Here is a 115,343-nt window from a genome sequence, read left to right as displayed (position 1 = left end):
AGGAAAAGATCAAAAAGGCATTTATCCTTCATCTGCCAATTTTTCTACTGATCTTCATTCACTTGGTCAATATGTGCAAGAAGGTAGAAGAGATTTATTTGAAACAGTTATTAAAGTGAAGAAACCACGACATGAAGTGAAAATTGAAAACCTTGAAAATGACTTAGATGGTTTAAACTATTTAGCTAATCAATCGATTGATTTTGTGAATCATAAAGCATTCCAAGGAACAATGCTTGCCCATACAGATGGCGATGTACCTAACCTCATTATAACGATTCCTGCAATGGATGCATTCACTTTTGGTTATCTTGTTTATTTCTTTGAAAAAGCTTGTGCTATTAGCGGGTATTTACTTGGTGTAAATCCATTTGATCAACCTGGTGTGGAAGAATATAAAGTAAATATGTTTGCATTGCTAGGTAAACCAGGTTATGAAGAGAAGAAAAAAGAGCTTGAAGAACGCTTGAAATAACGAATTAAAGTAAGAAAGAACTCGTCAGGTGACGAGTTCTTTTTGTTTTAAAAAATCAAAAGACTGATCGTTAGATGTGATTTGTGACGTCGGATTAAAAGGTCTCTTATGTATGAAGATTTGATCTAAGAGTGGTAATTTCAAGTTAGCTAGCTTTTGTGGTTGAAATGATCAATTGATTGGGGACTCGTCTATGTTCTTTTATAGTTAAGCATCTCTCCCTTGTCTATATGGATCCTTCCATCGTACTTGCCAACCCCTTGAAAATGATCCATTGATTTAAACATGACTAGTATCTGATCAGAACTAATTCTATCCATCACGCGGTAACCTGTTTCTGAAAATGTGGCAATCCCTTCATCATTCGGTAAACAGTAACCATCAATTGAACAACTACCATCATCAGTCACTAGCAATTGACCAAGTAATCCAACTGTTACCCATTCTTCACGTTTGCTTCTTGGTAAATAAAATTGCTTGGAATCGTTTGCGGGGTTTAATTTTGGTGCTACACGCGTTAACTTTGCGAGGTTCTCATCATTTGGGTCAATGTGTATTTGTTCATATTGAGTGCGTCCCCATTGATCCTTTAGATACTTATGATGCCAATGCAGTTCAGCGGCATCCCCCTTAATGGCGGAAGCAGCACTTGTAATCCCTAAAATATAGCTGTCAGCACTGGTTGCTATTCTCACCTTTTTACCTTGCAATGTGATAAATCTACCTGGTGTAATGCTGTTTCCATCAATCGTTTCAAACATTTCAGCATAGTCAGCGCTAAAGCCTTCCGCATGACTTGCATTTTCTGAAGCTTGTGTGTCAATTCCCTCAGAATGACTAGCTTCGATCTGTATGGATAAATGAGATAAGGCCTAAAGAGAAGTGAAAAGCGATAGTATTAGTGAGAGGGAATAGGGTAAAACTAAGCAAAATATGATGTTGAAAGGAATGAAAGCAATGAGAGAAATTCATTCTAATATCGAAGGAAAGCAATATCACTTGTTTAAACTGGAGCAGTTATTAAAACCAATGGGTTATACAATTGGAGGGAATTGGGATTATGATCATGGTGCGTTTGATTACAAAATTGATACGAACAATGGTTATCATTTCTTACGTATACCCTTCAAGTCTATAGATGGTCAATTAGATACGAGCAATTGTACAGTAGAACTGGGAACACCTTATCTCTTATCACATATTTACGAGAGCAATATTGATGAAAATAATGCAAATATCGGTAATTTCTCTGCCTCATTTAATCAATTTCAGGCACCAGTTGATAAGGATGGAGAAGTTACCGAAAGATATGTAGCTATAGGCCAAGAACTTGTTAAAGAACTAGAGGGGATTTTGCAATATTAATTTTTTATCGTGATAAGCATGTCCTCTGACTGAAGTGAAAACGGGTGAGGGGGATGAACAATCATTTCTTCTCCCCGTTTGATGCCCAGAATCAATATATCTTCATTCATTAAGCTAATACTCACATCACGAAAATTAGCCCCAATATGGTCAGTTAATACGGGCTCAATACCTAGTCTTCTTTGATCAATTTGCCTTAGTAAACTGAGAAATGCTGTAACCATTTCTCTTGAAGAAAGGCTACTAATCATGACAAAGCTTGTTAATAAGTTCGTTTGCACGATTTCATCTGCGCCAGCTCGCTTCGCATTTTTCATCTGTTCAGTTGTTAGGATTTCTACAATACAAGGTAAGGATGGATTCATTCCTTTAACAGCAATTAACGTCAAGATACTGTGCATATCTGCTTGGTGTTCGTCTTTGTTTTGATCAGCGGTTATAATCAATTGTCTAGCGTCCATTACACTTGCCTTCATGAGCACATCATCTCTTTGTGGATTCCCTTTGACGAAATGAAGGTTTTGGTGGGGTAATGGGTTTTCCTCCAATGTTTCATCAATTAATGTGACGGGTACGCTATTAACATAGCTACATATCGTTTTCAAAATTTCTCTCGAACGAGCATTCCAACCGATGACAATAATATGATCATGGTCTTTAAACTGGAAATTTCCTTGAATATAGTCATTTTGCTTAGCGACAGCGGCAGTAGACAATGCAACGAAATAAGAAGCAATAAAACCTGCTCCTGTCAAAACAAGGACAATTCCTGCTAGTCTTCCGACAACAGAGTGAGGCACAAAGTCACCATACCCGACAGTTGAAGCAGTTATGACAGCCCACCAGATACCATCAAACCAAGTAGGAAAGCTATTCGGCTCTAATAAGTGAACAAAACCGCCAAATAGGATAATTGTCATCAGTGCCATGATGAGTATGCGAAAGACCAATGGTAAGCGAGTGAAATAAGAATACAGATAATGTGGCATTTTATAAACTCCCCTAGAAAATAGTATTATTTAGTATAGGTGAAAAACCATTTTCATAAACGATTTTCACCGATAAATGAAAAGGAAGAGAGGAGAATTAGAATGAAAGTATTAGTAATAGGAGCGAACGGGCAAATTGGTAAACAAGTGATGAATAAATTAAGTGAAACAACCGGTGATACACCTGTAGCAATGGTAAGAAAAGAAGAACAATTAACCGATTTTAAAAACCGTGGGATGGAAGCGGTCCATGCATCATTAGCTGGTACGGTTGATGAATTGGCTAAGGCTATGCAAGGGTGTGAGGCTGTTGTCTTCACAGCAGGATCAGGAGGTCATACAGGATATGACCAAACATTGCTCATCGATTTAGACGGCGCAGGTAAAGCAATCGAAGCAGCGGAAAAAGCCGACGTTTCTAGATTTGTGATGGTTAGTGCTATACATGCGAATGACCGAGAAAAATGGTCAGCGATCGAGCCATATATGGCAGCTAAACATTATGCTGATAAAATGTTGATGAATAGCTCATTAGACTACACCATCGTACGTCCAGGCGGCTTATTAAATGAACCAGGAATAGGAAAAGTGAAGGCGTCTGCTTCTCTTGAACGAAATACAATTCCACGTGAAGATGTGGCTGCAACAATCGTTGAGGTCCTTCATAATGATCAGACCATTCATAAATCATTCGACCTTGTTACAGGGGAGGAAATGATAGGTGAGGCGCTAAAAGGGTTTTAGAAAAAAATACCGAGACATGGAAATAATAAATAGAAAGAAACTAGAGCAAGTTCTAATAGAGGATTTGCTCTAGTTTCATTTGGGAAACAACAAGTTTCTAACAAATTGTATGTAATTTTCCGTTGCATGGATTTTTCTTCTTCATATAGGATTTCCCCGAAGTACTCAGCTGCCTAAAATGACATTTCCAATAGATATTACTTTCAGCATATATCATGCATTTCCTTTGAAGGAAGGGGCGGAAAACTTCTATTAAATAAAACCCTACTGTTGGTGCTGTTCAAATATTTATTTTTCATAGATAATATTCTTTTAAGTACTTTATGAAGGAGAGGAAACAATGGGCATACGTTCATTTATCCCATTATTAGTTTTATTGAGCTTGTTAGTTAGTTGTACGCCAGGAGGGGAATCCCCACTTACAGAGGGAAACCAAACAACAAATGATTATCAGGTTGATAGTAACTATTATAAAGAGGCAAAAGGGAAAACGGCAGATGAATTAAAAGCAGCACTTCATGAGATTATAGATGATCATAATGAACTGACTTATCGTGAGGTATGGGAAGCGTTAATGGTGACAGATGAAGATCCACAAAATAGTGACAATGTAATTTTATTCTATAGTGGAAGATCGCAAGACAAGGACTTAAAAGGTCCAGATGCAGATGACTGGAACCGTGAACATATTTGGGCAAAATCCCATGGTGGATTTGATACTGAGCCAGGTGTAGGAACAGACCTGCATCATTTAAGGCCGACGGATGTAAGTGTAAATGCTTCTAGAGGAAACTTAGATTTTGATTATGGTGGAAAAGAACATCAGGAAGCAAAGGGTAATTATTATGATTATGATTCTTTTGAACCTCGTGATGAAGTGAAGGGTGATATTGCCAGAATGCTTTTTTATATGGCGGTACGTTATGAGGGAGGTGCTGGCGAGTTAGATTTAGAATTGAACGATAGAGTCAATAATGGACGCACGCCTTTGCATGGAAAATTATCCGTTTTGTTAGAGTGGCATAAAGAGGACCCTGTAGATGAGAATGAACAACGTAGAAATCAATTAATCTATGAAGAATTTCAAAATAACCGCAATCCTTTCATTGATCATCCTGAATGGGCATTTGCTATTTGGGGTGATGAAAACAAAGTGGAATAGTGTAAGTCTGGTATAACTGTAGATATTTTACAGTTCTATCAGACTTTTTTTACTTTACGAGATGAGAGGAAGGCTTATTTTAGCCTTAAACAAAAATGAACTTCAATTGAAAAAAATAAGTCATTTGTATCAAAAACAATATTGACAGTTGATTTGTATGATGTTAGTTTAAAAGTACTTATATGTTCTTTATAAAGAACTAACAAAGAGGGAGGTAGCGCATGACAGCAATTGCCGGGATATGGAGCTTCAATGAGTGGGAAATTCCCGTTTATTACGGGGATAGGATGTTACAACAGTTTCAAGGGTTCCGTTATGATCAGGTGCAAACAATAAGAGAGCGCCGCCTATTCTTAAGTTGTTCTTTAAATTGGATTACACCGCAATCTAGGGGTGAGGAAATTCCCTATTATAATCGTGAAAAAGGGTTAGCTATTATATGCAATAGTATTATTGATAATCGCGAAGACTTATACCAGTTATTAAATATTCGGAAGTATGAGAGATATATGATTACCGATAGTCAACTGATTTTAAATGCCTATGAAAAATGGGGGGAAGATTGTCCCAAGTTTTTAGTCGGTGACTTTGTATTCATGATTTGGAATGACAAAAAACAAACATGGTTTGGAGCTAGAGATTTCTCAGGGACGAGAACGTTATATTTTACTAAAAATGCTTTGTTCTTCTCATTCGCATCGACTATGGGTGCACTACTGACTTTACCAGAAGTAGAAGATACATATAATGAGAACTGGATCGCTGAATATCTTGCTAATCCATTAACGATAGAATCAGTAGATTTAACCTCAACGGTCTATCAATCTATCTATCAAATACCACCTTCACACTCAATCACGATAACGAAACATCATACACAGATTAAACAATACTGTCACCTACTAGAAGAAAGAGAACCGCTTAAACTAAAGAATGATGAACAATATATTGAAGCATTTCAAGAATTATTTCAAAAAGTGGTTAATTCTAAATTAAGAACATTTAAGGGAAAAGGTGCTCATTTAAGTGGAGGGTTGGATTCAGGTACAGTCACTGCATTTGCGGCCAAATCATTACAAGGGGAACCATTACATACTTTCAGTTACATCCCTATCCCCAAGTTTGACGATTGGACACCCAAAAGCAGACAAGCAAACGAAAAACCATGGATTGAAGAGATGCTTAAGCTATACCCTACTCTCGTTCCGCACTTCTTATCTTTCTCTGACCGTAATGCTTATACAGAAATGGATGAGTGGTTGAATGTGATTGAATCACCTTATAAATACTTCGATAATACGTATTGGTTACGAGGGATTTACGAACAAGCATCAGCTTTGGATATAGGTATTCTTCTCAATGGCCAACGAGGCAATTGGACCATTTCTTGGGGTCCAGCACTTGATTATTATGCAAGTCTTCTTAAAAAGTATCGATTATTACATTTTTTTAAAGAGACTAATTCCTATAGTATCGCTTTAGGTGTGAATCGAAAAAAAGTTTGGTCGGCTATTATAAATAAAAAAATAAGAGCATCCCATGTGAATCGGGGGCATCCCTTTCCACAATTTATTCATCCCGCATTTGCAAGGCAAACAAAGGTGTATGAAAAATTAAGAGATAACGGCATTGACCAAGCGGGGAACGGACTAACTAATGCGTATCAAGTAAGGGAAAAACAATTCAATGACCTCTATTATTGGCATACAACAGGGGTATATGGCGCAAAAATGGCTTTGAAATATGGAGTAATTCCTAGAGATCCTACAGATGATTTGCGAGTGGTCCGTTTTTGTTTATCTCTTCCAGAGGATCAATTTGTGAAAAATGGATTCAATCGTGCCTTTATCCGTAGAGCAACGAAAGGATATTTACCGAATCTTAATCGATTAAATGTGAAAAGCAAGGGTGTGCAAGGTGCAGATGGGCTGCTGCGTCTACTACCAAATTGGTCGACTTTTCTAAATGAAATGGAAAAAGCACTAAGCGATCAGCGCATTCAACACTTTATCGATGTGTCAGTCATCCGGAACCATCTAAAGCGTATTCAGCAACCACAAGCAAACCAAGTGTTTGATGATGATTTTCGCATAGCGATGCGGACACTCATTCTTTACCGTTTTCTTATTAAAGGAGGTGAAACAAGTGACAAAAATTTGGCAAACACCCATTTTGCAAGAACTTGAAATAAAAAGAACAATGGGAGGACCAGGATTAAAAATCCCTGATGCTGTCCAACCAGATGAAGATGAAACGATTCATCATTCGTAAGCACATCAAAGGAAACGGTCCTTGTGCGCTTATGGATAAGGGCTTCTTAAAAAAGAGTTGGAGAGATAATAAGTTTAATTGACGTTTCGTGCGCTAAATATGGACGCTATTGCTTTTAAGTATAGCTTAAAAAAACAGGATAAGCAGAGTCCTTTCTTTTACGCTTATAGGCAGTGGCGTCTGGCGCTTTTCTTAGAAAGGAGGAACGTTTTGGAAAAGAAGACACATAAATATCGAGCATTCGGTTTATATGTATTAAGTGATATACCATTTAAAGAACTCGTTGCTAGCGAAGAGTCTGAGCCTTCTAATCCTTTTGAGAAGATCTGTATTAAACAAAGAGACTTATCATCTATATGGGATAATTATGGAGAGAAAAGAAAATTTAAAGTATTAACAGATCAATCCGTTCTATTTACCGTTAATGAAACGGCAACTTTCTATATTGAGGGGGGCAGGATCATTTATTTTGATCCCCATCCTAGTAGTTCAATAGATAAAATCCGTTTGTTTATATTAGGATCGTGTATGGGTGTACTGTTAATGCAAAGGCGGATACTACCCCTTCATGGAAGTGCAGTAATGAAGGATGGCAAAGCCTATTTAATTGTCGGAGATTCAGGGGCAGGAAAGTCGACACTAGCTTCGACGCTTATTCTTAAAGGATGGTCGCTATTAAGTGATGATGTCATACCTATTCAATTAGTAAACGGCATAGCCTATGTAGTACCGAGCTACCCACAACAAAAACTATGGGATGAAAGTATTAAGAAGTTAGGTTTATCGGTTACAAGTTATCATCCTCTTTTTGATAGAGAAAATAAATATGCGATACCTGTACAGAATGTATTTACACATCACTCGGTTCCACTTGCAGGTATTTTCGTCCTACATCAGGTGAATGAAAGACCAAAAGAAATACACCCTTTAAGTGGGTTGCAAAAAATTGAAGTTTTGGATACTCATACATATCGTCCTTTTATGATCGGGCGGTTAGGACTATTAACTTGGCATTTTGACTTATCGGTTAAGATTGCTAGTCAAATTCCTATGTATGCGATCGAACGGTCGAACTTATTTTCAGCATATGAGCTGGCAGATACGATTCATAACTTGTTTGAGGAGGAGCAGAATGATAACAAAGAAGCCATTGTCAATCAATGATATCGTGAAACAAGTAAGTGGAAATATGGTAAGTGATATGAACGGTGAGAAAGTGATGCTGAATATTGAAAACGGAAAGTATTATAATTTAGGTGTCATTGGTGGTGAAATCTGGGGAAAGATGCAAGAAGGCGTGTTAATCTCTTCTCTCATTGTGCAAATGCAAGCAGAATACGAAGTGGAGCAAATCAAGTGTGAAGAAGAGGTGTTTTTCTTTCTTGATCAGCTTTTAAAAGAAGGGCTTATTGAAGTACATCAACATGAATAGAATACTTTTTCATAAACTTAAACATTTTCTTGCTCTTCCCTGGGAGAAAAAACGATTATTAATAGAGGCCCTAATTTACCTAGCTTATGCAAGAATTTATAAGCAGTTACCATTTTCTAAAGTTTCCCATCTATTAGGTAAGCATATGAAAGAGACAGAACAAACGCAGGACCTTCATAGAGAGAATCCTATTCAACAAATTTCTGAAGCAGTACATCATATGAGCCGTTATACGTTTTGGGAGAGTGAATGCTTAGTGAAGGCTGTTGCTTGTATGAAAATGCTTGAAAGAAGAGGAATAGAAAGTACTTTATATTTAGGGACTGCAAGGGATGATTATGGTGAGTTTGTCGCTCATGCATGGTTAAGAAGTGGTACTTTCTTTCTGAGCGGGGCGCATGAAAAAGATAAGTTTACAATTGTTAGTATGTTTGCATGTATACCGAAAAAGGAGAAGGAGAGATGGTAAGAACGTCATTTGATAATCAAAATTTACCTTTAGAAATGCAGCTGATCTTATCATTGATGAAAAATGAAAAGCAATTAGTACTTTCATTATGTAGCAAGGTAGATTGGGATCAGTTCCTGCTAGCAGTAAAGCATCATCGAATATTCCCGCAAATATATCATGCAATCAATGAACAAAAGGTAGCTGGTAAGATGCCAGCATATATATTTACAACAATAAAGAAAGATTATGAGCAGAACATCTATCGTATGCTGCATTTGACTGCGGAAATGCATACACTCTATTTGCAGTTTCAACAAGCATCTCTACCGCTTCTTTTTCTCAAAGGTCCCATCCTAGCTAAAGAGCTTTACGGAGATCTGTCTTTGCGTACTTGTGCTGATATTGATTTGCTTGTGCCGATTGAACGTATTGAACAAGCAGAACAATTAATGCTCCTACAAGGTTATGAAAAAGATGAATATATTGAATCGGTGATGGATGATTGGAAGTGGCGACATCATCACTTTACCTATTTTCATAAGCAACATCGAACGAAGGTAGAAGTTCACTGGCGTCTTCACCCTGCACCAAGCACAGAACCCCATTTTACCGAGTTATGGGAGAGAAGAAGAGAAAGTCAATGGAGTAGTCAAATCAGCTTTCCTTATTTAGGTGAAAAAGATTTATTCTATTTCTTAAGCACTCACGGTGCTAGACACGGTTGGTCAAGGTTAAGATGGCTGTTTGATATTCATCAGATCTTGTTACAGGGAAGTTTTGTGAATGATAAGGAATGGTCACATCATTTAACCCAATACCAATACGATAAAATCGCTGGGCAGGCATTATTATTATCAGTGAAACTATTTAATTCAAATGTAAAATCAACATGCATGGATAAGCGCGCATCAATAAAGTTAGCAAGAGGGGCATCGTTTTATTTTCACCAATTGGTTTCGTTACATGATCATGATGTACCAAAGGAAATTGCTCATTATCATGCGCAATATTTACGCAGTTTATTTACTTTGAAGCAGAAATTCATTCATTATTTGCAATGGTTCTATCCTTTGTCCGAAGATTATCAAGCATTCCCGTTACCGAAAAAATTGTTCCCACTCTATTATGTGATAAAACCTTTTCTATGGCTAAATAGGAAACGGCAAATGCTACAAAATGCAAGAAAGAAAACTTGTTGACTTGTTCTTTATAAAGAACTAAAATGAAATAAACCTAATCTAATTATATTTTTTTACTCTTTTTGTTCTTTATAAAGAAAATACAAAAGGTGGATTACAAATGAACAGATATTTGAATGAACCTGGGGCTAAAGAAATACAATTACCTGAACTATTTAAAGTCATTAAGAAAAGGTTTTGGCTGGTGCTCCTTTTTACGTTGCTTGCTTGTGGGATTGCTTTTATTTATCACTTATTAAATAAACCAACATTACTTTATCAAAGCGATACGAATATTATTATTGGGGCAGAAGTAGGGTATCGAAATACTCTACAGGTCATCATCAGAGACACAGTTGTGTTAGAGGAAGTAATTAAAGAATTGAAATTAGCGGAAACAAGTGATCAATTAGCGAATAAGATTGCTGTTACGAGTGTTGATGATACGCAGGTGGTGAATATAACCGTAGTTGATTCACATCCAGAAAGAGCCGCTTTAATTGCTAATACTACAGCAAAAGTATTTATTGAAAAAATCCCCACAATTATGGATTTTGATGAAGTCAGCATTTTGTCGGAGGCGAGAACAAACCCGAGCCCTATTAATGAAAGTAATGGGCTGAATATCATTGTGATTGCAGGGGTGTTAGGTTTAGTTGCAGGAATAGGCTTTATTTTTCTATTAGACTCATTAAATGATTCTGTAAAGTCAGAAAGCCAGCTTGAGAGATTAATCGATGTGCCGACAATTGGTACTGTCTCAATCATACATACGAAAAATTTAAAACAAAAGAAACAAAAACAAACAGTGAAAGAAAGGAGAAAGACTAATGGTCAATATGCGGAAATGGAAAATCGGTACGAGCAATAAGGAACGAAACTTAGTCACTTATTTGTACCCCCATTCTATCATTTCTGAACAATTCCGCACGATAAGAACAAATATCCAATTTATCAATGGTGAGAAAAAGCATATGGTCTTACTTATTACTTCACCCGATCGTTATGAAGGTAAAACGACAATGATAGGCAATATTGCTGTATCAATTGCGAACCAAAAAGAGAAAGTGCTCTTGATTGATGCTAATTTAAGAAATCCAGCATTACATCAAATGTTTATGGCAGCGCAAGAGCCTGGTTTAACAGATGTACTGAAAGGCGATGCAATACAAGAACAAGTGACCGTTTCTACGCAAATTCCTGGTCTAAAACTATTACCTAGTGGGAAGATTCCATCCAATCCCTCAGAACTACTTGGTTCTAGTGTCATGAAGAAACTCATTGCTAAAGTTAGCCCATTATATGATGTGATACTAATTGATTCTCCTTGTTTATTAGATGTGACTGATACAAAGGTGTTAGCGAATGTTAGTGATGGTGTGATACTCGTCGTAAAACAAGGGCAAACAAAAGCAGAACATGTCTACAATGCTAAAAAAACACTACAATATGCAAAGTCGAACATTATTGGCACCATCTTGAATGGAAGCCATTAATTTTTTTACAAATGTTCGTTATAAAGAATACCTAAGGTGATGTCTCCTTGCCTTTATCTAAGAGAGATACTCGGTCATGCTGTGGGTTGAAAAAAACCTTAGACGCCTTGTCGTCAAGAGTGTGGTGAGAGGTGGGGTTAGATGCCCTGTTTTACTTTTTAAAATTGTAAATGTCTATACATGAGTTGAGACTTGTGCTAGTTCTAATCATTCACTGATGGTAAGGCATTTGAAATCCTGAAGCAAGGGAGGGATGATATTGTGTCATACAGACTAAAGCTGATATTTTCGTTATTGATGGATGCAGTATTACTATTGAGTTCTTTTATATTTACGTATCTATTACTCCCAACTTCTATCTCATACAATCAAGCTATTATATTTTATAGTTTATTACTTCTATTTTATTATATCTTTGCTTATAAACAGCAATTCTATGAGCAATTATGGTCCTATGCTAGTATCCGAGAATTTCTCATTATTCTCAGGCTTGTGGGAACGACAGTCTGTTTAACAATGATTACATACTACATGTTAATAAAAGCGTTTCTTCCTCAATTTACAACCATTTATAGTTTAGTGCTGCTTATTGTATTAACAGGTTCAAGATATGGCGTTAGAGTCTATAGAGAACAAATGCAAGAGCTAGCTATGAATAAGAAAAAAACGTTAATTATTGGTGCTGGTTCAGCAGGAGGGATGCTTGCCAAACAATTGATGCAAGGACATGATCAATTAATTCCAGTCGGGTTTATTGATGATGACTATAGGAAGCAAGGGTTGTATTTAGCAGGCTTAAAGGTTTTAGGAAAGGTTGAACAATTAAGAGAGATTGTTCATGAAATGGGTATAGAGCATTTAATTATTGCTATCCCTTCACTTAAAAAAGAAGAGCTCGAGATCATTTTTAATGAATGTACCAAAACGAATATTAAGACACAAACACTACCCTTTATTGAAGATATTGTCATGGGAGAAGTAAAAGTCAATCATATACGAGATGTAAAGGTGGAAGATTTACTCGGGAGAGAGCCGATTCTCTTAGAGGACAATAGTATTTCGGAGTATATTGCCAATCAAACGGTACTTGTCTCTGGTGCAGGAGGTTCAATTGGTTCAGAGATTTGTCGACAGATTTTAAATTTCTCACCAAAGCGTTTGATTCTTCTCGGTCATGGAGAAAACAGCATTTATTCCATACTATTAGAACTGGTAGATATGAAAAGTGATAGCGAACTGATTCCTGTTATTGCTGATATTCAAGATAAGGAACGCATGATTCAAGTCATGAAAAAATATCAACCGGCAGTTGTTTATCATGCAGCCGCCCACAAGCATGTACCATTAATGGAAGAACATCCAGAGGAAGCAGTAAAAAATAATATAATTGGTACAAGGAATATGGCAGAGGCAGCTCATCAGTCACAAGTCAATGTATTTGTAATGGTGTCAACAGATAAAGCTGTTAATCCAACAAGTGTAATGGGCTCATCGAAGCGTCTTGCGGAAATGCTTGTTCAACAAATGAATAAAGTAAGTGCAACTCGTTTTGTTGCGGTAAGGTTTGGCAATGTATTAGGTAGTAGAGGGAGTGTCATTCCCCTTTTTAAAAAGCAAATCGAAAAAGGGGGACCAATTACTGTCACGCACCCTGATATGGTGAGATATTTTATGACCATTCCTGAGGCGTCAAGGCTTGTGCTACAGGCAGGTGCACTAGCATTAGGTGGTGAGATATTTATTTTAGATATGGGTAAACCGGTAAGAATATATGATTTAGCAAAAAATTTAATTAAACTTTCCGGCTATACAACTCAGGAAATAAGTATTAAATTCACCGGTATTCGCCAAGGGGAGAAGTTATTTGAAGAACTATTGAATAAAGAAGAGATGGGCGATCAGCAAATTTACCCACATATTTATATTGGGAAAAGCGCCACTCTTTATATTGAGGAGATTGAAAGTTTAATTGATCTATATCCTGTGATCAGTAAAGAGGAATTAAGAGAACGTTTGTTAACCCTTGCAAACCGAAAAGAAACGCCAGAGAAACAGCAGGAAGTTGCTAATATGTTATCACTATCTTAATGAAGAAGGAGTGAGTAAGTATGAGGCAAGTAAGAAAAGCGATTATTCCAGCTGCCGGTTTAGGAACTAGATTTCTTCCTGCAACAAAAGCAATGCCAAAAGAAATGTTACCACTTGTCGATAAACCGGCAATTCAATACATTGTAGAAGAAGCAGTTGCTGCTGGTATTGAAGATATTATTATTGTTACAGGTAAAGGGAAAAGGGCAATAGAGGATCACTTTGATTATTCTTTTGAACTAGAACAAAATTTAATGAGCAAAGGTAAATTTGAATTACTATCAGAAGTGAAGAAGTCATCTCAACTGGCCAACCTTCATTATATCAGACAAAAAGAACCGCTTGGGTTAGGGCATGCCATATGGTGTGCACGGAAGTTTATTGGCGATGAGCCGTTTGCGGTCTTGTTAGGTGACGATATTATTGAAGGATTTACGCCCTGCATAGCTCAAATGATAGAACAGTATGAAGAGCATAAAGGTACGATTCTTGGGGTGAAAAAAGTGAAAGACGAAGAAGTATCAAGATATGGCATCATTGATGGTGAAATAGTGACGGAAAGACTTCATACGGTTCGTTCTTTAATTGAAAAGCCAGACCTTAATCAGGCGCCATCTAATTTAGCAATCATGGGGCGATACATCCTACCACCGAGTATTTTTGATATTCTTTCATATCAAGAGCCAGGGAGGGGGAATGAAATTCAACTAACAGATGCGTTAGCCACTTTAAATCATAGTGAACCGATATTTGCATTCGAATTTCAAGGAGAGCGCTATGATGTTGGTGAGAGACTTGGTTATATTCAAACATCCATTGAATTTGCTTTAAAACGTAAGGATTTACAAGAGGAGCTGTTAGGTTTTCTACAAACGATAACAGAAAGATATCCAATCAAATGACGGCAAAAAAACTGCTATTAGTTGCCACAGTCGACTATCATTTCAAGGCATTTCATCTCCCCTTTATGCGACAACTATACGAACAAGGTTGGGAAATACATATAGCGGCTAAAGGTGACTTAACCTTACCTTTTGTATCCAAACAGCATCGCCTCCCAATTGAAAGGCATCCGTTGAAAAAAGCCAATCTATATGCGTACAAGCAGTTGAAAAGCTTAATGGAGATTCATCAATTCGATATTGTTCATTGTCATACACCCACTGGTGGATTACTTGGGAGATTGGCGACTTTTAGTATGAAGAAGAAGCCATTACTATTTTATACTGCCCATGGATTTCATTTTTGCAAAGGTGCCCCACTACTTAATTGGCTTATCTATTATCCTATTGAAAAAACCTTGGCGCGGAAAACGGATTGTTTGATTACGATTAATCAAGAAGATTATGCCTTAGCCACTAAGGCATTGAAAGCGAAGGAAATAGCTTTTATCCATGGAGTAGGCGTCAATGTGGCACAATATCAGCCAATTGATAAGGAAATAAAGGAAAAACTAAGAGAAAAGCATCTGATTGAAAAAGAGGCTTTTTTATTTTTTTATGCAGCAGAGTTTAATCGAAACAAAAACCAAAGGCTTTTACTACAAGCGTTTAAAAAAATAGCGAAACAACACCCATCTAGCCAATTACTATTAGCAGGAGAAGGACCGCTGTTATCAGATTGTCAAAGACTTGCTACTGAGCTTGGAATTGATCGTCAGGTAGTATTTCTCGGGTTTACTAATGAAGTGAAGGAATGGTTGCAAATGAGTGATGTGGCTGTGGCTTCTAGTTTTAGGGAGGGCCTCCCAGTGAATATTTTGGAAGCAATGGCTTGTGGCCTACCCATTATAGCTACTATGAATCGAGGGCATCATGAATTGATCAGGGACAGGCATAATGGATATCTGATAGCAGCGACTGATGTGCATCGTTTCGCCGAAAAAATGGAGAGTCTTATACTTTCTGAACAAGAGAGAGAGAGGTTCGCTAAAGCAAATAGGCAACTTGTTAGCAAGTATTCAACTGAAGTCGTCATGGAAGAATTAATGATCCTTTATGCTAAATACACGCAGGAGAAGAAAGATGAAAGCAATCATCAGCATTATCGTGCCTATATATAATATGGAAATGTATATTGAAAGATGTCTACATAGTTTACTCACACAAACATTTAAAAGAATTGAAATTATTGCCGTCAATGATGGTTCAACCGATCAAACGGGGGACATTCTTTCAAAATATCAAGAGAAGGATAAAAGGCTGAAGGTCTTCTACCAGGAGAATAAAGGTGTCTCCCAGGCCCGTAATTTTGGACTAAAGCACGCGGAGGGAGAGTATATTGGTTTTGTTGATCCTGATGACTGGGTTCACCAAGAGATGTATGAGGCATTATATGAAGCGCTTCAACGAGAGCAGGCAGATATCGCTATGTGTCGATACACACGAGCGTATCAACACTTCTCTAAGGAAAGATACTTCCATCACTTGAAAGAAAAAACCTATAGAGGTCAAGCCTATAAAGAACAAATTGTCAGGCGATTAGTAGGTCCAATTAAGGAAGAAGTATCTGATCCTAGTATGCTTGATGCTATGGGAACCGTTTGGTCAAAGTTATACCGTACAAATTTATTAACAAAACAACCTATCTTTTTTACAGATTTACATCATATTGGATCAAATGAGGATACCCTTTTCAATATGAAAGTGATGAGCCTAGCTGACTCTTTTGTCTATGTCGATCGGCCTTTATATCATTACTGGAAAGAAAATGAACATTCACAAACGAGTGAATATAAATCGGATTTATTTCAGCTTTGGCAGCAACTTTATGATGAAATGAATCAATGCATAAAGGAATATTCATTCAGTCGTCATGCTCAATCAGCTTTAAATAATCGTATTTGCTTAAATATGATTGGTTTAGGCTTAAATATTCTTGCTTCTAAAAGCCAACTAACGATACGAGAAAAAATCAATGAAATAGATAACATATTAAGTGCACCTATTGTTAGAGAGGCTTTTAAAGCGTTGGAACTCAACTACTTTCCATTCGTTTGGAGGGTATTTTTTGTTTGTGCCCGTTCACGTTCAGCTAGCAGTGTTTACTATATGCTTATGATGATTGATAAATTAAGAAAAAAACGCTGGGGGGGTAGGTCATAATGGAATTAAGAGTGTTGCAAGTGGTAACGATTATGAATCGTGGTGGGTTAGAGACCATGTTAATGAATTATTATCGTCGGCTTAGGCATGTTGGCATTCAATTTGACTTCATTGTCCATCGGCAGGAAGAAGGTCATTATGACGAGGAAATTAAGAGGCTAGGTGGTCGTATATTTCATATGCCATCCATTCGCCCAGGCAATTACCAAAAATACTTTAGACAATTGGACACCTTTTTTGCCGAACACCCATATTATCGAATTGTACATGCTCATTTAAACGAAAATAGTAGTTTTGTTATGCGTGCAGCATATGATGCTGGAGTGCCGTGTCGGATTGCGCATAGCCATTTGAGTGATTTACATATAGATTTTAAATGGCCGTTTCGCAAGTATGCAAGATTATGCATGAAGGAATATCCTAATTATTACTTTGCATGTTCAGAACGTGCTGGGGAATGGTTATTTACATCATCTAAGAACAAGGTAACCGTTTTACCTAACGCAGTAAATGTGAGTCAATATCTTTATCATTTGCCAGAGCGAAAGCGGATAAGAAGAGAATTGGACGTGGATGATTCTTTTGTAATTGGTCATATTGGGCGCTTTAATTATCAGAAGAATCATGATTTCATCATAGATATTTTCCAATCTATATCTGATAAAAGAAAAGACGCTGTTTTAATTTTAGCTGGAGATGGTGACTTAATGCCACAAATAAAGAAAAAAGTTCACAAGCTAGGGCTAGAACAACAAGTGAAATTTTTAGGTGTTAGAGATGATATTCCTTCGCTTTTGCAATCCTTGGACGTCTTTTTATTCCCTTCTCATTTTGAAGGTTTACCTGTAGTTTTAATTGAAGCACAGGCTGCAGGTCTCAGTTGTCTTGTCTCTGATACGATAACGGCAGAAGTGAATCTGACGAATAGGGTAACATTTATGAGCTTATCTAGAAAGGCTTCTGAATGGGCAGATAAACTGTTGCAATTAGATAACCAACATAAGGATACCTCTACGGCGTTAAAAGTAGCTGGTTATGATATCGAGACCACGAGTCAGTGGTTATCTACCTTTTATAACGAATATAACGAGACTAAAAATCATGCAAGCGGGACGAGATAAGATGAAACCAATATTAACAATCTTTACCCCGACCTATAACCGTGCTTACACCCTACATTTAGGCTATGAAAGTTTAAAGAAACAAACATGTCAATCCTTTGTGTGGTTAATCATTGATGATGGTTCGAATGATGGAACAAGGTCATTGGTTCAAGGGTGGATAGAAGAGGGAATCATTTCTATTCGCTACCATTACCAGGAAAATTTAGGTATGCATGGGGCACATAATACAGCTTATGAGTTAATCGAAACAGAATTGAATGTTTGCATTGATTCTGATGATTATATGCCAGTGGATGCGGTACAGAAAATCATTACTTATTGGAAGCAATTTGGAAGTGAGGAGGTAGCTGGTATTGTCGGGCTTGATGCCTATCAAAATGGGGATATCATAGGGACCGAATTACCCGCTGATTTGTCTACTTGTACTCTAGGGGAATTGTATGGTGTTCATAAAGTGAAGGGTGATAAGAAGCTTGTCTATCGAACAGCATTGACAAAAACGACCCCTGCCTATCCTATTTTCTCAGGAGAAAAGTATTGCCCATTAAGCTATAAGTACATTTTTATTGATCAGTTAAAACCGTTATTACTTCTCAATGAAGTATTATGCCATGTCGAATATTTACCAGACGGATCGAGTTTAAATATGCTTAATCAATATTATAAAAACCCGAAAGGCTTTGCGTTCTTTCGTCAAACAGCAATGATTCATGCTCCATCATTGAAAGAAAAGTTAAGAGAATGTATACATTACGTTTCTAGTTGTTTATTAAGTCAAAAGAAACACTTCATTCAAGCGTCACCTTTAAAAGGTATGACACTTGTTGCGCTACCATTTGGATATCTACTTTCATTTTATGTACGCTATGAGCAACGAAAGAGGAATGCCATGGGAAGTGAGCGGTAATCATGACTGTTTTTTGGATGTGTTTATTCGCAAGTTTTAGTGTGGCTTTAATAGCTAGATACTTTTCTAGACCTGTACTTGTAGGGGATTCAGTCCAGACTGTTTATCCTAATAAACTGATGATTACTTTTGTTGCTTTCATTCTTATTGCTGTTTCTGGTGCAAGAACCAATATTGGCGATACCTTTTTTTATATGCATGCATATGAAGTTAATGATTTTAGCTGGGCAACAATAGTAGAGGGAAAGGATATTGGCTTCGGATTATTACAAATGGTTCTGAAGTTTTATACTGATGACCCGCAAGTTTTAATTTTCGTTGTCTCGTTATTGACGAACAGTTTAATAGTATTTGTTCTCGCACACTATGCAAGATTATTTGAATTGAGTATTTATATTTATATAACTGGTGGTTTATTTTTAGTTACGATGAATGGTATTCGCCAATGCTTAGCAGCGGCGATAGTATTTGCGGCAACAAAGTTCCTTATAAATGGGAATTGGCCTGTGTACTTTTTATTTGTTATCCTTGCTTCTTCTTTTCATCAAAGTGCGCTCATTTTATTACCTATTTACTTTTTTGTACGTTATAAGGCTTGGTCGAAAGCGACGTTGATATTACTTCTGATTGCCGTTCTTATTGTTGTCGGCTTTAATGAGTTTTCGACACTCCTTTTTTCAGCGATAGAAGATACCCAATATGGGCAATATGCAGAATTCCAAGAAGGAGGAGCAAATATTTTACGCGTCGCTGTGGAAGCAACCCCTTTATTCATTGCTTATCTTGGGAGAGAGAAGTTAAGGACTATCTTTCCTAAAAGTGATTTTATTGTGAATATGGCACTAGTTGGTTTAGTATTTATGATTATTTCTACACAAAACTGGATTTTTGCGCGATTTTCTATTTATTTTAGTCTTTATCAATTGATTCTTGTTGCTTGGATAGTCAAATTATTTCAACCAAAGGATCAACGCTTTATTTATTATTGTATCCTTGTGCTATATTTTTTCTATTATTTTTATGAAACAGTCATTAGTTTAAATATTCAGTATCAAAGTGATTGGTTAGGATAACGAGAGAAAGAGGGGAGAAAAAATGATTGTTCTCGTCACCGGTGGAGCAGGGTATATTGGCAGTCACACATGTGTCTCTTTATTAAACCGTGGTATGGATGTCATTATTCTTGATGACTTCTCCAACAGTAATCAAGAAGTCGTGCAGCGGATTGAGCATATGACGAAGAAAGAGGTAAAGTACTATTCGATTGATTTAAAGGAAAAAGACGCAGTTCATTCTGTCTTTGCTGATAATGAAATCGAAGCAGTGATTCATTTTGCCGGGTATAAAGCAGTTGGAGAATCGGTTGTTAATCCACTTTCCTATTATGATAATAATCTCATTTCCACGATTTACTTATTGCAAGTAATGAAACAGTTTAACGTAAAAAAACTGGTGTTTAGCTCTTCAGCGACTGTTTATGGTAGACCAAAACAGGTACCGATTGCGGAGAATGCTCATCTATCGGCAACTAATCCATATGGCAGAACAAAACTAATAATCGAAGATATGTTGAGAGATATTTTTGCATCCGATAATGAGTGGGCGATTACATGCTTACGTTATTTTAATCCAATCGGTGCCCATCCAAGTGGAAATTTAGGTGAAGATCCACGGGGTATCCCTAATAATCTCATGCCTTATATTACCCAAGTAGCTATTGGTAAACGGCCGGTATTACAAATATTCGGCGATGGCTTTTCTACTAAAGATGGTACAGGAGTAAGAGATTATATCCATGTAATGGATTTAGCTGAGGGACATATCTGTGCACTAGAACAATTAAAAAAGGAGACCGGTTTTAATTTTTATAATTTAGGTACAGGGAAAGGCTATAGTGTTTTAGAAATTGTCCAAACTTTTGAGAGAGTAAATCATGTGAATATACCGTATATCATTACGGATGCCCGTATGGGTGATATCCCTATTAGTTATGCTGATCCAACAGCTGCAGCGACGGGGTTAGGCTGGAAGGCTCAAAGAGGATTAGAGGAAATGTGTATAGACGCCTGGCGGTGGCAGAAAAATAACCCCGCTGGTTATAGTGATAAGAAAAATCCGCACTTAATGCAAAGTGGGGATTTTTCTTTTTCTTAATAAGATGTCGGATGACGTATAAGAAGAGGAAGGAAATGAAAAGATTATTTGATTTTATTTGCGCATGTATACTGCTACTTTTATTTGCACCTGTAATGGCAATTATATCTACCGTTTTACTTATCAACGGATCGTCCATTTTTTTCAAACAAGAAAGACCTGGACTTAATGGATCATCCTTTCGCTTATATAAATTTTGTACAATGACTAATGAAACAAATGAGCAAGGTCATCTGTTACCAGATGAGAAAAGATTGACCAAAATCGGTAGCAAGTTAAGAAAATATAGTTTGGATGAATTACCACAACTTCTTAATGTCTTAAAAGGTGAAATGAGTTTGGTTGGACCTCGTCCGTTACTAATAGCGTATTTACCATTATATTCACCAGAACAAGCAAGAAGACATTGTGTCAAGCCTGGAATCACAGGCTGGGCACAAGTAAATGGCCGGAATGCGATTAGTTGGGAAGAAAAGTTAAAAATGGATGTATGGTATGTCGATCATCAACATTTTTTACTAGATTTAAAAATTCTTTTTCTTACGATTAGTAAGGTCATCCGTTCAGAAGGAATTAATCAGCCAGGTGCTGCCACAACTGAAATGTTTAAGGGAAACCAAATAAAAATGAAAGAGTGACATAAATGGATATTGCATTAATTGGTTATGGCGGGCATAGCAAAGTAATCTTTGACATTATTACAATGCAAAAAAATAATGTGGTTGGTATTTTTGATGATAAGCATCGCTCATTAAAAATGAAAGGGAATGTGTTTTTAGCACCGATTGATTATATACATGATGTCCTAAAAATCAACCCTAATATTAGGTTGGTTATCTCTATAGGCAATAATAAAATCCGCAAGCAAATGTTCGAAAGGCTAGCTTTACCAATAGAATACTATACCACTTGTATCCATCCTTCTGCTTGTATTAGTCCGAGCGCAATGATTGGTAAAGGAACCGTCATCATGCCACAGACGGTAATTAATGCGGATGCGGTAATTGGTCATCATACAATCATTAATACAGGAGCAGTGATTGAACATGATAATGAAATTGGTGATTATGTGCATATCTCTCCGCGTTCAACTTTAACTGGATCAGTAAAAGTTGAAGAGGGGGTGCATCTCGGTTCTGCTTCTGTTGTCATTCCACAAGTAACATTAGGGAAATGGTCTGTCATAGGGGCAGGCTCGACAGTGATTCACTCAATACCAGAGCGAGTGATGGCAGTGGGATTACCCGCACAAGCAAAGAAAATATTGAAATGGAGTGATGACATTGGCTGAGCGTATTTATTTATCGCCTCCCCATTTGACTGGTGAAGAAATTCATTATGTACAATCCGCATTTACGGATAATTGGGTGGCACCCGTCGGTCCTCATATCGATTTGTTTGAACAAGAAATGTCAACACTTGTGAATGTGCAATCTTGCTTAGCGGTGAACTCGGGTACTGCTGCCATCCACCTCTCATTATTAGCACTTGGTATTAGCTCTCTAGACACCGTTTTTTGTTCTACATTTACATTTGTAGCTACGGCTAATCCTATACTTTATATTGGGGCAAAACCGGTATTCATTGATTCAGAACCCGAAACTTGGAATATGTCTCCTGATGCGTTAGAAAGAGCTCTAAAGGAAGCGAATGCAAATGGAAATTTACCAAAAGCGGTGATTGTCGTTCATTTATATGGGCAACCTGCCAAAATGGATGAATTGCTAAAAGTTTGTCAACGTTATGGTGTGTCCTTAATTGAAGATGCTGCTGAATCGCTCGGCTCTACTTACAAGGAGAAGCCAACCGGCACAATCGGCAGTTATGGTATTTACTCATTTAATGGTAATAAAATCATTACTACTTCTGGAGGGGGGATGCTCGTCTCCAATCATAAAGAAGGTGTGGAATATGCTTCGTTTTTAGCCACACAGGCAAAAGATACAGCACTACATTACCAGCATAGCCAAATCGGGTTTAATTATCGTATGAGTAATATCGCTGCCGGTATTGGTAGAGCCCAATTGACCTATCTGGAAAACAGAATAAATGCACGTAGGAAAATTTTTCAGCGGTATGAAGAAGGGCTTAAAGGATTAGAAGGCATTTCATTTTTACCTGAGCTTCCGGGAACCTATTCCAATAGATGGCTAACTACTATATTGATTGATAGTGAGACAATAGGTGTAACCGTCGAGGAGCTAATTTTCGCTCTTAGAAATGAGAATATAGAGGCTCGTCCAGTATGGAAACCATTACATCTACAACCGTTATTTCAAGGTTATAGTTTTTATCCACATGATGTGGAGCACGAATCTATCTCGGAAATGATATTCGAAAAAGGAATTTGTTTACCTTCAGGATCTGATTTAACAATTGAGCAACAAAACAGAGTAATTCAATGTATTCAAACGACCATTACCTCAAGTCTTCATCTGCATCCTTATTTATTAGGATAGGAGGCAGATAATGATAGGAAAAAATATTGCCAAACTACGTAAACAAAAAGGATTAACATTAACAGAACTAGCCGAACGAGCGGGCGTAGCGAAGTCATATCTTAGTAATATTGAAAGGGAGGTCCATCAAAATCCTTCTATTCAAGTCATTGAAAAAATTATTTTCGTACTCGGTGTTGAAATAGAAGAAGTCATCAGAGGCGTTTATATCACGGAGCAAAATAGACAATGGCAAATACTTATTAAGGAAATGCGAGAGTTAGGCATTGAAAAAGATCAGATGGAGACAGTTAAACAAAGAATTTATGAAGTAAAGAATAAATAACTCAGTTTTAAGAAAAGGAAGAGAGCGCTGGAATGATGGAGAAGATACCAAGAATTATTCATTATTGTTGGTTTGGTGGCGGGGAAAAGCCAGAGTTAATGAAACAGTGTATAAGGTCCTGGGAAGAACATCTCCCTCATTATGAGCTAAAGCAATGGGATGAAAGCAATGTAGATGTAACATGTAATGCTTATGTACACGAAGCGTATCAAGCGAAAAAATATGCTTTTGTGAGTGATTATTTCAGAATGTTTGCTTTGTATACAGAAGGTGGAGTTTATCTTGATACAGATGTCGAGGTTTATCAATCTTTTGATCGTTTCCTTCACTATCCATCCTTTTGGGGATTTGAAGAAGGCAATTATATTGCAACAAGTACGATTGGTGCCAGTAAGGGGCATCCGCTTATCCAGTATTTTTTAGATTCCTATCAATCTAATCATTTTATCAATGATGACGGGACTTTTAACGAATGGACAAATGTTGCCGCCATAACAGAAGAAATGAAGAAAAAAGGGGTTATATGTAACGGACAAAAGCAAGTGATAGAAGATTTGGGGGTAATATTTGAGCAAGCTATTTTCTCCCCATATGATTATATTAATTGCCGCGACCTGCAATCAGACGACACGGTGACGAAGCATCATTTTTATCAAAGTTGGTTGCCTCCTCATGTGTTAGTTAAACGAATGGTGAAAAGGAATATAGTCAAATTGATTGGCGGAGAAAAATTAGCTAGTTTACGTAAGAAGTTTTCGGGAGTGAGGTCATGAGCCGAATATTCATTGCTACATATGATATGGAAATTGGCGGGGTAGAAAGAAGTTTATTACAATTATTGAAACAACTTAACTACGAAAAGTATGAGGTGGATCTATTATTATATCGTCATCAAGGCGATTTTTTTCACTTGCTGCCTAAACAAGTGCATTTGTTGCAAGAGTTTTCAAGTATGGCTACTTTTCGTCAGTCCATTATTGAAACAATCCAAAAGAAACATATGCTATTGGCTTCTGTAAGACTATTAGCCAAATGGCAAACACAATGGAAAAGCCTGCACGCACGTGATGAAGAGTGGGGTTACTATCAGATGCAGCAAATCGGTAAATATTCATCACCCTTCCTTCCTACAATGGATAAAACTTACGATGTGGCTATTAGTTATTTATGGCCCCACCATTTTGTAGCCTATAAAGTAAAGGCTAAAAAGAAGATTGCTTGGATTCATACTGACTTTTCCTCTCTCCATATTGATACGAATGAGGATGAAAAAGTTTGGCGGTTATTTGATCATATTATCGCAGTTTCTGATGCTTGTAGAGAAGCATTTCTTACCGTTTATCCACAGTTAGCCAATAAGGTGATGGTGATGGAAAATCTGATATCGCCGACCTTTATACAAGAATTGTCTGAGGAAATGGTCGAGAATCCTATTCTCTTAGATCATCGTTTTACCATTGTAACAGTTGCTAGACTATCAAAAGCAAAAGGAATAGATATTGCCATACAGGCGATGAAAATAGTAAAAGAAAAAGGTTATCACAACATTGTCTGGTATGTGATTGGCTTTGGTGGAGATGAAAAAGAACTGACACAACTCATTCAAGCTTGTCATTTAGAAAGTCAGTTTATATTACTTGGTAAAAAGGTCAACCCTTATCCATTTATGAAGGCATGTGACCTCTATGTTCAACCCTCTCGTTATGAAGGGAAGGCCGTTACAGTAAGTGAAGCGCAAATACTAGCAAAGCCAGTACTACTTATGAATTATCCTACAGCAAAAAGCCAAATTCGTGTTGGAGTGGATGGTTATATCGCTGGCAACAATCCAGAAGAATTAGCTTCAAGCATTATTCAGCTATATGAACATCCCGAGGAAAGGGAGAGGTTGAGCAGGAATTGTCAACGAACGAATTTTAGTAATGAAGCCGAGCTTGAAAAATTACATGCCATCTGTGAATAAAAAAGGGGGATAGGGCCATTGGAACAACCGAAAGTAAGTGTCGTCATCCCCGTTTATAACGCAGCCGATTATTTGGAAGAATGTATTCAATCTTTACTTACGCAAAGTTTACAACAATGTGAATTTATCTTCGTCAATGATGGGTCTAGTGACCACAGTCAACAACTCATTGAAGCTTATCAAGAAAAAGATCATCGCATTAAACTTTTGAATCAAGAAAACCACGGGGTCAGCTATGCGAGGAATAAGGGGATTGAAATAGCTAAAGGTGAATATATCGGATTTATAGATGCTGATGATACAATAACAGAAAATACTTATCAGCACGTATATCAGCTTGCTAATCAATTCGATAGTGAGGTCGTTATTTTTCACTTAGTTGAAGAGGTCAATGGCATTCAAAGAGTGATTAGCTATCCCTTTCCAATGCGGGTAAAATTACATAAAAAGGACATTCATGAGTTTATCATTCCACACATGTTACAAAAAGAAGATTTTAATAGTGTGTGTAACAAGTTATATAGAAGAGAAACATTGAATAAGCTTCGGCTGCAATTTCCGATAAACGAGGTGCTTGGGGAAGATGGACAATTTAATTGGTCCTTTTTTTTATGTGCGAATTCAGCGATTTATAGCGATCTCCCTGGTTATTATTATCGTGAAGTAGCAGGCAGTGCGACAAGAAATCTCCAAGAAAAAGATTACTTTTCTCATGCGTTACGCTCTTATCAGCGTAGTATACCAGATCAGATTGAAATGAGTAGCCATCAAATCAAGACATTAAAGGCTATGAAGCTGCTTCAACAAGTGTTAGCTTATATTCACATCTATATTTTACCTACAAATGAATTAAGTAAAAAAGAAAGAAGGCAATATGTACAAACAATGATTCATCATCCAGTTGTTCAAGAAGCTTTACGACTCTACCCGTTAGAAAAGGTAAGAATGCTCGGCAGATATGACCGCTTCTTAATGAAGTGTATAAAGCATCAATCGCTTCTTGGTTTATATAGTGCAACGGCATATAGTAGGTGGCGAAATAGAAAAAAAGGGGAGGTTCATTCATGAAAATATTGATGTTTGCCCATGGAGGAAGTGAGAATCGCGGTTGTGAGGCGATTGTACGATCAACGTCAACTATGCTCAAAGAAAAAGTGGAAGATGTGGTTGTTTTTCTTTCATCTTATCATCCTGAAACAGATCAACATATACAACAGCTAGATGGAATCTTTGATGGTTCAGAAACAATTATAAGAAAATATTCAACAGATTGGTGGAGAGCTGCGATTCGGAATAAACTTTTTCAAGACGAAACATACGCCTTGCAAAAAGCGCAACAAAAAACGATTGATCAAATTGATGTGGCTGACATTTGTCTTTCAATAGGCGGAGATAATTACTGTTATGGTGAACAACCCGGTTGGTATGAAGTGGATAAAATGGTCAAAAAGAAAGGGAAAAAATTAGTATTATGGGGGTGTTCGATCGGAGAGGAAGATATGTCGGCAAGAAAGCTAGCAGACCTCAAAATATTTGATTTAATTTTGGCTCGAGAGACATATACGTACCAAATGTTAAAAAAGAGAGGCATTCATCATGTGTCACTTTGTGGTGATCCTGCATTTACACTAGAGAAAGAAGAAGTAGACCTGCCCTTTGGTTGGAAAGATGGGGATACGATTGGCTTAAATATCAGTCCACTTTTAGTTAGCAAGAATCAAGGTAGTAAACAAGCTGTATCTCATTTAATAGAATATATTTTAGAAAATACCGAATCTGTCATCGCGCTCACACCACATGTCATGCAAAAGGGGAATAATGATTATGATTTATTACAAGAATACTATCAAAAATATAAAAGTTCACGAAGAGTCATATTGCTACCAGCGCATTTAAACGCATTACAGTATAAAGGGTATATTGCAAAAATGCGTTTTTTTATTGGCGCAAGAACACATGCAACGATTGCAGCCTATTCCAGTTTTGTCCCGACCCTCGTTTTAGGCTATAGTGTGAAGTCAAGAGGTATCGCCTATGACTTATTCAATAGTGAAAGATTTGTAGTTTCGATTGAGGAAGTGTCAAATAGTAATAAACTGATTCAATATTTTGGTGAAATGGTAGAACAAGAAGCCCAGATTAAAGAACAATTGCTAAAAGTCATCCCCATTATACAAAACCGTTCGTATGAAGCCGTGCATTCTTTAAAGGAATTGCTAGGATAATGAAAAAACAACTATTATTTATTATCCCTAGTTTAGCAGCAGGTGGAGGAGAAAAAAGCTTGATCAATCTTCTATCACAAATCGATTATGACCAGTATGAGGTGGATGTTTTTCTTTTTGCCAAAAAAGGTGTATTTCTATCGTTTCTACCTCCTCAAGTGTCTGTGCTAAATCACTCCGTAGATTTTGAACATTTCTCTTTACCAGTCCATTCAGCTATATGGGCTCTAGCCAAGAGGCGCAGGTGGAAGCTCGTGTATAACCGTCTATTATACTTTTTAGCTAATAGAAGAATGGGAAATACAGCTCAGAAAGAACAGTATGCCTGGAAATATTTAAAACAAGCATGTCCACAACTAGTCAAAACGTACGATGCAGCGATCGGATTTTTAGAGAAATCTTCAACATATTTTTGTGTGGAGAAAGTAAATGCGAAACAGAAAATTGGGTGGGTACATATTGATTACAATGAAATGGGCATGGATGCAACATACGATCATACTTATTTTAAAGAAATGTCAACTATTGTCACAGTCTCTCATGAATGTGCGCGGGTGTTTATCGAACAGTTTCCTTCATTGAAATATAAAGTAAAGGTGATTCATAACATTGTGTCACCAACAATCATTTACGAAATGTCACGTCAGAACATACCGTTACAAAAGCAAATGTTAACGTTACTAACCATTGGCCGTTTACATCCGCAAAAAGGTCTAGATATGGCAATTGAGGCTTGTAGCCGTTTAGTACGAAAAGGAATGAAACTGAAATGGTACATTATTGGCGAGGGGCAAGAAAGAATCAAATTGGAAAGATTGATTAGAATTCATCAACTAGAGGAACACTTCATCTTGCTTGGACAACAAGCGAACCCCTATCCTTGGCTCGATGTAGCTGACATTTATGTACAGCCTTCAAGGTTTGAAGGTAAGGCAATTGCTATAGACGAGGCAAAAATAATGCACAAACCGATTGTCGTAACAAACTATACGACAGCAAAAGATCAAATTATAGATAGAGTAACGGGACTTATCGTAGATTTAAGCGTGGATGGGATTGAAAAGGGGATTAGCTTATTAATGAAAGATGATGCTTTAAGAGAACAGTTAACAGTCAATTTAAGTGGGCACTCTTATGGAACAGAATCTGAAATAGACAAGTTTTATCAAATCGTATAAAGGAGTAAAAGCATGAAAACTAAACTACTCTTTGTGATGAATAACCTCCAATGTGGCGGTGCAGAAAAGGCGCTTATCTCATTATTACATGCCATTGACTATAAAAAATATGAGGTGGACTTGCTATTATTTAAAAAGGAAGGCGTATTTTTGAATATCGTACCAAATGAAGTAACCATTTTAAATGAACAAGAGGAATTTCATTACTTTGATGGCAGAGTCATCGAAAATGTGTTAAAAGCTATTTCATCTCGAAAGTTTAATCTCGCCATTTCTCGTATAAAAGCAGCACGTATTTTTAGAACGGAAAAAAATGGAGCTGTTTGTGAACAAAAAGTGTGGAAATATATATCCCCATGCTTATCTAATGTAAAAAAAGAATATGATGTCGCCATAGGATTCTTAGAAAAGAATCCTATTTATTTTTGTCTAGAAAAAGTAAAAGCGAAGCGAAAAATAGGGTTTATCCATAATGATTATAAACAAATGGGCATGGATAGAACGTTGGACCTTCCATACTTTCAGCAGTTGGACGGTATTATGACAGTGTCAGAGTCCTGTGCCGAAGTATTGCGTCAACAATTTCCAGAATATCAACAGAAGATAAAAGTCATACAAAATATCTTATCTAAATCGACTATTCACACGTTAGCTATGAATGAGATGCCTTTACCATTTCAGGGATTGAAGCTTTTATCTATCGGACGATTACATCGACAAAAAGGTTTTGACTTAGCTTTAGAGACAGCTGCGTTACTGAAGAAAAAAGGCGTACCATTTAAATGGCTCATCTTAGGAGAAGGTAGCGAAAGGGAGAATTTAATCCAGTTATCTACAAAGTATCAATTAGAAGAAGAAGTGCAATTTATCGGAATAAAGGAGAATCCTTATCCATATATTCGGTGGGCAGATATATATATTCAGCCTTCGCGCTTTGAAGGAAAGTCAGTTGCTGTTGAAGAAGCCAAAATATTGTATAAGCCAGTGATTATCACAAACTATAGCACAGCAGGCGATCAAATTATTCATGGACAGACGGGGTTAATCGCAAATATGACAGCAGAATCACTTGCAGAAACGATTCTACAATTATTTGCAGATGAATCTTTACAGCATCAGTTAATGGATGGACTAGGGAAAGAGAAACTTGGAACAGAAGACGAAATCAAGCGTTTTTACCAATATATAAAAGTAGGGTAGGCGAATCTTTAATGATTATATGGCTGTTAGCCTTTTTCATACTGATTTTGGTTGGAGCAATCGGTTTGGATTTATTTCTTATATTCAAAACTTGGTTTTCGCGGATTCATTTTGGCAAATATGAAAATGAACACGATTGGGAGAAACCTATCATCACTACAGTGGCTCGTTGGTTAAAGCGAACACCGAAAGTACCTTTAACCGACCAAAGGCGTTGGGTGGCTTTAGATATCATCAAAGGTCAATATACAAGAGGCGAGATTCAATATTGGCAAGAGGCAGCTTTGTTATTGGCATTACCATCACCCCAGTTTATTTCAGAAGTCGATCGTTTTATCAATAAGAAAATCACTTCCTCTGGTGAATGGAAAACATGTCCACAACAGATAGATGGTGCAATCTTAGCTTATGCAATCCTTAAAAATAATCGGCTAAATGGTAAGTGTTATCAGCAAGCAATGGATGAGATGTGGCAAGTGATTCAAGCACATATTGGGAAGGATGGAACCGTCATGTATAGAAAGTCGATGGTAGACTATCGGTACGTCGATACGATTGGTTTTATTTGTCCTTTTCTGATTACTTACGGTGTGAAAAATAATAAGCCGGAGTGCATTGACCTTGCAATTCATCAAATAGAATCCTTCTTTACTCATGGGATGAGTAGTCAGATAGCAGTACCCGCTCATGCTTATCATATAAAATCAAAGGTGGGGACTGGACTATATGGATGGGGACGAGGGATGGCATGGTTAGCACTAGGCGTGATTGATTCGTGGAAGGAATTACCGAATCATCATCCTTATAAACATGAATTAGAGTTTAGGATAACACAATTGGCAAAAGTCATTTTGAGTCTACAGCAAGACTCTGGTTCCTGGAATTGGTTAATGACTAGAAAAGAAGCGAGAGCAGACTCTTCGACAACGGCGACATTAGGATATTTCTTAGCTCATGCTGCTTATATCGATGAGATTGCGGAACAGTGTTGCCAAGGTAGAGATAAAGCTATTCATTATTTGATGAAGGTAACAAGAAGGACGGGAGCGATTGATTTCTCACAAGGAGATACAAAAGATATTGGCGTTTATTCCCAATTGTTTGATATCCTTCCGTTTACGCAAGGGATGTCGCTAAAATTATTGGCAGAGAAAAGAAGATATCAGGAAGCAAAAAAAGATAGACAAGCTGTGAGCTAATGGGTGTGAACAAAGAAAAGTGAGAAGGGGACAAAATGAGATCACGCTACTCTCTAATTAATATAACAGCAGGTTTAACCAATCAGTTGATTATCACCATGTTAAGCTTCTTATCAAGAACGATTTTTATCCAAACATTAGGTGTAGAATATTTAGGTATTAATGGTTTGTTTACGAATCTTTTAGCGATGCTTACACTCGCTGAAGCAGGTCTAGGTGCTAGCATTATGTACAGTTTATATAAGCCTGTTGCGGACAATGATTATATGAAAATCCGCATTCTTATGAAATTTTATCGTCAAGCGTATATGGTTATTGCAGCAATTGTCTTCGTACTCGGTTTATTGCTTTTTCCGTTCCTTAATTTTTTTGTAAAAGGGGCGAATATTGAAGATGTAGAACTCATTTACTTTATCTTTTTGCTTAATACAGTTGCTCCTTATTTTTATATTCATAAAAATTCATTTCTGAATGTCGCACAGCGTGGTTATATTGTTACAGCCGTTTACACGGTTTCATCGATAGTAACGGCTGTAATGAAAATAGCTATTTTATCTTATACTCACAATTATTTACTTTATTTAATAATTGATAGTGTTATTACAATTGCCAATTCCATTATCCTTGCTGTGATGGTCAATCGAATGTACCCATATTTGCGCGAGAAGGTGGAGGGTAAATTAGATGAAATAACAAAGGGACAAATCACTACCAACGTGAAGGCGATTGTCATTCAAAACATAGGGAATTATTTATTATTCGGGACAGAGCATCTTCTGATTGCATCCTTTGTTAGCTTAGTGGCTGTTGGGATTTATTCGAATTATAAAATGGTCATTGATATTGCTCGTACGTTTATTAACCAGGTATTTAGTAATGTGTATCATAGTGTTGGCAATCTCGTGGCTAATGAATCAATGGTGAAGATCATAGCGATTTATAAATGTTATCGTTTAGTGAATTTTTGGCTGTATTCTTCGTTAACCATTGTATTGGCATTTACATTGGAGCCGTTTATAAGAATCTGGTTAGGAAGCGACTTCTTGTTTTATCAAGAAGCGTTACTCGTCATTCTATTATTGACGTTCTATGAACGTGGCATGCGAAATTCTATATCGGCAATAAAAACTACAGCGGGTTTATTTCGAGAAGATCAATATGCACCGCTATTACAAGCAGGAATCAGCTTAATATTTGCACTTGTCCTTGTACAATTTCTAGGGATTACAGGCATATTTTTAGGGCATTTCCTTAGTGCGCTTTTCGTTCCGTTTTGGTTTACCCCGTATGTGGTCTATAAAAAATTGTTTAAGCTACCAGTAAGACAATATTTTACTTCATATTTGTCTCTTATGTTCATAGGAATGGTAGCTTATTTATTAACGAAAGTCATTCTTATGCCGTTTTCTCCTGTCAGTTTTTCTACTTTTCTTATTTACTTATTTGTCAGTTTAGTGCTACCTAATTTATTATATATAATCGTATTTTACCGAACGGACGAATTCCAATATATTTTAAAAATGGTTTTGACTATACTAAGACGCTTGCAAGCGAAGCGAAGAGATAGAATGCTCTCTTCTTAGCACTAATATTTTAGGTGATTCTTGTCTAGTCCTGGACGTGATATTGGCTTTTTTAAATAGTAGTATTCTGGTAAGTGTGAACTTGATAGGATCCATTCTCATGTTCTTTACCAGTGGTAAAACCGGCACCATCGGTAAATATATTTCTGGCGAGAATGGATTCTGCCTGCGTACTAAAGTCATTGGTGATGGCGCCTTTACCCATAAAAATATTATTATAAATTCTAAAGTTTTGTGTTCTTCCCCATGCCTTCATTGTTGACATAGTAAATTCGTTTTCATAAATAGCTAAACTGCTACCAGCACTTAAGATAATACCTAGGGGCGAAGTAAAACGGTTATACCTCACAACATCCAACGCCATTGCATCCCAGCCATCTTCCCAATCAATGTCACAGCCTGGTGTTCGTCCTTTATTATTAACAAATGTGTTTCCTTCAATTAACCACTCTTGACCACCACACATCGCAAGACCTGTGCTGGTGTTTTCTTCAAAATGACAGTTTTTAATTTTACATTGTCTTGGCATGCCAATGGTACGAAGGAAAGCGACTGCGCCGTTAAAGTCGGTATCGCCATCTGCAGGGGGGGCTTCTTGATAAATGACAATTTTGACCCATTTTGCCGCTTGTGGCTTATCATAATTGTAAAATTGTAGATTATAAGTTTGGGAAGAAATGAATAGGTGATTTTCATCGTAAAAGTATATAGAATACAGTCTGGACCGTAAATAACGGAACCCTTGATAACCTTGAGTGTAACCTAACAAATAATAACTACCCAGTCCTGAAACATTTAAATAGGTAGATGAACGAAAACGATGGCTGTTTATTTCCGTGCGTGAGTTACCTTGATCATCTATATCTCCTGGTTCAAAATGTGACCAGCTAACAACCGTATCACTTTTCACTTCTCCAAGCTCACGGTTATGAATTGTTCCAGTGATGAAATTGAATCCTGGTGATTGATTAAACGTACAAGATTCAAATGAAATATTTTTACAATCATCTATGAGCACACTCAAGCACCCTTCTGTAGACTCTCCAACAGTTGTGTCATTTTTTTCGCCATAAATATGGGTATTTATGAGTTGGGTATTTTCAAGATTAGTAAAGTAGAACATTCTGTAACCTGTTGTTGTTTTTTCACTTGCTTCAATTTGAATCTTACTATCACTGAAATCAATGATGATATTAGTCGGAGGAAACAATGTTCTAACAGTTGGATTAACTAAATAATGGCCGTAGGGGAAAATGACTTTTTTATATGGGCCTAGTAAGGCATCATCAAATGCTGCTTGAATCCCGTTAGTAGTTGCGAGAGCGTTTGTTCCATCTAAATGTATATCATATTGTTCTGCATCCACATGCAAAATGTCGGCTTCATCAATCGGTTGCTCTGCTCGTTCAGATACAGTCAAAGTATAGCTTGCAGATATTGTTTTACTACTATCATAAGCAGTAATGGTCGTTGTACCGCTCGAAAGTGCTTCAACCACCCCATATTGTACTGTGGCGATTTGAATATTTCCACTTTCCCAGAAGACGATATTATCATTTAGCACATCAAAAGGTAATCCTTCTGATAAAGCAGTCGCCATCAATACAGTCGCTTCACCAACAACCATCGTTTCCTTCTTTTTATTAATCACGATCTCGGTGACCGTCCGATTAGATGGGGGGAGAGAGGGAGATAATTGCACATCTATAGGAATAGTTGTCGTAAAGCTCTGTTCTTCATAGGCTGCCATTACATTTACGGATGTCTGCCCTGCGGTTAATGCCTTTATACGGCCTCTGTTATCTACTTCTACTATTTGTTCATTATTACTTTGAAAATCAAGGGTGAGGTCTGAAGTGTATTGACTTGGAATGGCTTCAATAAATAACTTTTGGCTTTCACCAATTGCTAAAGAGATGGTTTGTGGTAACGCAGAAATGCCAATTAATTGTTCTGTTTGCTGATAATAGTCATAATTGTTTTTTACTTCCTCATCCGTTAATGCCCGATTATAAATAGCAAAAGCCACAATGGTTTCAGGTGCTTGATTATGTGCGACAAAGTCCTTTCTTAATTGAAGTGGTGATTGAATAAGCGCATTTACGGTACTAGCAAAATCAGTAGGTACAGGTCTTGGATCATTCTCATTGATTGCATCATTGATAAAGAGACTGGCTGTTTGATCGGTATTAAATCTGAGTGTAAAGAGATTAATCGCATGTGAATCAATAGGATTTAGCCAATCTTGATAACTTTTCTTTTGTCCTTGTTCATCTTTAAACCAATATGAATTAATGGCTCTTGTGTTTTGCTGTCCTGTTGTAGTCAAATACGGAATAAATACATCTGAGCGTGCAGCTGTGAATTTCCCATCTACTGTTTTCCAGTGCGATCCATTTGTGTTGAAGCTGGCCATTTGGATGGTTAATCCATTTTCAAAAGAAATGAGTTGATTCAGTGGGGAGGCATTTGTCGGTATTTCTACATAATCCTCGCGATTGACTAATAAGCCTTGATCTGTCACATAACCATCGCTCACTCCATCATGTGAAAGACCTATTAAGGAAGCAACGACCCCATGAATCGTATCACTAATAGAATTATTCGTTTCTCCAGAACGGTTGGTAAAGTCATAATGAAGAATAATACCCTCAGTTTGAATGCCAATTTTTTGATACAAGGCAGATTGTAGCGTACTCTTGTTTCCAGCATTATCTATTGCGTAAGCCTGTACGGTTGTGGTCTCAGTAATTATAAAAGGACCTGAATAAACCGGGCTGGTTGAAGTGGGTTCGTCTCCATTTAAAGTATAATAGATCGCCGCTGGTTCACTTGAAGTAATAGTAATTTCGTGTGATTGTGAAAAAAAGCCACTAGGTGTCACCGTTAAAGTAGGTGGTGTTTCGTCTAATTCTAAGGTAGTAACGGTAATGCTAACCCCTGAAGAGGTTTGACCTGCTTCGTTTTTTGCTTGTACGGTAAAAGTATAAAAGGTGGATGGGGACAAGTTTGCTAAAGTGACAGAAGGATTGACGACATTCTCTCTAAATTGGTCATTTTGAGAAATGTCATAAGAGGTAATTCCATCATGATAAAGAGGTGGGTCCCATTGTAACGTAACGGTAGTAGCAGTTACTTGATGAATGATTAAGTTTTCTACATTTCTTGGAGATGATTCAGGCTCAGGTTTGAGTTCGTCATTATTTAACCAAGAACTTACATAACATCTAAAAGGGACAGATGATTGCACAGAGAGCGTGTTAAACGGAGCAAAGTTTCCCTCGAATGTTTCATTTGCCTTAACGGTAATCGTGATATTGTGAATGTTAAATGACAACGAAGTGGTTGGATGTAAATTTGTTATTTTTAAACGGATCATCGCGGTATCGTAATTCTTAATCGTTGGTGCATTATTCTCAAAATAATCTTTGATAATAAAAATCACTTTTTCTCGCCTCCTTTTCTAGATAGGTTATCTTATGCGCGTACTGTCGCTTTTTTACTATATATTTATGTTTAATAGTACTTTAGATGAGAAAATCAGTGTCAACCATTATGAAAGTAATTAAATATAGTTCGTTTAACCTAATTTTTATTGACGTCTAGTGGTGAATCATGGTAAATTGATTATGATAGTTCGTTATATAGAATATAAATGTTCTTTTTAGGAATAAGGAGTGGTTACTTGAAGGATATTGTCTATTTTTTAAAACAAGTTTACCAATACGCTGGCTGGAGACTATTCGCTAGCTTAATAGCAGTTACAATTGTCAGTCTATTAGATGGATTAGCTATCCTTTTACTAATCCCATTGATTCATTTTACCGGAATGGTCGATTTCGGCTTAGAAAACTCCTTTTTATCCTCTTTTTCCTTATTCGAACATGTACCATCTAGTGTAGTACTGCCGTTGATCTTACTGATTTTTGTTGTCATTGTAGCTGTTCATCATCTTATTGAAAAAGCTGTGATGATAAAGCATACGCGCATACAAATGGGTTTTTTGACACATTTACGGATGAGTATCTATCAGGACATATTGTTGAGTAATTGGTCTTTTTTCCTGAAAAAGAGCAGTTCCGATTTAATCCATACAGTGCTAACCGAGATTGCTAAAACAAGTGGTGGTACGAGGTCTATTTTACAATTATGTACGAATCTGATTTTCGCTTTCGTGCAAATTGGCATGGCGTTTATTCTGTCTCCGTATATTACAAGCTTTGTCCTTTTGCTTGGCATGGTGGCCATTTATATGAACAGGAAATATTTGAAGCTGACACAAGCTTTTGGTAAACAAAATTATACGTTAGGTAAAAAATTCCTAGCCGGAATAACAGACCAATTAGGGGGAATCAAGGAAATTAAATCTAACCATTTAGAAGAAGCACAACTACGCTGGGCTGGTGAAATGACGGCTCAAATGCAAGAAGAACAAGTGAATTATATGAATACGAGATTACGTTCACAGTTGAATTATAAAATTTCATTAGCTGTATTCATCGCGGTCTTTGTTTATCTATCTATTCAATTATTTCAAGCTCAATCAGCAACACTATTACTCATTGTTGTTATATTTTCTCGCCTTTGGCCGAGAGTTGCAGGTATTCAATCCTCTTTAGAACAAATAACAACAGCTATCCCATCTTTTAAAGCGGTAAAATTATTACAAAGTGAATGTAAACAAGCCCGCGAGGAACTTATTTCATCAGATGAAAAACTCAAATTAGAGAACAGTATTACTTATCAACAGGTGTCTTTTCGCTACGTTAAAGAGAAATATGCCTTAAAGGATATTAATGTAACGATCCCATCAAAAAAGATGACAGCAATTGTCGGCAAATCAGGTGCGGGTAAAAGTACATTCGTGGATTTACTGATGGGCTTAAATCAACCACAGGAAGGCGCATTGTATATTGATGGACATAAGATTAGCAATCAGTCGCTTGCCCTTTTAAGACAGAGCATTGGTTATGTCTCTCAAGAGCCTTTCTTATTTAACGGTACGATTAGAGAAAACTTGCTACTCCTTCGCCCGAATGCGACAGATCAAGAACTATGGCAAGCATTGACCTTTGCTTCAGCAGCTGATTTTGTGAAAAAATTACCTGAATCTTTAGACACTTACATTGGCGATCGAGGAATAAAGTTATCTGGTGGTGAGAAACAAAGGCTTGTTTTAGCAAGAGTGATTTTAAAAGATCCTTTAATTCTTATTCTTGATGAAGCAACGAGTAGTTTAGATACCGAAAATGAAAAGAACATTCAAGAGAGTATTGAACAATTAAAAGGAAAAATGACAATCATAGTAATTGCTCACCGCCTCTCCACCATTAGAGATGCCGATCAAGTAATCGTGTTAGATGAAGGTAAAGTTGTTCAAGTCGGAGAATTTGTTCAATTATCTAAAGCTAAGAACCAGTTATTTAGTCAACTATTACAGAGGCAGGTGGAGGCAATGTAAATATTACCTTTTCCTAAAGAAAAAATAGAAAGGATTCGTGATTTTATGAAAAAGCCGTGGGGAGAAGTAAAACTGGAAGTACTAGATGTAAAAATGACCATGAAAGGTGGAGGACATGGGGGAGGAAAGGATCCCCAGGATCCTGCTGATCCAGAGCCGGAAACAGATATCTACAGTTGAGGAAATGTCCTTATGTACTTTTGTACATAAGGATTTTTTACTAGAAAAGAGATTAAGTTGTTTATATCAGGGCGCTCTGCGTTTTTTATTTAGGTGGTGAGTATATGTTTAAAAAAGTAACTAGTCAGAAGGAACAAGAGGCTTTTGCTACTACATGGGAATATTTTTGTGAGAGGAATGGTTGGCATAAAGACCCTTATGCACAAACAGGCGAGAGGTATCAACTATTGTTATCTAAAAAGGACCCGACCATTATCGGTACGATTGAATTTATTCCTTATCATGAAGAAGCGCAAGTAGAAAGGTATTTTCGCTTTTCTAAAATCCCATCTATTTTTCAACAACAGGAACGGGTTTGGGAGATAGATAAACTTTGCTTACATAAAGATTATCATAGACAAGGGTATTTCTTTCATTTTTTTGAAATCATTTATGATCATGCCCTTCTTCATCAGCCGAAATATTATATAGCTATATTAGAAAAAAAGTTATATCGACTTTTAAAAATGTCTGTTGGTCGACGAATAATACGGGTCGATAAACAAACTGTCAGATCAGAAGCATCACTTATTCCAGTTGTAATACAGATAGAACAAATAATGAAGGATGATACAATCTTACAGTCACTTCTCTTGCGTAGAAATAAATTATTATTGTGGAAATATTTCTTCAGAACAGGATTAAACCGATTGAAAAATAAAGCTGTGCGTATTCTTAGGGGGTAAATCATTGGTACTTTGGAGATACGGAAAACAGGTTAGTTGGATGCTCATGACGATTGGTTATATGGTTTTCATTTGGCTTCAATCTGAATATTTTAACCCCCAATTAATTGAAATATATGCTTATAGACTTGATTTTCCTATATTAGTAATTCTCGGCACTGTTTTTGAATTATTGCATCTTATCGAGTTTGGCATTTTATTTATTTTCCTTATCTTTACCTTTAAGGCCAATCCGAATGGGGAGTTTACAAAAGAGAAAATGATTGTTTGTTTCATTTTGTCCTTACTTTATAGTCTGATTGATGAAATTCATCAATTATATGTTCCTTATCGTTCTTTCTCTTTTGTTGATATTTTTAAGAACTTTATCGGTATTTTCATTATTTATTATATTGTTAAGAAAAGGTATAAGTGGTGAATTGTAGTGTCCATTTCTTCTCTTCAATTAAAGCTTTTTTATTCCGTTTATTTTGTTACAATTGTCTATTTACAGGCGAATACACAAACAGAATACTTCGATGGGAATAGCATATAGGTAGTTGAATATGAAACGTATATAAAATAAATAGATAAAAAGTTTATTAGTATCTATAAGGGAGAGAGGGAATTTGAGATATGTGAGAATCATCGAGGAAATCAATCAATTGAGGCAATGGTTAAGTAATATGTATGAACAAGGCCTATTCGATGGTGAAGAGGTAGAAGAGAGGCTCACATATCTTTTTCAATTGCTGTTTCCGGATAGAATAGGTGAATTTTTACAGGAAATTCATGAGATTCCTGATGAGTCTCTTAGACTCTTGGCTGAGATTTTACAAGATCCCATATTAGTTCCAATCTTGAGAGAAGTAAGTGAAGGAGCAGCTGGTGAAATAAATATGCCTCATGCTTGTAGTCAAAGATGTAATTGTCGGATGTGTAGATGGTGCAGAAGAGGGGTAACGGGTGCAACAGGAGTAACTGGACCAACGGGTATGACAGGTGCAATAGGCTTAACCGGAAGTACGGGAATCACTGGTCTAACGGGGGCCACCGGAGTTACAGGTATAACAGGGGCGGATGGTTTAACTGGAGCGACAGGAATCACCGGCCCTACCGGAGCGATAGGGTTAACCGGGGCGACTGGAATAACTGGTTCCATAGGAACCACCGGCCCTAATGGTGTGACAGGAGTAACGGGAATGACTGGAGCTACAGGAATCACAGGCCAAATCGGTCTTACAGGGAGTACCGGAGCCACTGGCAACACCGGAGTAGCAGGAATAATGGGTTTAACAGGAGCAACAGGTTCAATCGGTTTGACGGGAGTAACAGGATCGACCGGGATCACCGGTTCAATGGGCTTAACAGGAACAACAGGAATAACGGGAACTACGGGTTCAACAGGAGTAACAGGGGTCACGGGTCCAACAGGCTTGGCGGGAATAACCGGAGTGACAGGTTCAATCGGTTCGACGGGTCTAACGGGAGCCGCAGGTTCAACGGGTGCAACAGGAATCACCGGAGCAATTGGCTTGACGGGGCCTACGGGTTCAACAGGAGTGACAGGTATCACAGGAAGTACTGGACCGACTGGAATCATTGGAACTACTGGTTCAACTGGTAACACAGGAAATACAGGTCTAACGGGTCTAACTGGCTTAACGGGCTTAACAGGTGCAACTGGAATTACGGGGTCAATCGGTTTGACAGGAGTAACGGGTTTAACAGGATCTACAGGAGTCACCGGTTCAACCGGCTTGACGGGAGTAAAAGGTCTAACAGGGGCGGCCGGAATCACAGGTCCAACTGGTACAACAGGATTAACAGGTATAACGGGACCAACCGGCTTGACCGGAATAACTGGTCTAACCGGTGTAAACGGTTTGACTGGGACTACAGGAACCACTGGGCTAACAGGAGCGACGGGGATCACAGGCCCAACTGGCTTGACGGGAGTCACCGGTTTAACAGGAACCACAGGATTAACAGGGTCAACCGGAATCACTGGTGCAATAGGTTTAACCGGAGTAACAGGTCTAACAGGGACGACCGGAAACACGGGTTCAACAGGAGTGACTGGCATTACGGGAAGTACAGGTTCAACTGGTGTGACTGGCATTATAGGTCTAACGGGTCCAACTGGCTCAACAGGGTCAACTGGAATTACCGGTCTAACGGGTATCACCGGTTTAACAGGCTTGACAGGAATCACAGGGAATACCGGAGTAACGGGTAGTACTGGAACGACGGGAACTACAGGTCTAACGGGAATAACAGGAATTACTGGAGCAATAGGTTTAACCGGAGTCACAGGTCTAACAGGGACGACCGGAAACACGGGTTCAACTGGCGCAACGGGCGTAATAGGTCTAACAGGATCGACCGGAATCACCGGATCAACAGGGATTACAGGTGTAACTGGCTCAACGGGCTTAACAGGAATTACGGGGTCAATCGGCTTGACTGGAGTAACCGGTTTAACAGGAATAACCGGTTTAACAGGAGCCACGGGAGTCACTGGTAGTACTGGATCAACAGGAGTCACAGGAACAACGGGTTCAACCGGCGCAACGGGAGTAATAGGGCTCACAGGATCGACTGGAATTACCGGATTAACAGGTCCAACTGGCTTGACGGGAGTAACCGGTCTAACAGGAACAACAGGAACCACCGGCTTGACAGGAGCTGCAGGTCTAACTGGAGCCACGGGGGTCACGGGTTCAACAGGAATTACGGGGTCAATCGGCTCGACAGGATTAACGGGTTTAACTGGACCAACAGGAATCACAGGAACAACTGGTTTGACAGGAGCTACGGGTTCACCAGGAGTAACAGGAATCACCGGTTCATCCGGCACGACGGGTCTAACAGGGGGAACTGGAGTAACAGGTTCCACCGGCTCAACGGGAGTAATGGGGCTTACAGGATCGACCGGTTTAACAGGAATCACGGGATCAACGGGTCCAACCGGTGTCACAGGAACCACAGGAAATACTGGGTCAGTCGGCTTGACGGGAGTAACTGGTTTAACTGGATCAACAGGAGTCACGGGAACAACCGGTCTATCGGGAATCACCGGTCCAACCGGAGCAACGGGTATAACAGGATCGACAGGCATCACGGGTTTAATTGGAGCCACGGGTCCAACAGGAGCGACAGGAATAACAGGATCAGCAGGTTTGACAGGTTTAACAGGGTCAACAGGAACAACAGGAATTACGGGGTCAATCGGCTCGACAGGATTAACGGGTTTAACTGGACCAACAGGAATCACAGGAACAACTGGTTTGACAGGAGCTACGGGTTCACCAGGTGTAACAGGAATTACCGGTTCATCCGGCACGACGGGTCTAACAGGGGTAACTGGAGTAACGGGTTCCACCGGCTCAACGGGAGTAATGGGGCTTACAGGATCGACCGGAATTACCGGATCAACAGGATCGACCGGTTTAACAGGAAACACGGGATCAACGGGTCCAACTGGCTTGACAGGAGCTACAGGTCTAACTGGAGCCACGGGTTCAACAGGACCGACCGGTATCACGGGAACAACGGGTTCAACCGGTGTCGCAGGAACCACAGGAAATACTGGGTCAGTCGGCTTGACGGGAGTAACTGGTTTAACTGGATCAACAGGAGTCACAGGAACAACCGGTCTATCGGGAATCACCGGTCCAACCGGAGCAACGGGTATAACAGGATCGACCGGCATCACGGGTTTAATTGGAGCCACGGGTTCAACAGGAGTGACCGGTATCACCGGAAGTACTGGTGCAACGGGCATAACAGGAACAACAGGTATTACGGGGTCAATCGGCTTGACTGGAGCACCAGGTCCAACAGGAGCGACAGGAATAACAGGATCAGCAGGTTTAACAGGGTCAACAGGAATCACAGGAACAACCGGCTTGACAGGAGCTGCAGGTCTAACTGGAGCCACGGGGGTCACGGGTTCAACAGGAGCAACAGGAATTACGGGGTCAATCGGCTCGACAGGATTAACGGGTTTAACTGGACCAACAGGAGTCACAGGAACAACCGGTTTGACAGGAGCGACCGGAATCACCGGAGCAATAGGTTTAACAGGAGTAACAGGTCTAACAGGGACGACCGGAAATACGGGTTCAACCGGTGTCACAGGAACCACAGGGCTAACGGGAATCACAGGTCCAACTGGCTCAACGGGCATAACAGGAACAACAGGAATTACTGGGTCAGTCGGCTCGACAGGATTAACGGGTTTAACTGGATCAACCGGTTTAACAGGAGCTACTGGTTTAATTGGAGCCACGGGTTCAACAGGAGTGACCGGTATCACCGGAAGTACTGGAGCAACGGGCATAACAGGAACAACAGGAATTACGGGTTCAATCGGCTTGACAGGAGTAACTGGTTTAACTGGATCAACAGGTCCAACAGGAATCACAGGAACAACGGGTCCAACAGGCTTGAGTGGATCAACTGGCCTAACAGGGGTAACCGGTTTGACTGGGGCGACAGGAACTACTGGGCTAACAGGAGTGACGGGGATCACAGGCCCATCCGGCTTGACGGGAGTCACCGGTTTAACAGGCCCTACCGGCTTGATTGGAGCTACAGGTCTAACGGGAGCCACAGGGGTCACGGGTTCAACAGGGGTGACCGGTCTAACGGGAAGTACCGGAGTAACGGGTGTTACTGGAGCGACAGGAATCACGGGGACTGCAGGCCCAACCGGTCTAACGGGAGTAACAGGAATCACAGGTGCAATCGGTTTGACGGGATCAACCGGCTTAACGGGAGTAACAGGACCTACGGGTCTAACGGGAGTCACGGGTTCAACAGGGGTGACCGGCATCACTGGAAGTACTGGACCAACGGGAATCACGGGCCCAACCGGTACAACTGGTTTAACAGGGCTAACGGGAATAACAGGTCTAACAGGGTCGACAGGAATCACCGGTAGTACTGGATTGACGGGAATCACCGGTTCAACAGGCTCAATCGGCCCAACGGGAGTCACAGGTCTGACTGGGCTAACAGGTCCAACAGGAGCCACGGGGCTAACAGGATCTACCGGAATCACGGGTCCAACAGGTCCAACCGGAGCGACAGGAATCACAGGTGTAACTGGTCCATCGGGCATTTCAGTACCTATTGTCGGATTTTCAGCTAGAACAAACTTAAGTGGGATTAGTACTTCGCAACAAATTGCTAATTGGAATATTGCTTCGCCAAGCTATAGTAGTGCAAGTTTTAATGCTACTACAGGTACTTTTACAGTACCGAATACAGGGAGATATTCTATTAAGGCAACAATTAATTATCAAACAACTACCACTATTTCTATAGCTATCGGTGCAGGAGTTAGTCCGACTTTTAGTGTTAGAAGAATATCTACTTCAACAGATTTAATTACTGGTGTATTTCCAATTCTAGATGTGAATATTATTTTATTATTGAGTCTGAGAACTATATTAGGTGCTGGAACAGTTACTCTTTCAGGTGATATGACTTTAAATGCGGGCGATACAGTGGGTTTATTCTATAATGCAAATGGGCTTACCATTAGCTTGAATTTGGGATCAGGGGCTTTACCCATTGTTTGGTCCATCCACCAAATTGGATAAAAAGAGCAATGTGGGAATTATTATCCTCACATTGCTTATTTGATGTAATTCTCTTTGAAAAAAAGCTCGTTATGATTGACTCTTGAATCATTGGGTCGGTACTCTTTTGCTTTACAGTGATGGAAATATGATTGATTTTCATTACCATTTTGCCAGTAACAATAACATAGTTGAATATGTGGGTACCAGGTAGTATAAGATTCATCTTTAAAATTAAAATGAGTCGGTTCCTCGAGCGTAGTTGCTAATTGATACCAAAAAATGGCTTTATTAAAGTCATTTTTTTCTTTATAAATATCACCAATTTTACAAGCGGCTTCGGGTCTAGGTGTATCAAACTTCATGGTTAAAATGAGTGCCTCAAGCTCACTTTCTTCTATATTTAAATGTTTATAACATTCAGCTATAGATAAGCATGCCCTAATTTCATCCTCGACCCATCCCTTTTTACTTTGTAAAAATTGTGCATAATAGGCAATTGCATTTTCGAATCTAGCATGGTCTTTTAGTTCATTTGCAAAATAAAACAAATCCCTTGGTGAAAACTCCTCACCCTTTTCTAACCTTTTCTCGTATATTTTAATATTGCGGTCACTTTGTTCATGATGTGTTTGTTTCCTACTTTTATTATGCTTAATGGCAATATCTGACTCAATAATATGGCCCCCGACTTCCAAATATTCATGGACAGGACCATGCCACTTGAAATGTCGGTCTCTTTTAACTAACCGATGTCTACGAGAACTAAAGGTTGGTTTATTTTCCTCATCAAAGGCTAAATGGTAGAGCATTGCGACAGCATCTACGTCAAAAGATAACGCTCCTTTTAAGTCTTTCATTTTTTGTCTGTCATCTGGTAAAAGTATATCGTCTGCATCTAACCAAAGAATATAATCTTGTGTGGCTTGCTCAAAAGCATAATTCCTTGCTGCGGCAAAATCATCTGTCCATTTATAGTGAAAAAGATGTTCAGTAAATCCTTTAGCAATTTTCTCTGTTTCATCTGTTGAGCCCGTGTCTACAATTATAATTTCATCACATAAATCAGACACACTTTTTAAGCATTCAGCAAGTACTTCCTCTTCATTTCTTACAATCATACAAAGGCTAATTGTTATCATCCCGTTCACCACCAAATAAAGAATCCTTATACTATATGAATGGTGAAAGAGATGGGTTCAAACCTAATTAGTTATTTCATTGCAAGTCTTAAAAATAGTAAATAAAGTAAGAAAACCCCGAGATATCCCCCTGTTATTAAAAATAAAGGGTTAAGAAAGACGACATGGACGGTTGTCATAAATACTAAGTTTTCGCTAATGATTTCATAAACTGTTGTAGCTGTTATACTTTCAAAAACGATGAGGGAAATGGTAGCAAAAGAAATGAGCACAATATGTGTGGGTGCCCAATATTTATTAGCAAAAACCATTAAAAGAGGAATCATTATAATCATCAATACAATGAAAAATACCATTAAAAACCCTCCTAAGAAGAGTGATAGGATTAGCTTCTGTTATTTTTCAAAGAAAGATACATTTATTTTCCGAAAAATATAAAAACGAAAAGGAACTTACCTAGATTTGTCGAATGATAGGTGAAAAGGAGTTGAGAGTAATGAAACAAGTGAAACAACAACAGTGGATTTGCTCTAAATGTGAGAAAGTAATAGAAGACAAGAATGAATATATCGATAATGATGGTGTTTGTGACCAATGCTATTCTCGTAAACTGAAAATAAGGCGTGGTTTTAAGGTTTAAGAAAAAAATAAGCGAATCCCATATTTGTAATAATCAAATATGGGACACCGCTTATTTTGATTTGTGAACAACTCTTTTAGTTAAACAAGTCATACAAATGATCTTTCTTTTTACAATTTGTATTTCATGATAATAAACAAGCTCTTGACATTTATTGCAAAGCACAAATTCACTCATAAAATTTACACATCCTTTCTTTAAAGGTATATGTAAAAAGAGAGGTAAACATGATTACTTGTACGAAGCTTATAAACTTACTCATTAATATGAAGTACAATTTCTTGAAGCTCTTCTTTCATTTGGCCAATAAGTGATAAAACAGACCCGATCGCCTGAATCCAACTACCATAAAACCCCAATGCTTCACCGCTCTCACTACTCTTGTCTCTTAATGTTTCTATCCCTCCTTTTGCTTGCATACTATTGCCAATTCCTTGAAGGAAGCCACCAACTATATTTAAAGATCTACCCGAGGGTGTTAAATCAAAAAACTCATCGCATAATGCAACAAAACTTCCTAAAGCTTGGAGCCAATTACCAGTAATGATTATTCTTTGGTTCAAATCTTTATTCGGGTCAAAAAGGATGCCTGTGACAACGAGAGAATTACCGACAGCTTGGACTTCATCACCAATAAGCTCAAGCGAATAGGTTCCTTGACCATCAGCGGAAAGTGCTTCGCCTGTAGCTTGAAGTATATTCCCTTGCAAACGCAAATCAATTTTTAGCTGTTGATTGATAGGGATTTGAGGCGTACTTCCTAAAGCTGCTTCAATTGTACCGATAGTTGACAATACAGAGCCAAAAATCTCCTTTAGTTGACTATTCAGGCCTAATCCCTCCCATACTCGCTTCATTATATGTATGTGGTGAAGGAAGTGGGTTTGTACTTAAGGAGATAAAAATGAAAGATATACATTTATCGGTACTTCTTCCGAATAAAGACCATTTATTAACTAGTACACAACCCGTAGTAAGAGTCGGCTCATTAGCAGCTAGGTACATCAGCATAACCTCATCGACTAACGGTTTTTTGGCAATTAGTTTATCTTTTTAAAATTGTCTGTTGCCAGTTCATCGCAATGGAATCAGGCAGGGCTCTATTCATACGAATATTCTACTCTTTAGCAATATGAAGTAAAGCCAGTCGATTGTGTCTCCTTTATTGCTTGAACTTTTAAGAATGTCCCATCTAATCAACATGGACTTTTTTTATTCATCATTTGTTTTATCCTCAGAAACTCTTTTATACAAGGATTGAATGCTGTTAAGTCTGATTCATTTGCTTAAACTTCTCTCCCTCATTTACAACATTTAATTTTTTTAAGCATTTTCTTCTCTTGCTTGATCATTTATATCTGTTACGATTACTTCTGCACCTTTTGAGCAAACATAGGAGAACTGCAGCGATTATACGAGATATCTCCCCAGTAATAATCTAATCGTAAATCTGTTGTAAATCCCATTATCTTATCTTCTTTCGTTAGCAGTGAACTTAACAAATAACTTGATTCACCTACTCTTAAAGGTTAACTTTAAGTAAATACAACCTAATACTTGTTTTTTATTTGAAAGAAGAGGGAATATAAAACATAAGTACATAATAGTTAAAGGAGAACGATTAAAGATGAAGAGATTTTTACTTATATTATCGATAATGACGATTTTTTGTTTGACTGCATGTGGCGATGGTGATGGTGAGGGCGATTCTAAGAGTGCAAACATGGATAAACCTAATCTAGCTGAAGAAGAAATTGAAGTGAGTCTCCAAAATGCCGTAGATATCTTTCTGCGAGAATTCGAAGTGGATTATATCACAAAAGTCGAATTAGATAGTGATATGGATCAATGGAAATATGATGTGGCTGGAACTTCTAATGAAAAAGAGTATGAGCTTGTAATTGATGCACAAACTGGAGATATTTTAGATAAAAGTGAAGAGGCCATTGAAAAAGGGGACGAAGAACAAGGTATTTCATTAAATGAGATTATCTCACCTTCAGAAGCGATGAAAATTGTTCAATCAGAAACGAGTAATGAAATCGGTGGTTGGACATTAGAAGTAGAGAATGGAACAGAGCAGTATGAAATCGAAGTCAGAGATGGTAGTGAAGATATCGATTATATTATAAATGCGATAAGTGGTGAGTTAAAAGGCAAAGATTAAATTTTTTCCTCAGCAGATAGTAAAGTCCAATGATTAATTTAATCATTGGACTTTTTTTAACCGATTATTAAAGACTAGGTTGTACGACGGGTGATTTCTTATATTTTTTCTGGATGACATATGTCTGGATAATAAGGAATAATCCACTCACTGACCAATATAAAGGCAGTGCAGCTGGTGCAGATAGGGAAATAAACAAGATCATTGCCGGTGAAAGGTATCCCATGATTTTCATTGGTCCTTGTTGTTGATCCTTTGGTAATTGCATAAGGGAAACTCTGAATTGCAAATAATAAATGACACCAGCGATAATAGCCATTGGAATATTGGCGTGTCCTAAGCTAAACCATAAAAAGCCATGGGTAGCGATTTCAGGAGATGTTCTAATAGCATAATAAATAGCCATCAAAATCGGCATTTGTATCAGCAAGGGCAAACATCCCATATTCATTGGGTTGACCCCATGTTTCGCATATAAACCAATAAGCTCTTGTTGTAATTTTTGCTTCTTAGCTTCATCTTTTGTTTTGTTAATTTGCTCTTGTATAGCCTTCATTTCAGGTTGTAACGCTTCCATTTTGACCTTCATCGATTGAGAGCTTTTTACTTGTTTAACGGTTAAAGGTAGCAAGATCAACCTTAATAATAAAGTCACTAGCACAATACTCCAACCATAATTTCCGTGGAATATGCCTGCAAAAAAGTCGATGATAGAGATCAATGGCTGCACAAAATAATGATGGAAAAAACCTGTGTCTGTACCACCGTTTGCTTGACAGCCTGCTAAAAACAATGAACTTGTAATTACTAACCATATTATTTTCTTCAAAAATATTTCCTCCTCTAATGATTGTTTTAATTAGTCATTAGAGAAAGAAAAGCTTCATCGCTATCGTCTGGACTTTCTTTGCGACGGACTGTAAGTAAACGGTTTTGTTTACATGCCCAATTAAGCACATTAGAAAGAACAGATGCGTAGTGGTTAATTAAATCAGCGTCTGCTTCTTGAAGTCGATAAAAAAGCATGCCTGTATTTCGTTGTAAGAAATATATCGTTAAGGCGGGGAGTAGGATTGTTAAGACAATACCAGCTAACGTTAAGTCATGAATGGTTTGATAATCAAGTTCAAAAAGACCAGCAAATATCATCCCAAAGATTATGGTATGATTGAATAATAAATGTCTCATTAGACTGCTCCCCTCCTTTCAATTCTTTTACATATTTTCATCATAATCATAACGGAATCGGAAGGAAAAGTAAATGAAGCAAGACTTACACGCTTTGGACATCCTTTTTGTAACTATTATATTTAAATATTAAGTAGATAGTACAAGCATCTTTTTCTGGTACAACCATTCTAAAAAATGGTGTTAGGGGAGTATTCATGATTGTTTGTCTATTCTTTTTCTCCATCCTTCTCTAAGCCTTCACATGCATACTCTATTAAAGAAAAAATCAAAGCTAAAATAATTGTAGCGACCAATCCGATTTGGATAGAATGCATAACATAATCCAAAAAAGACACAATCGCCCAGTTTGTCAAAAAAGAAAACACTAAAGATGTAACCTGCTGTTGCCTCAGGGTATATTTCCCCGAATGATTCATCAATAAAATGAGTGCTCCTATAAAAATATCAGATACGATTCCAATGAGAAAATAAAGCAAAATAAATGAAATGATGGATAGGAAGGAGTCAAATTTGATGTTTAGTAAATGAAAGGTTCCTAGAGTACTAAAAAAGTAAAGAGCAAGAACGAATGATAAGACCAACAGAACAATGATGCTTATCGCGATAGTTGCCCCAATGATACTTTTGAAGTTACTTTTCTTTAATGATGGTTTGTCTTTCATCTTCTCATCCTCTCAATAGACTTTATTAATGTGTAAAATTTTACAGTGTATTAAAGTGTTTGCCAACTTATATAGTTATTCTTTTTAATAATCTTGTAGCAGGCATCGAAGGTCATGTACCGTTTTATTTCTATAGGGAGGGCCATCATTAGATGTATCAGTTCTAGATGAATTGCTTGCCTCAGTGAGGCTATCGCTTTTTGCTACGGACACTATTATAGGAAAAACTCAATTAAAACTTTAAGGGGTTATTTAATGAAAGCAAGAAAGTGAAGAATGAATGGCTCATTGTGTAACAAAAGGGCTCTAGGTGCTTGATATAGAGGTAGTTGAAATTTGGCTAGGAGAAGATGGCAAAGGAAACCGATGAAAAACAATACAAAGTTGTCTTTTAAAGGGCCTTTGCCTCTCTTTATTTTACTTTATGCCCTTATATTACTTTTAATTGAAGTCCTAAAGGTAAGAGTCATTTTAAGCAAACAATTACTCACTTTTACTTGCTTCTTGATTTATATACTTTGTTTGGACTATGAGAATATTTAATTTCTACATTTATATCTTCGGCAGTAATATTCTTAAACATGTCTTGAAATTTGTGTTGCTTCCAAATTTTATTATGATGCCTAAAGAGGTAATCTTCAAAAAGGTATACATCTATACCTTTTTCTCGCCCAGATTTTAAAGATAAGAACGCTTCTTCTCTGATTTTCTCTTCAACTTTATGTTTAAGTGCATCTTGATTTACTTCGGAGGCTCCCTCTCTTAAAATGATTGTGGATTTTATGTTTAACTTGAATTTAGAATGAAAGTTGTCTTCCTCCAACGTTAATTTCGTTTTAGGGTCTCTAAGTTCGACTTCAACAGGATCGTTTTTATTTTCCATATTGACCTGAATTAAACTTCTTTCTACATCTGCCTGCTTATTAGCTTTGATATACCCATTTAACTGAGATGAGTTCAAAAAACCTATGTAGTTCCCGCCTTTAATAAAATATCCTCCATTTAAATAGGGTACTAAAAATTTTAATTCGTTTTTTCTCACATTATTATCAGTTATTTCAATTCGTGGTAGTAAGATAGTCTTTGTCGCTTCACCTAAACCAATAAGAAATTTAGTTGCATCAATAGCAGGTACTTCTGAAACTTGTGTTTGTGTGTCTAGAGGTTGGTTAATAATACTACTTGTATAGGGATAATAAAAAGGCATTTTAAGTGTCAATATTTTCTCCAAATCTTCACTTGTACCATAAATCCACCCATGGACACGTATGTTGTAATTCGAAGATAGTGAATCAGTCGTTTCCTTTAGTTTATACTTGATTATATTTTCTGAAAAAATAAAGCTATTGATATGATCAAAATTAATTTTTATTTGCATGGTTTTATAAATATTAATTAATGCTTTATTTATTGTATTGCCTTTTCCTACACCCAACCATACAGGTTTATCTTGATTAATAGAGCTGCTCTCGGTCTTAGCTACATTCGAAAAATCTAAGAATTGAACATATACCACATATTCTTCGTCAATAAAGTCAACACCAAAACCAATTGCGTATGCTTGATATTGAATTTCTACAGGCTTTTGACATCCACTTAACAAAAGAAACATAAACATGGTAATGAGGATCCTCTTAATTTTAACTCTCCCCTTTAAGGTATACTATCTTAACTTAGAGTGATGTTAAATGGACTTAAGTATTCATAAATTATAAAGTCATTTACATATTTCATGCTCTTTACCAGTTATGCTTTTGTATTTCAAAATATCAGAATCAAGTGCTTCGAAGTAGATGTATATTTTAATGAATCAATGTATCTGCGAATACAGGATGAATTACAGATAGATTATGTATAATGTTTCTTAAAAAAACAGCCCACTGATGTGGGCTGTGCTTCAATATAATGGTTGTTGGTTATGACAGGATGGAAACCCACTTATATCTTGAATCATATGAAAATCATATTGCTTTAATGCGAATTGGGATTGATATAAATATTCAATCACTAATAATTTTCTTTGAGATGTACCACAAAGTTTCCCTGATGTTCCTTGACCATTGGTGAATGAAATACCAATTGGTTGGCCAATTAAATAATTAATTTTATGTTGCCATGGCATGGTGATATCACTCCTTCAAAGCATCTTATGATTTTGAAGGGATTGGGTGCATGTATGAGCTGTATTAAAGAATTATTAAGTTTATTTAAAAAAGCACCCAAATGAAGGTGCCTCCTTTATGCATTTTATGAAAAGTACCTACTTACATAAGTCCTAGATTACAAATAATATAGGTATTAGGATCAAAAATAACCACCATAGTGAAGGTTAATAACTGGGGCAACTGGAAATTTACGTTCTAAAGTTGTAGCGTATTTATTTACCAAATTATCAATAGAAGAAGTAGTTGTTGGTGTACGTGACGACAAGTCTCAAAAAGCAATTGATATAAGAAACAAGGCTTGGAAGTTCGTGTTGAGAAACAGGATCCCCAAATTACAGATTAGAATCCACACATTCCGATTTGAAATTCTTATTAAAACGTCCTGCTACATCATTGAGGCAAGCTCTTACAAAATGATTAATAACTACAAAATAGGTAAATCAAACCTTCAGCCAAAAACAAAACAAAAAACTTATACCACTAAATGAACTTGTACTTTAGTTGTAAAAGCCTTTCCATTTGGAAGGGCTTTTTAACATAAGTCATCATTAATACAAATAAGTAAGTCAATTACTTCAAATCGGAAGGTAACATGCCATACACAATACTATCTGTCCATTCATTTTTATTCCAAAAATCTTGTATGAAATGTGCTTCCTTTCTCATACCAATTCTTTCACATAATTTTTGTGAAGCTATATTTCGTGCATCTAGATTAGCTTGTATACGATGCACTTTCAATTCATCAAATAATTTATAGACCAAACTACTTACTGCTTCTGTCGCCAAACCTCTACCAGATACTTCATTTGAAAAACTATAACCAATCTCAACAGTGTCTTTCATACCTGTATACCATACGGATAAATCACCAACTACTTTAGTCTTGTATATAACTGCTAAACTTAACATGGATTCTTTAGTGAGTGCATAGTTTGCTAGCTTTTTATCAAACCTTTTGTTCATATCTTCGTCAGTCCACTTCTCATGTAATAGGAACTTACAAGTATCATCATTCTTATAAATAGCAAATACATCCTGTAAATCATTACGCTTAAAAGGTCTGATTAGTAGTCTTTCTGTTGTGATTTTCAAGTTAGTTCTTCCCCCTTGCTTTTATTCTACAAACATTTCTTATAGTATTTAGCCTCCTTTTATATGTTACCTTAAATACATATTTCACCATAGTAAATGAATAGCCTCTTCACCTAAATTCTCCGTTTCTTTAAGTAAAACCTTAGGCAATATTAGAAAATGCTTATATTGAAGTCGAAAAAATTGCTTCTGAACTTGCACAGAAATAAATAAAAAAAGCAAAGAAGAGAAACTTTTAAATTTCTCTTTTTTGCTAATTGTGATATGGAATCTGACTATTTTATACTTTGCTTCAAACATGTTTCTTGTTAAAGTTAGCCTTATTTTTATTAAAATGATGGATATGTATTCTTTCCTGTTTCTACCAATTCTTTCAAACCTAAGAACATATAATGCCAACCTTGTTCGGTCTCTTTTTTCCAATCTTCATGTGCTTTTTGAATATCTTCAGTAGTCCAATCTTTTTCATGGATTACGTTAATTTCTTGTGTGAAAATCATTTCACAGCCTGATTCAAGCGATTCGATTTCCACTGTAATGTCGTCTTCTAAATCACTAAATTGAGGCATTTTGAATGTGAAAATAAGTTTCGCTGGTGGTTCAACCAATTTGTATTCTCCAATAGCTCGATAATCTTTCCCATCCCGATGATCCACAACTTCCCATGTTCCACCTACACGAGGATTACTCTTTGCCACTTTATTTGTATGTTCCATGGTGAACATCCACTTTTTAATCGTGTCTGCTTTAGTCCACGCGTCAAATACTTTTTCTGCTGGAACATTAAATTTGCGTTTCATATTAAGGGTTGTTATTGATGTTTTTGCCATCTGAACCATCCTCTCAACGATTATTATTCTGTTTATTCATTCCTACGTCTCTACTTTAAACGTTGTTCTTATATAACGAAAGTGCCTTTCAAAAAAATAGTATAACCAATATTGGATAATATTATGGGAGCAAGAAAATACAACAAGTAAGGCAACCACAAACAAGTTGTCGATGGACATAAGTTTGATAGCAAAGCAGAAGCAATGTATTACGGCCAATTAAAATGGTTGCTGCAAGCTAAATAGATTAAAGGGTTTAAGATGCAACCGAGATACCTTCTTCAAGAGGGTTTAAAAAGAACGGAAAGACTTACAGAAAGATTGAATATGTTGCTGATTTTGAAGTAGAAAAATTAGATGGAACAATAGAGATCATTGATATAAAAGGAACAGTCACCAAAGAATTTTCAATAAAAAGAAAACTGTTCGAGCGTCATATATGGATTCTATTAAATTACTAAAATATGACCGAGATAGGGGATTCGTGGAGGTAAGTTAATGGCTAGAAGAATCGTAGAAACGAATGCGGTTAGCCTTGATCGAGAAAAGCCCATCTATGAGGAAGGGATATCGAAGCAGCAGATTAGAAATGAAAATCCATATAGCAAACGGCATGGGTTATTTTCCCCAGTGCCGGGGCTTATGAGGTGAGGGGAGATTACTAATTTTGTATTGTGTTTCGTTAAATGGAGGAGAAAAAATGAGCGAAGTAATCAATGTGGGGTTATATGGAGGCAAGGGTATTTTTGGGGGTAAAGACAAAAGTGATAGATACCCGAATCTTAATAGTAAATGGGAGTGGGATGGTGAGTTTTCAACCTATAAATCTGGCTATGTCAGTAGCGTTTCTATAATCAAAGATTATGAGATTGATCAATTCAAATTGAGACCATCAGAAAAAACCGTTGTGGAAATTACGAGCAATGATCAAGTTACAGATGAGACTGTTTTCGTTAATTAATCACAAGAATTAATTTGTTCCCTACCGGCAGCTAGGAAAATTCCTAGCTAAGCCGATTGATTTTCTTATTAATTATAACCACAAGACTAATGAGAATGGCACTAAAGATACTGGAAAGGACAGCACTCCCAACACCCATCCACATAAGAGAAACCAGTTTCTTTTTTTATGCAGGAAACATAAGACACATCCTTTCTAAATTTAAGGTTGCCAATTTTATTGCAAAGTATGTAAAAACGGAGGAATGAACGTGCGTGAGATAAAGTTTGATGCAATTTATAAGCCAACAGGAGAACACTTTACTCCGATTTCAATAAATTTTAATGACCGTTGTAGGAAATTTTGATGGTGAGCAAGGAGATTGGTGTCATTTTTCTTTAGATGGAAATTACGGTGATGTGATCTTACGTCAGTACACAGGGTTTAAAGACAAAAACGGCAAGGAGATTTATGAGGGGGATATTGTAAAGCGGCCGTTAGGCGGATAAGGAGTTGTTAAATTCCATGAATCATGGGGGTCATTTTATTGTTCTACGTTCATAGCAGTTGATGAACATGGCGATTTGGTTAAAGCCAGTAGTTCGGTTCCGTTCTAGAATGACTCCAATAAATTTGAAGTAGTTTATACGAGGACAAACATTTAATCAACTCTTGAATTAATTTGTTTCCTACCGGCAGCTAGGAAATTTCCTAGCTAAGCCGATTGATTTTCTTATTAATTAATTGTTAGAATGCAGTTTACTTTTTAGAGTATCCACATGTTCTCTTTGTTTATCTAAGATCCTATGAACAAGATTTAAACTTTTATCATCTAGTTTATCTCGTACCAAGTTCTCGGTCATTTTTATTCCATAAAGGTTTTCTCCTTTTATAGCATGTTTTAAGATTTCTTTTTCATCATGAGGACGATCAATATTTTCACTAATAAAAAGTTCTATCTTACCAATTACTCCTTCACTAGTCTCAGGAGTTCCATGTAATTCTTGAATTCGTTCAGATAATAACTCTGCATGATACTTCAAGTCCTTTTGTATTGTAATGAACATACTGCGTAATGGAGAGGAGTCATCCAATTTTTTAATGAAGTTTTCATATGAATGTATACCCATATATTGTCCTTGAAGTAGCTTGTTTAAGGTTTTTATGATTTGTTGATCTTCCATTGATATCACTCCTTTCATAAGAACAGTTTAAACTTCAAAGGCAAATTATATGCAAAATTTAGAGTAGCACTAAGAGCTAGGTTGAAATTGATTAGCAAATTATATTACTTAATTTTTCTTCTTATTTCGATCGTAGTAAATAGCGAACAGAGCACAAGCAATTGCAACTACAGAGAGAATATGACTTTCATCCATTTGATCCACCTCTTTATTTTGAATATATAGTTAGACGAATGAAAAGCAAATTTTGTTCATTTTTTTATACAAAAGAAAAAAACGTTAATTAAGGAGGAATTACATTGGAAGTAAACTCAGTAAGCAAAATGTTTCACAAATGAAAAAAGAGAACCCACTATAGATTCTCTAATCAATTAGGACAATTTCCAAGCAGGAATTAAAGAATGGAATTTAAAAAATAAGCTCATGATAACGTGTATTACTGAGTATATAGCTAATGTTATTGAATAAGTAAGTAGCCACGTTAGCCAAGGTTCATTTAAGAAGAGAAAAAGCGAAAGCATCCCAATTGGGAAAGGCACTAAGATGATTAACCACATAGGACCTTTTAATGCTTCTGTAATAGCACCTAATAAGACAACGGTAGCGCCAATTATTAGAGCTTGCCATATTGGTAATCCATTACTAAGAAGAGTACTGCCGATGAAATAAGATAAAGCAGTTAGTAAAATTGCCAAAAAAAAATCAAAATAATATCTCAACAAGATCAAACCTTTCAATAAATAAATTGAATATTCATAAGAATATTTTACTATTTATTTTGGTTGATGTAATTAATAGTTTGTAAATAATTTATATATTTCGATAATTTAACGAAACAAAATGATAGATAAATAAACTAATTCTAGTCTCAAATAAATAAAGAAGAGTGCAGTGAATGCAGCTCTTCTTTATTCTTAAGAATCTGATGCTAATTTGGAATATATTTTAAGATCAATATATCGACCCTTAGATTTCTCTGATTGTCTTAATGTCCCTTCATATGTGAAATTTAGCTTTTCAATCAATTGTATTGAATTAGTATTTTCTGGTTCGATTTTAGCTTCTATTCTATTGAGATTTAATACATTGAAAGCATGTTGGATTAAACAAGTGATTGCCTCTTTAGCAAATCCTTGTCCCCAATATATTTTATTTAGGTCATATCCAATTTCGGCTTTAGCGTTTTCAAAATCAATATAATTAAATCCACATGTACCAATAATTTGGTTTGATTTTAATTCAATTAGAGTGTAACGAATTGCTTCATCATTTTTTGAAAGTTTGTCAAATAATAAAATCATTTCTTTGACTTGATTTTCATTATTAAAACTTTCGATGTTCATAAATTTTGTTACTTCAGGATCAGACCATATCTGAAAAAGCTCGGCTGAGTCTAATACGTCCATTTTTTTTAATAATAATCGCGGTGTGTTGAGTTTTTTAATCAATATTTTTACCTCCGTATTGTTTTTATTATCTGAGGGTTTGATATTGATATCTGTACATAGTTCAGTCCCTTCATTTAGGTGTTTTTATATTATAACAAAATTGTTTTTAGTAATAAATTTGATGAAAAAAAGGTAGGAGGAGTATCCTTGGAAAAAGATTTGAAATTCAATGAAAAGAATCTGAATCATGGATTTATAATAACTGGCTTGCTCGGAATGGTTGAAGATGAAGGATTGAGTCCCCATGAAGCTTTTCGAGTGGTAGAAGATATTAAGAACCAAACATTTTAGGCACTGTCCGAAATACGCAGGGAGCCTAAACAAGGTAGGAGGAGTTAATTATCTTTAGTCTCGTTACCTCTTTCATAAAAGTATTTACGAAACTCATAGCCTAATGCCAATAATCCCAAAATCATCATAATAAAAAATAAAATTTGACTCGTTGAACTAAGTGATTCAGGTAGCCAACCACCATTAATAAAATGTCTGAATGTAGTTAAGGTTGCACCTAATGTAGCAATAAATACTATTATTAAACGAATCATTACTGCACACCCTTTACATGATTAGTTATTTAAAAATTAACATAATTTGGATTGTTAAACAAGTGAAGAATAGGGGGTATGTTTTAAAACATATTAGAGAATTGAAAGTTCTCTTATGAAACAAAAGATAGAGGGAGTTGATTATATGAAGATGACGAGTTGTAGCGTTTGCTTTGTCGTACTTCCAGTAAAAGAAACAATGGTCTTTGAACATAGGGGGATTTGCCGTAAATGTCGCAGTAAGCAATAAAAAAATCCAGGAATCCCCGGCACCCATGTAAATAATGGAGCTTCTCAAACTATACGTTCTTATCATTGGTAGGACACACTTTGGATTTTGTTCCGGTTAACTCAAAAGGTGAGACTCTTTGGAAGAGATATGGTGCAGCCGATGTAAAAAAGCTATTAAAGAAGCCAAGCGCCTTGGTTTTGAGTGGGGTGGAGATTGGAAAAGTTTTATTGATAAGCCACACCTTCAATTTATTTATAAAGGTTATGGAACAGATACGTTTAACGGTTCAAATGTGGATACTTCGTCTAAAGGTGAAGGTACTAAGCCATCTAATATTGCTACAAGTATTGTGGATTACCTTAAATCAAAAGGGATTGATTGATTCTTCATTCTCTAATCGTAAAAAAATCGCTCAACAGGATGGCATAAATAATTATAAGGGGACACCCGAGCAAAACAAAACATTATTGAAAAAACTGCAAAGTGGGGCTAAACCAGCTCAGCAAAGCAAAGCCAAAGGGCGATATGAAAGCAACTAGTGTGGTTGACTATCTGAAATCAATTAATGTCGATTCTTCCATGACTAACCGTAAAAAACTTGCTGTTAAATATGGTATTAAAAATTATAGAGGTACAGGCGCGCAAAACACACAGTTACTAAAGAAGTTGCGTGCTTAAAATAAGTGTATTTGTTCACAAAAATAATAAGAGATACAACTATTTAACTGCTTTCCAAATCGTCCATCTGTCTTTTTCAACTATGTTCTGCTCAATTGAAATTAATTCATCTATATAGTTAATTAATACTTTCAATTCTCTAGCTTCTAAATCATGTAGAATGCTTCTTCCTGTTCTTTTGCTTAAATCTTGAAGTAATTGTTCTTTGGAATCATACACCCTTCGAATTTCCCATAATTTAACTTCTTGAATCTCTCTGAACCCTACTTGCTGAAGTGCTTCCTCAACATATTGGCTACTATATCTCCGTTTAGTTTCTTTACTTATTAACTTTGGAAATAAATCAAAGAAATACCCTCTTATATGACTGTCACTCCCTTTTAATAAACAGTCTTCGGGCGTACGGTCTTGAATAATGAAGTATCCATTATCTTGTAATAATCTATATGCCTCCATAAAACAATGCTGTAAATCGCCTATATGATGGATCAATGCTCTTTCAAGCAAAAAATCATAACAGCCACTTTCCAATTCCGTATGTAAAGCATTTCCTTGTTTAAAAGTTATGTTCCTATAATCTTTACAGTTTTCTTTAGCACCTTCAAGTATTGCATTGGAAAAGTCGACACCAGTAATAGATTTTACGCCCATATCAGTTAATGCCTTAGAATAAATTCCTCCACCACACCCTATATCTAATGCATTAGAAATTTGTTGTATTGGTACAAGCTCCTTTATAGCATCCATCCACGATTTATCTGCTTTTCGAGTCGCATAAGTCTTACGATTTTCATCTTTATGAAAATCAATCCCCATACTTAGCATCCCCTTTTTTGAACTGTTCTCAATTTTAATTCTACACTATTAATAATTGTAGTAAAATTTAGAATTATTTATCTATTTTTATAAGTTTTTATTATAGTTAAACTACTTTTGAAAAATCCGTACTGTACTACAAACATGCTACGTTTGTTAAACAAGAAAAAAAGAACGCTCTAGCGATCCTCATTTTTAACTCTTGCACCCGTTCGTAATATAAGGTTAGCCAGATTTTTCTGGTTGACCTATTTTTATATGGTCTTATGATAACGGTAGTCGGGGTAGAACGTCGCACCCGTGGGAATAAATCCCGTTAGCTAAACTGTTCACCCCCTACTTGTATAAACATGTTTCAGGCTGGTTGGGACAAAGAGATCCCGTTTAACAAGCGAACCTATGACATTACAAGAAGCTTTAGGGGTTACCGACAAATGATGTATTTCTAGGAGGAGATATTGTATGAATCCAGTCATTGGTCTGGATGTATCAAAAGGTGAAAGTCAGGTTCAAGCATTTTTAGATAAAGGTAGACCTTATCGTAAGAGCTTTAGTATCAAACATACTACTGAAGGATTAGGTAGTTTATTAGAGTTCCTTAAAGAGGTTGAGAGTTCAGCTGGTGGTTATCAACCTTCGGTCGTTTTAGAATCAACTGGACACTACCATATTCCTGTCATTCATTTCCTTGAGGAGCAAAATTATGTTTATATTGTTGTCAATCCTCTTATTTCACACAGAGCAAAGAGTTCAAGTTTGCGAAAGGTTAAAACAGATGCAGTCGATGCCTATCACCTTTGTGAGCTGTTCTATAAAGAAGAATTAGAACCTTATAAAAAACGAGGTATTCAACTATTAAACCTTCGTAACCTTACAAGACAACAAGAAAGTATTGCGGAAATTTCAGCAAAAACTAAGTTACAGCTGCACTCTTTGTTGGATCAAGTATTTCCTGAATATCGAGGTGTATTTGGAAGTTTATATTCAAAGGTATCGTTACTTACCTTATTAGCATTCCCTACATCAGAGGCAGTTTTAAGTGTAAGTGAGAAAGAATTATCAGAGAAGATAGGTTCGTTATGTATGAGTCGTTCAGAACTTTGGGCAAAAGAACGAGCAGAGAAATTAAAAGATGCAGCCCTTCGTAACCCGTTTCAGAACAACCTGTATCAGAGTCATATTTTTAATCTCGAGCTATTAGTTAATATGGTTCTTCAATATCAAGAGCATCTATCTAAGATTGCAGCTGAAATAGATGCCCTCGCTAAAGAAATTGAAGAATATCATATACTTCAGTCTATCCCTGGAATCGGAGAGAAAATCGCCGCCACGATTATATCCGAGATTGGAGAGATAGATCGGTTCAGTGATGCCAAAAAGCTCGTTGCATTCGCTGGAGTAGATCCTAGCGTTTACTCTTCAGGTAAGTTTACCGCATCAGTCAACCGAATTACCAAACGAGGTTCTTGTAGGCTTCGTCATGCCTTATATATGGCTGTTCAAAGTGGTATTCGTGATTCTCGTAAGAAAAAAACGACTGATGAGATAATAGCACGTAATAAAAGATTAAGAGAGTTTTACGATAAGAAACGTGAAGAAGGAAAACCCTTCAGAGTAGCAGTTATAGCCTGTGTAAATAAACTCTTACATTGGATTTACGCCTTACTAAAAAGCAGAACTAACTTCCAAGATATAGATTAAAAACTATATCTCACTAAATACAACAAAACCTTCCAATTACAAAATAGAGGAAGGTGATTTGGCATGTTCAATTTTAGTATATCATGACATTATTAATCTTTTTATTGAAAAATGTTGACAAACTATTAGCTGGTTTAGTTGAAGAATTCCCCTTTAAAGTACCTCTTATGTCAAATGAAAATTTAACATTTTCACACTTATTCTTAATTCTTGGATTGAAAAAAATTATATAGCTTGCTCTAGCACATCACGATCGGTTTCATTAATCCTAGTCATGTTGTTATACCCTTTCGACTGATATCACTTCATCTATGTGAAATTTTAAGATTTTTAAATCGTTCGTTTCCAAATGAATGTACATATTAATATGGTCGATTTTATCGACTATGCCCTCATAAGTTTTTGTGAATCCATCAATCCAGATGGTCATTTTGATTGTAAGGGTGTAGTTTAATGATTCCATTGTTATTATCTGTATTTCTTGAAGTTGTTGCTCATCTAACTCTGGCTTTTTCACTTTTTCATATTCGGCGGGTATCTGCTTAAGTAATTCGGTGTGTTCGCTCATAAAGAACCCTTGCCATTTCATTTTTCCACGATCACGAATCATAAGAGAGCAGCGCACTTTTAAGGTAAGTAATGTCCTATCGATTGGTCCAGTCAGGAAAGTAAGGAGAGGAGCTTAATCATGGGAGTGAAAATGCCGAAAAAGTCAAAACCGCAAAGACCTTCAAGGGATGAATTTGAATTAGAAGAGCTGGGGAATGCAGTAGTTGAGGCACATAGGGAGAAAACTGAAGTTTTAATATTGTTGTGGCAAAGAGATTCTATACAAGGAGTCTATAGATATTTTATCAATAAAAAACGCTCTTTAATAAGAGGGGCTTTTGAATTTTATATGAGGTTATTTCACTAAAGCCCACGTTAGTTATATAAGAAAAGGGACGATTACTCCACAATCGCGCTCGATCTTGAATAAGCAGCTACCTACTATTAGCTGGTTTAATGGAAGATTGATAACACGATATTATTTACTCGAGGAGAGCATCAATCTCAATTAATGCATGTGTCCATTTATCTCTGGCTTGATTCCTTTTATCAACATTAGAAAGAAAGGAGCTTATTTCACGCAAAACGACTTTTGTAACATTTGGTTGAGTCTCATTAAACTCTAATATAATTTCTGAGTTTAGCGTTTTGTCTGGTGACATTGGTCCTTCATAATTCCAGCTTTTTTCAATGCGTTTATATGGTTCAATAACCTTATACTCTCCAGATTCAGTATGCATTCCAGGTAATTCCTTAACTTGATTTGTAGCCAAACGAAAGCTTCCCCCAACACGAACATCCATATCAATTTCTGTAAGCCCGAATAAGTCCTTAAGTATTTGAGGGGATGTCCAAGCATCAAATAGAATTTCTGGTTTATACTTATATTCTCTGTTTACTTCTATAGTGTACGTATCATCCGTTTCGAGCCAAGACATTATTTCCCAAGTATATCCATTTGTGTCTTTAAAAAGGCCTGTATATCCCCAATCATCTGCGGTACCTTCTTTCGTAACCGTGCCGCCAGCTCTTAATGCACGTGAAAGAATGGAATTAACCTCCTTAGTATCTTTAGCGGTGTGACTGAAAATAACGCTAGAAGCGTTTAGATTATCTTCATGCTGTTCAGTCATCTGAGCGAACCCTGAACGCTCATACAAAACTAAAGACATTTCTCCTTCTAGAAAGAAAGCAACGTGATCTTCACCCGATGAAATTTTATCTTCTGGAAGAGCGAATACTTCTCTGTAAAATCCTGTTGACAGATCTAAATTCTCAACAGGAATTGTTACAATATCAATTTTGGGATTCATCATCTATCACTCCTAGACTTTTTAAGTATATATGCCTCTTAAGTGTGGACGACCAGCTTAATATACTCAATTATATTTCATTTCACCATCCATTACCAACTTTCTATTGATATACCTTATTCCGTTAAATGCCCCGTTTGTTGAATAATAAGGAATTAATTTTGAATGTACTTAAGCAGGTAGAAAGTGTCATTTAAATCATAAAAAAATATAAAAAAATGAATTTTGACGGCAAAATGACGGCAAAGGGAACTTAGGGGATAAATCATAAATAGGGAAAAATAAAAGAAGCCCTGATAAATCAAGGCTTCTTGGTATGGAGAATAGGGGGCTCGAACCCCTGACCTCATCGCTGCCAGCGATGCGCTCTCCCAGCTGAGCTAATCCCCCGCTAGATATATAGAAATTATAGCGAGAGAATGAATATTTTTCAATAGTCAAAAATAAAAAAATTAGTGCAAGCTTTCTATTTCCATCGACTTTACTCCTGGCACTTGAGAAATTGTATGATAAAAGTCAGTTGTTTTTTTACGATAATCAACTGCAATAGTTAAATAAACTTGTGGGTAGCCCTCTTCAGTATCTTTAATTCTCATCCTGCGAATAGCCGCTTGCTGCTCTTTAATGGTATGAATAATAGTCGTGATCTGTTCCTTCGTTTCAACTGCCATTTTCATCGTAATCTCTTTTTCTCGTAGTTGTCTTGGGCCAATAAGCCCTAATAAGTAGGGAACAACTTCAACTGAAATAATAAGTAATACGACGCCTGCAACAGCCTCCATGTAATATCCAGCTCCAACAGCGATACCAATCCCGGCTGCGCCCCAAATTAAGGCGGCTGTTGTGAGGCCGGAGATACTATCATTCCCTCTCCTCAATATGACCCCTGCGCCAAGAAAGCCAATTCCTGATACAATTTGAGCTGCTAAACGTAAAGGATCCATTGTAATATTAATATCGTCATTACCTGGAAATATGTATGCTGATTCTATTGACACAATAGTGAGAAGGCAGCTAACGATTGAAATGACTAGGCTTGTTTTTAAGCCAACTGGTTTACGTTTTAGTTCTCTTTCTAGTCCTATAATAAGACCAAGCACAGCTGAAATCCCTAACTTTATTAGGACATCCATTTCTAATCCGTACATATTATCGCCTGCTTTATCATTTAATAAATTTTAAATTAGATACCTTTACTATAGGTTTAAGGTGTAAAATAGTCTATACCTAAATAACAATATAATAGAGACAAGGTGATAGCATGGGGTAGTGAAGATGAATCCGTTTTTTGTATTAGCTATAGGTGTTGTTTCAGTTTCAACTTCAGCCATTTTTGTAAAGTTGATTTCAGCTCCCCCTGGTATTATTGCTTTTTATCGTCTCCTTTTTTCAGTCGTGCTTATGATGCCAATATTTCTTTTAAAATATGTCCATGAAATTCGTCATATTACAATCAAGGATTGGCTGTTTTCTATCATTGCGGGTATTTTTTTAGCTTTCCATTTTATTTTATGGTTTGAGTCTCTTCAATACACATCGGTTGCTAGCTCGACTGTGTTAGTTGCCTTACAACCGATTTTTGCATTTATAGGTACTTATCTCTTCTTTAAAGAAAAAACTTCTTGGAAATCCATTTTGTCAACTATAACTGCGATAGGCGGTTGTATCATTATTAGCTGGGGTGATTTTCTACTAAGTGAAAGGGCGCTCTATGGAGATTTGTTAGCACTTATCGCCTGTGGGCTAGTAACAGGGTATTTACTGTTTGGGCAGACCGTCCGTCAAAGAGTATCGCTCATTACTTATACATTTATTGTATACAGTATTAGTACATTGACACTTTTTATCTATGTCATGCTTAACAAACAACCTTTGTATCCTTATCAAGTAAATGACTGGATTTTTTTAATTCTCTTAGCACTTTTTCCAACATTATTAGGCCATACATTATTTAATTGGTCTGTAAAGTATTTAAGTACTTCTGTTATTTCGATGGCGACTTTGTTTGAACCTGTGGGTTCAGCCATTTTAGCTTATTTTGTACTACAAGAAAGAATAGCTTGGACACAAATTTTGGGTGGGCTATTTGTTATAGTAGGGCTATCTTTCTTTTTAATAGATGAAAGAAGGACAAGAAAGAAACGACTATAGGCATATTGAAGTTCAAGTATTAAGAAATGAAGCAAAAGGTGAGCCAAGAATGAGCTCACCTTTTTTATATAAATAAATAGGATAATCTACTAAAAATAAATGCTGCTGTTACGGTGAAGATGAAAGTTCCTCCATATACTTTACCTGGTGAATTAGCGATGCGAATACCTTCCACATAAGCGAATGAAAATAAAAAAAGGGCCATAATTACTGATACGTATAGTGCTACATCTTCCAGCTCTATTCACACCTTTCATATATAATAGAATGAGATTAGTAGATTATATGACCCATTTTCAACTTTATGACAACTATCTATGATAAGTATGAAGAGAAAGAGGGATTACTTATTGAGTTAAGACGGGGCTTAGAAAAAGGGAAGAATAATCGAAGAGTATCTATATATAAGTAAAGCAAAGATAATCAATAGTTTCTTGTGATTATCAATAAATGGAAACGCTTAACTATATGATAGCTACCATACTTAATAAAAATATGAAAAACTTGAATAAAACTTTAAAAATTATATTGCAAACACTTTTTAATCATGATATAGTTATTTTTGTTCCCGATAAAAGAAAAATTTACTAATTTAAATCACTTAAATTATTTAAAAAAATGGTTGACGTGATGTAGACGGGATGTTATGATAATAAAGTCGCTTTTGAAGCGAACGAGATTGTTCTTTGAAAACTGAACGAACGTAAAACGTCAAGCGTAATTCTAAAAAAGCTGATTTATCAGCAACAAAGCACCATAGGTGCAAACGAGCTAATCAAACACTTTATTGGAGAGTTTGATCCTGGCTCAGGACGAACGCTGGCGGCGTGCCTAATACATGCAAGTCGAGCGAATCTGAGGGAGCTTGCTCCCAAAGATTAGCGGCGGACGGGTGAGTAACACGTGGGCAACCTGCCTGTAAGACTGGGATAACTCCGGGAAACCGGGGCTAATACCGGATAATATCTATTTATACATATAATTAGATTGAAAGATGGTTCTGCTATCACTTACAGATGGGCCCGCGGCGCATTAGCTAGTTGGTGAGGTAACGGCTCACCAAGGCGACGATGCGTAGCCGACCTGAGAGGGTGATCGGCCACACTGGGACTGAGACACGGCCCAGACTCCTACGGGAGGCAGCAGTAGGGAATCTTCCGCAATGGACGAAAGTCTGACGGAGCAACGCCGCGTGAGTGATGAAGGTTTTCGGATCGTAAAACTCTGTTGTTAGGGAAGAACAAGTACCGGAGTAACTGCCGGTACCTTGACGGTACCTAACCAGAAAGCCACGGCTAACTACGTGCCAGCAGCCGCGGTAATACGTAGGTGGCAAGCGTTGTCCGGAATTATTGGGCGTAAAGCGCGCGCAGGCGGTTCCTTAAGTCTGATGTGAAAGCCCACGGCTCAACCGTGGAGGGTCATTGGAAACTGGGGAACTTGAGTGCAGAAGAGGAAAGTGGAATTCCAAGTGTAGCGGTGAAATGCGTAGAGATTTGGAGGAACACCAGTGGCGAAGGCGACTTTCTGGTCTGTAACTGACGCTGAGGCGCGAAAGCGTGGGGAGCAAACAGGATTAGATACCCTGGTAGTCCACGCCGTAAACGATGAGTGCTAAGTGTTAGAGGGTTTCCGCCCTTTAGTGCTGCAGCAAACGCATTAAGCACTCCGCCTGGGGAGTACGACCGCAAGGTTGAAACTCAAAGGAATTGACGGGGGCCCGCACAAGCGGTGGAGCATGTGGTTTAATTCGAAGCAACGCGAAGAACCTTACCAGGTCTTGACATCCTCTGACAATCCTAGAGATAGGACTTTCCCCTTCGGGGGACAGAGTGACAGGTGGTGCATGGTTGTCGTCAGCTCGTGTCGTGAGATGTTGGGTTAAGTCCCGCAACGAGCGCAACCCTTGATCTTAGTTGCCAGCATTCAGTTGGGCACTCTAAGGTGACTGCCGGTGACAAACCGGAGGAAGGTGGGGATGACGTCAAATCATCATGCCCCTTATGACCTGGGCTACACACGTGCTACAATGGATGGTACAAAGGGCTGCAAGACCGCGAGGTTTAGCCAATCCCATAAAACCATTCTCAGTTCGGATTGTAGGCTGCAACTCGCCTACATGAAGCCGGAATCGCTAGTAATCGCGGATCAGCATGCCGCGGTGAATACGTTCCCGGGCCTTGTACACACCGCCCGTCACACCACGAGAGTTTGTAACACCCGAAGTCGGTGGGGTAACCTTTTGGAGCCAGCCGCCTAAGGTGGGACAGATGATTGGGGTGAAGTCGTAACAAGGTAGCCGTATCGGAAGGTGCGGCTGGATCACCTCCTTTCTAAGGAATATACGGAATTAACTTGATGTTGGACTGTTCGTTCAGTTTTGAGAGTATAATCTCTCGATTCAATCGTTCTTTGAAAACTAGATAATGTAATGAAGAAGATTACCGAGTAATCGCCACCTTAGTTATTTTTTCTCTCTATTATTATAGATTGATTTAAGATACTAAACTTTTTTTAATAAACACAACCGTGAGGGTTGTGAGAAGCAAGTAGTTCAAGGAAGCGAGCGAGGAAACACCGGAGTGTGCGTCTTGTGCACATGAGGATGTTGACGAGTGAACTGACGCCGAAATGCGTAGCTTATCGCAAGCCGAACAATGGTTAAGTTAATAAGGGCGCACGGTGAATGCCTTGGCACTAGGAGCCGATGAAGGACGGGACTAACACCGATATGCTTCGGGGAGCTGTAAGTAAGCTTTGATCCGGAGATTTCCGAATGGGGAAACCCCCTATCCGTTATGGGATAGGATCCATACCTGAATACATAGGGTATGGAAGGCAGACCCGGGGAACTGAAACATCTAAGTACCCGGAGGAAGAGAAAGCAAACGCGATTCCCTGAGTAGCGGCGAGCGAAACGGGATTAGCCCAAACCAAGAGGCTTGCCTCTTGGGGTTGTAGGACATTCTATACGGAGTTACAAAGGAACGAGATAGACGAAGAGGTCTGGAAAGGCCCGCCATAGGAGGTAAAAGCCCTGTAGTTGAAACTTCGTTCCCTCCAGAGTGGATCCTGAGTACGGCGGGACACGAGAAATCCCGTCGGAAGCAGGGAGGACCATCTCCCAAGGCTAAATACTCCCTAGTGACCGATAGTGAACCAGTACCGTGAGGGAAAGGTGAAAAGCACCCCGGAAGGGGAGTGAAAGAGATCCTGAAACCGTGTGCCTACAAGTAGTTAGAGCCCGTTAATGGGTGATAGCGTGCCTTTTGTAGAATGAACCGGCGAGTTACGATTACATGCGAGGTTAAGTTGGACAGACGGAGCCGTAGCGAAAGCGAGTCTGAATAGGGCGAATGAGTATGTGGTCGTAGACCCGAAACCAGGTGATCTACCCATGTCCAGGGTGAAGTCCAGGTAACACTGGATGGAGGCCCGAACCCACGTACGTTGAAAAGTGCGGGGATGAGGTGTGGGTAGCGGAGAAATTCCAATCGAACTTGGAGATAGCTGGTTCTCTCCGAAATAGCTTTAGGGCTAGCCTCATGCGTAAGAATCTTGGAGGTAGAGCACTGTTTGGACTAGGGGCCCTCATCGGGTTACCGAATTCAGACAAACTCCGAATGCCAAAGATTTATCCATGGGAGTCAGACTGCGAGTGATAAGATCCGTAGTCAAGAGGGAAACAGCCCAGACCACCAGCTAAGGTCCCAAAGTATACGTTAAGTGGAAAAGGATGTGGAGTTGCTTAGACAACCAGGATGTTGGCTTAGAAGCAGCCACCATTTAAAGAGTGCGTAATAGCTCACTGGTCGAGTGACTCCGCGCCGAAAATGTACCGGGGCTAAACGTATCACCGAAGCTGTGGATTGAACATCGTTGATGTTCAGTGGTAGGAGAGCGTTCTAAGGGCGTTGAAGCTAGACCGTAAGGACTGGTGGAGCGCTTAGAAGTGAGAATGCCGGTATGAGTAGCGAAAGATGGGTGAGAATCCCATCCACCGAATGCCTAAGGTTTCCTGAGGAAGGCTCGTCCGCTCAGGGTTAGTCGGGACCTAAGCCGAGGCTGAAAAGCGTAGGCGATGGACAACAGGTTGATATTCCTGTACCACCGTATTCTGTTTGAGTGATGGGGGGACGCAGGAGGATAGGGTAAGCGCACGATTGGATGTGCGTCTAAGCAGTTAGAGGGACCATGAGGCAAATCCCATGGTCATATACCTTGAGCTGTGATAGCGAGGGAAATTTAGTACCGAAGTTCTTGATTCCACACTGCCAAGAAAAGCCTCTAGCGAGGAATAAGGTGCCCGTACCGCAAACCGACACAGGTAGGCGAGGAGAGAATCCTAAGGTGAGCGAGAGAACTCTCGTTAAGGAACTCGGCAAAATGACCCCGTAACTTCGGGAGAAGGGGTGCTCATTAGGGTGTTAAAGCCTTGATGAGCCGCAGTGAATAGGCCCAGGCGACTGTTTAGCAAAAACACAGGTCTCTGCGAAGCCGCAAGGCGAAGTATAGGGGCTGACGCCTGCCCGGTGCTGGAAGGTTAAGAGGAGAGGTTAGCTCACGCGAAGCTTTGAATCGAAGCCCCAGTAAACGGCGGCCGTAACTATAACGGTCCTAAGGTAGCGAAATTCCTTGTCGGGTAAGTTCCGACCCGCACGAAAGGCGTAACGATCTGGGCACTGTCTCAACGAGAGACTCGGTGAAATTATAGTACCTGTGAAGATGCAGGTTACCCGCGACAGGACGGAAAGACCCCGTGGAGCTTTACTGTAGCCTGATATTGAATTTTGGTACAGCTTGTACAGGATAGGTAGGAGCCTTAGAAGCCGGAGCGCTAGCTTCGGTGGAGGCGTCGGTGGGATACTACCCTGGCTGTATTGAAATTCTAACCCACATCCCTTATCGGGATGGGAGACAGTGTCAGGTGGGCAGTTTGACTGGGGCGGTCGCCTCCTAAAGAGTAACGGAGGCGCCCAAAGGTTCCCTCAGAATGGTTGGAAATCATTCGTAGAGTGTAAAGGCACAAGGGAGCTTGACTGCGAGACCTACAAGTCGAGCAGGGACGAAAGTCGGGCTTAGTGATCCGGTGGTTCCGCATGGAAGGGCCATCGCTCAACGGATAAAAGCTACCCCGGGGATAACAGGCTTATCTCCCCCAAGAGTCCACATCGACGGGGAGGTTTGGCACCTCGATGTCGGCTCATCGCATCCTGGGGCTGTAGTCGGTCCCAAGGGTTGGGCTGTTCGCCCATTAAAGCGGTACGCGAGCTGGGTTCAGAACGTCGTGAGACAGTTCGGTCCCTATCCGTCGTGGGCGCAGGAAATTTGAGAGGAGCTGTCCTTAGTACGAGAGGACCGGGATGGACGCACCGCTGGTGTACCAGTTGTCTTGCCAAAGGCATCGCTGGGTAGCTATGTGCGGAAGGGATAAGTGCTGAAAGCATCTAAGCATGAAGCCCCCCTCGAGATGAGATTTCCCATAGCGCAAGCTAGTAAGATCCCTGAAAGATGATCAGGTTGATAGGTTAGAGGTGGAAGTGTGGCGACACATGCAGCTGACTAATACTAATCGATCGAGGACTTAACCAATTCGAAATGCGGAGGCGCCTTGCACAGGTGCGACAAGCATAAGACGGATTTGACAGGAGGTTGTTCTTTAACCTCATGACAAATTTGACTTATGACCTCGAGCACCTAGGCGCCGCAGCTGGACAGCACTACGTAAGTAGTAGCCTACAGCACGCATTCAGGCGATTACTCAATAAATATCTTCTTCAACATTACCTAGTTTTCAGAGAATGATTTAAAATTTCTCTTGAAATTTTCATAAAAGACGTTATAATAATAAATGTCTTTAAAAAGTCCGGTGGCGATAGCGAGAAGGTCACACCCGTTCCCATACCGAACACGGAAGTTAAGCTTCTCAGCGCCGATGGTAGTTAGGGGCTGTCCCCTTGTGAGAGTAGGACGTTGCCGGGCATACATATTGGAGGATTAGCTCAGCTGGGAGAGCATCTGCCTTACAAGCAGAGGGTCGGCGGTTCGATCCCGTCATCCTCCACCATTTTTTGTGTGTATTTGCCGGCCTAGCTCAATTGGTAGAGCAACTGACTTGTAATCAGTAGGTTGGGGGTTCAAGTCCTCTGGCCGGCACCACTCGTGCTTTGTACGAGCCATTAGCTCAGTTGGTAGAGCATCTGACTTTTAATCAGAGGGTCGAAGGTTCGAGTCCTTCATGGCTCACCATTTGATCATCTTAATATGCGGGTGTGGCGGAATTGGCAGACGCACCAGACTTAGGATCTGGCGCCGCAAGGCGTGGGGGTTCGACTCCCTTCACCCGCACCATTTTTCATTTTAAATATTTGCGGAAGTAGTTCAGTGGTAGAACATCACCTTGCCAAGGTGAGGGTCGCGGGTTCGAATCCCGTCTTCCGCTCCAATATGTGCCGGGGTGGCGGAACTGGCAGACGCACAGGACTTAAAATCCTGCGGTAGGTGACTACCGTACCGGTTCGATTCCGGTCCTCGGCACCATTCTTTTAAAATTAAGCGCCCGTAGCTCAATTGGATAGAGCGTTTGACTACGGATCAAAAGGTTAGGGGTTCGACTCCTCTCGGGCGCGTTATGTTTCGGGAAGTAGCTCAGCTTGGTAGAGCACTTGGTTTGGGACCAAGGGGTCGCAGGTTCGAATCCTGTCTTCCCGACCACTAGATATACATATTTATTTTAGGGGCCTTAGCTCAGCTGGGAGAGCGCCTGCTTTGCACGCAGGAGGTCAGCGGTTCGATCCCGCTAGGCTCCACCAATTAATTTTATACAATATATTCTATGGCGGTGTAGCTCAGCTGGCTAGAGCGTACGGTTCATACCCGTGAGGTCGGGGGTTCGATCCCCTCCGCCGCTACCATAGATAGAATGATGGACCTTTAGCTCAGCTGGTTAGAGCAGACGGCTCATAACCGTCCGGTCGTAGGTTCGAGTCCTACAAGGTCCACCATTATTCGGAGGAATACCCAAGTCTGGCTGAAGGGATCGGTCTTGAAAACCGACAGGGGTGTTAAAGCCCGCGGGGGTTCGAATCCCTCTTCCTCCGCCATTCATATTATTATCGCGGGGTGGAGCAGTCCGGTAGCTCGTCGGGCTCATAACCCGAAGGTCGCAGGTTCAAATCCTGCCCCCGCAATCTGGTCCGGTAGTTCAGTTGGTTAGAATGCCTGCCTGTCACGCAGGAGGTCGCGGGTTCGAGTCCCGTCCGGACCGCCATTTACATATTTATTATTTTGGCTCAGTAGCTCAGTCGGTAGAGCAAAGGACTGAAAATCCTTGTGTCGGCGGTTCGATTCCGTCCTGAGCCATCTTTTATGGCGGTTGTGGCGAAGTGGTTAACGCATCGGATTGTGGTTCCGACATTCGTGGGTTCGATTCCCATCAGCCGCCCCATTGCGGGTGTAGTTTAGTGGTAAAACCTCAGCCTTCCAAGCTGATGATGAGGGTTCGATTCCCTTCACCCGCTTAAATAGGGGCCTATAGCTCAGCTGGTTAGAGCGCACGCCTGATAAGCGTGAGGTCGATGGTTCGAGTCCATTTAGGCCCACCATTTATATTATTCCGCAGTAGCTCAGTGGTAGAGCATTCGGCTGTTAACCGAACGGTCGTAGGTTCGAATCCTACCTGCGGAGCCATATGGAGAAGTACTCAAGTGGCTGAAGAGGCGCCCCTGCTAAGGGTGTAGGTCGGGCAACCGGCGCGAGGGTTCAAATCCCTCCTTCTCCGCCAGTTGGCCCCTTGGTCAAGCGGTTAAGACACCGCCCTTTCACGGCGGTAACACGGGTTCGAATCCCGTAGGGGTCATAAAAAAGAAGCTGTCAACTTATGTTGACAGCTTCTTTTTTATGTGGCTAACACTTTTGGATGTTATATTATCTGTCATTAGATGTCGAAATAATTTGAAAATTAACAAGGGATTTTTATACTTAAGACGAATTAATTAAGAAAGAGTAATGTAATACAAGGAGTGGAATGAATTAGAATGAATACAACTGCATACCCCACTGAATTCGAAATGCACTTGTTTCATGAAGGAAGCTTATTTAAGGCATACGAACTGTTTGGATCACACCGTCATAAAGAAGGAGATAATTGGGTTACTTGCTTTACTATCTATGCTCCACATGCCTACTCAATATCATTAGTTGGCTCTTTTAATCATTGGAATGGCGAAGGTTTTTCATTGGAAAAAGTAAATAATGAGGGGATATGGACAATTCAGCTAGATGGAGATTTAACAGGAGAAATTTATAAATATGCAATTAAGAACAAGGATGAACAAACTTTTTTAAAGGCTGATCCTTTTGCTTTTTGTTCAGAATTACGACCCAGAACTGCTTCGATTGTCTATTCTTTAGAAGATTACAAATGGAAGGACCAAGGCTGGCAAAAGGAAAAACAACAAAGGAAAGCATTTTCAGAACCTATGATGATATATGAGATGCATCTAGGTACATGGAAAAAGAGGAATGGCCTTTTATTGACATACAGTGAACTAGCAGAAGAAATCATTCCTTACGTAAAGGAGCATGGTTTTACACATATTGAATTGATGCCTATAATTGAACACCCTTATGATCGTTCATGGGGGTATCAAGGAACAGGCTATTATTCGGCTACGAGTAGATATGGTGAACCAAAAGATTTAATGTTTTTTATCGATCAATGCCATCAAAATAATATTGGTGTTATTTTAGATTGGGTACCAGGACATTTCTGTAAAGATCAACATGGGCTATATTGTTTAGATGGTGAATATGTTTATGAATACGAAACAGAAGCTGATAGGGAAAATTTTGTTTGGGGTACAGCTAATTTTAATTTAAGTAAAACAGAGGTTCATAGTTTCCTCATATCCAATGCTATTTTTTGGATGGAAAAATACCATGTCGATGGATTTAGAATTGATGCAGTATCAAATATTATTTTTTGGCCTAATAACGAGAAGAGGGAAAATCCATTTGGTATTCAATTTTTACAGAAATTAAATAAAGCTGTGTTTGCTTATGATCCCTCTATCTTGATGATGGCAGAGGATTCTACTGATTGGCCCCAAGTAACGGCTCCTGTTCACTATGGCGGATTAGGTTTCAGTTATAAATGGAATATGGGGTGGATGAATGATGTATTATCTTATATGGAGAAAGCCCCACATGAACGACAATACCACCATAATAAAATGACTTTTTCTTTAATGTATGCATACTCCGAAAATTTTCTCTTACCGTTATCACATGATGAGGTTGTCCATGGGAAGAAATCCCTGCTAGACAAGATGCCAGGAGATTATTGGCAAAAATTTGCCCAATATCGTTTGCTCTTAGGTTTTATGATGACACATCCAGGTAAAAAGCTGTTATTTATGGGGTTTGAGCTAGGACAATTTGCCGAGTGGAAAGATGAAGAACAGTTGGATTGGCACTTACTTCAGTATGAAATGCATGCAAAAACGAATCATTATGTGAAGAAGTTAATAAAGTTATATAAGAGATCTAAATCATTATATGAATGGGACCACAGATCAGAAGGTTTTGAGTGGATTGATGCTAATAACCATCAGCAATCCATTTTTTCATTTATTCGTAAAGGAGTAGAAGAAGAAGAAATATTAATTGTTGTATGTAACTTTTCCCCTCAAGTATATATGAATTTTCGAATGGGTGTTCCTAAAAATGGGAGTTATAGAGAAGTGTTTAATAGTGATAATCATGAATTTGGTGGCTCTCATTGTATTAATAAACGAGTATTAAATACAAAAAAACAATCCTACCATGGAAAACCATACAGCATCGAAATGACGATACCACCATTCGGTATTTCAGTTTTACGTCCTGTTAGAAAAAGAAAAAGGAGTGATGTTGTAAATGGCTAACAAGAAATGTGTAGCGATGCTGCTTGCTGGAGGTAAAGGAAGCCGCCTTAATTCTTTGACGAAGGAGCTTGCTAAACCAGCTGTCCCTTTTGGAGGTAAATACCGCATCATCGATTTTACACTTAGTAATTGTACAAATTCAGGTATCGATACAGTCGGTGTACTAACACAATATCAACCGCTAATACTCAATTCATATATTGGCATAGGAAGCGCATGGGATTTGGATAGAAGAAATGGCGGTGTGACAGTACTTCCCCCTTACAGTGAATCTTCTGAAGTCAAATGGTATACAGGTACGGCAAGTGCTATCTATCAAAATATCAATTATTTAGAGCAACATAACCCCGAATATGTATTAATTTTATCAGGTGACCATATTTACAAAATGAACTATGACTTAATGCTAGATTACCATATTAGTAAAGGAGCTGATGCGACAATCTCTGTTATAGAGGTCCCGTGGCATGAAACAAATCGTTTTGGTATTATGAATACTTCTTTAGATATGAGAATAGAAGATTTTGAAGAAAAACCTGAGCAAGCAAAGAATAATTTAGCATCAATGGGCATTTATATCTTTAAATGGTCAGTACTAAATGAGTTTTTACAAAAGGATAATCAAAATAAGGACTCAAGCCATGATTTTGGAAAAGATATTATTCCTGAGATGTTGAAGTTAAATAAGAAACTTTATGCCTATCCTTTTAATGGTTATTGGAAAGACGTCGGTACAGTTCAAAGTCTATGGGAAGCTAATATGGATTTATTAGATGAAAATTGTGAGTTAAATCTTTTTGATCAAGACTGGAGAATTTACTCAGTTAATCCTAACCATCCTCCACAATATATTTCTCCACAAGCAAAGGTCAAACAATCTTTAGTAAATGAAGGATGTACGATTGAAGGCGAGGTAATCAAATCAGTTCTCTTTCAAGGTGTAGCGATTGATAAAGGGTCTGTTATTAAAGAATCAGTAGTTATGCCAAATACAAGGATTGGTAAGAATGTCATATTAGAAAAGGTCATTGTCCCTTCAAATATAGTTATACCAGATGGGACAGTAATTAAAGAAAGAAAAGAAACAAGTGAAGCATTGTTAATCACGCCAGAAAGTATTTGTCATTTTGCATAAATGTAGAACCGTATGATTTTTACTGGGGGGATATTGATTGAATAATCGTTTATTAGGAGTCATTGATGCGACAACTTATCATAAGGGACTGGATGAGTTAACCCTTCATCGTTCTTTAGCTGCTGTTCCTTTTGCTGGAAGATATAGACTAATAGATTTTATTCTCTCTAATATGGTCAATTCAGGAATAGAGAGTGTGGCGATTTTTCCGAAATATCAATACCGATCTTTGATGGATCATCTAGGATCGGGGAAGAACTGGGATTTAGATAGAAAAAGAGATGGTCTTTTCTTCTTCCCATCACCGATGATTGATAGTTCAAATAGTGGGATTGGTTCATTTAATCATTTTGTTGCTAACATTGATTATTTTTATCGTAGTTCACAAGATTATGCATTAATTGCTAATTGCTATACCGTTTGTAATATTGATTTCTCACCAGTTTTACAGCGGCATATTCAATCTGGCTGTGATATTACGTCAATTCAACAGCTAAATCAACCTTTAGAGATGTATTTGGTCAAAAAAGATCTTCTAATAGATATGATTCAAACTCGCAGACAAACAGGTTATACATGCATAAGTGATATTATGGCTGATATCCATCAGCCTTACACAATTTGTCATTATGAATATAAGGGGGAGGCAGTAACTATCGATTCTGTCCAATCTTATTTTCAAGCGAGCATGGAACTACTAACCCCTGATGTCTGGAGAAATTTATTTTTAAGAGATTTTCCAATCTATACAAAAGTAAAAGATGAACCGCCAACAAGATATCTAAATGGTTGTGAAGTAAAGAATTCTATTGTGGCCAACGGTTGCCAAATAGAAGGAAAAGTAGAAAATAGTATTATTGCTAGGGGTGTAAAAGTCGGTAAAAATACGATAGTAAGAAACTGTGTGATTATGCAGAAATGTGAGATTCAAGAGGGGTGTGTATTAGATTCTGTTATTTTAGATAAAGATGTGAAAGTAGAAGAAGGAACCTACTTAACAGGCACACAATCGGTCCCTTTTGTTGTTAAAAAAGGGTCAATTCAAGGAGCGTTGATGAATTCGTGAAAGTATTATTTGCCGTCTCAGAATGTGTCCCTTTTATTAAATCAGGTGGATTAGCAGATGTCGCAGGTTCGTTACCGAAGGAATTAACGAAACAAGGGACGGAAGTAAGAATAATATTACCGAAGTATGGGAACATCCCTGCCTTATATAAGAATAAGACAAAAAAGATAGCCGAATTCGTAGTCGCTGTTGGCTGGCGCAATCAATATTGTGGAATTGAAGTGCTCGAGTTAAATGATATTACTTTTTATTTTGTAGATAATGAATACTATTTTAAGAGAGAAAAATTATATGGTTACGATGATGATGGTGAGCGATTTGCTTATTTTAATAGAGCTGTATTAGAAACACTGGCACAGCTCGACTATTATCCTGATATTATTCATTGCCATGATTGGCATACAGGCATGATTCCTTTTTTATTAAGAGTTCATTATCAAAAAAGAAGTGGGTATGAATTGATTAAAACAGTCTTTACGATTCATAATTTACACTTTCAAGGTGTCTTCCCTAAAGATGCCATTCATGATTTGTTTGGGTTGGGGTTTGAGTATTATCGTGAAGATCAATTAAAGTATTATGATTGTATTAATTTTATGAAAGGTGCCATAGTAGCAGCTGATCAAATAACAACTGTAAGTCCTACGTATAGAGATGAGATTCTAACAGATTATTTTGGTGAGGGATTAAATGGTTTGTTACAGGAAAGAAATGACCATTTAATTGGGATATTGAATGGAATTGATGAAGACGTCTATCACCCAGAGAAAGATGCGACGATTTATCAAGCATTTCATTCAGAGCAATGGCTATTAAAGAAGGAAAACAAGGCATATTTACAAAGAATATTCGATTTAAAGATAGATCGGAATACCCCCATTGTGGCTATGATCACAAGGTTAACAAAACAAAAAGGTATGGACTTAATAGAGAGAGTATTCCATGAAATGATGCAAGAAAATGTGCAATTTATTCTTATTGGTACAGGCGATATAGCGTTTGAAGATTTCTTCAGAAAAATGGAAGCAAATTACGGGGGAAAATGTAAATGTTATATTGGGTTCAATGAAGAAGTAGCGCATCAAGTATATGCGGGTGCTGATCTATTTTTGATGCCGTCTAAGTTCGAGCCTTGTGGATTAGGTCAACTCATTGCGATGAAATATGGTGCCATTCCTATAATAAGAGAAACAGGAGGGTTGAATGATACCGTACAGTCTTATAATGACCAGACAGGTGAGGGCTGGGGGTTCACTTTTAAAAATTTTAACGCACATGATATGCTCTATACTTATCGTCGAGCACTAGCATATTATCGGAATCAACCACTGTGGAGTCAATTAGTTATAACTGCTATGGAAAAAGATTATAGTTGGGCACAATCCGCTTTTAAATATAATCAATTATATTCAGATGTGATCTCTAGGAGTGAGAGCCATGTTTTCTAATACAGAAGAATTTAAAGAGGCATTTTTAAAGAAGCTAGAGATGACATGCGGAAAAAGCTTTGCTGATAGCACAGAAAAAGATCATTACTATACATTGGGCTTATTAATACGTGAGTATGTAAGTACGGAATGGATTAATACCAATGAGCGTTACAGGATAGACCAAGTAAAGCAGGTTTATTATTTGTCGATAGAGTTTTTATTAGGTCGACTACTTCGAAACAACTTATTAAATTTAGGGATAGAGCAAGTGGTGTCTGCTGGGTTGCAAGATTTAGGTATCGAATTAAGCTCTTTAGAGGAAGTAGAATCAGATGCAGGATTAGGTAATGGAGGTTTAGGTCGATTAGCAGCCTGTTTCCTTGACTCATTAGCTTCTCTTAATTTGCCTGGCCATGGTTGTGGGATTAGATACAAGCACGGGTTATTCGAACAAAAAGTGGTTGATGGATATCAAGTAGAACTACCCGATCAATGGTTAAGAAATGGTCATGTCTGGGAAGTGAGAAAGGCAGATTTATCAGTTGAAATTCCGTTTTGGGGAGAAGTAGATATACGTGAAGAAAATGGCAGACAAGTGTTTCAACACATCCATGCTGAAAGAGTGACTGCAGTACCATATGATATGCCAGTCGTCGGGTATCATACTGAAACGATTAATACACTTAGGTTATGGAGTGCAGAGCCAGTCCGTTATCCAACCAATCAAGATGTATTAAAATATAAAAAAGAGACTGAAGCAATATCTGAGTTTTTATATCCTGATGATACGCAAGATGAAGGCAAGATACTGAGGTTAAAACAACAATATTTTTTAGTTCGTGCAAGTCTTCAGTCGATCATACGCTCATTTAAACGACAGCATAAGGATATGAAGGAATTCCATCAATATATTAGTATTCATATTAATGATACGCATCCAGTATTAGCGATTCCAGAATTAATGAGGATATTAATTGATGAAGAAAATCTTGGTTGGGATGATGCCTGGGAAGTAACTACACAAACAATTTCTTACACTAATCATACGACCTTATCTGAAGCACTAGAAAAATGGCCAGTTCGTATTTTCCAACCGTTATTACCAAGAATGTATATGATTGTAAATGAGATCAATGAACGGTTCTGTGCAAAGCTTTGGGAAAAGTATCCTGGCAAATGGCAGCATATTGAAAACATGGCGATTATTGCTCATGACCAAGTAAAAATGGCTCATTTGGCTATTGTAGGTAGCCATAGTGTAAACGGAGTGGCTGCACTCCATACAGAGATATTAAAATATCGCGAAATGCATTCATTTTATCAATTTTTTCCTAAGAAGTTTAACAATAAAACAAATGGCATTACGCATCGTAGCTGGTTACTTAAATCTAATCAGTCGCTTGCTGATTTAATAACAGAAAGGTTAGGAGCGGAATGGATTCGCGATCCAGAACAAATGGCATTATTATTAAAATATGAAAATGATACAGCCTTGTTAACGAGACTTGCTGATATTAAACACGCAAATAAAGAAAATCTTGCCGATCGTATTTTTACGCAAACAGGAATAAAAATTGATACACATTCCATATTCGATATTCAAGTAAAGAGACTACATGCATATAAGAGACAACTATTAAATATTTTTCATGTCATGTATTTATATAATCGAATCAAAGAAGATGAGAGTTTTAAAATGCATCCCCGTACCTTCATTTTTGGTGCGAAAGCTTCTCCAGGATATTATTTTGCTAAGAAGGTAATAAAGCTCATTAATACTGTTGCTAAAAAGGTAAATAATGACCCTAAAACAAATGAATACCTTAAGGTAATTTTCCTTGAGAACTATCGGGTATCACTGGCAGAGGATGTTTTTCCTGCAGCAGACATTAGTGAGCAAATTTCGACGGCAAGTAAAGAAGCATCTGGAACTGGAAATATGAAATTCATGATGAATGGTGCGATTACTGTTGGAACGATGGATGGTGCTAATGTTGAAATTCATGAGCGCGTAGGTGATGAGAATATTTTTATCTTCGGTTTACGCTCTGATGAGGTCAATCATTATTATGCTCATGGTGGTTATCAAGCGACTGAATATTATCATCATGATCATCGAATCCGGCAAGTAATGGACCAGTTAAGAAATGGTTTCTTTCCAGATGTATTTGATCAATTTGAACCCATTTATGATTCGCTAATTATGGAAAATGACCAATATTTTGTTTTACGTGATTTCTCTAGCTATGTTCATATTCAGGAAAAAGCGGGGTACGCTTATGAAAAACAGGAGAAATGGCGGAAAATGAGCCTTAACAATATCGCTAAATCGGGTTACTTTTCCAGCGACCGAACAATTAATGAATATGCCCAAGGGATATGGAGAATTAAATAGATAAAAAAAGCAGGAGTGTGCTTCATTATACACACTTCTGCTTTTTATTTATGTTGGACCTTATAAGCAATTGTACAAATATATTATAAATGCAAGAAAAAACGGAGAGAGTGTCTAAATTTCTTATTCACCCAATCTTATCTATTCCCTCAATCAAAATAGGTTGGGTCTGTTAAACGTAATAGGGGCATTGTGCAACAGCGGAAGGCACCACCGGATTTTATGATTTCAGAAATATCTACTTCGATTACTTCAAAGCCTCTTTGACTCAGAGCTCGATTTACTTGTGAATTGATTGGTTGTGAGAATACTTGTCTATTACCTACAGAAAGGACATTTGTTCCTAGTGTGAACTGTTCTTCTTTAGAGACCTCAATAATGTCATATCTTGAATATAAATATTCTTCTACTTTTTTATCCATTTGTCCTGGATATAGGAGTGCTTCTGTAGGAGACAGCACGTTAAAGATACAGTCTAAATGTAAAAAGGATTTAGTGAATGGTACTGGTAATACTTTCATATGTGGTAATTTAGATTGTAAATATTGAATACCAATCGTATCGGAACGGTCACTTTGTCCAATATAAACGGTATCTTGATCGATAATGACATCTCCACCTTCAACATGACCATGTTTTATGTTGTTATAAGATACATTATGAGATTTTAACCACTCTTGTAAAATATCTTCCTCACCATGTCTTATTTTCGTTGCCATCGCAGCGATAAATACAGTGTCCCCAAGGGTGAAACCAATGTCACGCGTAAACACTTGTTCAGGATAGTTTTTACCTGGAGGTAAAAGTACGACCTCAATCCCTAAATCTTTTAATTTTGCAACGAATTGTTGATGCTGAATGATGGCTTGCTCCACATTAAAGCCTTTATCAGAATACCTTCTTTGTGTTTCATTGATTTGATTCTCAATATTCATGTAGTTTGGTTCGCATAATACGACAGTCTTTAAACGACTATACTCGGTACTACATTGTGCTTTATACTGACTATCCAGCATCTTTCATCCTCCTTACAATCTTTAGTGAGATTTCGTCCTTTGTATTTATTCCTATTTAGCATCTTACATGGGTGAATTCAGGATGTATTAAGTTTTTATCTTGATTATTAGTAGGTTTCACTGTTGCTTTTCTTATAATATGACCTAGTTCAAATACTTTAGTCGCTTTCTAGATGTGCCGTTGTTGGTTGGAATAAGTGAAAAATTGCGATAATTATTCATTTATTTTATCATTTTATGGTACGCTAAGCAGAGATTGAATGCTAAAAAAAGTAGGAAAAAGCGCCTTATAAGTAAAAGGCGCTTAGCAAAATGCTACTGATTTTATAGAATATATCCGATTAATAATCCTATAGAAAGTAGTAATCCAAATACAGTGTTTGTTTGGGCAGTATTTTTCATTGCTGGGACCATCTCATATGCAATTGTTTTGCCTTTAAAGCCTTTAATGGCATTGATTGGTTTCGGCGCACTTAGCACTACGAGTGCAAGCCATGGTGAAACAATTTGCATTACAATTAAAATAAATACCCATATATATGAAACGATAAACATGGTTGCTAATAATTTTACGGCTTTTGGACGTCCGATTAAAATAGCTAATGTTTTTCGACCAAATTCCTTGTCCCCATCTAAGTCTCGTATATTATTAGAGAGCATAATACCTCCAACTAATAAAAGACTAGGAATGGCCACAAGAACACTTGTCGTAGTTACTGTACCAGTTTGAATAAAAAATGAGATTAAAATAAGTAACATACCCATAACAAAACCAGAAATAATTTCACCAAAAGGTGTATAGGCAATTGGTAATGGCCCACCTGTGTATAAATAGCCAATAGCCATACCTAGAAGTCCAACAGCTGCTAACCACCAACTGCTATTCATGCAAATATAAATCCCTATCAAGATGGAAGCGCCGTATAACCCTAAAGCGGAGTTAAGCACAACATGTGGTTTAATCCCTTCTCTAACAATTGCTCCACCAATCCCTACAGACTCAGCTGTGTCATTGCCGCGTTTGAAGTCATAATATTCATTGAACATATTCGTTGCAATTTGAAGGAAAAGACTAGCAACCATCATGGCGATAAAAAGGCCAGCATCTATCGACGTTTCATAAATAGCCAATGCGCTACCTAGTAATACAGGAACAAAGGCAGCTGTTAATGTATGTGGACGTGTTAATTGCCACCAGATTTGCCATTTCTTCTTCGTAGAATGTGGCGTGTTTATATTAGGTTGTGTTTGCACTTTTTAGTACCTCCAATTAAGTCAAATAAAACAAATCACTTTCTTAAGTTTAGGTAATGTCCTATTAAGTGTCAATTGAATTTTGAAAGAAGCGAAGGAGGATATTTCCTACTAAAGAACGAACAGTGCTTATTTTACTCAAAATAATATATAATAAGGAAGTGTATTGATTGGAATGATTGACAGCATTTAAGCAAGAGGTGTATCTTTAATGAATGAAGAATAGCAGCTGATTGTAGCTGTTATTGGAGGGATTTTTTTGTTTACTTTACAGCACACAGAATTTAAAGAAGGGTTTATTGAAGCGTTATCGAAAGCACAACGAACGAACCATGATATTTTATTTAGTGAGGTTTGTGAGATCGATTGCATAGATCCTTTAGCTTTTTTTGGAGCAGGAAAAAAGACAGAACTAGGTGATCGGTTTTTTTGGACAGGTTCTGATAATGAGGTTGTAATAACTGGTGTTGGTATTAACTATTTATTTCAATCGGATCAGACTACTGACCGCTTTTTTTATGTGCAAAAAAAGTGGCAGTCATTGCTTGATGATGCAATAATCCATAATTCATACTCAATCGACGCGATTGGTCCAACATTATTTGGTGGATTCACTTTCGATCCTCTGAAAGAAAAGACCAAATTATGGAGTCAATATAAGCATACAGATTTTCATCTACCGCAATATATGTGCACGATTGCTGGTGGTCGTGCTTTTTTAACAACGAATATGCTTGTTCATCCAAACGATAGAGAAGAACGCATAGAGGATATGTTAGAGGAACGTAGGCAATTATTACAAAATGCTAAAATATTACCTACTAGGATCAATAACAAGGTGATTGCCCAACATGAGGTGGCGTCTGGGGAATGGAAGAAAGCTGTCGCACAAGTAGTAGATGAAATGAGAAAAAACGTTATACAAAAAGTGGTTTTGGCAAGAGAAACGAGACTTACTTTTGCTCATCCTGTACAAATTGAAAGCGTCCTACAAAACCTTTTAGACAAGCAAAAAAACAGCTTTATCTTTGCCTTTGAGTCAGGGTCTGATTGTTTTATTGGAGCGACACCAGAACGGTTAGTGAAAAAACAAGGTCATACGCTTTATACGACTTGTTTAGCGGGCTCAATGAAAAGAGGAGAGACAAAGGAAGAGGATGATGCTCTCGGGAGAGAATTATTACAAGATGAAAAAAATCTCCAAGAGCATCAATACGTTGTAGATATGATTCGTCAAGCGATGGAAATGGTAGGTACAGAAGTCGAATTACCTGAGGGTCCTCAACTTTTAAAATTAAGAGATATTCAACATCTTTATACGCCAGTTATTGCAGCAGCTAGTAAGGAAGGATCGCTCTTGGCAATTATAGAAAAACTCCACCCAACACCAGCTCTAGGTGGAGTTCCGACAGAAAAAGCTATAGAAGTCATTAGGGATTTAGAGATTTTGGACAGAGGATTATATGGCAGCCCAATTGGCTGGCTTGATTACCAAGGCAATGGAGATTTTGCGGTGGCATTGCGATCAGGATTAATACAAGATAATGAGGCTTCGATCTTTGCTGGCTGTGGCGTTGTGAAAGATTCTGAAGTTGAAAGTGAATATCAGGAAACGAAAATTAAGTTTAGACCAATGTTATCAGCGCTTGGAGGGGAACTGAAATGAGCCATCAACAGGCTTTAACTAAATACATTGCGGCTTTCATTTCTGAGCTAGTAAAAAATGGGGTAGAAGATGTGGTCGTCAGTCCTGGATCTCGTTCTACGCCCATGGCTATGGTAATGGCTGAGCACCCAGATCTTCAAGTCCATATCCATGTTGATGAACGTTCGGCAGCTTTCTTTGCTCTTGGAATAGCCAAAGGAACAAAACGTCCAGTCGCCATTTTATGTACTTCGGGTACTGCAGCAGCAAATTACTATCCTGCGATAATCGAAGCCTTTTACTCTCGAGTACCTCTACTTGTCTTTACTGCAGACCGCCCTCATGAACTAAGAGATATAGGCGCGCCACAAGCTATCGACCAAATTCAAATGTACGGAAAACATGTCAAATGGTTTGCAGAAATGGCACCACCTGAAAATGGGCCTTCGATGATTAATTATGTCCGTACGGCTGCTGTAAGAGCTGTTGCTACTGCGAAGAGGAATCCAGAAGGTCCTGTTCATATGAATTTTCCGTTTAGGGAACCGCTCATCCCTGACCTAAACGATCCGGAGATTTTCCTTAGCTCTTCTAGAGAAGAAAAGTATATGACAGTGTCATCATCTATTTTAACAGTGGATGATGCCCAATTTGATACTATTGCGCAAACTGTTTCAACATATAATAAAGGAATGATTATCTGCGGACCTATGGATGATGCGGACCTTTCACATAAGATTGTTGAACTTGGAAAGGCACTACAATTTCCGATTATTGCTGATCCACTTTCACAATTACGCAGTGGACGCCATGAACAAAGCCAAATCATTGATGCATATGATGCCATTTTGAAAAGTGGGACAGCGAAAGTTGAGTTGCAACCTGAATTAATCATTCGTTTTGGGGCGATGCCAGTATCGAAACCGTTGTTACTGTTTATGAAGCAATATCCAGAAACGCGTCAATTAATTGTCGATGGTGGAGGAGGCTTCAGAGATCCCTCATTGTTATCAACAGATATGATTTATTGTGATGAGAAACAATTTTGTGAAGAACTGATTCTTCGTGCCAATGCTTTTGCTATTAAAGAGAATGGCTATCTTACTTTATGGCAGGACGTTAATGAAGTGGCAAAAAAAGAAATGGTAAAAGTGTTGGAGATTGAACAACTCAATGAGGGAAAGATATTTGCCCAATTAGGTCAGTTACTGCCTGAAGAGTCTACGGTTTTCGTTGGGAATAGCATGCCCATTCGGGATTTAGATAGCTTTTATTTTGTTAATAACAAATCTATGAGGATTATAGGTAATAGAGGAGCAAATGGTATTGACGGCACAATTTCCACAGCGCTAGGCGTGGCAATGCATACACAACCACTTTACTTAATTGTTGGAGATTTGACCTTTTTCCACGACTTGAATGGGTTGATTGCTAGTAAACTCTACCATATTCCTATTACGATTATTGTTATTAATAATAATGGCGGAGGTATCTTCTCTTTCTTACCACAATCAGAACACCCGAAGCATTTTGAATTATTATTTGGTACGCCATTGAACATAGATTTCTCACACAGTGTAACAATGTTTGGTGGAGATTATATAAAGGTGGAAGATTGGCAGCAGTTCTCGGAAGCAATTGCGACGGAGACATCTCATTTAAAGGTAATTGAGGTTATGACCAATAGAGAAAATAATGTAAAAGAGCATCGGAATTTGTGGGAATCTGTTTCCCGGGAAATAGATAAGAGAATAAAGGACGAAGAGTAATGGACTTTTTCTACAATAACGTGAAATATCATGTCGAAACTTTCGGTAATGGTGAACCAATCATGGCACTTCATGGATTTACAGGTAATAGCAACGGTTGGCGATTTTATTCAGAAATAATATCTGATCGAACAATCATTGCACCGGATATTATTGGTCACGGACAGTCAGAATCACCGGAAGATATTTCTCATTATCAGATTGAAGAGCAAGCGGCTATGCTTGCACATTTAATAAACCTTATGAAGATAAGTAAAGTTGATGTAATTGGCTATTCAATGGGGGGGCGTTTAGCCATTACCTTTGCTCTGCTTTTTCCAGAAAAGGTCCATCGCCTGATCCTTGAGAGTACAACACCAGGAATTAACTCTATTGAAGATAGAGAAAAACGTATGATAAATGATATGAAAATCTGTCAATTGATTAAAGATAAAGAAATAGAGGGATTTGTGAATTATTGGGAAAATATTCCTTTGTTCGCAAGTCAAAAGAAATTAACAGCACATAAGAGAGAGCAGGTACGTACGCAACGTCTGAGAAATAACCCCCAAGGGTTAATAAACAGTCTTATTGGGATGGGTACTGGTGCGCAACCTAGTTGGTGGACATTGATAGCTAAGTTTCAGATGCCAGTCCTTATTTTGACCGGTTCAATCGATCAAAAGTTTTGTACGATTGGTGAAGAAATGTCTATGCGTATTCAGCGTGCTACACATCAAACGATTGAAAAATCAGGCCATACTGTTCACCTTGAAAAACCTTTACAGTATGTGGATGAAATAGAGAAATTTTTATTGGAAACATCAACCTATTAGAAGAAAATGATGAAAAAAGGTGTGTTTTTCGTCAATTATTGCTAAAATATGATAGGAAGCACTATTTAAAACTACAAATTGAATTAGTAATATAGAAGGAGGAATTCGAAATGTCAGCAGTAGAATGGGTAGCAGGCCGTAAGTATGAAGAAATTCTATATGAAACATATAACGGTATTGCTAAAATTACAATTAACCGTCCGCACGTACATAATGCGTTCACACCAAAAACTGTAATGGAATTAATGGATGCATTTGCATACGCACGAGATGATTCTAATGTAGGTGTAATCGTTCTTACAGGAGCAGGGGATAAAGCTTTCTGTTCTGGTGGGGACCAAAAAGTCCGTGGACATGGCGGATATGTTGGAGATGACCAGATTCCTCGTTTGAACGTACTGGACTTACAACGATTAATTCGTGTCATTCCGAAACCTGTCATTGCAATGGTAAAAGGTTATGCTATCGGTGGTGGACATGTTCTTCACGTTGTTTGTGATTTAACAATTGCTGCAGATAATGCTGTATTTGGTCAAACAGGCCCTAAAGTTGGTAGCTTTGATGCTGGTTATGGTTCTGGTTACTTGGCACGTCTTGTAGGCCATAAGAAAGCGCGTGAGATTTGGTTCTTATGCCGTCAATATAACGCACAAGAAGCTTTAGATATGGGACTAGTTAATACAGTAGTGCCACTTGAAAAAGTAGAAGAGGAAACGATTCAATGGTGTGAAGAAATTCTATCAAAAAGTCCAACTGCGATTCGTTTCTTAAAAGCTGCATTTAATGCAGATACAGATGGTCTAGCAGGCCTTCAACAGTTTGCTGGGGATGCAACCCTTCTTTACTATACTTCTGATGAAGCAAAAGAAGGAAGAGACGCATTTAAAGAAAAACGTGATCCGGACTTTGGACAATTCCCACGTTTCCCTTAATGAAATGATAAATGAGCAGCTTGATGGGATAACCATCAAGCTGTTTTGCCATTGTTTCTTTTTAGGATTCGTTGTGACTATATTAAAGAAGGTGTCTGTTTTGTCTAATAAAGAGATGCAAAATTTTATTTATAAACGGTTTTTATCTACACCGAAAAGAGAAGCATTTTATTACGAAGGAAAAAGTTATACTTTTGAAACCGTTTATCATGAAGCATATCGGTGGGCTGGTATCTTATCAGCAAAAGGAGTAAAGCAATCACAATTCGTCGGTGTACTGCTTAAGAATAATCTTCAATCGGTTTTCATTTTATTCGCTTTGCAACTTCTTGGCGTTAAAGCGGTAATATTAAACAGTAGACTAACGAGTAAAGAAATTATTTGGCAACTACAGGATTCGGAGTCTGTCTTTTTTATTACTGAAGAGGCTTTTAAAAAAGTTAGATCTGATGTTGAAATGGAAGTATCATCCCTTTGTTTACTTGTGAAAGAGGAAATCATGGATGATGATTACGAGGAGCCTATGATAGTAAGTGAAGTCCAATTAGATCATATTTGTACAATTATGTACACGTCAGGCACGACTGGTCATCCAAAAGGTGTAATGCAAACTTACGGTAATCACTTATGGAGTGCTGTTGGCTCAAGTTTAAACCTTGGACTAAGGGATGATGATGTTTGGTTATGTGCTGTCCCGTTATTTCATATAAGCGGTTTCTCCATTCTTATGAGAGGACTCATATATGGTCATAAGATTGTACTACTTGATAGTTTCGATGCGGATAAAACGATTACACTGATCCGTGAGCAAAAAGTGACCATTATGTCTGCGGTCAGTACGATGTTGAAGAAAATGGTAGAACGTTTGCAACAGCAGCCGTTGCACGATTCATTTCGCTGTATGTTACTTGGAGGGGGACCGGCATCGCGTGCACTATTAGAAGATTCCGTTTCTTGTGGTATCCCGGTTTATCAAACATATGGGATGACAGAGACATCCTCACAAATCGTAACATTATCACCTGAGGATAGTATTAAAAAGTTAGGTTCGGCTGGTAAAGCCTTATTTCCTTCTCAAGTAAAGATATGTCGAGAGACTGGTGAAGTGGCAGAGGCGAATGAATCGGGTGAAATTTTTGTTAAAGGGCCGAATGTAACAAGTGGTTATTTAGGAAAAGATGAGGCAACTGCTGAAAAAATTCAACAAGGTTGGTTAGCAACAGGGGATATTGGCCTTCTAGATGAAGATGGCTTTCTTTATGTGCTTGACCGTCGCTCTGATTTGATTATTTCAGGTGGAGAAAATGTGTATCCTGCTGAAGTAGAAGGAATTGTTTCAGCTCATCCAGCTGTTGATGATACAGGTGTGATAGGTATGAAAGATTCCACCTGGGGAGAAGTGCCGGTAGCATTTGTTGTAATCAAGAAAAATGCAGAAGTTTCTCATAAAGAGCTCGAGGAATATTGCCAAGAAAAATTAGCGAAGTACAAAATTCCGAAGAGATTCTTTATTGTCGATGAAATTCCAAGAAACGCTGCTAAAAAAATCTTGCGAAGAGAACTAAGAAAAATGGTACAAGTATTTTAAAGGAGAAAATCCGAACGATTGTTCGGATTTTCTAATGAGATGACTTTATTAATTTCTTCAAATAAGCTATCTGCCCTATATGGTAAGCGTTGTGTGAAGTGACATTGGCAATGATTGCCCACCACTGGGCTGTAACAGGAAACCCTTCGACATGTTGATCCAATAATTCATTGGTTGTTAGGAGTTTTTGCCAGTGTTTTAACTTAACTAAGAGTGAAGCTTTTAAATCTGAAAAGCTTTTTCCTTTAGGAACGAAAAAGCTCCAATCATTATTTTCGATTCGTTGAACTGCCCCAACATTTTTTTCTTTAAAGCGAATATGCCAAACTTCATTCCAGTAAATGAGATGTTGTGTTATTTCGGCTATGCTGTGACTTTTATCGTTTGGCTTTATAAACGCTTCTTCTTCACTAATTTCATCAACCGTTTGCAAGAAGGGGGTATACCAACTAGGATCATCTGCATTTGCGGCTAACTGATCTAATAATACTTCTCTCGCCTCAGTCATTCATCTTCCTCCTAATGAATGTTTACTTTATGCAAAAGCTAGTATTCGTTTATGGGCAAAATATAAGCCGTTTCTTTGCCAAAATGATGTCCACTATCAATAAAGCCCACCGCTTTAAACAGAGCAATACTAGCATGATTCTCACGATGAATACCTGCAATAATAAGGGGTTTTCTAGCTAATTGTTTCATTTCTGTCATGATAAGTTTTAATGCTTGCTTGGCATATCCCTTTTGTTGATGACTATCGCAAATCATAATACGATAAATCCAATAACCATTCAGTTCTTCTAGCTGACGGTTATACATAACAAAGCCAATGATTTGCTGATTTACTGTAATCGCATAGGTTTGTAAAGAAGGTTCATACTGTTGTTGAATGATAGAGATAGCATTACTTTCCACAAATTTACTCTGCTCTGTTGTAACATGTAATGATGCCACTTCATACCAATTCTCTTTTGTGATTGCAGTTAAATGAATGTCACTCATAACGTGCACTCTTTTTCTTATTCGTTGTTTTTATACGTTTCTTTTCTTGTTTCGCACGGCGTTTTTCGAGCATGATTAACTCTCGTTCTAGTTTAAAGTAGCTACTAAGCCTCTTCTCAGTTATTTTACCCTCAACAATTGCTTGTTGTACGGCACAACCCACTTCTTTATGATGAGAGCAGTTTCTAAATTTACATTGCTCACTTAGTGCTTGAATATCTGTAAAGCTCTCCCCTAAATTTATATCATCTTCCCAAAGTTGAAATTCACGCATTCCTGGGGTATCGATGATATATCCATCACCTAATTGAATTAATTCTCTATGGGTTGTGGTGTGACGACCTTTCTGATCATCTTCACGAATATTGCCCACCTTCATCCGATCCTCATTCGTTAGTAAGTTAATAAGTGTAGATTTTCCGACACCTGATGATCCCACAAATGTACCAGTTTTGCCTCCAATTAAGTAATCTTTGATGACCTCTACAGATTCGGGTTGAAACATGCTAACCATTGTGAAGTCGACGCCAAGTAGTAATAATTGATCTAAAATCCATCCTTTATCTTCACAAAGATCAGCTTTTGTTAAGACAATAATCGGTAAAGCTCCAGAATGTTGTGCTGCTACTAAATAGCGCTCGATTCTTGCTATATTAAAATCTTCATTCATGCTTGTAACAATGAATAAATAATCAATGTTGGTAGCGATAATTTGTTCCTTCACAGCAACACCGGCAGTTTTTCTTGAAAACTTGCTCGTTCGTGGTAAAACTTCTTTGATCATTGCTTTATCTTCATTTGGTAATTGGTGAAAGACAACCCAATCACCAACCGTTGGATAGTCCGCCTCATGTTGAACATGAAAGTGATAATTGCCAGGGAGGCTAGCGGGTAAAAAAGTTTGCTCTTTTGTCAATATTTTGTATATATGGTTATAAGCGATAGCAATTCGCCCGATGAGTTGTTTTTCATGGTTTTTTTTCAAATTCATTTCCTCCATTTTTGTGATAAATAAAAAACCTTATGACCCGCAATTAAAGGATCATAAGGTTTATCCGCACATAAATGAAAGAAATGAATAATAGGGTATTAACCTATTTCCAATGAGCATGATAAATATGAAAACTTTAATTGCTTCGGTATGAAAAAGTTAATTAGATTCATCATGCTCACCCACTTTCAATATTTAGTAGCTTTAGTATATAATGCTATTTGAAAAATAGCAATAATTATTTTTTTTAGAAAAAGGAAGACGCCTTTATATGTACGGAAATTACATATAAAAGCGTCTATAGGCTATTTCTTATTGAGGTTCAAACGTTTTACAGTCAGTTTCCTTGCTCGTAGATGCCTGGTCTCGATGGCTGACTACATAAATTTGATCAGCACCACATAGATTGCCTTTTTCCCAGAAAGTACAATTATTGACTTCACATAATACATCTTTTGCCATCATTTTCACTTCCTTTTAGAAAAATCTTCAGATGGATTTCGCCATCATCACTATTCTTACCATAATTGGCTGATGATATAATCATAAGTTTTTTCAAATAAAGGGAGAGTAAACTAATTATCACTAACGACTTTTCTGATTCAATTGTAAAGCTTGAGATGCCCATCAGATGTGCTTTATTAGTCCGGAACCTATATACGATTTCTTAAAGAAAAAATAAGAACCAAAGCATTCATTTGCTCTGGTCCTACGATTAGTTAGTTTAAACCTTTTTCCAGGTTATCAATATTTCTTTCCATTAATGTAAAATAGTTTTCTCCTTCATTAATATCTGCTTCAGTTAAGACAGCAAGATTATGAAGCTGTAAGCTCTCGGCACCGATTTCAGATTGAACGATTTCAGTTAATTTAGAGCTAACATTTTGTTCGAAATAAATCGTGTCTAATGTATTTTCATTTGCTGTTTGAATAATATTCTGTAATTGTTTTTGGGAGGGTTCACTAGATGTGCTAAGCCCGGCCACACTTATTTGTTCTAATCCATAACGCGATTCCCAATAACCATAGGCTGCATGAGAAACGATGAATTTGTTTTTATCTGCATTTTCAACCATTGAAGTAAATTTATCATTTAATTTATTAAGTTCTTCATTTAGTTGATCAAAGTTTGCAGTAAATTCTTCTTCATGCTCTGGAAGGGCAGTAATTAATTGTGTTTTGATTTCCTCTGCTAATTGCTGTCCGTATACTGGATCGATCCAAACATGTGGGTCAACATCGCCATGATCGTGACCATCATGGTCGTGTTCATGTTCGTGTTCATGTTCATGATCATCGTGTTCGTGCTGCTCTGTGTTTTCTATTGCAAGATGTTCCCCAGCGGCAATCATTTTAACGCCTTCATTACTTAAGATATCTTTCGCTTGATCAACAAATCCTTCTAAACCAAGGCCCAAATAGATAAATAAATCAGAATCGGCCATTTTAATCATGTCCTTTTGTGAAGGTTCGTAAGTATGTTCATCAGAACCGGGAGGGTAAACAGTTTTTACATCAACAAGGTCTCCACCGATTCTTTCTGTGAAATATTGTAATGGGTAGACTGTCGTATAAACAGTTAACACTTCTTCTGATGATTGTGTTGTCCCCTTGTCACTCGCTGTTGAATTTGAGCATGCAGCAAATATGAAAATAAAAGGAATAAGTAAAATAAATAATTTCTTCATAGGTTTCTCCCCTTAATGTATCAAATCGTATTTGTTACGATTTATTTCTTGTATTAATCCGTAATCATTCCGATTCACATATGTAATCATACAAAAACTAAATCCAAAAATCAAGTATAAAATTTGTTAAAATGGATACTATTTTGTATCATAAAGGAAGAGCAAGCGATTTAACACATATTTAACAATATACGTAGTGGAGATGAAAAAAATGAGTCTTTTACAAGAGGTATTAGCATTTAATAAGGAGTTTGTGGAAACAGAGCAATATCGTGAATATGCCACAACGAAATATCCAAACAAACGAATGGTTATTTTAACATGTATGGATACAAGATTAGTGGAACTATTACCGAAAGCCTTAAATGTAAAAAATGGTGATATAAAAATCGTCAAAACAGCAGGGGCACTTGTAAGTCATCCGTTTGGCAGTATTATGAGAAGTATTCTCGTTGCGCTGTATCAATTAAAAGCAGACGAAGTATTAGTTATCGGCCACCATGATTGTGGGATGAGTGGAATGAATGCCAATGCAATGATTGAAAATATGAAGGAAAGAGGCATTTCAGAAGAAACAATTTCTACTTTGAATTATTCTGGGATTGATATTGAGAGCTGGTTAGAAGGCTTTAATAAAGTAGAGGACAGTGTCTCACACAGTGTGGATATGATTAAGAACCACCCGTTGATTCCAGCAGTACCAGTACATGGTCTTGTCATCGATCCTAGTACAGGCAAACTGGACTTAGTAGTGGATGGATACGAGAGGAAATAAGTTACTTGCTTTGTTTGCGAGTTGGCCATTCTTCTGGCACGAAATCAACTCCACCAGGATGGAATGGGTGACATTTTAAGATTCGTTTGATGGTCAAATATCCGCCCTTGATTGCACCAAACCGTTTAACGGCCTCTAATCCATAATTGGAACAAGTAGGATAAAAACGACAAGTAGGTGGCTTGATGGGTGAAATGGCTACTTGATAGAATTTAAAAAATCCAAGCATGATTTTTTGTAACATATGAACCTTCCTTTGAAAAAGTTGCTCTTTTAGCACCAAGATATCATATAATAGGGTGAAAAGTCCAAATCATTGACTATGTATTTAAAGTTGATGAAATTAGTCGGATATTATAGTATAATGAAGGCAATGATGATAAAGGAGTGTATTTTATGCCATCAGTTGAAAGTTTTGAATTAGACCATAACGCTGTCAAAGCTCCATATGTGAGACATTGTGGCGTGCATAAAGTAGGAACAGACGGAAAGATTAATAAATATGATATTCGTTTCTGTCAACCAAACAAAGCGGCCATGAAGCCAGATTCTATTCACACACTTGAACATTTACTTGCGTTTAACATTCGAACACACGCAGAGAAATATGATCATTTTGATATTATTGATATCTCGCCAATGGGTTGTCAGACTGGCTACTATTTAGTTGTAAGTGGCGAGCCGACAGTGGAAGAAATTATCGACCTTTTAGATGCAACAATGAAGGATGCTGTAACAATTGAAGAAATACCAGCAGCAAATGAAAAACAATGTGGTCAAGCGAAGCTACATGACCTAGAAGGTGCAAAGAAGTTAATGAAATATTGGCTTTCTCAATCAAAAGAAGAATTAAAGCAAGTATTTGCTTAAATAGTTCTCCTTCCATCTTTTTTGATGGAAGGTTTTTTATTTTTACTGAAGTGATTTCAAACAGAAAGTATAAACCTTCTCTGAACCAAGAGCCATTTTAAATCTAAAGGACGAAGAGAAATTAAATCTGTCACTCGTATAAAAGAATATCCACTCCAGTTATTACAGGTCATTTCCCTTCCACCTTTATTTTTTATTAAAATTTATCTAGATTTTATAGAGAAACTGGAGGAATAATTTCAGTTAGCAATAAGATGTAGAATATAAGTCCGATAAGAAAAAAAGTGAGGGAAGTGATAAAGAATGGTCCTCTTCTAAATATAGTTGGTGGTTCTACAAATGGTGTAAAGCCCGTTTCTGCATGAGTTTTGGCATCTTGTTGCTCCTTGATGTAAGAGAGCCCTCCAGAAAAGTAAATGCTTGTGATAAGAAATACAATGCCCGTAAAGAACATGACTTCAATAAAGCGAACAGAAAACTGAGAAGAGAGAAAATAAGTGATACCTGTTTCGATGGCAAAGGTAATGAGGAAAATAGTCCAAAACTTTATCTTCATCAACATGGCTCCTTTTTTATCCATATATTTCTATTTTATGTTATCGATGTCCATAAATCTATACCAAAATCACCGACTCACAGAATCGGTGATAGTAGGCGCGATATAGATTCCTTGAACTTAATATAAAAGGAACGGTTATTGTAATCATCTAATGTAAGGTTACGTGATACTCTTACATCATTATAGAAGCTAGCTGCTACTTCCTCAGCTATCTTGCGGTCATAAATAAAGGCATTGACCTCAAAGTTGAGTCTAAAGCTTCGAACATCGATGTTGGCTGTCCCAACAGATGCAATTTCATCATCAATGACGATTGTTTTCGCATGAATAAAACCATTATCATAAATCAGTACTTTTGCCCCAAGTTTTAATAATTCGCCAATGTACGAATAGGTAGCCCAATAAACAAACATATGGTCAGGTTTATTAGGAATCATAATTTTTACATTCACACCTGACAAAACAGCTATTCTAAGCGCATCAACAACACTGGCATCAGGTATAAAATAAGGAGTTTGAATAAGAATGGTTTCTTTTGCAGACATAATCATTTTTATATAACCAAGTTTGATTTGTTCGAGTTCGTTATCAGGTCCACTTGCTACAATTTGCATAGGGATACGTCCCTTTGTAGTGATAGGGGGATAATACTCTGGTAAATAGTGAATATCATGACGATGAGAAGCTTGGTTCCAGTCAAGTATAAAGCGTGTTTGTATCGCATAAACTGCGCTTCCTTCAATCCTTAAATGTGTATCTCGCCAATAACCGAATTTCTTATTTAAACCTAAGTATTCATCTCCAACATTAAAGCCACCAACATAGCCAATTTTGCCATCAATAATCACTAGCTTGCGATGATTACGATAATTTAACCGTAAATTAATAAAATGGAATTTAGAAGGAAAGAACGCCTCAACCTCTCCTCCAGCCTCACGTAAGCTCTTAAAAAAACGTTTGGTTAAACTTCTTGATCCTAAATCATCATATAAAATGCGGACCTTTACACCTTCACGGGCTTTTTTATTCAGAAGTGTGATTAGCCTTTTGCTTAATGCATCCCTTCTTAAGATATAGTATTGAAGATGGATATGGTCAGTAGCGCCTTCTATATCTTTAAATAAAGCATCAAACTTGTCTTTGCCATCCGTATACATTTGTATATCATTATCTTGCGTGAGTACAGCATCATTATTGACTAATTGCATATGAATGAGGTCATAATGATTTTGAACCTGCTCATTCTCTGCAGGCAAACTGCGATTATGAAGCGCTGATATTTGCATTTTGAGCATTTCATCAATGCCTATTTTCTTACGATCTTCCCATTGAAACATTTTCTTCTTTTTAGAGAAGTTTTGTCCGAATAATAAGTAAATGGCAAACCCGAGTAGCGGGATAAAGAACAAAACGAGTAACCATGCCCATGTGGATGCGGCATCTTTTCGTTCAAGAAAAATAACGACAATGGCAAGAATCATATTTAAAAGGTAAATGAGTCCAATAAATATGGAGTAAATATCCATAGAAGTGCAGATTCCTCTCAAAAAGTATTAGTGTTACTTTATATCCTTGTCCTCTTGATTGGGTGCCTTATCCTCTTCTGAAAGAGGTTTAGGTAGAGGATCTACGGTATGTTTGAATGTGTAAGCTTTGGATGTTGTCATTACACTTAAAATAAGGATTGTAAAGACAATAATAATTGATATCATAATGACAATAATATAAGTCATCAATAGTCTCCCCCTTTACAAAAGCTATTTTACCATTTCTCTCTTTTAATCTGAACTAAAATATCTTTCCTTATCCGATAGTTATGTGTTTGAAAATTGGATAAGCGGGTATCTTATAAGTGGAGGTTGATAAATATGAGCGAAAAATTAATCCAATCAGTAAACAAACAAGTAGCAAACTGGACTGTAATGTATGTGAAGTTACATAACTACCATTGGTATGTTAAAGGAAGCAACTTCTTCGTATTACATGAAAAATTTGAAGAACTATATAACGAAGCTAATGACCATATTGACGAATTAGCGGAAAGAATACTTGCTTTAGGTGGAAATCCTGTAGCAACAATGAAGGATTGCTTAGATACGGCTTCAATTGAAGAAGCAACAGGTAAAGAAGACGCAAGAGACATGGTACAATCTGTATGGAGTGACTTCGAAAAAATGTTAGACGAACTACAAGAAGGTATTGAACTAGCTGATGAAGCGAAAGATGAAGCCACTGGTGATATGCTGATTGCAGTTAAACAGAGTGTGAAAAAACATAACTGGATGCTTAAAGCATTTTTAGGATAAGCGGAAAAAAGATCTCTTTTAAGAGGTCTTTTTTATTTTTGGGAAATATAAATGTGCAGGGAGAGACGATATGAAAGAATGTGGAATCTGAAAGACCCGAGTGTAAAGGAGATTTGAAATTGCGAACTTAAGTGGCTGAAAAGTGCGGAGAATAGTTGTTAACAATAATACGAACACAAGGAAGTGTAAAGAATTGAGAACTCAAGCATTGACTTGACTAAGCTGTGGATTCTGCACAGATGAGTAGCGACTCGGGCAAAATCGCGACTAAACTGTGGTTCTTCGTGGAGATAAGTAGCGATTCGAGCAAAATCGCGACTAAACTATGGATCACCGCCCAGATAAGTAGCGATTCGGGCAAAATCGCGACTAAACTGTGGATTACCGCCCAGATGAGTAGCGATTCGGACAAAATCGCGACTAAACTATGGATCACCGCCCAGATAAGTAGCGATTCGGGCAAAATCGCGACTAAACTATGGATCACCGCCCAGATAAGTAGCGATTCGGGCAAAATCGCGACTAAACTATGGTTCTTCGTCGAGATAAGTAGCGATTCCATCATCTTCCCGACTCAACGATGCATCTCTTTCAGATGAGTCGTAATTCCAGTATTTACTTGAATCAACATCAAGCGAGAGAAGACCAAGATGCTTCTACCATGCCACTAACTAATTTGGCAATACAGCAAGGTTCAAGATAAATGGGCGAATATTCAGCTTCACTTTTAAACATGATACCAAGTTTATTCTTATTTCCCAATCCATCCCTTTCTGCAACCATGCCACTTTTGTATCCGAGGCCTATGTAGACTCAATGATAGTTTTGAGGCTTTGTAAAATCACTTTCTGCAAATTTTCCTTTAAGGGATTCAATAACGTAAAGACCCATTAAATTATATAGTTCTTGGTTATCCAGTTCTTCAATTAATGTAAGGATATCTTCTCGGGACATTTCCTCTAAGAAAGCAAACGTAAGCATATCAATATCTTCTTCGTCACCTGTAAGCTTATTACGATAATAGTCGTATAGTTCATCAATAATTTTCATTATTTGCACCTGCCTATTTTCTTCTTATTTTACGTTTAGTATATGTTAAGTTCATGGTTTTGCTCATTTTTCGTATAAATTCATTCATAATGAGGGAAACAAATAATAAGAAGAAAGGGGCTGAAAGTGTGGATCAGAAGAAAACTTATTATATTACGGTGAATGATGGTGAAATCTCACAAAGTTCTACTTCCTCATCATGGAATTTTAAAATAGAGGCAACTGATGATGAAATTATCGAATTAAGAGAGTTGTTTGATCAAAATTACTCAACAGAATGGGAAGGTTTTTTCCGGGCTCATGTCCCTTATTTACAGTATCATTTCGACAGGCAAAATGATAAGTATGATGATGGTTTAACGCAAATATATAGCGCCATTTATCGATTAGGCGATGAAGAAGCGAAAAATCATATTGTCAATATGGGGATTCTTCCCCCTGAACAACAATAAAGCTGTGCTCTAAACACCGTTATAAATATTGACGGTGTTTTCACCTTTTCCTGTACGTTACGTTTCTTTCAAAGTAAAATATACCAATAAGTATATGTAAAGTGAGAGGATTAAATGGAATATTTTATCGATCAGAACGGGAATCGTGTAGCACTCTCATTTAATGAAGAAGGATTTGAAATGGAGCCGCGTCATGTGTTGGTGTTATGTAAAAAAGGCGATGACTGGTTATTAACGAACCATAAAGAAAGAGGATGGGAGTTTCCAGGTGGAAAGGCGGAGGAAGGAGAAGATATATATTCAGCTGCAAAGAGAGAAGTAAAGGAAGAAACCGGAGCAGTCTTGTCTTCTATTGAACATATTGGTACATATCAAGTAATGGAAAAACATCGTTCCTTTATAAAGGCAATCATGTTTGCAGAGGTTGATTATTTGCAAAAAGTAGACCATTATTTCGAAACGGATGGTCCAAAATGGGTAGCGATTAATCAGCTCATGAGGGAGATTCATCAACCCAATTATAGCTTTATAATGAAAGATCGAGTAGTCGAGAGATGTGTAGCTTATCTACAAAATCGCTTGAAATAAAGGGCTGCACCCCTCATGCAAGCCCTTAGTTGTTTTTTATTAATTTCTTCTCTAAAAATTCTACTGCTTGATACATAATGGTAGCTAATACAGCTATGACAAGCAGAGAGAGCATAACTAAAGTAAAGTTAAATACTTGGAATCCGTAAATAATCATATAACCTAATCCTTTAGAGGCGACGAGAAACTCCCCGACGATCACCCCGACCCAAGATAAGCCGACATTGACTTTAAGTGTGGAAATAATTACAGGAAAGGATGACGGAAGAATAGCTTCCTTAAATATTTGGAAGCGGGTTCCACCAAAAGTTTGAAGCACTTTTATATAATTTGGATCTACCTCTCTAAAAGATGTATAAACGACGATGGTTGTGATAATAACGGAAATAATCGTTCCCATTGCTACAATCGACGTGAAGCTAGGTCCAAGAGCGACAATTAAAATCGGTCCTAAAGCCACTTTCGGCATACTGTTTAAAATGACGAGATAAGGGTCTAGAATCTTAGAGAGAAACGGTGACCACCATAGAATCGCAGCCAAAATCGTTCCCAATAATGTCCCTAAAATAAAACCGAGTATGGTTTCTGATAAAGTAAAACCTAAATCAAAAAACAGCGTACCATCTTGAACTTTAATTAAAAAGAGCTCCCATACTTTTGAAGGTGAACTGAAAATGAGAGGGTCGATCCACTTGTTTCTACTGGCAATCTCCCAGCCCGAGAAGAAAATAAGAAAAATAACGAGTTGATAAAATCGTACCCAATACTTTTCTTTCTTAAGGGAGCGGATATACGCATTATGGAGTGCTTTTGTGTGACTCTTGTGATCCAAGGGACTCCATCTCCTTCCAAATCGTTTGAAAAATTTCTGCATTCATTGGGTGGTTTCTTGTATCAAATGGAGAGCATTCTCTTAATTCCTCAGGTATTTCAAATACTTTATGAATCTTACCAGGGCTTGGTGCGAATAAATAGATACGATCGCTCATCGCAATTGCTTCACCGATATCATGTGTCACAAGAATAGCTGTTTTTCCAAATGATTTTAATGTGTCAGATACAAGATTTTCTAAATGCAATTTTGTTTGATAATCGAGAGCGGAAAATGGTTCATCTAACATGAGAAGTTTAGGTTCTGTTGCCAGCGTCCTTACAAGTGCTACCCTTTGTCGCATGCCGCCTGATAATTGTTTAGGATACAATGACTCCACATCTGATAAGCCCATTTGCATTAATAAATCTTTTGCATAAGCTTTTTTTTCTTCATCTAAGTGATGATTGATCTTTAGACCCAAAAGAATATTTTCCTCAATGGTTTTCCAAGGGAATAGATAATCTTGTTGCAACATATATCCTATTTCACTCTTTAATGTAGCTACCTGTTTTCCTTCTAACTCTACACGGCCCTCCGTTGGTTGGAAAAGACCAGCAATGATAGATAACAAGGTTGTTTTGCCACATCCGCTCGGTCCTAAAAATGAAATGAATTCTCCTTCATTCACTTGAAGTGAGATATTAGAGAGAGCCGTCACTGCATTTGATTTCGTAAAGTAAGTATGATGAATATCTTGCACTTTTAAGAATGTCATCTTGCAGTCTCCTCTTTTTTTTCTGGATGGTTGAGCGAACAGAATCATTCTATCCGCTCCACATAGTACTATTCTTTAATCACTTTCTCAGCAATGGATGTGTTGACAAGAGTTTCATAATCCACTCGAGCAGGCAGTTCACCTGCTTCATCCATAATATTTTGCAAGTTCTCCCATTCTTCTTTTTCTAAAATAGGATCGGTCGCAAAGGACCCTTGACTTTTATAACGATCAATTGACATGGTTAAAATTTCTAAATCGGTATTATCAAAGTATTTTGTAATGATTTTAGCTGTTTCTTCTGCTGAATGTTCATCTACCCATTGTTGCGCTTTATAGATGGCACGTGTAAATTTCTCTACTGTTTCTTCGTTTTCATTGATGAAGCTATCCTTTGTCATATATGCTGTATAAGGAAGGTGGCCAGATTCTTCACCGAAGGAAGCGACGATATGTCCAATGCCTTCTTTTTCAAACACACTCGCAGTCGGTTCGAATAATTGTACAAACTCACCAGTACCAGATGAAAAGGCAGGAGCGATATTGGCAAAATCAATATTTTGAATTAGCTCTAAGTCAGCATGTGGATCAATATCATGTTTTTTTAACGTATACTCACCAGCCATCTGCGGCATGCCACCTTTTCTTTGCCCGAGGAAGGTACTCTTCTTTACCATATCCCAAGTGAAATCTTGGATATCTTCCCTTGCAACAAGGAAGGTGCCATCTGTTTGCGTCAGTTGGGCAAAATTTATGACAGGATCATTTGCCCCTTGCGCCTGAACATAAATGGATGTTTCAGAGCCAACAAGAGCAATATCAATACTATCGGATAATAGCGCAGTCATCGTTTTATCGCCGCCGGCAGTCGTGGTTAACGTAACATCCAAACCTTCCTCTTTAAAAAATCCTTTTTCAATTGCAACATATTGGGGAGCATAAAAAAGAGATCTTGTGACCTCACCGATACGTATTTTTGTCACATCCTCTTTTCCACAGGCTGCAAGAGGAATGAGTAAAACAGAAATACAGAGAAGCATGAAGCCCCATTTAAGCCATTTTTTCATTTGAGAACCTCCTCATTCAATGTTTCTTAGATTTTTGCATCTAAACTATCTTATGAGGGTGAAAAATTTGTGTGATTGCCCATGTGAAATTTTTACTATATGTAAAGGAGGGAAAAGCATTGATAATCGATAAATGGGGGTTTCCATCTCCGCATCCTCAAGTGAAATTATCAATCATTACATACTTATCTAATGACCTAAAAATTAAAGGTCTATTAGCTGAACCAGAAAATAAAAACGTATCAGAAGGTTTTCTATATTTAAGAGGTGGGATTAAGAATGTCGGTAAAGTGCGCCCAAGTCGGATTGTGCAGTTTGCCCTCCAAGGGTTCATCGTATTTGCGCCTTTTTATCAGGGCAATCAAGGAGGGGAGGGAAATGAAGATTTTGCAGGTGATGATCGTTATGACGCTTTTTCAGCTTTTCAACTTTTAGCGGATCACCCTCGGGTAAAAAGGGTACATGTCTTTGGGTTTTCTAGAGGAGGTGTAATGGCGTTATTAACAGCCTTACATATGCCTGAAGCGGCGTCAGTTGTTACGTGGGGTGGTGTAAGCGATATGTTCCTCACATATGAAGAAAGAGTGGACTTGCGTAAAATGATGAAACGGGTCATCGGTGGAACGCCCCATAAATACCCAGAAAGATATGAATATCGGACGCCATTATATGAACTTAATCAACTGCAAGCAAATGTATTAATTATTCATGGGGTCTTAGATCATAATGTTTCTGTCGAGCATGCCTTCCGCTTAGAGAAGCGATTAAAAGAGTTAGGTAAACCTGTAGATACATGGTATTTCAAAGAATATACGCATTATTTTCCGCCAGCTATCAATAGACAAATTGTCCGTGATCTTGGGCGGTGGATGAAAGAACAATAAGCTTTATTGTATAGAGATTGTAAGATACAATAGTAATATAAAACTCGATGAACAAGGAGCAAAACAATTATGGGCATGCCTTTAGAATTGAATACAATGATCGTTACGAAAGGAAGAGAAGAGAGGCTAAATGAAAACCTTTTTACATTAACAAAAGAAGGATACCGCCTCTACCCACTAAATATTCCAATTGAAGTAAAGAAAACAAGAGACGGTGAAATCAGTGGAATGGGAAGTATCCAAAAGTTAGAAATGGAAAATGATTGTACGAAAATCTTTTATCAACTGATTTCGCTAAAAACTACAAATTAAAAATTGGCCCGACTGCTTTTGCAGTGTTGGGCTTATTTTGTATACAGATGTCTATTGAAGCTTTGCATGAATATAAATATAAGTATTTATTAAGCAGTGACGAATTTAAATTAGAAGCTAATTTGTAGACTCATATCAAAGGGCGAATATTGAATACATTCAAGCCTCGATTGCAACTTGGATCGATTAGCACTTACTAATCGATCCGCCTGTGTTATACGCAATTAGTAAATCGAAGCCCGTTGATGCGGTATTTTGACCCTCAAAAATAAACAGTGGGTGAAGAGTGAAGTGAAATTATTGTAACAAAAAACCTTCGAGTCGGATGCTCGAAGGTTTTTTAAATTAAGCAATAGGACCGCCTTTTTCAGCGATTTCACTAGAGATATTACCGAATTTCTTGAAGTTTTCACGGAATTCATTTGCAAGTTCTTTTGCTTTTACATTATATGCGTCTTGGTCTGGCCAAGTTTTGTTAGGTAATAGTACTTCATCTGGAACTCCAGTTACGTGTTGAGGGATTTCTAAACCGAATACTTGGTCAGTTACTGTCTCAACAGAATTAAGTTCGCCTTCTAGAGCAGCTTCAACCATTGCTCGTGTATAAGCAAGCTTCATACGGCTGCCTACACCATATTCGCCACCAGTCCAACCAGTGTTTACTAGGAATACTTTCGCGTTATGCTCGTCAATTTTTTTACCAAGCATTTCTGCATATTGTTGAGCTGGTAATGGTAAGAATGGTGATCCAAAACAAGTGGAGAAAGTCGCTTGTGGTGAAGTAATACCACGCTCAGTACCAGCCAGCTTAGAAGTGTATCCACTTAGGAAGTGATACATTGCTTGTTCTTTATTCAATTTAGAGATTGGAGGTAATACACCAGAAGCATCAGCTGTTAAGAAGATGATAGTGTTCGGGTGACCTGCAATACTTGGGTCAACAATATTGTCAATTGCTTGTAATTGGTAAGCCGCACGCGTGTTTTCTGTTAGCGTATTGTCCGCATAATCTGCTACGCGTGTTTCTTTGTCTAAAACAACATTCTCAAGTACTGCGCCAAAACGGATGGCATCGAAAATTTGTGGTTCTTTTTCACGTGTAAGGTCGATACACTTCGCATAGCAACCACCTTCAATGTTGAATACTCCATTTGGAGACCAGCCATGCTCATCATCACCGATTAAACGACGGTTTGGATCAGCTGATAATGTTGTTTTACCAGTTCCGGAAAGGCCAAAGAATAAAGCAACATCACCTTCGCGGCCAACATTGGCTGAACAGTGCATAGGGAGAATCCCATTTTCAGGAAGCATGTAGTTCATAACAGAGAAAATAGATTTTTTCATCTCACCAGCATACTCAGTACCACCAATAAGTACAATACGGCGTTCAAATGAAACGATAATAAAAGTTTCTGAAGCTGTACCGTCAACTGCTGGGTCTGCTTTGAAATTAGGTGCTGAAATAACTGTAAATTCAGATTCGTGATCTAATAAATCTTCTTCTGTAGGACGAATAAATAATTGGTGTGCAAAAAGGTTATGCCAAGCATATTCATTAATTACTTGGATTGGCATACGGTGTTTTTTATCCGCACCAGCAAATCCTTTGAATACGAAAACTTCTTCTTTCTCTTTTAAGAAAGCAATCACCTTGTTGTATAAGTTATTGAAGACTGCTTCAGAAATTGGTTGGTTCACACTTCCCCAGTCAATTTTATCTTTAGAGCTTGCTTCTTCAACAGTATATTTGTCTTTAGGTGAACGACCTGTATACTTACCTGTTGTCGCGCGAATTGCACCAGTAGATGTAAGAACACCTTCGTTTCTGTTTAATACTTTTTCAACTAGTTGCGGAACAGATAATTGAACTTGGATGTTTTCGCCTTTTAGTAAATCATTTAACTCAGTTATCGATACAGAATTCATCTGATGAATACCTTCCTTTATATAATATTATTTAAGAGATATGCATCTCAGTCGCTATTTGTGATTATTTCTTCAAAAATAGTATAACACATTTATTCATTCAGTCTATACTATATAAATCATTTTTATATAATTAATGAAATTGTCACAAATACAGGCAGTATTCATTATAAATAGCTTTTGCAAATTTAAAAAGGATAATCAGCAAATTTGTTGTAATTTTTATATATATTAAGGAAAAAGAACGGTATGATCTTAACTAAAATTATCCGTTATCAAAACTAAAGTTTATAGAGTCGTATATGACAATTTTTACATGGAATTGTTAATGAAAAACATTTGACTATATTCCATGTGTAAGTTATGATGAATCCTTGAACGGATACTCTCTTATCCCGAGCTGGTGGAGGGACAGGCCCTATGAAACCCAGCAACCTGCCAACTACATTTTCATGAGCAAAGGTGCTAACCTGATGCAAGGATTTATTACTACTATCCTTGAACGATAAGAGTGAAAGGCGCGAATCATTTTGCTTCAACCTTTTCACTAAATCAGAGAAGAGGTTTTTTTTCATGCTTTTTAACATGATGTTGGCGAATACGAGGAGCGGCTTTTGGAATGTACTATTTATGTATGGGAAAAAGACCAACCATTTTATTCTCAATATTCCAAGTTAGCGCATAGGTTATTAAGGGTATGAGATAAACATTGGCCCATAAATAATGAAGATTCAAATAAGGGAATGAGTTCCGTATCAAAAATAAAGACTATAATAAAGTCTTATTGATTCGATAAATAAGGAGGAAGTCAGATGTCAACAAAACGTAGATTGTTTACTTCTGAATCAGTAACTGAAGGTCATCCGGATAAGATCAGTGACCAAATATCTGATGCAATATTAGATGCTATTTTATCACAGGACCCAAATGCGAGGGTTGCTGCGGAAACGTCTGTTACTACAGGTCTTGTATTGGTTGCAGGAGAAATCACTACATCCACATATGTAGATATTCCAAAAATCGTTCGTGAAACCATTAAGGAAATTGGTTATACACGTGCAAAATATGGCTTTGACTCTGAAACATGTGCTGTATTAACTTCTATTGATGAGCAGTCAGCAGATATTGCTATGGGTGTAGACCAAGCATTAGAAGCGCGTGAAGGACAGATGACTGATGCAGAAATTGAAGCCATTGGTGCTGGAGATCAAGGTTTAATGTTTGGCTTTGCATGTAATGAAACAAAAGAGCTTATGCCATTACCTATTTCATTAGCGCATAAACTTTCTCGCCGTTTAGCTGAAGTAAGAAAAGAGGAAATCTTACCTTACCTTCGCCCAGATGGTAAAACACAAGTAACAGTAGAATATGATGAAAACAACAAACCTGTACGTATTGATACAATTGTTATCTCTACGCAGCACCATCCAGAAATCAGTTTAGAGCAAATTCAACGCAATTTAAAAGAGCATGTAATTAACCCAGTTGTTCCTACTGAATTAATTGATGAAAACACAAAATACTTCATTAACCCAACAGGTCGTTTCGTTATTGGTGGACCTCAAGGTGATGCGGGCTTAACTGGTAGAAAAATTATCGTTGACACATACGGCGGTTATGCACGTCACGGTGGTGGTGCATTCTCTGGTAAGGATGCAACGAAAGTTGACCGTTCAGCTGCTTATGCAGCTCGCTATGTAGCAAAGAATATTGTTGCTGCTGGACTAGCTGACAAAGCAGAAGTACAATTAGCATATGCAATTGGTGTTGCTCAGCCGGTATCCATCAGTATTGATACATTTGGAACTGGAGCAGTATCTGAGGATGTTTTAGTTGAAGTTGTTAGAAACAATTTTGACCTCCGTCCTGCTGGCATTATCAAAATGCTTGATTTGCGCCGTCCGATATACAAGCAAACAGCTGCTTATGGACATTTTGGCCGTACAGATATTGATTTACCTTGGGAGCGCACAGATAAAGCGGAAGAATTGCGTAAGGAAGCTTTAAAATAAATTAGAAAAGTTATGGCTGTAGAAAACTCCTTTAATGAGTTTTCTACAGTTTTTTTATGTGGGAAAGGGGCTATCATTAAATTTTAATAGACCTACAATTGAGGCGAAGCGATTAGCTCGAATATCAAGAAGTGGAATGGTCAAAGATAGCGGCGGCGCAAAAGCGATTAGCTCGTATATCAGAAGTGAAAAGACCAAAGATAGCGGCGCAAAAGTGATTCGCTCGTATATCAGAAGTGAAAAGGACCGAAGATAGTAGAGCAATAGTCGTTTTTTTAGATATTACATTAGCAAAATAAATATAATATTTTAGACTACCGATATTTTACAGAAATCCTTAAGAAAACGATTTCATAAAAATTTAAAATGAATGTCATCTTTTCGTCTTAAATTGTGGGTAAGGAATAAACAACCTTAAGTATATGAAGAAGAAAACATGAACATACTGCCTAGCATAAATCATTCCATTTTTTTTTTCGAAAGGTGAAACTTTTTAAAATAACTTATCGTCTATACAAGGTATGGGAAAAAATACAAACTAGATGAAATAAAAAGTAGGTGACGTACATAATGTGTGGTTTTATTGGTTGTATACATGATCAAGCACAAAAAGTACAAGAAGCAGATAAACAATTTGAGAATATGAATAACATTATTACTCATCGTGGACCAGATGATTCAGGATATTATCGTGCAGACCATATCCAATTTGGTTTCCGTCGATTAAGTATTATAGACATTGAAAGTGGTCATCAACCACTCACTTATGATAATGGTAAATATTGGATTATTTTCAATGGAGAAGTTTATAACTATGTTGAACTACGTGAGGAATTAATCAATAAAGGACTAACTTTTGAAACTAATTCGGATACTGAAGTGATTATTGCTTTATACAGTTATTACAAAGAGAAGGCGGCAGAAAAACTGAGAGGTATGTTTTCCTTCGTTATTTGGGATAAAGAAAAACAAGAAGTTTTTGGAGCGAGAGACCCTTTTGGAATCAAACCATTCTATTATTTTGAAGATGGTGAGACAACTTATTTTGCCTCTGAAAAGAAAAGTATTCTGCTGGCATTGAAAAACGATGTCATTAATTATGATGCTTTGCAGTATTATATGACATATCAATTTGTACCTGAACCGATGACTATGTCAGTGGGTATAAAGAAACTTGAGCCAGGTCATTATTTCAAGAAGAAAATCGGTGGCTCAATGCATATCCAGCGTTATTGGAAAGCACATTTCCAACCTGTACAAAAAGAAGAATCTCAGTTTATTAAAGAGATTCAAGATGTTTTAACTGACTCAGTTAAAATGCATATGCGCAGTGATGTACCTGTAGGTTCGTTTTTATCGGGCGGGATTGATTCTTCTATTATTGCATCCATAGCAAAACAGTTTCACCCCAATATTAAAACGTTTTCAGTAGGTTTTGAAAGAGACGGTTTTAGTGAAGTGGATGTGGCTAAAGAAACAGCCGAAAAACTAGGTGTTGAAAATATAAGCTATATCATCTCTCCAGAAGAATATATGCAAGAAGTACCTAAAATTATGTGGCACACGGATGATCCATTAGCGGACCCTGCTTGCGTTCCACTTTACTTTGTCGCAAGGGAAGCAAGAAAACATGTAACGGTGGTATTATCAGGCGAAGGTGCTGATGAATTGTTTGGTGGATATAATATTTATCGTGAACCACAGGACTTAGAAATTTTTAATAAAATGCCTTCAGCAGGAAGAAAGTTATTGCGTACCCTTTCTCGAATCATGCCAGAGGGGATGAGGGGTAAGAGCTTTATTGAACGAGGAACGACGCCAATGGAAGAACGCTACATTGGCAATGCGAAAATGTTCTTAGAACATGAAAAAAGAGAATTATTGCAGGTTTATAATGAGAAGAATGATTTTAAAGATATTACCCGTCCATTATATGCAGAAAGTGCAGCCTATGATGCGGTTAATCAAATGCAGTATATTGATATTCATACTTGGATGCGCGGAGATATTCTTTTAAAAGCAGATAAAATGACGATGGCACATTCATTAGAATTGAGGGTACCATTCCTTGATAAAGAGGTCTTTAATGTGGCTTCAACCATCCCAACTCATTTAAAAACGTCTCATCAAACAACGAAATATATCCTTCGTAAGGCAGCGGAAGGTATTGTGCCAGAACATGTGTTGAATCGTAAAAAGCTAGGCTTCCCGGTCCCTATCCGTCATTGGTTAAAAGATGAGATGTATGATTGGGCGAAAACGTTAATTAAAGAAAGTCATACAGACTATTTAATTAATAAAGAGTATGTAGTAAATTTACTCGAATTGCATGCACAAGGAAAAGCAGATTATAGTAGGAAAATCTGGACGGTACTTATGTTTATTGTGTGGCATGATGTTTTTATTGAAAAGAAATATGATTTCGAAAAGCAATTTATCTCAGCAACAACAGCACACCTTTAAGTCAACAACTGTGAAAAAGAAAGAAAACCCGGACTCAGTTCGGGTTTTCTTGTTGTTAAAGTAAAAAATGCTAAATGTCTTAACTGCACTTTATTTTTTTAATTTAAATAAGTAATTGCCTGCCTACCCATTTGTTCCCAACCCGCCTGGAACTCTTTGATAGGTGCTTTCTTATTTTTTATATTAGAGAAGGGGTCATTAAAGTATATATATTGATCATCGTATCCAGTCACTAAAACGGAATGTTCTTTATACGTAATGTCAATCACTCCGCTTGGTGTGTGCCATGTCTGAAAATAAGCATCAGGCAGTTCATTGTATTTCGTATTAATGATCACCCAGACAGGCTTCTCATTAGAGAGATGTGTTTTGATTGACGAAAAGTCATCACCAGTAAAATCATGAATCTTCTCTGGTAAATAGTTTTCTGCCAGCTCTTTAATAGGCGTATGGTAAACACCGAGACCTCGATTGTTAAAAGAGTACATATCGCCAATAAAACCGTCATTGGGGTGACCATAATAAATCTTGCCATCTTTTTTTTCAAAGGTTGCAGGGTTTTTCTTAATTTCTTTAGCTAAAGTCATTTTATCCACAGTTACGCCTGCGTGGTTGAGTAACATCGCAAGGCTTGTAACCTCACATCCGCGAGGGAGTTCTGGAAATTGTGATATGACCGGAATGTCTAATAATACTTTTTGTTTTATTTTTACGATAAATTCTTCATTGTTTGTTCCTTCCGCCCATTTGTTCTCTCGGAAAAGGGCAGCATCAGCGTGTTCCGTTGTTGCTTTCGGAGAAGGAAGAAGGAAAATTAAAATAAGAAGAGGGATAAGCAGTTGTTTAGCACCATTTTTTAGCAGTTTAATAAATAAATAAGCTAACAAAATCAATGCCAATCCAATAATAAATTTCAACAATTACACCACCTAAAAAATGTCTTCCACTTATTATCGGCGATTGAGCAAAATTTATCAGAAGTTATTGCCTTTCTTTTTTAAGTGCTTTGTAATACTGCCCTTTCTCAGCATATTCTCGTACAATCCGTTCCATATCCTTTATATCATCATCATTTAATTCACGGACTACTTTTGCTGGACGACCAAATGCTAAAGTGTTGGGAGGGATGATTTTACCTTGAGGAACAAGACTACCTGCTCCGATAAATGCACCTTCACCAATTTCTGCTCCATCTAAGACGATGGAACCCATGCCAATTAATGCTTTTTTTCTTATTTTACAACTATGTAAGATAACTTGGTGTCCAATTGTTACTTCATCTTCCAGAATGAGTGGGTTATTAGGGCTTTGGTGAAGAACTGAATTGTCTTGTATATTCACTCTTTTTCCAATATATGTGGGTGCAACATCACCGCGGATGACTGTATTGAACCAAACGCTTGATTCTTCGCCAATTTCTACATCACCCGTAATAGTTGTATAATCAGCAATAAATACATCATCAGCAATTTTGGGTTGTTTGTTATGAAAAGGATAAATCATTGTTATCATAGCTCCTTTTTACCTTAGTCAATTTAGAATGACTGTTTTCTAGCCATTCTGTTCTTTTTTAATATTATATCATGGAGAAATCATGAGAAATCGTGAAGATTTTTAAAAGGTAGGATATAATAAAGGGTAACAAACTTGAACGAAACAGAATTGTTTTTAGGAGGATCAGACGATGTGGAAATGGGAAGCTGAGGGTGAGGCAAAAGGTGTGATTGTGATGGTTCATGGGGCAATGGAACATCACGGCAGGTATGGTTGGTTAATAGAAATGTGGAGAGTATCAGGATTTCACGTTGTTATGGGTGACCTTCCGGGTCAAGGAATGACGACTAGATCACGAAGAGGGCATATTGATTCTTTTCAAGAGTATCTTATTGAGGTAAAGGATTGGATACAAGCTGCTTACACCTTTGATTTACCTGTTTTTCTTTTAGGTCATAGTATGGGTGGTTTAATAACAATACGCTTGTTACAAGAAGAAAGATTAAAGCTTGCGGGCGTTATTCTTTCATCTCCATGTTTAGGGCTTATGAAAAATCCACCAAAGCTACTCGAGATTGCGTCGTATCCTTTAAATAAAATTGCTCCTACATTGAGAGTCAATTCGGGGTTAACTATTGATATGGCAACAAGGAATGCTGATGTAAGAGAAATGGATGTAAATGACACACTGTATATTACCAAAGTGTCTGTACGATGGTTTCGTGAACTACACCAAACAATCAATCTGGCATTTGAAGATATAAAAAAGGTACAAGATGTTCCTTTACTGGTAATGCAAGGTGGAGATGACAAGATCGTTAATAAAGTTCCTGTTAAACAATGGTTCAATAAAGCCCCGTTTACTGAGAAACGTTTTAAAGAATGGCCAAAATGCTATCATGAAATCTTTAATGAGCCGGAGAGGGAAGATGTATTTGATTACGCAAAGGATTTTGTAATGAGTAGTTTGCGGTCTATTGGGTATATCGTTTAGTAAAGAGTAAAGGGAGTCCATGTAATGAATGTTCCAACAATGCCGATCAGCTTAATGACAAATGCATATAAAAAAGTGATGCCTGCTGTGAATGAGGAGTTAAACAAATGGCGCAAATTGGCGGAATCAATCCCCAATGATGAATTAAAGTCACAAGCACTTTCTAGCATAAAAGATAAAACCTTTCACTGTGAGGGTGGGGCCATCATGTCACTTTTGGCCGTTGATGACTATCGTCAAGTCATAACGTTTATTGTTGCCTATCAAACCATTAGTGATTACTTAGATAATCTATGTGATAGAAGTACATCGATGGACCCAAAAGATTTTACGGCAATACATGAAGCGATGCGTCACTCATTGTTAATCGATGAGCAGTTACCTAAGGTGAACTATTATCGTTATCGGGATGACCAGGATGATGGTGGGTATCTGTTAGCATTAGTGATGACTTGCCGTAAAGTTTTATCTTCTATGGAAAATTATCCATTGATCAAATCTTATTTGACAGAGCTTTGTCGTTATTATTGTGATTTGCAAATACATAAACATGTGGCAATTGAGGAAAGAGTTTCTCGTCTGCAAAGTTGGTATAAAGAACATCAAGATCTCATCCCACCTATGAGCTGGTATGAATTTTCTGCTTGTTCGGGTTCTACACTCGGTATTTTTTGCTTAGTTGCTTATGCAACGAGAAGGGACTATAAGGAAAGTTACGGGGAGATTATACGTAATGGGTATTTTCCATATATTCAAGGTCTGCACATTTTATTAGACTATTACATTGATCAAGAGGAAGATAAGGAAGCCGGTGATTTAAACTTTTGCTTTTATTATGAAGATGAAAAAGAATTATTCGAGCGCATACGTTATTTTGTAAAGTGTGCAGATGA

General features: G+C 37.6%; 109 protein-coding genes, 22 tRNA genes, 3 rRNA genes, 2 pseudogenes and 1 riboswitch (2 of these 137 cut by a window edge). Of the genes and pseudogenes, 95 read left to right on the top strand and 41 right to left on the bottom strand.

From position 1 onward, the window contains the following. On the top strand, positions 1-475 hold the 3' portion of the coding sequence (locus tag LG276_RS18830) for a glucose-6-phosphate isomerase (protein ID WP_251163325.1). It extends 875 nt beyond the left edge of the window; 475 of the gene's 1,350 nt are visible here — the last part of the coding sequence; the start codon falls outside the window, past its left edge; it ends in the stop codon at positions 473-475. A gap of 191 nt (positions 476-666) precedes the next feature. Here the strand turns inward: LG276_RS18830 and LG276_RS18825 are convergent, their stop codons facing one another. Further along, positions 667-1,236, bottom strand: a complete 570-nt coding sequence (locus tag LG276_RS18825; RefSeq protein ID WP_251163326.1) for a peptidase G2 autoproteolytic cleavage domain-containing protein — start codon at positions 1,234-1,236, stop codon at positions 667-669. 196 nt (positions 1,237-1,432) lie between these two features. On the opposite strand from LG276_RS18825, the gene LG276_RS18820 reads away from it, so the two are divergent. After that, positions 1,433-1,840, top strand: coding sequence for a YugN-like family protein (locus LG276_RS18820; protein ID WP_251163327.1), 408 nt, complete (start codon positions 1,433-1,435; stop codon positions 1,838-1,840). Here LG276_RS18820 and LG276_RS18815 read toward each other — a convergent pair. Next, complete coding sequence (locus LG276_RS18815) at positions 1,837-2,829, bottom strand: TrkA family potassium uptake protein (protein ID WP_224937970.1); 993 nt, start codon at positions 2,827-2,829, stop codon at positions 1,837-1,839. The genes LG276_RS18820 and LG276_RS18815 overlap by 4 nt on opposite strands. A gap of 102 nt (positions 2,830-2,931) precedes the next feature. On the opposite strand from LG276_RS18815, the gene LG276_RS18810 reads away from it, so the two are divergent. The 30 genes from LG276_RS18810 (at position 2,932) to LG276_RS18665 (ending at position 33,072) form a co-directional block, all read left to right on the top strand. Beyond that, positions 2,932-3,573, top strand: a complete 642-nt coding sequence (locus LG276_RS18810) for an SDR family oxidoreductase (RefSeq protein ID WP_251163328.1) — start codon at positions 2,932-2,934, stop codon at positions 3,571-3,573. Between the two features lie 340 nt (positions 3,574-3,913). Beyond that, positions 3,914-4,735, top strand: a complete 822-nt coding sequence (locus LG276_RS18805; protein WP_251163329.1) for an endonuclease I family protein — start codon at positions 3,914-3,916, stop codon at positions 4,733-4,735. Positions 4,736-4,956: 221 nt separating this feature from the next. Continuing rightward, positions 4,957-6,921 (top strand): asparagine synthase-related protein, encoded by a 1,965-nt coding sequence (locus LG276_RS18800; RefSeq protein ID WP_251163330.1) that lies wholly within the window; start codon positions 4,957-4,959, stop codon positions 6,919-6,921. After that, entirely contained in the window at positions 6,881-7,006 is a 126-nt protein-coding gene (locus tag LG276_RS18795; protein ID WP_224937966.1) for a paeninodin family lasso peptide, read from the top strand. Before LG276_RS18800 ends, LG276_RS18795 begins: the two co-directional genes overlap by 41 nt. 210 nt (positions 7,007-7,216) lie before the next feature. Further along, on the top strand, positions 7,217-8,170 hold the full coding sequence (locus LG276_RS18790; RefSeq protein WP_251163331.1) for an aldolase: 954 nt from the start codon (positions 7,217-7,219) through the stop codon (positions 8,168-8,170). Continuing rightward, positions 8,139-8,438: a lasso peptide biosynthesis PqqD family chaperone gene (locus LG276_RS18785; protein ID WP_224937964.1), complete on the top strand. Its 300-nt coding sequence runs from the start codon at positions 8,139-8,141 to the stop codon at positions 8,436-8,438. The genes LG276_RS18790 and LG276_RS18785 overlap by 32 nt, the downstream gene beginning before the upstream one ends. Next, positions 8,431-8,907, top strand: coding sequence for a lasso peptide biosynthesis B2 protein (locus tag LG276_RS18780; RefSeq protein WP_224937963.1), 477 nt, complete (start codon positions 8,431-8,433; stop codon positions 8,905-8,907). Before LG276_RS18785 ends, LG276_RS18780 begins: the two co-directional genes overlap by 8 nt. Beyond that, complete coding sequence (locus tag LG276_RS18775; RefSeq protein WP_251163332.1) at positions 8,901-10,088, top strand: nucleotidyltransferase family protein; 1,188 nt, start codon at positions 8,901-8,903, stop codon at positions 10,086-10,088. Before LG276_RS18780 ends, LG276_RS18775 begins: the two co-directional genes overlap by 7 nt. A gap of 100 nt (positions 10,089-10,188) precedes the next feature. Then, positions 10,189-10,938 (top strand): YveK family protein, encoded by a 750-nt coding sequence (locus LG276_RS18770; RefSeq protein ID WP_251163333.1) that lies wholly within the window; start codon positions 10,189-10,191, stop codon positions 10,936-10,938. Then, positions 10,898-11,563: a CpsD/CapB family tyrosine-protein kinase gene (locus LG276_RS18765; protein WP_224937960.1), complete on the top strand. Its 666-nt coding sequence runs from the start codon at positions 10,898-10,900 to the stop codon at positions 11,561-11,563. The genes LG276_RS18770 and LG276_RS18765 overlap by 41 nt, the downstream gene beginning before the upstream one ends. A gap of 261 nt (positions 11,564-11,824) precedes the next feature. Continuing rightward, on the top strand, positions 11,825-13,651 hold the full coding sequence (locus LG276_RS18760; protein ID WP_251163334.1) for a nucleoside-diphosphate sugar epimerase/dehydratase: 1,827 nt from the start codon (positions 11,825-11,827) through the stop codon (positions 13,649-13,651). A 20-nt stretch (positions 13,652-13,671) separates the two neighbouring features. After that, complete coding sequence (gene galU / locus LG276_RS18755) at positions 13,672-14,553, top strand: UTP--glucose-1-phosphate uridylyltransferase GalU (protein WP_251163335.1); 882 nt, start codon at positions 13,672-13,674, stop codon at positions 14,551-14,553. After that, the gene (locus LG276_RS18750; protein ID WP_224937957.1) at positions 14,550-15,713 is read left to right on the top strand and encodes a glycosyltransferase family 4 protein; all 1,164 of its coding nucleotides are present in this window, start codon (positions 14,550-14,552) and stop codon (positions 15,711-15,713) included. The genes galU and LG276_RS18750 overlap by 4 nt, the downstream gene beginning before the upstream one ends. Further along, positions 15,676-16,755 carry a glycosyltransferase family 2 protein gene (locus LG276_RS18745; protein WP_224937956.1) on the top strand — a complete coding sequence of 360 codons (1,080 nt, stop codon included), beginning with the start codon at positions 15,676-15,678 and terminating at the stop codon, positions 16,753-16,755. Before LG276_RS18750 ends, LG276_RS18745 begins: the two co-directional genes overlap by 38 nt. Next, entirely contained in the window at positions 16,755-17,876 is a 1,122-nt protein-coding gene (locus LG276_RS18740; protein ID WP_251163336.1) for a glycosyltransferase family 1 protein, read from the top strand. Before LG276_RS18745 ends, LG276_RS18740 begins: the two co-directional genes overlap by 1 nt. Position 17,877: 1 nt before the next feature. Further along, the gene (locus LG276_RS18735; protein WP_251163337.1) at positions 17,878-18,786 is read left to right on the top strand and encodes a glycosyltransferase family A protein; all 909 of its coding nucleotides are present in this window, start codon (positions 17,878-17,880) and stop codon (positions 18,784-18,786) included. 2 nt (positions 18,787-18,788) lie between these two features. Then, entirely contained in the window at positions 18,789-19,859 is a 1,071-nt protein-coding gene (locus LG276_RS18730; protein WP_224937953.1) for an EpsG family protein, read from the top strand. Positions 19,860-19,881: 22 nt separating this feature from the next. Continuing rightward, positions 19,882-20,940, top strand: a complete 1,059-nt coding sequence (gene galE, locus LG276_RS18725; RefSeq protein ID WP_251163338.1) for a UDP-glucose 4-epimerase GalE — start codon at positions 19,882-19,884, stop codon at positions 20,938-20,940. 35 nt (positions 20,941-20,975) lie between these two features. Beyond that, positions 20,976-21,578 (top strand): sugar transferase, encoded by a 603-nt coding sequence (locus tag LG276_RS18720; protein WP_251163339.1) that lies wholly within the window; start codon positions 20,976-20,978, stop codon positions 21,576-21,578. Positions 21,579-21,583: 5 nt separating this feature from the next. Beyond that, on the top strand, positions 21,584-22,231 hold the full coding sequence (locus tag LG276_RS18715) for an acetyltransferase (protein ID WP_251163340.1): 648 nt from the start codon (positions 21,584-21,586) through the stop codon (positions 22,229-22,231). Then, positions 22,218-23,399 (top strand): DegT/DnrJ/EryC1/StrS aminotransferase family protein, encoded by a 1,182-nt coding sequence (locus LG276_RS18710; protein ID WP_281203079.1) that lies wholly within the window; start codon positions 22,218-22,220, stop codon positions 23,397-23,399. The genes LG276_RS18715 and LG276_RS18710 overlap by 14 nt, the downstream gene beginning before the upstream one ends. A 10-nt stretch (positions 23,400-23,409) precedes the next feature. Then, positions 23,410-23,724, top strand: a complete 315-nt coding sequence (locus tag LG276_RS18705) for a helix-turn-helix domain-containing protein (RefSeq protein ID WP_095372106.1) — start codon at positions 23,410-23,412, stop codon at positions 23,722-23,724. Between the two features lie 35 nt (positions 23,725-23,759). Then, positions 23,760-24,497 (top strand): glycosyltransferase family 32 protein, encoded by a 738-nt coding sequence (locus LG276_RS18700; RefSeq protein WP_251163366.1) that lies wholly within the window; start codon positions 23,760-23,762, stop codon positions 24,495-24,497. After that, on the top strand, positions 24,494-25,687 hold the full coding sequence (locus LG276_RS18695) for a glycosyltransferase (RefSeq protein WP_251163342.1): 1,194 nt from the start codon (positions 24,494-24,496) through the stop codon (positions 25,685-25,687). The genes LG276_RS18700 and LG276_RS18695 overlap by 4 nt, the downstream gene beginning before the upstream one ends. Before the next feature lie 18 nt (positions 25,688-25,705). Next, positions 25,706-26,755, top strand: a complete 1,050-nt coding sequence (locus LG276_RS18690; protein ID WP_251163343.1) for a glycosyltransferase family 2 protein — start codon at positions 25,706-25,708, stop codon at positions 26,753-26,755. After that, complete coding sequence (locus LG276_RS18685; protein ID WP_251163344.1) at positions 26,752-27,912, top strand: polysaccharide pyruvyl transferase family protein; 1,161 nt, start codon at positions 26,752-26,754, stop codon at positions 27,910-27,912. The genes LG276_RS18690 and LG276_RS18685 overlap by 4 nt, the downstream gene beginning before the upstream one ends. Then, a complete protein-coding gene (locus tag LG276_RS18680) occupies positions 27,912-29,090 on the top strand; it encodes a glycosyltransferase (protein ID WP_251163345.1) in 1,179 nt (392 codons plus the stop codon). Before LG276_RS18685 ends, LG276_RS18680 begins: the two co-directional genes overlap by 1 nt. Positions 29,091-29,102: 12 nt before the next feature. Further along, the gene (locus LG276_RS18675; RefSeq protein WP_251163346.1) at positions 29,103-30,290 is read left to right on the top strand and encodes a glycosyltransferase; all 1,188 of its coding nucleotides are present in this window, start codon (positions 29,103-29,105) and stop codon (positions 30,288-30,290) included. Positions 30,291-30,301: 11 nt separating this feature from the next. Continuing rightward, positions 30,302-31,489, top strand: coding sequence for a glycoside hydrolase family 88 protein (locus LG276_RS18670; RefSeq protein ID WP_251163347.1), 1,188 nt, complete (start codon positions 30,302-30,304; stop codon positions 31,487-31,489). Between the two features lie 35 nt (positions 31,490-31,524). Then, positions 31,525-33,072 (top strand): lipopolysaccharide biosynthesis protein, encoded by a 1,548-nt coding sequence (locus LG276_RS18665; protein ID WP_251163348.1) that lies wholly within the window; start codon positions 31,525-31,527, stop codon positions 33,070-33,072. Positions 33,073-33,124: 52 nt separating this feature from the next. On the opposite strand, the gene LG276_RS18660 is transcribed toward LG276_RS18665, so the two are convergent. Then, positions 33,125-36,517: a chitobiase/beta-hexosaminidase C-terminal domain-containing protein gene (locus tag LG276_RS18660; protein WP_251163349.1), complete on the bottom strand. Its 3,393-nt coding sequence runs from the start codon at positions 36,515-36,517 to the stop codon at positions 33,125-33,127. Between the two features lie 240 nt (positions 36,518-36,757). On the opposite strand from LG276_RS18660, the gene LG276_RS18655 reads away from it, so the two are divergent. From LG276_RS18655 to LG276_RS18635, 5 genes are all read left to right on the top strand, one after another. Continuing rightward, positions 36,758-38,533, top strand: a complete 1,776-nt coding sequence (locus LG276_RS18655) for an ABC transporter ATP-binding protein (protein WP_251163350.1) — start codon at positions 36,758-36,760, stop codon at positions 38,531-38,533. Between the two features lie 45 nt (positions 38,534-38,578). Next, entirely contained in the window at positions 38,579-38,713 is a 135-nt protein-coding gene (locus LG276_RS18650; protein ID WP_224937939.1) for a paeninodin family lasso peptide, read from the top strand. A 104-nt stretch (positions 38,714-38,817) separates the two neighbouring features. Beyond that, entirely contained in the window at positions 38,818-39,438 is a 621-nt protein-coding gene (locus LG276_RS18645) for a hypothetical protein (protein WP_251163351.1), read from the top strand. A gap of 4 nt (positions 39,439-39,442) precedes the next feature. Continuing rightward, positions 39,443-39,856, top strand: coding sequence for a VanZ family protein (locus LG276_RS18640; RefSeq protein ID WP_224937937.1), 414 nt, complete (start codon positions 39,443-39,445; stop codon positions 39,854-39,856). A gap of 199 nt (positions 39,857-40,055) precedes the next feature. Continuing rightward, on the top strand, positions 40,056-45,029 hold the full coding sequence (locus LG276_RS18635) for a beta strand repeat-containing protein (protein ID WP_404409917.1): 4,974 nt from the start codon (positions 40,056-40,058) through the stop codon (positions 45,027-45,029). Positions 45,030-45,064: 35 nt separating this feature from the next. Here LG276_RS18635 and LG276_RS18630 read toward each other — a convergent pair whose 3' ends face one another. Next, positions 45,065-46,150, bottom strand: coding sequence for a glycosyltransferase family 2 protein (locus LG276_RS18630; RefSeq protein WP_251163352.1), 1,086 nt, complete (start codon positions 46,148-46,150; stop codon positions 45,065-45,067). 71 nt (positions 46,151-46,221) lie between these two features. Continuing rightward, positions 46,222-46,506: a transposase gene (locus LG276_RS18625; protein WP_224937935.1), complete on the bottom strand. Its 285-nt coding sequence runs from the start codon at positions 46,504-46,506 to the stop codon at positions 46,222-46,224. Between the two features lie 140 nt (positions 46,507-46,646). Between LG276_RS18625 and LG276_RS18620 the strand changes: the two genes are divergently transcribed. Continuing rightward, positions 46,647-46,790, top strand: coding sequence for a hypothetical protein (locus LG276_RS18620; RefSeq protein WP_224937934.1), 144 nt, complete (start codon positions 46,647-46,649; stop codon positions 46,788-46,790). A gap of 254 nt (positions 46,791-47,044) precedes the next feature. Here LG276_RS18620 and LG276_RS18615 read toward each other — a convergent pair whose 3' ends face one another. Continuing rightward, entirely contained in the window at positions 47,045-47,647 is a 603-nt protein-coding gene (locus LG276_RS18615; protein WP_306470104.1) for a DUF6944 family repetitive protein, read from the bottom strand. A 510-nt stretch (positions 47,648-48,157) separates the two neighbouring features. After that, on the bottom strand, positions 48,158-48,292 hold the full coding sequence (locus tag LG276_RS18610; protein WP_263624323.1) for a hypothetical protein: 135 nt from the start codon (positions 48,290-48,292) through the stop codon (positions 48,158-48,160). 125 nt (positions 48,293-48,417) lie between these two features. Between LG276_RS18610 and LG276_RS18605 the strand changes: the two genes are divergently transcribed. Next, positions 48,418-48,957, top strand: a complete 540-nt coding sequence (locus LG276_RS18605) for a PepSY domain-containing protein (RefSeq protein ID WP_224937933.1) — start codon at positions 48,418-48,420, stop codon at positions 48,955-48,957. Positions 48,958-49,024: 67 nt separating this feature from the next. On the opposite strand, the gene yidC is transcribed toward LG276_RS18605, so the two are convergent. The 7 genes from yidC to LG276_RS18570 all read right to left on the bottom strand — a co-directional run bounded on the left by yidC (position 49,025) and on the right by LG276_RS18570 (position 54,900). Then, a complete protein-coding gene (gene yidC, locus LG276_RS18600; protein ID WP_224937932.1) occupies positions 49,025-49,786 on the bottom strand; it encodes a membrane protein insertase YidC in 762 nt (253 codons plus the stop codon). Positions 49,787-49,812: 26 nt separating this feature from the next. After that, on the bottom strand, positions 49,813-50,145 hold the full coding sequence (locus LG276_RS18595) for a hypothetical protein (protein WP_224937931.1): 333 nt from the start codon (positions 50,143-50,145) through the stop codon (positions 49,813-49,815). A gap of 209 nt (positions 50,146-50,354) precedes the next feature. Then, the gene (locus tag LG276_RS18590; RefSeq protein ID WP_224937930.1) at positions 50,355-50,810 is read right to left on the bottom strand and encodes a YrvL family regulatory protein; all 456 of its coding nucleotides are present in this window, start codon (positions 50,808-50,810) and stop codon (positions 50,355-50,357) included. A gap of 493 nt (positions 50,811-51,303) precedes the next feature. Continuing rightward, positions 51,304-52,428: a Ger(x)C family spore germination protein gene (locus LG276_RS18585; RefSeq protein WP_251163354.1), complete on the bottom strand. Its 1,125-nt coding sequence runs from the start codon at positions 52,426-52,428 to the stop codon at positions 51,304-51,306. A gap of 279 nt (positions 52,429-52,707) precedes the next feature. Next, positions 52,708-52,932 (bottom strand): hypothetical protein, encoded by a 225-nt coding sequence (locus LG276_RS18580; protein WP_095372124.1) that lies wholly within the window; start codon positions 52,930-52,932, stop codon positions 52,708-52,710. A 613-nt stretch (positions 52,933-53,545) separates the two neighbouring features. Then, on the bottom strand, positions 53,546-54,070 hold the full coding sequence (locus LG276_RS18575) for a GNAT family N-acetyltransferase (protein ID WP_404292485.1): 525 nt from the start codon (positions 54,068-54,070) through the stop codon (positions 53,546-53,548). Positions 54,071-54,399: 329 nt separating this feature from the next. Next, complete coding sequence (locus LG276_RS18570) at positions 54,400-54,900, bottom strand: SRPBCC domain-containing protein (RefSeq protein WP_251163356.1); 501 nt, start codon at positions 54,898-54,900, stop codon at positions 54,400-54,402. Positions 54,901-55,050: 150 nt separating this feature from the next. Between LG276_RS18570 and LG276_RS18565 the strand changes: the two are divergent. From LG276_RS18565 to LG276_RS18550, 4 genes and pseudogenes are all read left to right on the top strand, one after another. Beyond that, a pseudogene (locus LG276_RS18565) lies at positions 55,051-55,399 on the top strand (DUF1064 domain-containing protein); the annotation flags it as partial. Continuing rightward, positions 55,399-55,551 carry a hypothetical protein gene (locus LG276_RS18560; RefSeq protein WP_251163357.1) on the top strand — a complete coding sequence of 51 codons (153 nt, stop codon included), beginning with the start codon at positions 55,399-55,401 and terminating at the stop codon, positions 55,549-55,551. The pseudogene LG276_RS18565 and the gene LG276_RS18560, both read left to right, overlap by 1 nt. 49 nt (positions 55,552-55,600) lie before the next feature. Beyond that, entirely contained in the window at positions 55,601-55,861 is a 261-nt protein-coding gene (locus LG276_RS18555; RefSeq protein ID WP_251163358.1) for a hypothetical protein, read from the top strand. Between the two features lie 323 nt (positions 55,862-56,184). Further along, complete coding sequence (locus LG276_RS18550; protein WP_251163359.1) at positions 56,185-56,349, top strand: YopX family protein; 165 nt, start codon at positions 56,185-56,187, stop codon at positions 56,347-56,349. Between the two features lie 231 nt (positions 56,350-56,580). On the opposite strand, the gene LG276_RS18545 is transcribed toward LG276_RS18550, so the two are convergent. Continuing rightward, a complete protein-coding gene (locus LG276_RS18545) occupies positions 56,581-57,024 on the bottom strand; it encodes a DUF2383 domain-containing protein (protein ID WP_224937924.1) in 444 nt (147 codons plus the stop codon). Between the two features lie 543 nt (positions 57,025-57,567). Here LG276_RS18545 and LG276_RS18540 point away from each other — a divergent pair. Continuing rightward, positions 57,568-57,693 (top strand): hypothetical protein, encoded by a 126-nt coding sequence (locus tag LG276_RS18540; protein WP_285840956.1) that lies wholly within the window; start codon positions 57,568-57,570, stop codon positions 57,691-57,693. A gap of 245 nt (positions 57,694-57,938) precedes the next feature. Here the strand turns inward: LG276_RS18540 and LG276_RS18535 are convergent, their stop codons facing one another. Continuing rightward, positions 57,939-58,472 carry a GNAT family N-acetyltransferase gene (locus LG276_RS18535; protein WP_251163360.1) on the bottom strand — a complete coding sequence of 178 codons (534 nt, stop codon included), beginning with the start codon at positions 58,470-58,472 and terminating at the stop codon, positions 57,939-57,941. Positions 58,473-58,619: 147 nt separating this feature from the next. On the opposite strand from LG276_RS18535, the gene LG276_RS18530 reads away from it, so the two are divergent. Next, positions 58,620-58,763, top strand: coding sequence for a hypothetical protein (locus LG276_RS18530; protein WP_251163361.1), 144 nt, complete (start codon positions 58,620-58,622; stop codon positions 58,761-58,763). 44 nt (positions 58,764-58,807) lie between these two features. Here the strand turns inward: LG276_RS18530 and LG276_RS18525 are convergent, their stop codons facing one another. Next, a complete protein-coding gene (locus tag LG276_RS18525; protein ID WP_251163362.1) occupies positions 58,808-59,017 on the bottom strand; it encodes a hypothetical protein in 210 nt (69 codons plus the stop codon). Positions 59,018-59,279: 262 nt separating this feature from the next. On the opposite strand from LG276_RS18525, the pseudogene LG276_RS18520 reads away from it, so the two are divergent. Further along, positions 59,280-59,571 (top strand): annotated as a pseudogene (locus tag LG276_RS18520) (M15 family metallopeptidase); the annotation flags it as partial. A 203-nt stretch (positions 59,572-59,774) separates the two neighbouring features. Then, positions 59,775-59,927 carry a DUF3597 family protein gene (locus LG276_RS18515; RefSeq protein WP_251163369.1) on the top strand — a complete coding sequence of 51 codons (153 nt, stop codon included), beginning with the start codon at positions 59,775-59,777 and terminating at the stop codon, positions 59,925-59,927. A gap of 39 nt (positions 59,928-59,966) precedes the next feature. Here LG276_RS18515 and LG276_RS18510 read toward each other — a convergent pair whose 3' ends face one another. Continuing rightward, entirely contained in the window at positions 59,967-60,743 is a 777-nt protein-coding gene (locus tag LG276_RS18510; RefSeq protein ID WP_251163363.1) for a class I SAM-dependent methyltransferase, read from the bottom strand. A gap of 462 nt (positions 60,744-61,205) precedes the next feature. Here LG276_RS18510 and LG276_RS18505 point away from each other — a divergent pair, with 462 nt between their 5' ends. After that, entirely contained in the window at positions 61,206-62,444 is a 1,239-nt protein-coding gene (locus tag LG276_RS18505) for an IS110 family transposase (RefSeq protein ID WP_251163664.1), read from the top strand. 280 nt (positions 62,445-62,724) lie between these two features. Here LG276_RS18505 and LG276_RS18500 read toward each other — a convergent pair whose 3' ends face one another. Then, on the bottom strand, positions 62,725-63,012 hold the full coding sequence (locus tag LG276_RS18500; protein ID WP_224937916.1) for a YolD-like family protein: 288 nt from the start codon (positions 63,010-63,012) through the stop codon (positions 62,725-62,727). A gap of 120 nt (positions 63,013-63,132) precedes the next feature. Between LG276_RS18500 and LG276_RS18495 the strand changes: the two genes are divergently transcribed. Beyond that, entirely contained in the window at positions 63,133-63,360 is a 228-nt protein-coding gene (locus LG276_RS18495; RefSeq protein ID WP_251163663.1) for a hypothetical protein, read from the top strand. A 115-nt stretch (positions 63,361-63,475) separates the two neighbouring features. On the opposite strand, the gene LG276_RS18490 is transcribed toward LG276_RS18495, so the two are convergent. The 3 genes from LG276_RS18490 to LG276_RS18480 all read right to left on the bottom strand — a co-directional run bounded on the left by LG276_RS18490 (position 63,476) and on the right by LG276_RS18480 (position 65,454). Then, positions 63,476-64,306 (bottom strand): SRPBCC domain-containing protein, encoded by an 831-nt coding sequence (locus tag LG276_RS18490; RefSeq protein WP_224937915.1) that lies wholly within the window; start codon positions 64,304-64,306, stop codon positions 63,476-63,478. Positions 64,307-64,623: 317 nt separating this feature from the next. After that, positions 64,624-64,696, bottom strand: a tRNA-Ala gene (locus tag LG276_RS18485). Positions 64,697-64,758: 62 nt separating this feature from the next. Continuing rightward, complete coding sequence (locus LG276_RS18480; protein WP_224937914.1) at positions 64,759-65,454, bottom strand: MgtC/SapB family protein; 696 nt, start codon at positions 65,452-65,454, stop codon at positions 64,759-64,761. A gap of 127 nt (positions 65,455-65,581) precedes the next feature. Here LG276_RS18480 and LG276_RS18475 point away from each other — a divergent pair, with 127 nt between their 5' ends. The 30 genes from LG276_RS18475 (at position 65,582) to LG276_RS18330 (ending at position 82,409) form a co-directional block, all read left to right on the top strand. Then, complete coding sequence (locus LG276_RS18475; protein ID WP_251163662.1) at positions 65,582-66,457, top strand: DMT family transporter; 876 nt, start codon at positions 65,582-65,584, stop codon at positions 66,455-66,457. Positions 66,458-67,241: 784 nt separating this feature from the next. Beyond that, a 16S ribosomal RNA gene (locus LG276_RS18470) occupies positions 67,242-68,790 on the top strand. Between the two features lie 326 nt (positions 68,791-69,116). After that, positions 69,117-72,049: ribosomal RNA gene (locus LG276_RS18465) — 23S ribosomal RNA — on the top strand. A gap of 273 nt (positions 72,050-72,322) precedes the next feature. Then, positions 72,323-72,439, top strand: a 5S ribosomal RNA gene (gene rrf, locus LG276_RS18460). Together the 16S, 23S and 5S rRNA genes with 21 tRNA genes alongside form the textbook arrangement of a ribosomal RNA operon. A gap of 9 nt (positions 72,440-72,448) precedes the next feature. Then, positions 72,449-72,524 (top strand) — tRNA-Val (locus tag LG276_RS18455). 16 nt (positions 72,525-72,540) lie between these two features. Beyond that, a tRNA-Thr gene (locus LG276_RS18450) sits at positions 72,541-72,616 on the top strand. Positions 72,617-72,630: 14 nt separating this feature from the next. Further along, positions 72,631-72,706 (top strand) — tRNA-Lys (locus tag LG276_RS18445). 17 nt (positions 72,707-72,723) lie between these two features. Beyond that, positions 72,724-72,808 (top strand) — tRNA-Leu (locus LG276_RS18440). 19 nt (positions 72,809-72,827) lie between these two features. After that, positions 72,828-72,902, top strand: a tRNA-Gly gene (locus tag LG276_RS18435). A gap of 6 nt (positions 72,903-72,908) precedes the next feature. Beyond that, positions 72,909-72,997: transfer RNA gene (locus LG276_RS18430), tRNA-Leu, on the top strand. A 15-nt stretch (positions 72,998-73,012) separates the two neighbouring features. Beyond that, positions 73,013-73,086: transfer RNA gene (locus tag LG276_RS18425), tRNA-Arg, on the top strand. An 8-nt stretch (positions 73,087-73,094) separates the two neighbouring features. Continuing rightward, positions 73,095-73,171: transfer RNA gene (locus tag LG276_RS18420), tRNA-Pro, on the top strand. A 22-nt stretch (positions 73,172-73,193) separates the two neighbouring features. Further along, positions 73,194-73,269 (top strand) — tRNA-Ala (locus LG276_RS18415). A 25-nt stretch (positions 73,270-73,294) separates the two neighbouring features. Next, a tRNA-Met gene (locus LG276_RS18410) sits at positions 73,295-73,371 on the top strand. A gap of 13 nt (positions 73,372-73,384) precedes the next feature. Beyond that, a tRNA-Ile gene (locus LG276_RS18405) sits at positions 73,385-73,461 on the top strand. Between the two features lie 6 nt (positions 73,462-73,467). Continuing rightward, positions 73,468-73,560, top strand: a tRNA-Ser gene (locus LG276_RS18400). A 13-nt stretch (positions 73,561-73,573) separates the two neighbouring features. Next, a tRNA-Met gene (locus tag LG276_RS18395) sits at positions 73,574-73,647 on the top strand. Between the two features lie 3 nt (positions 73,648-73,650). Further along, positions 73,651-73,727, top strand: a tRNA-Asp gene (locus tag LG276_RS18390). Between the two features lie 19 nt (positions 73,728-73,746). Continuing rightward, positions 73,747-73,819: transfer RNA gene (locus LG276_RS18385), tRNA-Phe, on the top strand. 9 nt (positions 73,820-73,828) lie between these two features. Beyond that, positions 73,829-73,904: transfer RNA gene (locus LG276_RS18380), tRNA-His, on the top strand. A 2-nt stretch (positions 73,905-73,906) separates the two neighbouring features. Beyond that, positions 73,907-73,977 (top strand) — tRNA-Gly (locus LG276_RS18375). Between the two features lie 7 nt (positions 73,978-73,984). Then, positions 73,985-74,061, top strand: a tRNA-Ile gene (locus tag LG276_RS18370). A 10-nt stretch (positions 74,062-74,071) separates the two neighbouring features. Beyond that, positions 74,072-74,146 (top strand) — tRNA-Asn (locus tag LG276_RS18365). Between the two features lie 3 nt (positions 74,147-74,149). After that, positions 74,150-74,240 (top strand) — tRNA-Ser (locus tag LG276_RS18360). A gap of 3 nt (positions 74,241-74,243) precedes the next feature. Further along, positions 74,244-74,315: transfer RNA gene (locus LG276_RS18355), tRNA-Glu, on the top strand. 178 nt (positions 74,316-74,493) lie between these two features. Then, positions 74,494-76,383, top strand: a complete 1,890-nt coding sequence (gene glgB / locus LG276_RS18350) for a 1,4-alpha-glucan branching enzyme (RefSeq protein WP_251162493.1) — start codon at positions 74,494-74,496, stop codon at positions 76,381-76,383. After that, entirely contained in the window at positions 76,376-77,518 is a 1,143-nt protein-coding gene (locus LG276_RS18345; protein WP_251162494.1) for a glucose-1-phosphate adenylyltransferase, read from the top strand. The genes glgB and LG276_RS18345 overlap by 8 nt, the downstream gene beginning before the upstream one ends. Positions 77,519-77,555: 37 nt before the next feature. Next, a complete protein-coding gene (locus tag LG276_RS18340; protein ID WP_095372137.1) occupies positions 77,556-78,584 on the top strand; it encodes a sugar phosphate nucleotidyltransferase in 1,029 nt (342 codons plus the stop codon). Continuing rightward, positions 78,581-80,032 (top strand): glycogen synthase GlgA, encoded by a 1,452-nt coding sequence (gene glgA, locus LG276_RS18335; protein WP_251162495.1) that lies wholly within the window; start codon positions 78,581-78,583, stop codon positions 80,030-80,032. Before LG276_RS18340 ends, glgA begins: the two co-directional genes overlap by 4 nt. Then, positions 80,022-82,409, top strand: a complete 2,388-nt coding sequence (locus LG276_RS18330; RefSeq protein ID WP_251162496.1) for a glycogen/starch/alpha-glucan phosphorylase — start codon at positions 80,022-80,024, stop codon at positions 82,407-82,409. Before glgA ends, LG276_RS18330 begins: the two co-directional genes overlap by 11 nt. Before the next feature lie 149 nt (positions 82,410-82,558). Here the strand turns inward: LG276_RS18330 and LG276_RS18325 are convergent, their stop codons facing one another. Both LG276_RS18325 and LG276_RS18320 read right to left on the bottom strand, forming a co-directional pair. After that, a complete protein-coding gene (locus tag LG276_RS18325) occupies positions 82,559-83,425 on the bottom strand; it encodes a dimethylarginine dimethylaminohydrolase family protein (RefSeq protein WP_251162497.1) in 867 nt (288 codons plus the stop codon). Positions 83,426-83,749: 324 nt separating this feature from the next. Further along, positions 83,750-84,679 (bottom strand): 1,4-dihydroxy-2-naphthoate polyprenyltransferase, encoded by a 930-nt coding sequence (locus LG276_RS18320; RefSeq protein ID WP_224938850.1) that lies wholly within the window; start codon positions 84,677-84,679, stop codon positions 83,750-83,752. A 259-nt stretch (positions 84,680-84,938) separates the two neighbouring features. On the opposite strand from LG276_RS18320, the gene LG276_RS18315 reads away from it, so the two are divergent. From LG276_RS18315 to LG276_RS18295, 5 genes are all read left to right on the top strand, one after another. Continuing rightward, on the top strand, positions 84,939-86,345 hold the full coding sequence (locus tag LG276_RS18315) for an isochorismate synthase MenF (protein WP_251162498.1): 1,407 nt from the start codon (positions 84,939-84,941) through the stop codon (positions 86,343-86,345). Beyond that, complete coding sequence (gene menD / locus LG276_RS18310) at positions 86,342-88,093, top strand: 2-succinyl-5-enolpyruvyl-6-hydroxy-3-cyclohexene-1-carboxylic-acid synthase (protein ID WP_251162499.1); 1,752 nt, start codon at positions 86,342-86,344, stop codon at positions 88,091-88,093. Before LG276_RS18315 ends, menD begins: the two co-directional genes overlap by 4 nt. Then, complete coding sequence (gene menH, locus LG276_RS18305; RefSeq protein ID WP_251162500.1) at positions 88,093-88,908, top strand: 2-succinyl-6-hydroxy-2,4-cyclohexadiene-1-carboxylate synthase; 816 nt, start codon at positions 88,093-88,095, stop codon at positions 88,906-88,908. Before menD ends, menH begins: the two co-directional genes overlap by 1 nt. Positions 88,909-89,018: 110 nt before the next feature. Continuing rightward, complete coding sequence (menB, locus tag LG276_RS18300; protein WP_095372144.1) at positions 89,019-89,840, top strand: 1,4-dihydroxy-2-naphthoyl-CoA synthase; 822 nt, start codon at positions 89,019-89,021, stop codon at positions 89,838-89,840. 100 nt (positions 89,841-89,940) lie between these two features. Beyond that, positions 89,941-91,428: an o-succinylbenzoate--CoA ligase gene (locus tag LG276_RS18295; protein ID WP_251162501.1), complete on the top strand. Its 1,488-nt coding sequence runs from the start codon at positions 89,941-89,943 to the stop codon at positions 91,426-91,428. A gap of 31 nt (positions 91,429-91,459) precedes the next feature. On the opposite strand, the gene LG276_RS18290 is transcribed toward LG276_RS18295, so the two are convergent. The 5 genes from LG276_RS18290 to LG276_RS18270 all read right to left on the bottom strand — a co-directional run bounded on the left by LG276_RS18290 (position 91,460) and on the right by LG276_RS18270 (position 95,106). Further along, positions 91,460-91,936, bottom strand: coding sequence for a DinB family protein (locus LG276_RS18290; RefSeq protein WP_224938845.1), 477 nt, complete (start codon positions 91,934-91,936; stop codon positions 91,460-91,462). 38 nt (positions 91,937-91,974) lie between these two features. After that, on the bottom strand, positions 91,975-92,427 hold the full coding sequence (locus LG276_RS18285) for a GNAT family N-acetyltransferase (protein ID WP_224938844.1): 453 nt from the start codon (positions 92,425-92,427) through the stop codon (positions 91,975-91,977). Then, positions 92,420-93,412: a ribosome small subunit-dependent GTPase A gene (gene rsgA, locus LG276_RS18280; RefSeq protein ID WP_251162502.1), complete on the bottom strand. Its 993-nt coding sequence runs from the start codon at positions 93,410-93,412 to the stop codon at positions 92,420-92,422. Before rsgA ends, LG276_RS18285 begins: the two co-directional genes overlap by 8 nt. 318 nt (positions 93,413-93,730) lie before the next feature. After that, the gene (locus LG276_RS18275) at positions 93,731-93,880 is read right to left on the bottom strand and encodes a DUF1540 domain-containing protein (RefSeq protein ID WP_095372149.1); all 150 of its coding nucleotides are present in this window, start codon (positions 93,878-93,880) and stop codon (positions 93,731-93,733) included. Between the two features lie 257 nt (positions 93,881-94,137). Further along, complete coding sequence (locus LG276_RS18270) at positions 94,138-95,106, bottom strand: metal ABC transporter solute-binding protein, Zn/Mn family (RefSeq protein WP_251162503.1); 969 nt, start codon at positions 95,104-95,106, stop codon at positions 94,138-94,140. 211 nt (positions 95,107-95,317) lie between these two features. Here LG276_RS18270 and LG276_RS18265 point away from each other — a divergent pair, with 211 nt between their 5' ends. Further along, positions 95,318-95,881 carry a carbonic anhydrase gene (locus LG276_RS18265; protein WP_224938841.1) on the top strand — a complete coding sequence of 188 codons (564 nt, stop codon included), beginning with the start codon at positions 95,318-95,320 and terminating at the stop codon, positions 95,879-95,881. Position 95,882: 1 nt separating this feature from the next. Here the strand turns inward: LG276_RS18265 and yidD are convergent, their stop codons facing one another. Further along, positions 95,883-96,125, bottom strand: coding sequence for a membrane protein insertion efficiency factor YidD (gene yidD / locus LG276_RS18260; protein ID WP_095372152.1), 243 nt, complete (start codon positions 96,123-96,125; stop codon positions 95,883-95,885). A 152-nt stretch (positions 96,126-96,277) separates the two neighbouring features. Here yidD and LG276_RS18255 point away from each other — a divergent pair, with 152 nt between their 5' ends. Next, positions 96,278-96,751: an S-ribosylhomocysteine lyase gene (locus LG276_RS18255; RefSeq protein ID WP_224938840.1), complete on the top strand. Its 474-nt coding sequence runs from the start codon at positions 96,278-96,280 to the stop codon at positions 96,749-96,751. Between the two features lie 214 nt (positions 96,752-96,965). On the opposite strand, the gene LG276_RS18250 is transcribed toward LG276_RS18255, so the two are convergent. From LG276_RS18250 to ytzI, 3 genes are all read right to left on the bottom strand, one after another. Then, positions 96,966-97,307, bottom strand: a complete 342-nt coding sequence (locus tag LG276_RS18250; protein ID WP_251162504.1) for a hypothetical protein — start codon at positions 97,305-97,307, stop codon at positions 96,966-96,968. A gap of 77 nt (positions 97,308-97,384) precedes the next feature. Beyond that, positions 97,385-98,836, bottom strand: a complete 1,452-nt coding sequence (gene cls / locus LG276_RS18245) for a cardiolipin synthase (RefSeq protein WP_224938838.1) — start codon at positions 98,834-98,836, stop codon at positions 97,385-97,387. A gap of 33 nt (positions 98,837-98,869) precedes the next feature. Beyond that, positions 98,870-99,043, bottom strand: a complete 174-nt coding sequence (gene ytzI / locus LG276_RS18240; protein ID WP_095372156.1) for a YtzI protein — start codon at positions 99,041-99,043, stop codon at positions 98,870-98,872. Between the two features lie 135 nt (positions 99,044-99,178). Here ytzI and LG276_RS18235 point away from each other — a divergent pair, with 135 nt between their 5' ends. Then, positions 99,179-99,616 carry a Dps family protein gene (locus LG276_RS18235; RefSeq protein ID WP_224938837.1) on the top strand — a complete coding sequence of 146 codons (438 nt, stop codon included), beginning with the start codon at positions 99,179-99,181 and terminating at the stop codon, positions 99,614-99,616. A 217-nt stretch (positions 99,617-99,833) separates the two neighbouring features. On the opposite strand, the gene LG276_RS18230 is transcribed toward LG276_RS18235, so the two are convergent. Together LG276_RS18230 and LG276_RS18225 are read right to left on the bottom strand one after the other, a co-directional pair. Then, positions 99,834-100,181 carry a hypothetical protein gene (locus tag LG276_RS18230; protein WP_251162505.1) on the bottom strand — a complete coding sequence of 116 codons (348 nt, stop codon included), beginning with the start codon at positions 100,179-100,181 and terminating at the stop codon, positions 99,834-99,836. Between the two features lie 248 nt (positions 100,182-100,429). Further along, positions 100,430-100,666 carry a DUF6154 family protein gene (locus tag LG276_RS18225; protein WP_095372158.1) on the bottom strand — a complete coding sequence of 79 codons (237 nt, stop codon included), beginning with the start codon at positions 100,664-100,666 and terminating at the stop codon, positions 100,430-100,432. A gap of 89 nt (positions 100,667-100,755) precedes the next feature. On the opposite strand from LG276_RS18225, the gene LG276_RS18220 reads away from it, so the two are divergent. Together LG276_RS18220 and ytkD are read left to right on the top strand one after the other, a co-directional pair. Then, a complete protein-coding gene (locus LG276_RS18220; RefSeq protein ID WP_095373621.1) occupies positions 100,756-101,118 on the top strand; it encodes a hydrolase in 363 nt (120 codons plus the stop codon). Positions 101,119-101,232: 114 nt separating this feature from the next. Next, positions 101,233-101,706 carry an RNA deprotection pyrophosphohydrolase gene (gene ytkD / locus LG276_RS18215; RefSeq protein ID WP_251162506.1) on the top strand — a complete coding sequence of 158 codons (474 nt, stop codon included), beginning with the start codon at positions 101,233-101,235 and terminating at the stop codon, positions 101,704-101,706. A gap of 25 nt (positions 101,707-101,731) precedes the next feature. On the opposite strand, the gene LG276_RS18210 is transcribed toward ytkD, so the two are convergent. The 3 genes from LG276_RS18210 to LG276_RS18200 form a co-directional block, all read right to left on the bottom strand. Continuing rightward, a complete protein-coding gene (locus LG276_RS18210) occupies positions 101,732-102,538 on the bottom strand; it encodes an ABC transporter permease (protein WP_224938834.1) in 807 nt (268 codons plus the stop codon). Beyond that, a complete protein-coding gene (locus LG276_RS18205; RefSeq protein ID WP_224938833.1) occupies positions 102,504-103,295 on the bottom strand; it encodes an ABC transporter ATP-binding protein in 792 nt (263 codons plus the stop codon). The genes LG276_RS18210 and LG276_RS18205 overlap by 35 nt, the downstream gene beginning before the upstream one ends. 68 nt (positions 103,296-103,363) lie before the next feature. After that, entirely contained in the window at positions 103,364-104,362 is a 999-nt protein-coding gene (locus tag LG276_RS18200) for an ABC transporter substrate-binding protein (RefSeq protein WP_251162507.1), read from the bottom strand. A 119-nt stretch (positions 104,363-104,481) separates the two neighbouring features. Between LG276_RS18200 and LG276_RS18195 the strand changes: the two genes are divergently transcribed. Together LG276_RS18195 and LG276_RS18190 are read left to right on the top strand one after the other, a co-directional pair. Beyond that, positions 104,482-105,246 (top strand): S9 family peptidase, encoded by a 765-nt coding sequence (locus tag LG276_RS18195; RefSeq protein WP_251162508.1) that lies wholly within the window; start codon positions 104,482-104,484, stop codon positions 105,244-105,246. 69 nt (positions 105,247-105,315) lie between these two features. Further along, complete coding sequence (locus tag LG276_RS18190; protein WP_251162509.1) at positions 105,316-105,558, top strand: DUF2584 domain-containing protein; 243 nt, start codon at positions 105,316-105,318, stop codon at positions 105,556-105,558. 345 nt (positions 105,559-105,903) lie between these two features. On the opposite strand, the gene pckA is transcribed toward LG276_RS18190, so the two are convergent. After that, a complete protein-coding gene (pckA, locus tag LG276_RS18185) occupies positions 105,904-107,487 on the bottom strand; it encodes a phosphoenolpyruvate carboxykinase (ATP) (protein ID WP_095372164.1) in 1,584 nt (527 codons plus the stop codon). 387 nt (positions 107,488-107,874) lie between these two features. Further along, a riboswitch (SAM riboswitch) is annotated at positions 107,875-107,999 on the top strand. Positions 108,000-108,299: 300 nt separating this feature from the next. On the opposite strand from pckA, the gene metK reads away from it, so the two are divergent. Beyond that, the gene (metK, locus tag LG276_RS18180) at positions 108,300-109,499 is read left to right on the top strand and encodes a methionine adenosyltransferase (RefSeq protein WP_224938830.1); all 1,200 of its coding nucleotides are present in this window, start codon (positions 108,300-108,302) and stop codon (positions 109,497-109,499) included. 570 nt (positions 109,500-110,069) lie between these two features. Beyond that, on the top strand, positions 110,070-111,962 hold the full coding sequence (gene asnB, locus LG276_RS18175) for an asparagine synthase (glutamine-hydrolyzing) (protein WP_224938829.1): 1,893 nt from the start codon (positions 110,070-110,072) through the stop codon (positions 111,960-111,962). 98 nt (positions 111,963-112,060) lie between these two features. Here the strand turns inward: asnB and LG276_RS18170 are convergent, their stop codons facing one another. Both LG276_RS18170 and LG276_RS18165 read right to left on the bottom strand, forming a co-directional pair. Beyond that, positions 112,061-112,882 (bottom strand): C39 family peptidase, encoded by an 822-nt coding sequence (locus LG276_RS18170; RefSeq protein ID WP_373370932.1) that lies wholly within the window; start codon positions 112,880-112,882, stop codon positions 112,061-112,063. Positions 112,883-112,943: 61 nt separating this feature from the next. Then, positions 112,944-113,465, bottom strand: coding sequence for a gamma carbonic anhydrase family protein (locus LG276_RS18165; RefSeq protein ID WP_251162511.1), 522 nt, complete (start codon positions 113,463-113,465; stop codon positions 112,944-112,946). A gap of 181 nt (positions 113,466-113,646) precedes the next feature. Here LG276_RS18165 and LG276_RS18160 point away from each other — a divergent pair, with 181 nt between their 5' ends. Beyond that, the gene (locus tag LG276_RS18160) at positions 113,647-114,450 is read left to right on the top strand and encodes an alpha/beta hydrolase (RefSeq protein WP_224938826.1); all 804 of its coding nucleotides are present in this window, start codon (positions 113,647-113,649) and stop codon (positions 114,448-114,450) included. A gap of 24 nt (positions 114,451-114,474) precedes the next feature. Further along, positions 114,475-115,343, top strand: partial view of a tetraprenyl-beta-curcumene synthase family protein gene (locus LG276_RS18155; RefSeq protein WP_251162512.1) — the 5' portion only. Its footprint extends 217 nt past the window's final position; only the first 869 of its 1,086 coding nucleotides appear in the window; its start codon is at positions 114,475-114,477; its stop codon lies beyond the right edge, outside the window.

This window comes from Cytobacillus kochii (assembly GCF_044790165.1).
Lineage (GTDB): Bacteria > Bacillota > Bacilli > Bacillales > Cytobacillaceae > Cytobacillus > Cytobacillus kochii.
This window is presented reverse-complemented; position numbering and strand designations above follow the sequence as displayed.

What these genes read in the sequence shown, in the direction of transcription:
- LG276_RS18515 (WP_251163369.1), top strand. Translation starts at nt 59,775, where the DNA reads ATGAAAGCAACTAGTGTGGTTGACTATCTGAAATCAATTAATGTCGAT.
- LG276_RS18620 (WP_224937934.1), top strand. Translation starts at nt 46,647, where the DNA reads ATGAAACAAGTGAAACAACAACAGTGGATTTGCTCTAAATGTGAGAAA.
- galE (WP_251163338.1), top strand. Translation starts at nt 19,882, where the DNA reads ATGATTGTTCTCGTCACCGGTGGAGCAGGGTATATTGGCAGTCACACA.
- LG276_RS18745 (WP_224937956.1), top strand. Translation starts at nt 15,676, where the DNA reads ATGAAAGCAATCATCAGCATTATCGTGCCTATATATAATATGGAAATG.
- LG276_RS18525 (WP_251163362.1), bottom strand. Translation starts at nt 59,017, where the DNA reads ATGATTCGTTTAATAATAGTATTTATTGCTACATTAGGTGCAACCTTA.
- LG276_RS18670 (WP_251163347.1), top strand. Translation starts at nt 30,302, where the DNA reads ATGATTATATGGCTGTTAGCCTTTTTCATACTGATTTTGGTTGGAGCA.
- LG276_RS18825 (WP_251163326.1), bottom strand. Translation starts at nt 1,236, where the DNA reads ATGTTTGAAACGATTGATGGAAACAGCATTACACCAGGTAGATTTATC.
- LG276_RS18680 (WP_251163345.1), top strand. Translation starts at nt 27,912, where the DNA reads ATGAAAAAACAACTATTATTTATTATCCCTAGTTTAGCAGCAGGTGGA.
- LG276_RS18545 (WP_224937924.1), bottom strand. Translation starts at nt 57,024, where the DNA reads ATGGAAGATCAACAAATCATAAAAACCTTAAACAAGCTACTTCAAGGA.
- LG276_RS18265 (WP_224938841.1), top strand. Translation starts at nt 95,318, where the DNA reads ATGAGTCTTTTACAAGAGGTATTAGCATTTAATAAGGAGTTTGTGGAA.
- LG276_RS18675 (WP_251163346.1), top strand. Translation starts at nt 29,103, where the DNA reads ATGAAAACTAAACTACTCTTTGTGATGAATAACCTCCAATGTGGCGGT.
- LG276_RS18705 (WP_095372106.1), top strand. Translation starts at nt 23,410, where the DNA reads ATGATAGGAAAAAATATTGCCAAACTACGTAAACAAAAAGGATTAACA.
- LG276_RS18820 (WP_251163327.1), top strand. Translation starts at nt 1,433, where the DNA reads ATGAGAGAAATTCATTCTAATATCGAAGGAAAGCAATATCACTTGTTT.
- LG276_RS18500 (WP_224937916.1), bottom strand. Translation starts at nt 63,012, where the DNA reads ATGAGCGAACACACCGAATTACTTAAGCAGATACCCGCCGAATATGAA.
- LG276_RS18165 (WP_251162511.1), bottom strand. Translation starts at nt 113,465, where the DNA reads ATGATTTATCCTTTTCATAACAAACAACCCAAAATTGCTGATGATGTA.
- LG276_RS18730 (WP_224937953.1), top strand. Translation starts at nt 18,789, where the DNA reads ATGACTGTTTTTTGGATGTGTTTATTCGCAAGTTTTAGTGTGGCTTTA.
- LG276_RS18255 (WP_224938840.1), top strand. Translation starts at nt 96,278, where the DNA reads ATGCCATCAGTTGAAAGTTTTGAATTAGACCATAACGCTGTCAAAGCT.
- LG276_RS18290 (WP_224938845.1), bottom strand. Translation starts at nt 91,936, where the DNA reads ATGACTGAGGCGAGAGAAGTATTATTAGATCAGTTAGCCGCAAATGCA.
- LG276_RS18475 (WP_251163662.1), top strand. Translation starts at nt 65,582, where the DNA reads ATGAATCCGTTTTTTGTATTAGCTATAGGTGTTGTTTCAGTTTCAACT.
- LG276_RS18160 (WP_224938826.1), top strand. Translation starts at nt 113,647, where the DNA reads ATGTGGAAATGGGAAGCTGAGGGTGAGGCAAAAGGTGTGATTGTGATG.
- LG276_RS18580 (WP_095372124.1), bottom strand. Translation starts at nt 52,932, where the DNA reads ATGCCATGGCAACATAAAATTAATTATTTAATTGGCCAACCAATTGGT.
- LG276_RS18510 (WP_251163363.1), bottom strand. Translation starts at nt 60,743, where the DNA reads ATGGGGATTGATTTTCATAAAGATGAAAATCGTAAGACTTATGCGACT.
- LG276_RS18250 (WP_251162504.1), bottom strand. Translation starts at nt 97,307, where the DNA reads ATGAAGATAAAGTTTTGGACTATTTTCCTCATTACCTTTGCCATCGAA.
- LG276_RS18560 (WP_251163357.1), top strand. Translation starts at nt 55,399, where the DNA reads ATGGCTAGAAGAATCGTAGAAACGAATGCGGTTAGCCTTGATCGAGAA.
- LG276_RS18775 (WP_251163332.1), top strand. Translation starts at nt 8,901, where the DNA reads ATGGTAAGAACGTCATTTGATAATCAAAATTTACCTTTAGAAATGCAG.
- glgB (WP_251162493.1), top strand. Translation starts at nt 74,494, where the DNA reads ATGAATACAACTGCATACCCCACTGAATTCGAAATGCACTTGTTTCAT.
- LG276_RS18785 (WP_224937964.1), top strand. Translation starts at nt 8,139, where the DNA reads ATGATAACAAAGAAGCCATTGTCAATCAATGATATCGTGAAACAAGTA.
- LG276_RS18715 (WP_251163340.1), top strand. Translation starts at nt 21,584, where the DNA reads ATGGATATTGCATTAATTGGTTATGGCGGGCATAGCAAAGTAATCTTT.
- LG276_RS18285 (WP_224938844.1), bottom strand. Translation starts at nt 92,427, where the DNA reads ATGAGTGACATTCATTTAACTGCAATCACAAAAGAGAATTGGTATGAA.
- LG276_RS18570 (WP_251163356.1), bottom strand. Translation starts at nt 54,900, where the DNA reads ATGGCAAAAACATCAATAACAACCCTTAATATGAAACGCAAATTTAAT.
- cls (WP_224938838.1), bottom strand. Translation starts at nt 98,836, where the DNA reads ATGGATATTTACTCCATATTTATTGGACTCATTTACCTTTTAAATATG.
- LG276_RS18235 (WP_224938837.1), top strand. Translation starts at nt 99,179, where the DNA reads ATGAGCGAAAAATTAATCCAATCAGTAAACAAACAAGTAGCAAACTGG.
- LG276_RS18735 (WP_251163337.1), top strand. Translation starts at nt 17,878, where the DNA reads ATGAAACCAATATTAACAATCTTTACCCCGACCTATAACCGTGCTTAC.
- LG276_RS18780 (WP_224937963.1), top strand. Translation starts at nt 8,431, where the DNA reads ATGAATAGAATACTTTTTCATAAACTTAAACATTTTCTTGCTCTTCCC.
- LG276_RS18700 (WP_251163366.1), top strand. Translation starts at nt 23,760, where the DNA reads ATGGAGAAGATACCAAGAATTATTCATTATTGTTGGTTTGGTGGCGGG.
- ytzI (WP_095372156.1), bottom strand. Translation starts at nt 99,043, where the DNA reads ATGACTTATATTATTGTCATTATGATATCAATTATTATTGTCTTTACA.
- LG276_RS18625 (WP_224937935.1), bottom strand. Translation starts at nt 46,506, where the DNA reads ATGGTATTTTTCATTGTATTGATGATTATAATGATTCCTCTTTTAATG.
- LG276_RS18480 (WP_224937914.1), bottom strand. Translation starts at nt 65,454, where the DNA reads ATGTACGGATTAGAAATGGATGTCCTAATAAAGTTAGGGATTTCAGCT.
- LG276_RS18495 (WP_251163663.1), top strand. Translation starts at nt 63,133, where the DNA reads ATGGGAGTGAAAATGCCGAAAAAGTCAAAACCGCAAAGACCTTCAAGG.
- LG276_RS18205 (WP_224938833.1), bottom strand. Translation starts at nt 103,295, where the DNA reads ATGACATTCTTAAAAGTGCAAGATATTCATCATACTTACTTTACGAAA.
- LG276_RS18275 (WP_095372149.1), bottom strand. Translation starts at nt 93,880, where the DNA reads ATGGCAAAAGATGTATTATGTGAAGTCAATAATTGTACTTTCTGGGAA.
- LG276_RS18605 (WP_224937933.1), top strand. Translation starts at nt 48,418, where the DNA reads ATGAAGAGATTTTTACTTATATTATCGATAATGACGATTTTTTGTTTG.
- LG276_RS18630 (WP_251163352.1), bottom strand. Translation starts at nt 46,150, where the DNA reads ATGATAACAATTAGCCTTTGTATGATTGTAAGAAATGAAGAGGAAGTA.
- metK (WP_224938830.1), top strand. Translation starts at nt 108,300, where the DNA reads ATGTCAACAAAACGTAGATTGTTTACTTCTGAATCAGTAACTGAAGGT.
- LG276_RS18220 (WP_095373621.1), top strand. Translation starts at nt 100,756, where the DNA reads ATGAGGGAAACAAATAATAAGAAGAAAGGGGCTGAAAGTGTGGATCAG.
- LG276_RS18330 (WP_251162496.1), top strand. Translation starts at nt 80,022, where the DNA reads ATGTTTTCTAATACAGAAGAATTTAAAGAGGCATTTTTAAAGAAGCTA.
- LG276_RS18720 (WP_251163339.1), top strand. Translation starts at nt 20,976, where the DNA reads ATGAAAAGATTATTTGATTTTATTTGCGCATGTATACTGCTACTTTTA.
- LG276_RS18230 (WP_251162505.1), bottom strand. Translation starts at nt 100,181, where the DNA reads ATGATGGAATCGCTACTTATCTCGACGAAGAACCATAGTTTAGTCGCG.
- LG276_RS18710 (WP_281203079.1), top strand. Translation starts at nt 22,218, where the DNA reads ATGACATTGGCTGAGCGTATTTATTTATCGCCTCCCCATTTGACTGGT.
- LG276_RS18800 (WP_251163330.1), top strand. Translation starts at nt 4,957, where the DNA reads ATGACAGCAATTGCCGGGATATGGAGCTTCAATGAGTGGGAAATTCCC.
- asnB (WP_224938829.1), top strand. Translation starts at nt 110,070, where the DNA reads ATGTGTGGTTTTATTGGTTGTATACATGATCAAGCACAAAAAGTACAA.
- menB (WP_095372144.1), top strand. Translation starts at nt 89,019, where the DNA reads ATGTCAGCAGTAGAATGGGTAGCAGGCCGTAAGTATGAAGAAATTCTA.
- LG276_RS18595 (WP_224937931.1), bottom strand. Translation starts at nt 50,145, where the DNA reads ATGAGACATTTATTATTCAATCATACCATAATCTTTGGGATGATATTT.
- menH (WP_251162500.1), top strand. Translation starts at nt 88,093, where the DNA reads ATGGACTTTTTCTACAATAACGTGAAATATCATGTCGAAACTTTCGGT.
- LG276_RS18345 (WP_251162494.1), top strand. Translation starts at nt 76,376, where the DNA reads ATGGCTAACAAGAAATGTGTAGCGATGCTGCTTGCTGGAGGTAAAGGA.
- LG276_RS18685 (WP_251163344.1), top strand. Translation starts at nt 26,752, where the DNA reads ATGAAAATATTGATGTTTGCCCATGGAGGAAGTGAGAATCGCGGTTGT.
- LG276_RS18750 (WP_224937957.1), top strand. Translation starts at nt 14,550, where the DNA reads ATGACGGCAAAAAAACTGCTATTAGTTGCCACAGTCGACTATCATTTC.
- LG276_RS18810 (WP_251163328.1), top strand. Translation starts at nt 2,932, where the DNA reads ATGAAAGTATTAGTAATAGGAGCGAACGGGCAAATTGGTAAACAAGTG.
- menD (WP_251162499.1), top strand. Translation starts at nt 86,342, where the DNA reads ATGAGCCATCAACAGGCTTTAACTAAATACATTGCGGCTTTCATTTCT.
- LG276_RS18590 (WP_224937930.1), bottom strand. Translation starts at nt 50,810, where the DNA reads ATGAAAGACAAACCATCATTAAAGAAAAGTAACTTCAAAAGTATCATT.
- LG276_RS18615 (WP_306470104.1), bottom strand. Translation starts at nt 47,647, where the DNA reads ATGAAGCGAGTATGGGAGGGATTAGGCCTGAATAGTCAACTAAAGGAG.
- LG276_RS18200 (WP_251162507.1), bottom strand. Translation starts at nt 104,362, where the DNA reads ATGAAAAAATGGCTTAAATGGGGCTTCATGCTTCTCTGTATTTCTGTT.
- LG276_RS18325 (WP_251162497.1), bottom strand. Translation starts at nt 83,425, where the DNA reads ATGCTGGATAGTCAGTATAAAGCACAATGTAGTACCGAGTATAGTCGT.
- LG276_RS18540 (WP_285840956.1), top strand. Translation starts at nt 57,568, where the DNA reads ATGATTAACCACATAGGACCTTTTAATGCTTCTGTAATAGCACCTAAT.
- LG276_RS18270 (WP_251162503.1), bottom strand. Translation starts at nt 95,106, where the DNA reads ATGAAGAAATTATTTATTTTACTTATTCCTTTTATTTTCATATTTGCT.
- LG276_RS18550 (WP_251163359.1), top strand. Translation starts at nt 56,185, where the DNA reads ATGACCGTTGTAGGAAATTTTGATGGTGAGCAAGGAGATTGGTGTCAT.
- LG276_RS18650 (WP_224937939.1), top strand. Translation starts at nt 38,579, where the DNA reads ATGAAAAAGCCGTGGGGAGAAGTAAAACTGGAAGTACTAGATGTAAAA.
- LG276_RS18805 (WP_251163329.1), top strand. Translation starts at nt 3,914, where the DNA reads ATGGGCATACGTTCATTTATCCCATTATTAGTTTTATTGAGCTTGTTA.
- LG276_RS18645 (WP_251163351.1), top strand. Translation starts at nt 38,818, where the DNA reads ATGTTTAAAAAAGTAACTAGTCAGAAGGAACAAGAGGCTTTTGCTACT.
- ytkD (WP_251162506.1), top strand. Translation starts at nt 101,233, where the DNA reads ATGGAATATTTTATCGATCAGAACGGGAATCGTGTAGCACTCTCATTT.
- galU (WP_251163335.1), top strand. Translation starts at nt 13,672, where the DNA reads ATGAGGCAAGTAAGAAAAGCGATTATTCCAGCTGCCGGTTTAGGAACT.
- LG276_RS18740 (WP_251163336.1), top strand. Translation starts at nt 16,755, where the DNA reads ATGGAATTAAGAGTGTTGCAAGTGGTAACGATTATGAATCGTGGTGGG.
- LG276_RS18770 (WP_251163333.1), top strand. Translation starts at nt 10,189, where the DNA reads ATGAACAGATATTTGAATGAACCTGGGGCTAAAGAAATACAATTACCT.
- LG276_RS18585 (WP_251163354.1), bottom strand. Translation starts at nt 52,428, where the DNA reads ATGTTTATGTTTCTTTTGTTAAGTGGATGTCAAAAGCCTGTAGAAATT.
- LG276_RS18815 (WP_224937970.1), bottom strand. Translation starts at nt 2,829, where the DNA reads ATGCCACATTATCTGTATTCTTATTTCACTCGCTTACCATTGGTCTTT.
- pckA (WP_095372164.1), bottom strand. Translation starts at nt 107,487, where the DNA reads ATGAATTCTGTATCGATAACTGAGTTAAATGATTTACTAAAAGGCGAA.
- LG276_RS18505 (WP_251163664.1), top strand. Translation starts at nt 61,206, where the DNA reads ATGAATCCAGTCATTGGTCTGGATGTATCAAAAGGTGAAAGTCAGGTT.
- yidD (WP_095372152.1), bottom strand. Translation starts at nt 96,125, where the DNA reads ATGTTACAAAAAATCATGCTTGGATTTTTTAAATTCTATCAAGTAGCC.
- LG276_RS18555 (WP_251163358.1), top strand. Translation starts at nt 55,601, where the DNA reads ATGAGCGAAGTAATCAATGTGGGGTTATATGGAGGCAAGGGTATTTTT.
- LG276_RS18665 (WP_251163348.1), top strand. Translation starts at nt 31,525, where the DNA reads ATGAGATCACGCTACTCTCTAATTAATATAACAGCAGGTTTAACCAAT.
- LG276_RS18765 (WP_224937960.1), top strand. Translation starts at nt 10,898, where the DNA reads ATGGTCAATATGCGGAAATGGAAAATCGGTACGAGCAATAAGGAACGA.
- LG276_RS18225 (WP_095372158.1), bottom strand. Translation starts at nt 100,666, where the DNA reads ATGAAAATTATTGATGAACTATACGACTATTATCGTAATAAGCTTACA.
- LG276_RS18695 (WP_251163342.1), top strand. Translation starts at nt 24,494, where the DNA reads ATGAGCCGAATATTCATTGCTACATATGATATGGAAATTGGCGGGGTA.
- LG276_RS18190 (WP_251162509.1), top strand. Translation starts at nt 105,316, where the DNA reads ATGGGCATGCCTTTAGAATTGAATACAATGATCGTTACGAAAGGAAGA.
- LG276_RS18490 (WP_224937915.1), bottom strand. Translation starts at nt 64,306, where the DNA reads ATGAATCCCAAAATTGATATTGTAACAATTCCTGTTGAGAATTTAGAT.